Source organism: Rhodococcus sp. 11-3, assembly GCF_023704055.1.
Taxonomy (GTDB): Bacteria; Actinomycetota; Actinomycetes; order Mycobacteriales; family Mycobacteriaceae; genus Rhodococcus; species Rhodococcus aetherivorans.
Genome location: NZ_CP080406.1, coordinates 4,326,243 through 4,438,316 on the forward strand (window position 1 = coordinate 4,326,243; position 112,074 = coordinate 4,438,316).

General features: G+C 70.9%; 114 protein-coding genes and 4 tRNA genes (1 of these 118 cut by a window edge). 24 read left to right on the forward strand and 94 right to left on the reverse strand.

The window, feature by feature from the left end:
- Positions 1 to 52 precede the first annotated feature (52 nt).
- The 15 genes from fusA to KZJ41_RS20015 all read right to left on the reverse strand — a co-directional run bounded on the left by fusA (position 53) and on the right by KZJ41_RS20015 (position 16,410).
- Complete coding sequence (fusA, locus tag KZJ41_RS19945) at positions 53 to 2,155, reverse strand: elongation factor G (RefSeq protein ID WP_006936214.1); 2,103 nt, start codon at positions 2,153 to 2,155, stop codon at positions 53 to 55.
- A 147-nt stretch (positions 2,156 to 2,302) separates the two neighbouring features.
- A complete protein-coding gene (gene rpsG, locus KZJ41_RS19950) occupies positions 2,303 to 2,773 on the reverse strand; it encodes a 30S ribosomal protein S7 (RefSeq protein ID WP_003937663.1) in 471 nt (156 codons plus the stop codon).
- On the reverse strand, positions 2,773 to 3,147 hold the full coding sequence (gene rpsL, locus KZJ41_RS19955) for a 30S ribosomal protein S12 (RefSeq protein ID WP_003937662.1): 375 nt from the start codon (positions 3,145 to 3,147) through the stop codon (positions 2,773 to 2,775). The genes rpsG and rpsL overlap by 1 nt, the downstream gene beginning before the upstream one ends.
- Before the next feature lie 311 nt (positions 3,148 to 3,458).
- Positions 3,459 to 4,010: a DUF3558 domain-containing protein gene (locus tag KZJ41_RS19960; protein ID WP_006936213.1), complete on the reverse strand. Its 552-nt coding sequence runs from the start codon at positions 4,008 to 4,010 to the stop codon at positions 3,459 to 3,461.
- Complete coding sequence (locus KZJ41_RS19965) at positions 4,007 to 4,546, reverse strand: DUF3558 domain-containing protein (protein ID WP_006936212.1); 540 nt, start codon at positions 4,544 to 4,546, stop codon at positions 4,007 to 4,009. Before KZJ41_RS19965 ends, KZJ41_RS19960 begins: the two co-directional genes overlap by 4 nt.
- Before the next feature lie 9 nt (positions 4,547 to 4,555).
- Entirely contained in the window at positions 4,556 to 5,185 is a 630-nt protein-coding gene (locus KZJ41_RS19970) for a TetR/AcrR family transcriptional regulator (RefSeq protein ID WP_006936211.1), read from the reverse strand.
- The gene (locus tag KZJ41_RS19975) at positions 5,182 to 5,838 is read right to left on the reverse strand and encodes a TetR/AcrR family transcriptional regulator (RefSeq protein WP_050035584.1); all 657 of its coding nucleotides are present in this window, start codon (positions 5,836 to 5,838) and stop codon (positions 5,182 to 5,184) included. Before KZJ41_RS19975 ends, KZJ41_RS19970 begins: the two co-directional genes overlap by 4 nt.
- 10 nt (positions 5,839 to 5,848) lie before the next feature.
- The gene (locus tag KZJ41_RS19980) at positions 5,849 to 6,898 is read right to left on the reverse strand and encodes an LLM class F420-dependent oxidoreductase (RefSeq protein ID WP_251549458.1); all 1,050 of its coding nucleotides are present in this window, start codon (positions 6,896 to 6,898) and stop codon (positions 5,849 to 5,851) included.
- A gap of 60 nt (positions 6,899 to 6,958) precedes the next feature.
- Positions 6,959 to 7,738 (reverse strand): enoyl-CoA hydratase family protein, encoded by a 780-nt coding sequence (locus KZJ41_RS19985; RefSeq protein ID WP_203330084.1) that lies wholly within the window; start codon positions 7,736 to 7,738, stop codon positions 6,959 to 6,961.
- 11 nt (positions 7,739 to 7,749) lie between these two features.
- Positions 7,750 to 8,910 carry an acyl-CoA dehydrogenase family protein gene (locus KZJ41_RS19990; protein ID WP_006936207.1) on the reverse strand — a complete coding sequence of 387 codons (1,161 nt, stop codon included), beginning with the start codon at positions 8,908 to 8,910 and terminating at the stop codon, positions 7,750 to 7,752.
- 2 nt (positions 8,911 to 8,912) lie between these two features.
- The gene (locus tag KZJ41_RS19995) at positions 8,913 to 11,105 is read right to left on the reverse strand and encodes a biotin carboxylase N-terminal domain-containing protein (protein WP_251549460.1); all 2,193 of its coding nucleotides are present in this window, start codon (positions 11,103 to 11,105) and stop codon (positions 8,913 to 8,915) included.
- A gap of 7 nt (positions 11,106 to 11,112) precedes the next feature.
- Positions 11,113 to 12,711 (reverse strand): acyl-CoA carboxylase subunit beta, encoded by a 1,599-nt coding sequence (locus tag KZJ41_RS20000; protein ID WP_006931255.1) that lies wholly within the window; start codon positions 12,709 to 12,711, stop codon positions 11,113 to 11,115.
- Entirely contained in the window at positions 12,708 to 13,865 is a 1,158-nt protein-coding gene (locus KZJ41_RS20005) for an acyl-CoA dehydrogenase family protein (protein WP_203330082.1), read from the reverse strand. The genes KZJ41_RS20000 and KZJ41_RS20005 overlap by 4 nt, the downstream gene beginning before the upstream one ends.
- Positions 13,862 to 15,622: an acyclic terpene utilization AtuA family protein gene (locus KZJ41_RS20010; RefSeq protein WP_203330081.1), complete on the reverse strand. Its 1,761-nt coding sequence runs from the start codon at positions 15,620 to 15,622 to the stop codon at positions 13,862 to 13,864. Before KZJ41_RS20010 ends, KZJ41_RS20005 begins: the two co-directional genes overlap by 4 nt.
- Positions 15,619 to 16,410: a TIGR03084 family metal-binding protein gene (locus KZJ41_RS20015; RefSeq protein ID WP_006931262.1), complete on the reverse strand. Its 792-nt coding sequence runs from the start codon at positions 16,408 to 16,410 to the stop codon at positions 15,619 to 15,621. Before KZJ41_RS20015 ends, KZJ41_RS20010 begins: the two co-directional genes overlap by 4 nt.
- 145 nt (positions 16,411 to 16,555) lie before the next feature.
- Between KZJ41_RS20015 and KZJ41_RS20020 the strand changes: the two genes are divergently transcribed.
- Positions 16,556 to 17,437 (forward strand): DMT family transporter, encoded by an 882-nt coding sequence (locus tag KZJ41_RS20020; protein ID WP_050035590.1) that lies wholly within the window; start codon positions 16,556 to 16,558, stop codon positions 17,435 to 17,437.
- Here the strand turns inward: KZJ41_RS20020 and KZJ41_RS20025 are convergent.
- Both KZJ41_RS20025 and KZJ41_RS20030 read right to left on the reverse strand, forming a co-directional pair.
- Positions 17,434 to 19,056, reverse strand: coding sequence for an MFS transporter (locus KZJ41_RS20025; protein WP_161995947.1), 1,623 nt, complete (start codon positions 19,054 to 19,056; stop codon positions 17,434 to 17,436). The two genes, KZJ41_RS20020 and KZJ41_RS20025, sit on opposite strands and share 4 nt — an antisense overlap.
- A gap of 159 nt (positions 19,057 to 19,215) precedes the next feature.
- Positions 19,216 to 20,133, reverse strand: coding sequence for a LysR family transcriptional regulator (locus KZJ41_RS20030; RefSeq protein ID WP_006931266.1), 918 nt, complete (start codon positions 20,131 to 20,133; stop codon positions 19,216 to 19,218).
- A 68-nt stretch (positions 20,134 to 20,201) separates the two neighbouring features.
- Between KZJ41_RS20030 and KZJ41_RS20035 the strand changes: the two genes are divergently transcribed.
- Positions 20,202 to 20,639 (forward strand): PaaI family thioesterase, encoded by a 438-nt coding sequence (locus tag KZJ41_RS20035; protein WP_043800645.1) that lies wholly within the window; start codon positions 20,202 to 20,204, stop codon positions 20,637 to 20,639.
- Positions 20,640 to 20,697: 58 nt separating this feature from the next.
- The gene (locus KZJ41_RS20040; protein WP_102799315.1) at positions 20,698 to 21,504 is read left to right on the forward strand and encodes a class I SAM-dependent methyltransferase; all 807 of its coding nucleotides are present in this window, start codon (positions 20,698 to 20,700) and stop codon (positions 21,502 to 21,504) included.
- Positions 21,505 to 21,552: 48 nt separating this feature from the next.
- Here KZJ41_RS20040 and KZJ41_RS20045 read toward each other — a convergent pair whose 3' ends face one another.
- The 8 genes from KZJ41_RS20045 to KZJ41_RS20080 all read right to left on the reverse strand — a co-directional run bounded on the left by KZJ41_RS20045 (position 21,553) and on the right by KZJ41_RS20080 (position 28,233).
- A complete protein-coding gene (locus KZJ41_RS20045) occupies positions 21,553 to 21,873 on the reverse strand; it encodes a DUF202 domain-containing protein (protein ID WP_006931270.1) in 321 nt (106 codons plus the stop codon).
- A gap of 25 nt (positions 21,874 to 21,898) precedes the next feature.
- Positions 21,899 to 22,267 (reverse strand): YidH family protein, encoded by a 369-nt coding sequence (locus KZJ41_RS20050; RefSeq protein ID WP_006931271.1) that lies wholly within the window; start codon positions 22,265 to 22,267, stop codon positions 21,899 to 21,901.
- Positions 22,268 to 22,327: 60 nt separating this feature from the next.
- Complete coding sequence (locus KZJ41_RS20055) at positions 22,328 to 22,768, reverse strand: ubiquinol-cytochrome c reductase iron-sulfur subunit (RefSeq protein ID WP_050035592.1); 441 nt, start codon at positions 22,766 to 22,768, stop codon at positions 22,328 to 22,330.
- A 59-nt stretch (positions 22,769 to 22,827) separates the two neighbouring features.
- Positions 22,828 to 23,391 carry a DUF6529 family protein gene (locus KZJ41_RS20060; RefSeq protein ID WP_006931273.1) on the reverse strand — a complete coding sequence of 188 codons (564 nt, stop codon included), beginning with the start codon at positions 23,389 to 23,391 and terminating at the stop codon, positions 22,828 to 22,830.
- 36 nt (positions 23,392 to 23,427) lie between these two features.
- On the reverse strand, positions 23,428 to 24,069 hold the full coding sequence (locus KZJ41_RS20065; protein WP_050035593.1) for a hypothetical protein: 642 nt from the start codon (positions 24,067 to 24,069) through the stop codon (positions 23,428 to 23,430).
- Between the two features lie 88 nt (positions 24,070 to 24,157).
- Entirely contained in the window at positions 24,158 to 24,646 is a 489-nt protein-coding gene (locus KZJ41_RS20070) for a ubiquinol-cytochrome c reductase iron-sulfur subunit (protein WP_006931276.1), read from the reverse strand.
- Between the two features lie 102 nt (positions 24,647 to 24,748).
- A complete protein-coding gene (locus KZJ41_RS20075; protein WP_043800593.1) occupies positions 24,749 to 26,278 on the reverse strand; it encodes a DHA2 family efflux MFS transporter permease subunit in 1,530 nt (509 codons plus the stop codon).
- Between the two features lie 260 nt (positions 26,279 to 26,538).
- Complete coding sequence (locus tag KZJ41_RS20080) at positions 26,539 to 28,233, reverse strand: FAD-dependent oxidoreductase (RefSeq protein ID WP_050035595.1); 1,695 nt, start codon at positions 28,231 to 28,233, stop codon at positions 26,539 to 26,541.
- 155 nt (positions 28,234 to 28,388) lie between these two features.
- Between KZJ41_RS20080 and KZJ41_RS20085 the strand changes: the two genes are divergently transcribed.
- Positions 28,389 to 29,189, forward strand: a complete 801-nt coding sequence (locus KZJ41_RS20085; protein ID WP_006931283.1) for an acyl-[acyl-carrier-protein] thioesterase — start codon at positions 28,389 to 28,391, stop codon at positions 29,187 to 29,189.
- Between the two features lie 23 nt (positions 29,190 to 29,212).
- Complete coding sequence (locus KZJ41_RS20090) at positions 29,213 to 29,704, forward strand: histidine phosphatase family protein (RefSeq protein ID WP_006931286.1); 492 nt, start codon at positions 29,213 to 29,215, stop codon at positions 29,702 to 29,704.
- A 24-nt stretch (positions 29,705 to 29,728) separates the two neighbouring features.
- Here the strand turns inward: KZJ41_RS20090 and KZJ41_RS20095 are convergent, their stop codons facing one another.
- From KZJ41_RS20095 to KZJ41_RS20225, 27 genes are all read right to left on the reverse strand, one after another.
- The gene (locus KZJ41_RS20095; protein ID WP_251549461.1) at positions 29,729 to 30,742 is read right to left on the reverse strand and encodes an iron-siderophore ABC transporter substrate-binding protein; all 1,014 of its coding nucleotides are present in this window, start codon (positions 30,740 to 30,742) and stop codon (positions 29,729 to 29,731) included.
- Between the two features lie 175 nt (positions 30,743 to 30,917).
- Entirely contained in the window at positions 30,918 to 34,889 is a 3,972-nt protein-coding gene (locus KZJ41_RS20100) for a DNA-directed RNA polymerase subunit beta' (RefSeq protein ID WP_006931290.1), read from the reverse strand.
- Between the two features lie 111 nt (positions 34,890 to 35,000).
- Positions 35,001 to 38,507, reverse strand: a complete 3,507-nt coding sequence (locus tag KZJ41_RS20105) for a DNA-directed RNA polymerase subunit beta (RefSeq protein WP_029545057.1) — start codon at positions 38,505 to 38,507, stop codon at positions 35,001 to 35,003.
- 341 nt (positions 38,508 to 38,848) lie between these two features.
- Positions 38,849 to 39,736 carry a hypothetical protein gene (locus tag KZJ41_RS20110; RefSeq protein ID WP_006931294.1) on the reverse strand — a complete coding sequence of 296 codons (888 nt, stop codon included), beginning with the start codon at positions 39,734 to 39,736 and terminating at the stop codon, positions 38,849 to 38,851.
- A 20-nt stretch (positions 39,737 to 39,756) separates the two neighbouring features.
- On the reverse strand, positions 39,757 to 40,350 hold the full coding sequence (locus KZJ41_RS20115) for a hypothetical protein (protein WP_006931296.1): 594 nt from the start codon (positions 40,348 to 40,350) through the stop codon (positions 39,757 to 39,759).
- Positions 40,351 to 40,445: 95 nt separating this feature from the next.
- Entirely contained in the window at positions 40,446 to 41,693 is a 1,248-nt protein-coding gene (locus KZJ41_RS20120; protein WP_029545063.1) for an MCE family protein, read from the reverse strand.
- Positions 41,693 to 42,973 carry an MCE family protein gene (locus tag KZJ41_RS20125; protein WP_006931303.1) on the reverse strand — a complete coding sequence of 427 codons (1,281 nt, stop codon included), beginning with the start codon at positions 42,971 to 42,973 and terminating at the stop codon, positions 41,693 to 41,695. Before KZJ41_RS20125 ends, KZJ41_RS20120 begins: the two co-directional genes overlap by 1 nt.
- Positions 42,970 to 44,220 carry an MCE family protein gene (locus tag KZJ41_RS20130; protein ID WP_006931305.1) on the reverse strand — a complete coding sequence of 417 codons (1,251 nt, stop codon included), beginning with the start codon at positions 44,218 to 44,220 and terminating at the stop codon, positions 42,970 to 42,972. Before KZJ41_RS20130 ends, KZJ41_RS20125 begins: the two co-directional genes overlap by 4 nt.
- Positions 44,220 to 45,215, reverse strand: coding sequence for an MCE family protein (locus KZJ41_RS20135; protein ID WP_003937627.1), 996 nt, complete (start codon positions 45,213 to 45,215; stop codon positions 44,220 to 44,222). Before KZJ41_RS20135 ends, KZJ41_RS20130 begins: the two co-directional genes overlap by 1 nt.
- Positions 45,212 to 46,291, reverse strand: coding sequence for an MCE family protein (locus tag KZJ41_RS20140; protein ID WP_006931307.1), 1,080 nt, complete (start codon positions 46,289 to 46,291; stop codon positions 45,212 to 45,214). Before KZJ41_RS20140 ends, KZJ41_RS20135 begins: the two co-directional genes overlap by 4 nt.
- The gene (locus KZJ41_RS20145) at positions 46,288 to 47,655 is read right to left on the reverse strand and encodes an MCE family protein (protein WP_251549463.1); all 1,368 of its coding nucleotides are present in this window, start codon (positions 47,653 to 47,655) and stop codon (positions 46,288 to 46,290) included. The genes KZJ41_RS20140 and KZJ41_RS20145 overlap by 4 nt, the downstream gene beginning before the upstream one ends.
- On the reverse strand, positions 47,652 to 48,512 hold the full coding sequence (locus KZJ41_RS20150) for an ABC transporter permease (protein ID WP_029545068.1): 861 nt from the start codon (positions 48,510 to 48,512) through the stop codon (positions 47,652 to 47,654). Before KZJ41_RS20150 ends, KZJ41_RS20145 begins: the two co-directional genes overlap by 4 nt.
- A gap of 4 nt (positions 48,513 to 48,516) precedes the next feature.
- Positions 48,517 to 49,317, reverse strand: coding sequence for an ABC transporter permease (locus KZJ41_RS20155; protein ID WP_006931311.1), 801 nt, complete (start codon positions 49,315 to 49,317; stop codon positions 48,517 to 48,519).
- Between the two features lie 8 nt (positions 49,318 to 49,325).
- On the reverse strand, positions 49,326 to 50,423 hold the full coding sequence (locus tag KZJ41_RS20160; RefSeq protein ID WP_029545069.1) for an ABC transporter ATP-binding protein: 1,098 nt from the start codon (positions 50,421 to 50,423) through the stop codon (positions 49,326 to 49,328).
- Between the two features lie 318 nt (positions 50,424 to 50,741).
- Positions 50,742 to 51,128 (reverse strand): 50S ribosomal protein L7/L12, encoded by a 387-nt coding sequence (rplL, locus tag KZJ41_RS20165; protein WP_006940888.1) that lies wholly within the window; start codon positions 51,126 to 51,128, stop codon positions 50,742 to 50,744.
- A gap of 105 nt (positions 51,129 to 51,233) precedes the next feature.
- A complete protein-coding gene (gene rplJ / locus KZJ41_RS20170) occupies positions 51,234 to 51,767 on the reverse strand; it encodes a 50S ribosomal protein L10 (protein WP_006940886.1) in 534 nt (177 codons plus the stop codon).
- Positions 51,768 to 52,139: 372 nt separating this feature from the next.
- Positions 52,140 to 52,853: a 50S ribosomal protein L1 gene (gene rplA / locus KZJ41_RS20175; RefSeq protein WP_006940876.1), complete on the reverse strand. Its 714-nt coding sequence runs from the start codon at positions 52,851 to 52,853 to the stop codon at positions 52,140 to 52,142.
- A 127-nt stretch (positions 52,854 to 52,980) separates the two neighbouring features.
- The gene (gene rplK, locus KZJ41_RS20180) at positions 52,981 to 53,415 is read right to left on the reverse strand and encodes a 50S ribosomal protein L11 (protein WP_003937618.1); all 435 of its coding nucleotides are present in this window, start codon (positions 53,413 to 53,415) and stop codon (positions 52,981 to 52,983) included.
- Between the two features lie 70 nt (positions 53,416 to 53,485).
- Positions 53,486 to 54,313, reverse strand: a complete 828-nt coding sequence (nusG, locus tag KZJ41_RS20185) for a transcription termination/antitermination protein NusG (protein WP_251549465.1) — start codon at positions 54,311 to 54,313, stop codon at positions 53,486 to 53,488.
- A gap of 46 nt (positions 54,314 to 54,359) precedes the next feature.
- Positions 54,360 to 54,785 carry a preprotein translocase subunit SecE gene (gene secE, locus KZJ41_RS20190; protein WP_050035600.1) on the reverse strand — a complete coding sequence of 142 codons (426 nt, stop codon included), beginning with the start codon at positions 54,783 to 54,785 and terminating at the stop codon, positions 54,360 to 54,362.
- A gap of 32 nt (positions 54,786 to 54,817) precedes the next feature.
- A tRNA-Trp gene (locus tag KZJ41_RS20195) sits at positions 54,818 to 54,890 on the reverse strand.
- A gap of 174 nt (positions 54,891 to 55,064) precedes the next feature.
- Complete coding sequence (gene hadB, locus KZJ41_RS20200) at positions 55,065 to 55,490, reverse strand: (3R)-hydroxyacyl-ACP dehydratase subunit HadB (RefSeq protein ID WP_006940870.1); 426 nt, start codon at positions 55,488 to 55,490, stop codon at positions 55,065 to 55,067.
- The gene (gene hadA, locus KZJ41_RS20205) at positions 55,477 to 56,052 is read right to left on the reverse strand and encodes a (3R)-hydroxyacyl-ACP dehydratase subunit HadA (RefSeq protein ID WP_006940869.1); all 576 of its coding nucleotides are present in this window, start codon (positions 56,050 to 56,052) and stop codon (positions 55,477 to 55,479) included. The genes hadB and hadA overlap by 14 nt, the downstream gene beginning before the upstream one ends.
- An 87-nt stretch (positions 56,053 to 56,139) precedes the next feature.
- Complete coding sequence (rpmG, locus tag KZJ41_RS20210) at positions 56,140 to 56,307, reverse strand: 50S ribosomal protein L33 (protein WP_003937613.1); 168 nt, start codon at positions 56,305 to 56,307, stop codon at positions 56,140 to 56,142.
- A 58-nt stretch (positions 56,308 to 56,365) separates the two neighbouring features.
- A tRNA-Met gene (locus KZJ41_RS20215) sits at positions 56,366 to 56,441 on the reverse strand.
- A gap of 44 nt (positions 56,442 to 56,485) precedes the next feature.
- Positions 56,486 to 56,558, reverse strand: a tRNA-Thr gene (locus KZJ41_RS20220).
- A gap of 258 nt (positions 56,559 to 56,816) precedes the next feature.
- Positions 56,817 to 56,902 (reverse strand) — tRNA-Tyr (locus KZJ41_RS20225).
- Positions 56,903 to 57,049: 147 nt separating this feature from the next.
- Between KZJ41_RS20225 and KZJ41_RS20230 the strand changes: the two genes are divergently transcribed.
- Positions 57,050 to 57,541, forward strand: coding sequence for a YajQ family cyclic di-GMP-binding protein (locus KZJ41_RS20230; protein WP_006940864.1), 492 nt, complete (start codon positions 57,050 to 57,052; stop codon positions 57,539 to 57,541).
- Positions 57,542 to 57,553: 12 nt separating this feature from the next.
- On the opposite strand, the gene htpX is transcribed toward KZJ41_RS20230, so the two are convergent.
- Both htpX and KZJ41_RS20240 read right to left on the reverse strand, forming a co-directional pair.
- A complete protein-coding gene (gene htpX / locus KZJ41_RS20235; RefSeq protein ID WP_006940863.1) occupies positions 57,554 to 58,414 on the reverse strand; it encodes a zinc metalloprotease HtpX in 861 nt (286 codons plus the stop codon).
- A gap of 108 nt (positions 58,415 to 58,522) precedes the next feature.
- Positions 58,523 to 59,569, reverse strand: a complete 1,047-nt coding sequence (locus KZJ41_RS20240; RefSeq protein WP_006940861.1) for a polyprenyl synthetase family protein — start codon at positions 59,567 to 59,569, stop codon at positions 58,523 to 58,525.
- Between the two features lie 137 nt (positions 59,570 to 59,706).
- Here KZJ41_RS20240 and KZJ41_RS20245 point away from each other — a divergent pair, with 137 nt between their 5' ends.
- Positions 59,707 to 60,978, forward strand: a complete 1,272-nt coding sequence (locus KZJ41_RS20245) for a geranylgeranyl reductase family protein (protein WP_306430602.1) — start codon at positions 59,707 to 59,709, stop codon at positions 60,976 to 60,978.
- A 22-nt stretch (positions 60,979 to 61,000) separates the two neighbouring features.
- Here KZJ41_RS20245 and KZJ41_RS20250 read toward each other — a convergent pair whose 3' ends face one another.
- The 4 genes from KZJ41_RS20250 to menD form a co-directional block, all read right to left on the reverse strand.
- Positions 61,001 to 61,699 (reverse strand): demethylmenaquinone methyltransferase, encoded by a 699-nt coding sequence (locus KZJ41_RS20250; protein WP_029545080.1) that lies wholly within the window; start codon positions 61,697 to 61,699, stop codon positions 61,001 to 61,003.
- Positions 61,700 to 61,715: 16 nt separating this feature from the next.
- Positions 61,716 to 62,858, reverse strand: coding sequence for a glycosyltransferase family 1 protein (locus KZJ41_RS20255; protein WP_065922307.1), 1,143 nt, complete (start codon positions 62,856 to 62,858; stop codon positions 61,716 to 61,718).
- Between the two features lie 75 nt (positions 62,859 to 62,933).
- Complete coding sequence (locus tag KZJ41_RS20260) at positions 62,934 to 63,347, reverse strand: DUF3592 domain-containing protein (protein ID WP_043802286.1); 414 nt, start codon at positions 63,345 to 63,347, stop codon at positions 62,934 to 62,936.
- Positions 63,348 to 63,354: 7 nt separating this feature from the next.
- Positions 63,355 to 64,974 (reverse strand): 2-succinyl-5-enolpyruvyl-6-hydroxy-3-cyclohexene-1-carboxylic-acid synthase, encoded by a 1,620-nt coding sequence (menD, locus tag KZJ41_RS20265; protein WP_006940852.1) that lies wholly within the window; start codon positions 64,972 to 64,974, stop codon positions 63,355 to 63,357.
- 196 nt (positions 64,975 to 65,170) lie between these two features.
- Here menD and KZJ41_RS20270 point away from each other — a divergent pair, with 196 nt between their 5' ends.
- Both KZJ41_RS20270 and KZJ41_RS20275 read left to right on the forward strand, forming a co-directional pair.
- Positions 65,171 to 65,758 carry a flavin reductase family protein gene (locus KZJ41_RS20270; RefSeq protein ID WP_029545089.1) on the forward strand — a complete coding sequence of 196 codons (588 nt, stop codon included), beginning with the start codon at positions 65,171 to 65,173 and terminating at the stop codon, positions 65,756 to 65,758.
- Positions 65,759 to 65,793: 35 nt separating this feature from the next.
- A complete protein-coding gene (locus KZJ41_RS20275; RefSeq protein WP_006940848.1) occupies positions 65,794 to 66,642 on the forward strand; it encodes a siderophore-interacting protein in 849 nt (282 codons plus the stop codon).
- A 49-nt stretch (positions 66,643 to 66,691) separates the two neighbouring features.
- Here the strand turns inward: KZJ41_RS20275 and KZJ41_RS20280 are convergent, their stop codons facing one another.
- The 3 genes from KZJ41_RS20280 to KZJ41_RS20290 form a co-directional block, all read right to left on the reverse strand.
- Positions 66,692 to 67,132: a hypothetical protein gene (locus KZJ41_RS20280; protein WP_006940846.1), complete on the reverse strand. Its 441-nt coding sequence runs from the start codon at positions 67,130 to 67,132 to the stop codon at positions 66,692 to 66,694.
- A gap of 70 nt (positions 67,133 to 67,202) precedes the next feature.
- Positions 67,203 to 68,186, reverse strand: coding sequence for an o-succinylbenzoate synthase (locus tag KZJ41_RS20285; RefSeq protein ID WP_006940844.1), 984 nt, complete (start codon positions 68,184 to 68,186; stop codon positions 67,203 to 67,205).
- Complete coding sequence (locus KZJ41_RS20290; protein ID WP_050035607.1) at positions 68,183 to 68,821, reverse strand: PaaI family thioesterase; 639 nt, start codon at positions 68,819 to 68,821, stop codon at positions 68,183 to 68,185. Before KZJ41_RS20290 ends, KZJ41_RS20285 begins: the two co-directional genes overlap by 4 nt.
- A 71-nt stretch (positions 68,822 to 68,892) precedes the next feature.
- On the opposite strand from KZJ41_RS20290, the gene KZJ41_RS20295 reads away from it, so the two are divergent.
- The 3 genes from KZJ41_RS20295 to KZJ41_RS20305 all read left to right on the forward strand — a co-directional run bounded on the left by KZJ41_RS20295 (position 68,893) and on the right by KZJ41_RS20305 (position 70,735).
- Positions 68,893 to 69,786 carry a 1,4-dihydroxy-2-naphthoyl-CoA synthase gene (locus KZJ41_RS20295; RefSeq protein WP_029545095.1) on the forward strand — a complete coding sequence of 298 codons (894 nt, stop codon included), beginning with the start codon at positions 68,893 to 68,895 and terminating at the stop codon, positions 69,784 to 69,786.
- A 117-nt stretch (positions 69,787 to 69,903) separates the two neighbouring features.
- Entirely contained in the window at positions 69,904 to 70,353 is a 450-nt protein-coding gene (locus tag KZJ41_RS20300; protein WP_157127615.1) for a hypothetical protein, read from the forward strand.
- Between the two features lies 1 nt (position 70,354).
- Positions 70,355 to 70,735, forward strand: a complete 381-nt coding sequence (locus KZJ41_RS20305; RefSeq protein ID WP_006935877.1) for a VOC family protein — start codon at positions 70,355 to 70,357, stop codon at positions 70,733 to 70,735.
- Positions 70,736 to 70,786: 51 nt separating this feature from the next.
- Here KZJ41_RS20305 and KZJ41_RS20310 read toward each other — a convergent pair whose 3' ends face one another.
- The 5 genes from KZJ41_RS20310 to KZJ41_RS20330 all read right to left on the reverse strand — a co-directional run bounded on the left by KZJ41_RS20310 (position 70,787) and on the right by KZJ41_RS20330 (position 76,405).
- On the reverse strand, positions 70,787 to 71,143 hold the full coding sequence (locus KZJ41_RS20310) for a hypothetical protein (RefSeq protein WP_006935878.1): 357 nt from the start codon (positions 71,141 to 71,143) through the stop codon (positions 70,787 to 70,789).
- 2 nt (positions 71,144 to 71,145) lie between these two features.
- The gene (locus tag KZJ41_RS20315) at positions 71,146 to 71,889 is read right to left on the reverse strand and encodes an ABC transporter ATP-binding protein (RefSeq protein ID WP_006935879.1); all 744 of its coding nucleotides are present in this window, start codon (positions 71,887 to 71,889) and stop codon (positions 71,146 to 71,148) included.
- Positions 71,886 to 72,623 carry an ABC transporter ATP-binding protein gene (locus KZJ41_RS20320; protein ID WP_006935881.1) on the reverse strand — a complete coding sequence of 246 codons (738 nt, stop codon included), beginning with the start codon at positions 72,621 to 72,623 and terminating at the stop codon, positions 71,886 to 71,888. Before KZJ41_RS20320 ends, KZJ41_RS20315 begins: the two co-directional genes overlap by 4 nt.
- Positions 72,616 to 74,901 (reverse strand): ABC transporter permease, encoded by a 2,286-nt coding sequence (locus tag KZJ41_RS20325; protein ID WP_006935883.1) that lies wholly within the window; start codon positions 74,899 to 74,901, stop codon positions 72,616 to 72,618. Before KZJ41_RS20325 ends, KZJ41_RS20320 begins: the two co-directional genes overlap by 8 nt.
- Before the next feature lie 85 nt (positions 74,902 to 74,986).
- Positions 74,987 to 76,405 (reverse strand): ABC transporter substrate-binding protein, encoded by a 1,419-nt coding sequence (locus KZJ41_RS20330; RefSeq protein WP_006935884.1) that lies wholly within the window; start codon positions 76,403 to 76,405, stop codon positions 74,987 to 74,989.
- Positions 76,406 to 76,680: 275 nt separating this feature from the next.
- Here KZJ41_RS20330 and KZJ41_RS20335 point away from each other — a divergent pair, with 275 nt between their 5' ends.
- The 6 genes from KZJ41_RS20335 (at position 76,681) to KZJ41_RS20360 (ending at position 80,964) form a co-directional block, all read left to right on the forward strand.
- The gene (locus KZJ41_RS20335; protein WP_168579898.1) at positions 76,681 to 77,919 is read left to right on the forward strand and encodes an inorganic phosphate transporter; all 1,239 of its coding nucleotides are present in this window, start codon (positions 76,681 to 76,683) and stop codon (positions 77,917 to 77,919) included.
- Complete coding sequence (locus KZJ41_RS20340; RefSeq protein WP_251549469.1) at positions 77,916 to 78,179, forward strand: hypothetical protein; 264 nt, start codon at positions 77,916 to 77,918, stop codon at positions 78,177 to 78,179. The genes KZJ41_RS20335 and KZJ41_RS20340 overlap by 4 nt, the downstream gene beginning before the upstream one ends.
- Before the next feature lie 40 nt (positions 78,180 to 78,219).
- Positions 78,220 to 78,558 carry a DUF3349 domain-containing protein gene (locus KZJ41_RS20345; RefSeq protein ID WP_006935887.1) on the forward strand — a complete coding sequence of 113 codons (339 nt, stop codon included), beginning with the start codon at positions 78,220 to 78,222 and terminating at the stop codon, positions 78,556 to 78,558.
- Positions 78,559 to 78,570: 12 nt separating this feature from the next.
- A complete protein-coding gene (locus tag KZJ41_RS20350; RefSeq protein ID WP_006935891.1) occupies positions 78,571 to 78,870 on the forward strand; it encodes a DUF3349 domain-containing protein in 300 nt (99 codons plus the stop codon).
- Positions 78,867 to 80,009 (forward strand): o-succinylbenzoate--CoA ligase, encoded by a 1,143-nt coding sequence (menE, locus tag KZJ41_RS20355; RefSeq protein WP_251549471.1) that lies wholly within the window; start codon positions 78,867 to 78,869, stop codon positions 80,007 to 80,009. The genes KZJ41_RS20350 and menE overlap by 4 nt, the downstream gene beginning before the upstream one ends.
- A gap of 85 nt (positions 80,010 to 80,094) precedes the next feature.
- Positions 80,095 to 80,964, forward strand: a complete 870-nt coding sequence (locus tag KZJ41_RS20360) for a 1,4-dihydroxy-2-naphthoate polyprenyltransferase (protein WP_029545112.1) — start codon at positions 80,095 to 80,097, stop codon at positions 80,962 to 80,964.
- A 20-nt stretch (positions 80,965 to 80,984) separates the two neighbouring features.
- On the opposite strand, the gene KZJ41_RS20365 is transcribed toward KZJ41_RS20360, so the two are convergent.
- From KZJ41_RS20365 to KZJ41_RS20390, 6 genes are all read right to left on the reverse strand, one after another.
- A complete protein-coding gene (locus KZJ41_RS20365) occupies positions 80,985 to 81,368 on the reverse strand; it encodes a phage holin family protein (RefSeq protein ID WP_006935897.1) in 384 nt (127 codons plus the stop codon).
- A 51-nt stretch (positions 81,369 to 81,419) separates the two neighbouring features.
- Complete coding sequence (locus KZJ41_RS20370; protein WP_161994804.1) at positions 81,420 to 81,974, reverse strand: Clp protease N-terminal domain-containing protein; 555 nt, start codon at positions 81,972 to 81,974, stop codon at positions 81,420 to 81,422.
- A 6-nt stretch (positions 81,975 to 81,980) separates the two neighbouring features.
- Positions 81,981 to 82,196, reverse strand: a complete 216-nt coding sequence (locus tag KZJ41_RS20375; RefSeq protein WP_003937583.1) for a hypothetical protein — start codon at positions 82,194 to 82,196, stop codon at positions 81,981 to 81,983.
- 71 nt (positions 82,197 to 82,267) lie between these two features.
- Positions 82,268 to 83,005: a 1-acyl-sn-glycerol-3-phosphate acyltransferase gene (locus KZJ41_RS20380; protein WP_251549473.1), complete on the reverse strand. Its 738-nt coding sequence runs from the start codon at positions 83,003 to 83,005 to the stop codon at positions 82,268 to 82,270.
- 73 nt (positions 83,006 to 83,078) lie between these two features.
- A complete protein-coding gene (locus tag KZJ41_RS20385; RefSeq protein ID WP_006935906.1) occupies positions 83,079 to 84,170 on the reverse strand; it encodes a PLP-dependent cysteine synthase family protein in 1,092 nt (363 codons plus the stop codon).
- Positions 84,167 to 84,502, reverse strand: a complete 336-nt coding sequence (locus tag KZJ41_RS20390; RefSeq protein ID WP_251549475.1) for a DUF4229 domain-containing protein — start codon at positions 84,500 to 84,502, stop codon at positions 84,167 to 84,169. Before KZJ41_RS20390 ends, KZJ41_RS20385 begins: the two co-directional genes overlap by 4 nt.
- A gap of 162 nt (positions 84,503 to 84,664) precedes the next feature.
- On the opposite strand from KZJ41_RS20390, the gene KZJ41_RS20395 reads away from it, so the two are divergent.
- Together KZJ41_RS20395 and KZJ41_RS20400 are read left to right on the forward strand one after the other, a co-directional pair.
- Positions 84,665 to 84,874, forward strand: coding sequence for a BldC family transcriptional regulator (locus KZJ41_RS20395; RefSeq protein WP_006935908.1), 210 nt, complete (start codon positions 84,665 to 84,667; stop codon positions 84,872 to 84,874).
- A gap of 130 nt (positions 84,875 to 85,004) precedes the next feature.
- Entirely contained in the window at positions 85,005 to 85,205 is a 201-nt protein-coding gene (locus tag KZJ41_RS20400; protein WP_251549477.1) for a hypothetical protein, read from the forward strand.
- Here KZJ41_RS20400 and KZJ41_RS20405 read toward each other — a convergent pair.
- Genes KZJ41_RS20405 through hemL form a run of 7 tightly spaced genes read right to left on the reverse strand, consistent with a single transcriptional unit; the run spans position 85,187 to position 92,512 of the window.
- Positions 85,187 to 86,269, reverse strand: coding sequence for a MinD/ParA family protein (locus tag KZJ41_RS20405; RefSeq protein WP_373566442.1), 1,083 nt, complete (start codon positions 86,267 to 86,269; stop codon positions 85,187 to 85,189). The genes KZJ41_RS20400 and KZJ41_RS20405 overlap by 19 nt on opposite strands.
- Positions 86,270 to 86,322: 53 nt before the next feature.
- Positions 86,323 to 87,306 carry a c-type cytochrome biogenesis protein CcsB gene (gene ccsB / locus KZJ41_RS20410; RefSeq protein WP_102800507.1) on the reverse strand — a complete coding sequence of 328 codons (984 nt, stop codon included), beginning with the start codon at positions 87,304 to 87,306 and terminating at the stop codon, positions 86,323 to 86,325.
- Positions 87,303 to 88,985, reverse strand: coding sequence for a cytochrome c biogenesis protein ResB (locus KZJ41_RS20415; RefSeq protein WP_006935921.1), 1,683 nt, complete (start codon positions 88,983 to 88,985; stop codon positions 87,303 to 87,305). The genes ccsB and KZJ41_RS20415 overlap by 4 nt, the downstream gene beginning before the upstream one ends.
- A complete protein-coding gene (locus KZJ41_RS20420) occupies positions 88,982 to 89,842 on the reverse strand; it encodes a cytochrome c biogenesis CcdA family protein (protein ID WP_006935923.1) in 861 nt (286 codons plus the stop codon). The genes KZJ41_RS20415 and KZJ41_RS20420 overlap by 4 nt, the downstream gene beginning before the upstream one ends.
- A 35-nt stretch (positions 89,843 to 89,877) precedes the next feature.
- Positions 89,878 to 90,492, reverse strand: a complete 615-nt coding sequence (locus tag KZJ41_RS20425; protein WP_043803231.1) for a TlpA disulfide reductase family protein — start codon at positions 90,490 to 90,492, stop codon at positions 89,878 to 89,880.
- Positions 90,489 to 91,139: a histidine phosphatase family protein gene (locus tag KZJ41_RS20430; RefSeq protein WP_043803234.1), complete on the reverse strand. Its 651-nt coding sequence runs from the start codon at positions 91,137 to 91,139 to the stop codon at positions 90,489 to 90,491. The genes KZJ41_RS20425 and KZJ41_RS20430 overlap by 4 nt, the downstream gene beginning before the upstream one ends.
- 50 nt (positions 91,140 to 91,189) lie before the next feature.
- Complete coding sequence (gene hemL, locus KZJ41_RS20435; protein ID WP_231772623.1) at positions 91,190 to 92,512, reverse strand: glutamate-1-semialdehyde 2,1-aminomutase; 1,323 nt, start codon at positions 92,510 to 92,512, stop codon at positions 91,190 to 91,192.
- Positions 92,513 to 92,593: 81 nt separating this feature from the next.
- On the opposite strand from hemL, the gene KZJ41_RS20440 reads away from it, so the two are divergent.
- Entirely contained in the window at positions 92,594 to 94,162 is a 1,569-nt protein-coding gene (locus tag KZJ41_RS20440) for an ATP-binding protein (protein ID WP_006935933.1), read from the forward strand.
- A gap of 10 nt (positions 94,163 to 94,172) precedes the next feature.
- On the forward strand, positions 94,173 to 96,110 hold the full coding sequence (locus KZJ41_RS20445) for an acyl-CoA dehydrogenase (RefSeq protein WP_050035617.1): 1,938 nt from the start codon (positions 94,173 to 94,175) through the stop codon (positions 96,108 to 96,110).
- Positions 96,111 to 96,132: 22 nt separating this feature from the next.
- On the opposite strand, the gene KZJ41_RS20450 is transcribed toward KZJ41_RS20445, so the two are convergent.
- From KZJ41_RS20450 to KZJ41_RS20460, 3 genes are all read right to left on the reverse strand, one after another.
- On the reverse strand, positions 96,133 to 96,978 hold the full coding sequence (locus KZJ41_RS20450) for a cyclase family protein (RefSeq protein WP_006935936.1): 846 nt from the start codon (positions 96,976 to 96,978) through the stop codon (positions 96,133 to 96,135).
- A gap of 12 nt (positions 96,979 to 96,990) precedes the next feature.
- Positions 96,991 to 98,136, reverse strand: a complete 1,146-nt coding sequence (locus tag KZJ41_RS20455) for a sorbosone dehydrogenase family protein (RefSeq protein ID WP_029545131.1) — start codon at positions 98,134 to 98,136, stop codon at positions 96,991 to 96,993.
- Positions 98,137 to 98,207: 71 nt separating this feature from the next.
- Entirely contained in the window at positions 98,208 to 99,650 is a 1,443-nt protein-coding gene (locus KZJ41_RS20460) for an MFS transporter (protein WP_065922300.1), read from the reverse strand.
- A 58-nt stretch (positions 99,651 to 99,708) separates the two neighbouring features.
- On the opposite strand from KZJ41_RS20460, the gene soxR reads away from it, so the two are divergent.
- The gene (gene soxR, locus KZJ41_RS20465; RefSeq protein WP_065922299.1) at positions 99,709 to 100,164 is read left to right on the forward strand and encodes a redox-sensitive transcriptional activator SoxR; all 456 of its coding nucleotides are present in this window, start codon (positions 99,709 to 99,711) and stop codon (positions 100,162 to 100,164) included.
- Here soxR and KZJ41_RS20470 read toward each other — a convergent pair.
- From KZJ41_RS20470 to KZJ41_RS20515, 10 genes are all read right to left on the reverse strand, one after another.
- Positions 100,161 to 101,315: a sorbosone dehydrogenase family protein gene (locus tag KZJ41_RS20470; protein ID WP_006935947.1), complete on the reverse strand. Its 1,155-nt coding sequence runs from the start codon at positions 101,313 to 101,315 to the stop codon at positions 100,161 to 100,163. The two genes, soxR and KZJ41_RS20470, sit on opposite strands and share 4 nt — an antisense overlap.
- A 22-nt stretch (positions 101,316 to 101,337) precedes the next feature.
- Entirely contained in the window at positions 101,338 to 101,622 is a 285-nt protein-coding gene (locus KZJ41_RS20475) for a metal-sensitive transcriptional regulator (RefSeq protein ID WP_003937563.1), read from the reverse strand.
- Positions 101,623 to 101,647: 25 nt separating this feature from the next.
- Entirely contained in the window at positions 101,648 to 102,133 is a 486-nt protein-coding gene (locus tag KZJ41_RS20480) for a hypothetical protein (RefSeq protein ID WP_102800502.1), read from the reverse strand.
- A 204-nt stretch (positions 102,134 to 102,337) separates the two neighbouring features.
- Complete coding sequence (locus tag KZJ41_RS20485) at positions 102,338 to 102,817, reverse strand: hypothetical protein (protein WP_006935953.1); 480 nt, start codon at positions 102,815 to 102,817, stop codon at positions 102,338 to 102,340.
- Positions 102,818 to 102,897: 80 nt separating this feature from the next.
- On the reverse strand, positions 102,898 to 103,875 hold the full coding sequence (gene hemB / locus KZJ41_RS20490; protein WP_006935956.1) for a porphobilinogen synthase: 978 nt from the start codon (positions 103,873 to 103,875) through the stop codon (positions 102,898 to 102,900).
- A 72-nt stretch (positions 103,876 to 103,947) separates the two neighbouring features.
- Positions 103,948 to 105,513 carry a bifunctional uroporphyrinogen-III C-methyltransferase/uroporphyrinogen-III synthase gene (locus KZJ41_RS20495; RefSeq protein WP_006935959.1) on the reverse strand — a complete coding sequence of 522 codons (1,566 nt, stop codon included), beginning with the start codon at positions 105,511 to 105,513 and terminating at the stop codon, positions 103,948 to 103,950.
- 63 nt (positions 105,514 to 105,576) lie between these two features.
- Positions 105,577 to 106,590, reverse strand: a complete 1,014-nt coding sequence (hemC, locus tag KZJ41_RS20500; protein ID WP_006935961.1) for a hydroxymethylbilane synthase — start codon at positions 106,588 to 106,590, stop codon at positions 105,577 to 105,579.
- Positions 106,587 to 108,041: a glutamyl-tRNA reductase gene (locus tag KZJ41_RS20505; protein WP_006935962.1), complete on the reverse strand. Its 1,455-nt coding sequence runs from the start codon at positions 108,039 to 108,041 to the stop codon at positions 106,587 to 106,589. Before KZJ41_RS20505 ends, hemC begins: the two co-directional genes overlap by 4 nt.
- Positions 108,038 to 108,904 carry a redox-sensing transcriptional repressor Rex gene (locus tag KZJ41_RS20510; protein ID WP_230304505.1) on the reverse strand — a complete coding sequence of 289 codons (867 nt, stop codon included), beginning with the start codon at positions 108,902 to 108,904 and terminating at the stop codon, positions 108,038 to 108,040. The genes KZJ41_RS20505 and KZJ41_RS20510 overlap by 4 nt, the downstream gene beginning before the upstream one ends.
- 160 nt (positions 108,905 to 109,064) lie before the next feature.
- Entirely contained in the window at positions 109,065 to 109,355 is a 291-nt protein-coding gene (locus tag KZJ41_RS20515) for a glutaredoxin family protein (protein ID WP_006935968.1), read from the reverse strand.
- A 184-nt stretch (positions 109,356 to 109,539) separates the two neighbouring features.
- Between KZJ41_RS20515 and KZJ41_RS20520 the strand changes: the two genes are divergently transcribed.
- Positions 109,540 to 110,556 (forward strand): HAD family phosphatase, encoded by a 1,017-nt coding sequence (locus KZJ41_RS20520; protein ID WP_006935970.1) that lies wholly within the window; start codon positions 109,540 to 109,542, stop codon positions 110,554 to 110,556.
- Between the two features lie 15 nt (positions 110,557 to 110,571).
- Here KZJ41_RS20520 and KZJ41_RS20525 read toward each other — a convergent pair whose 3' ends face one another.
- Together KZJ41_RS20525 and KZJ41_RS20530 are read right to left on the reverse strand one after the other, a co-directional pair.
- Positions 110,572 to 111,594 carry a lysophospholipid acyltransferase family protein gene (locus KZJ41_RS20525; RefSeq protein ID WP_006935972.1) on the reverse strand — a complete coding sequence of 341 codons (1,023 nt, stop codon included), beginning with the start codon at positions 111,592 to 111,594 and terminating at the stop codon, positions 110,572 to 110,574.
- Positions 111,591 to 112,074, reverse strand: the 3' end of a protein-coding gene (locus KZJ41_RS20530) for an NAD-dependent epimerase/dehydratase family protein (RefSeq protein ID WP_044475927.1). It continues 593 nt past the right edge of the window; the window shows 484 of its 1,077 coding nt (coding positions 594-1,077); its start codon lies off the right edge, out of view; its stop codon occupies positions 111,591 to 111,593. Before KZJ41_RS20530 ends, KZJ41_RS20525 begins: the two co-directional genes overlap by 4 nt.

Below are 112,074 nucleotides of genomic sequence, written 5' to 3' on the forward strand. Positions count from 1 at the left end.
CAGTGCGGTTGTTACTTACTTGGTCGTGCAGCCGACCGGGTCGGAACCGAGGTTACTCGCCGGTCGCCTTGGCGATGATTTCCTTCGAGACGTTCGCGGGAACCTCAGCGTAGGAATCGAACACCATGGAGAAGTTCGCGCGACCCTGGGTCTTCGACCGCAGGTCACCGATGTAACCGAACATCTCCGAGAGCGGAACCAGCGCCTTCACGACACGGGCACCACTGCGTTCCTCCATGGCCTGAATCTGGCCACGGCGGGAGTTGAGGTCGCCGATCACTTCACCCATGTAGTCCTCGGGGGTGGTGACCTCGACAGCCATGAGCGGCTCGAGGATGACCGGCGCAGCCTTGCGCGCGGCCTCCTTCAGGGCCTGCGAACCGGCGATCTTGAACGCCATTTCCGACGAGTCGACGTCGTGGTACGCGCCGTCGAGCAGGGTGACCTTGACGTTCACCAGCGGGTACCCGGCGAGCACGCCGTACTGCATCGCGTCCTGCGCACCGGCGTCGACCGAGGGGATGTACTCGCGGGGCACGCGGCCGCCGGTGACCTTGTTCTCGAACTCGTAGGTCGCGCCGTCCTCGCCCACGAAGGGCTCGAGGGCGATGATGACCTTCGCGAACTGGCCGGAACCACCGGTCTGCTTCTTGTGCGTGAACTCGAGCTTCTCGACCTTCTTGGTGATGGTCTCGCGGTACGCCACCTGCGGCTTGCCGACGTTGGCCTCGACCTTGAACTCACGACGCATGCGGTCGACGAGGATGTCGAGGTGGAGCTCGCCCATGCCGCCGATGACGGTCTGGCCGGTCTCCTCGTCCAGCTCGACGGAGAAGGTGGGATCCTCCTCGGCCAGCTTCTGGATCGCGGTGCCCAGCTTCTCCTGGTCGGACTTGGTCTTCGGCTCGATGGAGACCTGGATGACCGGATCCGGGAAGGTCATGGACTCGAGCACGATCGGGGCGTCCTGCGCGCACAGGGTGTCACCGGTCGTGGTGTCCTTCAGGCCGATCATCGCGTAGATGTGGCCGGCCACCGCCTCGTCGACCGGGTTCTCCTTGTTGGCGTGCATCTGGAACAGCTTGCCGATGCGCTCCTTCTTGCCCTTGGTGGCGTTGAGCACCTGGGCACCCGGCTCGATGCGGCCGGAGTAGACGCGCACGAAGGTCAGCTTGCCGAAGAACGGGTGCGCGGCGATCTTGAACGCCAGCGCGGAGAAGGGCTCTTCCTTGCTCGGCTTGCGGGTGAGGGTCTCTTCCTCGTCGCCGAGCTTGTGGCCCTCGACCTCGCCGATGTCGAGCGGGTTCGGCAGGTAGTCGATGACCGCGTCGAGCATGGGCTGGATGCCCTTGTTCTTGAACGCGGAACCGCACAGCACCGGGTACAGCTCGGAGGAGACGGTCAGCTTCCGGATGGCGCCCTTGATCTCGGCGACGGTGAGTTCCTCGCCACCGAAGTACTTCTCCATGAGCTCTTCGTCGCTCTCGGCGACCGTCTCGAGCAGCTTCTCGCGGTACTCGGCGACCTTGTCGGCCAGCTCCGCGGGGATCTCCTCGATGGTCGGCTCGGCGCCGATCTCGACGGTGCCACGCCAGGTGATGGCCTTCATCTCGACCAGGTCGACGACGCCGTCGAACGCGTCCTCCGCGCCGATCGGGAGCTGCAGGACCAGCGGCTTGGCGCCGAGGCGGTCGATGATGGTCTGGACCGTGAAGTAGAAGTCCGCGCCCATCTTGTCCATCTTGTTGACGAAGCAGATGCGCGGAACGTCGTACTTGGCGGCCTGCCGCCAGACCTGCTCGGACTGCGGCTCGACGCCCTCCTTGCCGTCGAACACGGCGACCGCGCCGTCGAGGACGCGCAGCGACCGCTCGACCTCGACCGTGAAGTCGACGTGGCCGGGGGTGTCGATGATGTTGATCTGGTTCTTGTTCCAGAAGCAGGTCACGGCGGCGGAGGTGATGGTGATACCCCGCTCCTTCTCCTGCTCCATCCAGTCGGTGGTCGAGGCACCGTCGTGGGTCTCACCGATCTTGTAGTTCACACCGGTGTAGAAGAGGATGCGCTCGGTCGTCGTGGTCTTGCCGGCATCGATGTGCGCCATGATGCCGATGTTGCGGACCTTGTTCAGGTCGGTCAGCACTTCCTGTGCCACAGGTAACCCCGCTCGTAGCTCGTGTCGGTCCTAGGGTGCGGACCAGTGTTCTCGGATGTTCAGCCGGCCTTCAGGGACCGACACAGTTGTGCGAACGGCCGGCCGGGAGGATTTCGGGAATACCGGTTCCTCCCGACCGGCATCGACTCACCAGCGGTAGTGCGCGAACGCCTTGTTGGCCTCGGCCATCTTGTGGGTGTCCTCGCGACGCTTCACGGACGCACCCAGACCGTTGCTGGCGTCGAGGAGCTCGTTCGCGAGGCGCTCGACCATGGTCTTCTCACGACGCTGACGCGAGAAGGTGACCAGCCACCGCAGGGCGAGGGTGGTCGAACGACCGGGACGAACCTCGACCGGCACCTGGTAGGTGGCGCCACCGACACGGCGGCTGCGCACCTCGAGGGCAGGCTTGACGTTGTCCAGAGCGCGCTTGAGGGTGACGACCGGATCGGTGCCGGTCTTCTCGCGCGCGCGCTCGAGTGCCTCGTAGACGATGCGCTCGGCGGTGGACTTCTTGCCGTCCAGCAGGATCTTGTTGACCAGCTGGGTGACGAGCGGCGACCCGTAGACCGGGTCGGCGATCAGGGGACGCTTCGGAGCGGGACCCTTACGTGGCATCAGCCCTTCTCCTTCTTCGCGCCGTAGCGGCTGCGCGCCTGCTTGCGGTTCTTGACACCCTGGGTGTCGAGCGAACCGCGGATGATCTTGTAGCGGACACCGGGGAGGTCCTTCACACGACCACCGCGCACGAGCACCATCGAGTGCTCCTGCAGGTTGTGACCCTCACCCGGGATGTAGGCGGTGACCTCGACGGAGCTGGTCAGACGCACGCGGGCGACCTTCCGGAGCGCCGAGTTCGGCTTCTTCGGGGTGGTGGTGTACACGCGAGTGCACACACCGCGGCGCTGCGGGCTGCCCTTGAGGGCCGCGGTCTTGACCTTGGCGGCCTTGTCGCGGCGGCCCTTACGGACCAGCTGATTGATGGTTGGCATCTACCGGCTTTCTCGTTGTCTGAAGACTGCTCGCACGAGCAACCTTGGCTGTTCTGAAATTAGGGATCCATCGGTTGGGGCAAGAGAGCCGCTGCCCCGCACCCACCCCTCGTGTGCACACGAGGTCGGGCGTGTCGCGTACCCCCACACAGGCAGCCGGGGGCTCGCTCCTGCGGTGATTCCACAGACCGCGCGCACGGCACTACCTCGCATAGGCACACAGATCGGCCCGGGCATGCCGGACACGACCCACAACGATACCCGGCGGCGCGGCGCAAGGTCAAAGCGAGCTGCGGGGGTCCGCTCGTGGCTCAACTGCTGAGGTCGAGGGTCAGTCGGGCCAGCGTGACGGCCGCCGCACACGGATCGGGAGGCGCCGAACCGGGCGCGTACTGCACCCACCAGCCGAAGATCCCCGTCGTGGACGCTCCGGCGGAGATCCCGCAGGACGCCGGGTCGTCGGGCGGGCGCATCAGCACGGCCCGCCGGCCCTCCACGGTCGTGTTCTCCACCGCGTATCCCAGCCGTTGCGCCGTCCCCCGCTCGGTGTCGAGGGACCCGGTCTCGAACCAGTTGAAGGTGACCTTCGCCGTCGCGCCCGCACCTGCGGTGTCCCACCGGCAGATCGCCCCGAAGAACCCGCGCTCGATCGCCTCGACGCCGACCGCCTCCGCGATCTGCTCGTCGGTGACGGCATCGCACTCGGTGAGCAGGCGCGTGAACTCGGCGGAGGCGCCGCCCGCTCCTGCCCCCTCCGGCACGGCCTGCCCCTCGATCGTGCTGCCGCACCCGGCGAGCACCGCGGCCAGGGCCAGCAGCGACGGCAGCGTCGCCACCCGCGTCGTCCGCGTCGTCCGCTTCACCGCTGTGCCCTTTCCGCGCTGAGCTCGGCCAGGTCGCGGGCCACCACGCACGCGTCCGCGGCCGGCGTGAAGAGCCCGTACGTGACGGACCAGTGCACGAAGTCGCCCCCGAACTGCACGCCGATCTCGCACAGCACGGTCTGCCCGAAGTCGTTCTGCGCCGAGCCCTGGAAGCCCGGGTTGCCGTCGATCTCCACGTCGATCGCGGGCCGGCCGATCAGGTCGGAACCGGCGCGTTCGCGGCCGATCGGGCTGCCGCGGTACCAGGAGAACGTCACGCTCGGGCCGCCCGCCCCGACGAGTTCCCACTCGCATCCCACCGAGTTGCGGGTGACCTGCACGAACGACCCCAGCCCGAAGGCCCGGGCCACCTCGTCGTCGGTGACCGACCCGCACGCGCCGAAGAACGGGCCCGGCTCGGTCACCTGCAGGGTGGGCGACGCGCCGGCCGGGCCCTCGGCCGGGTCCGAGCCGCACCCGGCGACGACGGCACCGACGAGTCCGAGGACCGCGACCGTGGCCAGCTTGGGAGGCATGCCACAAACCTAACCGGCCGGGTGCTGCGCCGCCGAACGCTGCCGGGCCGCGTCGAGCACCGTGTCGAGCTGCGCGGCCCAGTGCCGGACGATCTCGGCCCGGCGCCGCGAATCGTCGGTGAGGACGTCGGCGAGGCCGAGGCCGCGCGCGAGGTCGAGGGTGGCCTGCACCATGCGGTGCACCGTCGCGTCGGACTCGTCCACGCCGAGTTGCTCGACGGCGACGCGGTGGGCGACGCGGCCGAAGTGTTCCTCGAGGGGGACGATGCGGGCCCGCAGTTCCGGATCGGCCGCCGCGGCCGTCCACACCTGCAGCGCCGCCTTGAACAGGGTGCCGGTGTAGTAGTCGACGAGCCGGCGCACCACGGCCTCGGTACGGGCGGCCCCCAGGGGCAGGTCCACAGTGTCGCGGCGGGCGAGATCCATACGGCTGTCGAACATGAACTCGAGCGCCGCGGTGATGAGGTCCTCCCGGGTCGGGAAGTGGTGCTGGGCCGCGCCGCGGGACACGCCCGCCCGCTCGGCGACCACCCCCACCGTGGTCGCGCCCCACCCCAGCTCCGCGAGGCAGTCGATGCTCGCCTCGAGCAGCCGGCGGCGCGTGACCCGGCTCCGATCCTGCTTGGGCTGCCGGGTCATCGCAGCGCGCCCCCGGCGGCGGGATCCCCGGGTTCGTCGTCCACCAGGACCCGTTCCATCTGGCGACGCCACACCGCCAGCTGGGGTTCGGTCAGCGGGTCGCGGGGGTCGATGGCGTAACCGAGGGCCGCCCCGCGCATCGCCTGATAGATCAGGTCGCGCACCTCGGCGAACCGGGGGCGGTTCGCGATCTCCGGACCGAAGTTCGCGGTCGTCTGCTCCTTGATCATCCGGCCCAGGAGGCGTTCGAGCGGCAGCAGCTCGGCCCGAAGTTCCTCGTGGCCGCGCGCGGCGAGCCACAGCTCCATCGACGCCCAGAAGTACGGCTGCCGGAAGTTCCACCACATCCGGTCGACCGCGGCGGCGATACGTTCGACCGGGTCGGCGGGCCAGGGATGGTCGCCGTCGAGGCCCTGGACCCCCTGGGCGGCGAGGTGGTGCACGGCGGCGACGAGCAGGGCGTCCCGCGACGGGTAGTGGTGCAGCAGCCGCCCGCGGGACACGCCGGCCGCCTCCTGGATGCGCACGGTGGTGGCGTTGGAGTAACCGTGCTCGACGAGCACGGCCACCGCCGCGTCGAGGATCCGCTTGCGGGTGGCACGGCTGCGCTCCTGCTCGCCGCGACGGCGGACATCCGGGGACGGGCTGCTCATGGCGATCAGACTAGGCAGGCCGGCGCGTCAGCTCGCGGAGGGTGACCGTCGAGGCGAGGCGCCCGGCCCGGGTGTCCTCGAGGGCCATGATGTTGATCGTGGTGACTCCGGCGGCCTCGAACGCGGCGAGGCGCTCGGCGACGTGACTGCGCGGGCCGACGAGGCACACGCCGTCGATCAACTCGTCGGGGATCGCCGCCTCGGCCTCCTTCTTCCGCCCGGCCAGGTAGAGGTCCTGAACGGTCTCGGCCTCGCGCTCGAAGCCGTAGGTGCGGGCGAGCTGGTTGTAGAAGTTCTTGCCCTTGGCGCCCATTCCGCCCAGGTACAGCGCCAGGTGGGGCCGGGCGCGGTCGCGCAGCTCGGCGACGTTGTCCCCGATCCCGACCTGGACGTTGACCACCACCCCGAGCTCCCCGAGCGCCGGGTCCCGCTTCGCCTTGCCCTCGGCGAGCGCGTCGCCCCATACCCGGTGCGCGTGCTCGGGGAAGAAGAACACCGGCTCCCAGGCCTCGGCGATCTCGGCGGCGAGGGCGACGTTCTTCGGGCCGAGCGCGGCGATCATGATCGGAATGCGTTCGCGAACCGGCTGATTGATGAGCTTGAGGGGCTTGCCGAGCCCGGTGCCGCGGTCGGTCGGCAGCGGGATCGTGTACTTGCGGCCGGCGTATTCGAGCTTCTCGCGCCGCCACACGGCCCGGCAGATGTCGACGACCTCGCGGGTCCGCTGCAGGGGCGCGTCGTACGGCACGCCGTGGAAGCCCTCGATCACCTGCGGGCCGGACGCCCCGAGGCCGAGCACGAAGCGGCCGCCGGAGACGTAGTCCATGCCGGCGGCCGTCATCGCGAGCAGCGACGGCGTGCGGGTGTAGATCGGCACCACGCCCGTGCCGAGCTGCACCGTCGAGGTGCGCGCGGCCAGGTAGCCGAGCTGGCTGAAGGCGTCGAAGCTGTAGGCCTCGGCGACGAATGCGATGTCGAGCCCCACCGATTCGAGTTCGACGATCTCGTCGACGACCTGCCGGAAGTCACCCGCGTAGTCGGGCTGGATGCCGAGTTTCATGACAGCCACTGTCGTACACCCACCACTATCCAGTCAACCCTGACCGTTTTACGGACCGTGTCACGACCGGCTCCACGACGGCGGCCGCTTCTGCAGGAACGCGGTCATCCCCTCGACCGCCTCCGCGGAGCCGAACAGCCGCGCCGACTGCTCCGCCAGCTCGTCACCGTACCGGTCGAAGTCGGCGAGCATCCGCATCGTGGTGAGCCGCTTGGATTCGCCGAGCCCCTGCGGCGAGCATTCCCGCAGCTGGGCGAGGATCTCCCCCACCGACGCCTGCGGATCGTCGGTCTCGACGGTGACCAGGCCGATCGCCGCTGCCACCTCCGGCCCGAACCGCTCACCGGTGAGGAAGTAGCGGCTCGCGGCACGGGAGGTGAGCCGTGGCAGCACCGTCAGCGAGATGATCGACGCCGCCAGCCCCAGCCGGGCCTCGGTCAACGCGAACGTCGACCGGGGCCCGGCGACGGCGAGGTCGCATGCGCCGACCAACCCCATGCCGCCGGCGCGCACGTGCCCGTCGACCCGCCCGATCACCGGCTTGGGCAGCTCCAGGATCGACCGCAGCACCGCCGTCATCTCCCGCGTCCGGGCGGCAGCCGCCGCCGCGGCGCCGCCCTCCGCGGTGCTCGCCTCGCTCAGGTCGGCGCCGGCACAGAAGGTGCCGCCCTCATGGGTGAGCACGACCGCGCGGACCCCGTCGTCGGCGGCCGCGTCGGCGAGGCCCTGCCGGAGCTGCGCCACGAGCCTGGCGGAGATCGCGTTGCGGTTGTGCGGCGAGTCGAGAGTCAGGGTGGCGAATCCCTCGCTCACGTCGTACCGGACGAACGTCTCGGACACCGGCGCTCCCCTCAGTACGACCGGGGCAGGCCCAGCGAGTGCTGGGACACGAAGTTGAGGATCATCTCCCGGCTCACCGGCGCCACCCGCGCGATCCGCGCCGCGCCGAGCATCGCGGCAAGCCCGTACTCGCGGGTGAGCCCACCGCCGCCGTGCGTCTGGATCGCCTGGTCGAGCGACTTGATGCTGGCCTCGGCCGCGGCGTACTTGGCCATGTTCGCGGCCTCGGCGGCGCCGAAGTCGTCGCCGCTGTCGTACAGCACCGCGGCCTTCTGCATCATCAGCTTGGCCAGTTCGAGCTCGATCTTGCACTGCGCGAGCGGATGCGCGATGCCCTGGTGCGCCCCGATCGGCGACTTCCACACGGTCCGTTCGTTGGCGTACCGCACCGCCGCGTCCAGCGCGTAGCGGCCCATGCCCACGGCCATCGCCGCGCCGAGGATCCGCTCGGGGTTCAGGCCGGCGAACAGCTGCATCAGCGCGGCGTCCGGCTCCCCCACCAGCGCGTCCGCCGGCAGGCGCACGTCGTCGAGGAACAGGGTGAACTGGCGGTCCGGTTCGACGATGTCCATCTCCATCGGCGTCTTGACGAAATTGTCCGCGTCGGTGGGGACGATGAACAGCGCCGGCCGCAGCTTGCCGCTCTTCGCGTCCTCGGTGCGGGCCACGATGAGCACCGCGTCGGCCTGATCCACACCGGAGATGTAGATCTTGCTGCCGCGCAGTATCCAGTCCTCCCCGTCGCGCCGCGCGACGGTGGTGATCTCGTGCGAGTTCGAGCCGGCGTCGGGCTCGGTGATGCCGAACGCCATGATCTTCGAGCCGTCGGCGAGCGCGGGCAGCCAGCGTTGCTTCTGCTCGTCGGTGCCGAACTTGGCGATGATGGTGCCGCAGATGGCCGGCGAGACCACCACCAGCAGCAGCCCGCAGCCCTGCGCGGCGAGTTCCTCCTGGACCAGGGCGAGTTCGTAGATGCCGGCCCCGCCGCCGCCGTACTCCTCGGGCAGGTTCACGCCCAGGAAGCCGAGCTGGGCGGCCTCGCGCCACAGCTCGGTCAGCGGTTCGCCCTTGCGGGCCTTCGGCAGCACGTAGTCGACGTAGTTGTAGCGCTTGGCCAGGCCCGCGACCGCGGCGCGCAGCTGCTTCTGCTCGTCGGTTTCGATGACGCTCATGGTTACTCCTCGATGTCGGCCGGGGCGGACGGTTCGCCGGACTCGGCGGGGGTGACGACGGCCAGCACGGCGCCCAGTTCGACCTGGGTGCCGACGGCGACGGGCAGCTCGGTGAGCACGCCCGCGGTGGGGGCCTTGACGATGTGTTCCATCTTCATCGCCTCGAGCCAGAGGACCGGTTGCCCGGCGGTGACCGCATCGCCGACCGCGGCCCCGATCCGGATCACCGAGCCGGGCATCGGGGCGAGCAGCGAACCCGCGGCGACGTGGGCGGAGGGTTCGACGAACCGGGGGATCGCGCGCAGCCGTACCGGGCCGAGCGACGAGTCCACATGCACCGCGTCGCCGTAGCGCGCTACGTCGAACTGGCGGTGCACGCCGTCGATCGCGAGCACCACCCGGCGCTCGGTGTGCGCGACGAGGACGACGCCGGGATGGTCATCGGCGATCAGCCCGGACCGGGTGAGCCGGTACCGCACCTCGTGTGCACCGCGGTCGCCCTCGTACCGTTTGACCTGCGGCTGCGACGGCAGGTTGCGCCAGCCGCTCGGCAGGCCGCGGGCGACCGTCGCGGCCGCGCGGTGGGCGGCGGCGTCCGCCAGGGCCGCGGCGAGCGCGGACAGCGATTCGGCCCCGGCGTCGGCGAGCGGCGCGGCGAGCGTGTCGAGCCCGTGGGTGTCGAAGAAGGCGGTGTCGGTGTTGCCGGCGAGGAATTCGGGATGCCGCAGCACGTTCACCAGCAGGTCCCGGTTGGTGCGCAGGCCGTGCACCTCGGCGCGGGCCAGCGACGTCGCGAGCATCCGCGCCGCGCGGCCCCGGGTCGGGGCGTACGAGATCACCTTGGCGAGCATCGGGTCGTAGTGCACGCCCACCGCCGAGCCGTCCTCGACGCCGGAGTCCAGGCGCAGCCCGGGCTCGCGCAGCACCTCGAACGCGGCGACGCGGCCGGGCAGCGCGAGACGGTGCACCGTGCCGGACTGCGGCCGCCAGTCCTGCGCCGGGTCCTCCGCGTAGAGCCGCACCTCGATCGAATGTCCGCTCGCCGGCGGGGGTTCGGGGTCGAGGCGGGCGCCGGCGGCGACCTGCAACTGCAGATCGACGAGGTCGAGGCCGGTGGTGCACTCGGTGACCGGGTGCTCGACCTGCAGGCGGGTGTTCATCTCGAGGAAGAAGAACTCGCCGTCCGCCGAGCTCCCCGTCGCTTCGCTCGCCCCGGTGACATTCCCCGTCGCTTCGCTCGCCCCGGTGACATTCCCCGTCGCTTCGCTCGCCCCGGTGACATTCCCCGTCGCTTCGCTCGCCCCGGTGACATTCCCCGTCGCTCCGCTCGCCCCGGTGACATTCCCCGTCGCTTCGCTCGCCCCGGTCGCGAGGAACTCGACGGTGCCCGCGCCCTCGTAGTCGATGGCCTGCGCGGCGCGCCGGGCCGCCGCGAACAGCCGCTCCCGCATCCCGGGCGTGGCCTCGACGAGCGGCGACGGCGCCTCCTCGACCACCTTCTGGTGGCGGCGCTGGATCGAGCACTCCCGCTCCCCCACCGCCCACACGGTCCCGTGCCGGTCCGCGAGGACCTGCACCTCGATGTGCCGGCCCGTTTCGAGGAAGCGCTCGCAGAACACCGTCGGATCGCCGAACGCGGACTGCGCCTCGCGCCGGGCCGCGGCGAGCTGGTCGGGCAGCTCGGCCAGGTCGCGGACCACCCGCATGCCGCGGCCGCCGCCCCCGGCGGACGCCTTGATCAGCACGGGCAGGTCGGCCTCGGTCACCGCGGCAGGGTCCAGCTCGGCCAGCACCGGCACACCGGCGTCGGCCATGATCTTCTTGGCCTCGACCTTCGAACCCATCCGGGCGATCGAGTCCGGGCCCGGCCCGATCCAGGTCAACCCCGCGTCGAGGACCGCCCGCGCGAATTCGGCGTTCTCCGAGAGGAACCCGTAACCCGGGTGGATCGCGTCGGCCCCCGCCGCGCGGGCGGCGGCGATGATCGCCTCGCCGCGCAGGTAGGTGTCGGCGGGAGCGGTGCCGGGCAGGCGCACCGCGGCGTCGGCCTCGGCGATGTGGGGGCTGCCGGCGTCCGCGTCGGAGAACACCGCGACGGTGCCGAGGCCGGCGCGCCGGCAGGAGGCGAACACCCGGCGGGCGATCTCGCCGCGGTTGGCGACGAGCACGGTGGTGACGGTATCGGTGTGGTTCACTGCTGCCTCACATCCGGAAGACACCGAAGCTGTCGGTGCCCTCGATCGGCGCGTTGGCGATGGCCGACAGGCACATCCCCACCACGGTGCGGGTGTCGCGCGGGTCGATGACCCCGTCGTCGTAGAGCCGGCCGGACAGGAACATCGGCAGCGACTCCGCCTCGATCTGGTTCTCGATCGCCGCACGCATCGCCTCGTCGGCGGCCTCGTCGAAGGCCTGGCCGCGCGCCTGGGCGGCGGCGCGTCCGACGATGGAGATGACACCGGCGAGCTGGGCGCCGCCCATCACCGCGGATTTGGCGCTGGGCCAGGCGAACAGGAACCGCGGGTCGAAGGCTCGGCCGCACATGCCGTAGTGGCCGGCCCCGTAGGAGGCGCCGAGCAGGATCGAGATGTGGGGCACCGTCGAGTTGGAGACGGCATTGATCATCATCGAGCCGTGCTTGATCATGCCGCGTTCCTCGTACTCGCGGCCGACCATGTAGCCGGTGGTGTTGTGCAGGAACAGCAGTGGCGTGTTCGCGCGGTTGGCGAGCTGGATGAACTGGGTGGCCTTCTGGGATTCCTCGCTGAACAGCACGCCGCGGGCGTTGGCGAGGATGCCCACCGGGTACCCGTGCAGACGGGCCCAGCCGGTGACGAGCGACGACCCGTAGAGCGGCTTGAACTCGTCGAAGTCGGAATCGTCGACGATGCGGGCGATCACCTCGCGGGGGTCGAACGGCACCTTGAGGTCGGCGGGCACGATTCCGAGCAGTTCCTCGGGGTCGTAACGCGGTTCGCGCACGTCGGGGTGGGGTTCGGGGCCCTGCTTGCGCCAGTTCAGGCGACGGACGATGCCCCGGCCGATCCGGATCGCGTCGGGCTCGTCGACCGCGTAGTAGTCGGCCAGCCCGGAGGTGCGGGCGTGCATCTCCGCGCCGCCGAGGGATTCGTCGTCGGATTCCTCGCCCGTGGCCATCTTCACCAGCGGCGGTCCGGCGAGGAACACCTTCGAGCGCTTCTCGATCATCACCACGTGATCCGACATGCCGGGAATGTAGGCGCCGCCCGCGGTGGAGTTGCCGAACACCAGCGCGATGGTGGGGATGCCGGCGGCGGACAGCTGCGTCAGGTCGCGGAACATGCGTCCGCCGGGGATGAACACCTCCTTCTGGGTGGGCAGGTCGGCGCCGCCCGACTCGACGAGGGAGATCACCGGCAGCCGGTTCTGCATCGCGATGTCGTTGGCGCGGAACCCCTTCCGCAGGGTCCACGGGTTGCTGGTGCCGCCGCGGACGGTGGGGTCGTTGGCGACGATCAGGCATTCGACGCCCTCGACGACGCCGATCCCGGTGACGGTGCTGCCGCCGACCGGGAACTCGGTGCCCCACGCCGCGAGCGGGGACAGCTCGAGGAACGGGGAATCCGGGTCGAGCAGCAGTTCGATGCGTTCGCGCGGGAGCAGCTTGCCGCGTTCGTGGTGGCGCCGGACGTACTTCTCCCCGCCGCCGGCGAGGGCCTTGGCGTGCTCGGTCTCGAGTGCGGCCAGTTCGGCGGTCATCGCCGAGGCCGCGGCGGCGTACTCTGCCGAGGCCGGGTCGAGGGTCGTCTGCAGGATGCTCACGCGGTGTACCCCAATCGTTTCGCCGCGAGCTCGGTGAGAATCTCGGTGGTGCCGCCGCCGATGCCGAGGATGCGCATGTCGCGGTACTGCCGTTCGACCTCGGACTCGGCCATGTAGCCGAGTCCGCCGAACAGCTGCACGGCCTGGTTCGCGACCCATTCGCCGGCCTCGACGGCGGTGTTCTTGGCGAAGCACACCTCGGCGACGAGGTCGCCGTCGCCGACGAGGGCTCGCTCGACGACCCGCCGGCCGTACACGCGCGCGACGTCGACGCGCCGGGCCATCTCGGCGAGGGTGCGCTGCACCGACTGCCGGGAGATCAGCGGCCGGCCGAACGTCTCGCGGTCGCGGCACCACGCCACGGTGAGGTCCAGACACCGCTGTGCGCTCGAATAGGCTTGGGCCGCAAGGGCAATCCGCTCCGAGACGAAGGCCTGGGCGATCTGCGCGAAGCCGCTGTTCTCGGTGCCGACGAGATTCTCGACGGGCACGCGCACGTCGACGAAGGACAGTTCGGCGGTGTCGGAGGCACGCCAGCCCATCTTGTCGAGCTTGCGCGAGACGGTGAATCCTTCGGCGCCCTTCTCGATCACCAGCAGCGAGATCCCGGCAGCGCCGGGACGTTCGCTGCCGCCGGTGCGCACGGCGGTCACCACGAAGTCTGCGCGGCAGCCGGAGGTGATGTAGGTCTTGGCGCCGTTGACGACGTAGTGGTCGCCGTCGCGGACGGCGGTGGTGGTCAGGTGCCCCACGTCGGAGCCGCCGCCGGGTTCGGTGATCGCGAGGGAGCCGATGAGCTCGCCCGCGAGGGTCGGCTCGACCCACTTCGCGATCTGCACCTCGTCGCCGGCGGCGACGAGGTGCGGCAGGGCGATGCCGCAGGTGAACAGGGAGGCGAAGGCGCCACCGGAGGCGCCGGCCTCGTGGAATGCCTCGCACACGGTGAGAGTGTCCGCCGCGTCGCCGCCGGACCCCCCGACGGCCTCGGGGAATCCGGCGCCGAGAAGCCCGAGGGCGGCGGCCTTCTTGTGCAGTTCGCGGGGCAGTTCGCCGTCGCGCTCCCACGCGGCGAGGTGCGGCAGGACCTCGCGCTGGACGAAGGAGTGGACGGTCGAGCGCAGGTCGCGGCGTTCGGGGGTGTCCCAGATGCTCACTCGGGGTTCTCCATCTCGGGGTTCTCCATCTCGGGGTCCTCCAGGAGGGTCTCGGGGATGTAGAGGTATCTGCTGCGCAGCCACTCGCCGAGGCCCTTGGCCTGCGGGTCGAAGCGGGCCTGTGAGGCGACGCCGCGGCCGAGGATGCCCTCGATCACAAAGTTCACCGCCCGCAGGTTCGGCAGCACATGGCGGGTCACGATGAGGTTCTTCGACTCGGGCAGAAGGGTTTTCAGCGCGTCGACGGTGAGGGTGTGCACCAGCCAGCGCCACTGGTCGTCGGTGCGCACCCACACCCCCACATTCGCGTCGCCGCCCTTGTCGCCGCTGCGGGCGCCGGCGACGAGCCCGAGCGGCGCGTGCCGGGTGGGCCCCGCGGGTAGCGGCGCGGGCAGCTCGGGCTCGGCGACGGGTTCGAGTGGGCGCGTCGGGGTGACGGGCGGGATCGGGACGCGGCTGCCGTCGGGCAGGACCGCCGTGTGCGGCACCTCGGCGGCGTCGACGTAGCCGGGCGTGAACACGGCGTACGGCTGGCCGTTGCCGGGCGGAGCGGTCAGCGAGAAGCCGGGGTAGCTGGCAAGCGCGTACTCGACGGCGACCGCGGAGAAGGCGCGGCCGACGACCTGCGGGTCGCGGTCGCGGACGGTGCAGCGCAGCAGGGCGCTGGCCGCCTCCTCCGTGTCGGCGTCCGGATGGTCGGTGCGGGCGAGGGTCCACTCGAGCTCGGCCGGACGCGCGGGCAGGCTCGCCTCCATCTGCCGGCGCACCAGCGCCGCCTTGGCCTCGATGTCGAGTCCGGTGAGGACGAACACCGCTTCGTTCCGGAATCCGGCGAGAGCGTTGAGGGAGACCTTCAGCGTCGGCGGGGGCGCCTCACCGCGGACCCCGGTGATGCGGACCCGGTCCGGTCCGTCCTGGGTGAGCCGGACGGAGTCGAGGCGCGTCGTCACGTCGGGTCCGGCGTAGCGGCCACCGGTCACCTCGTACAGCAGCTGGGCGGTCACGGTGCCGACGGTGACCGCGCCGCCGGTGCCGGGGTGCTTGGTGATGGTGGAGCTGCCGTCGGCATCGATCTCGGCGATCGGGAAGCCGGGCCGGTCGAGGTCGGCGATCTCGGTGAAGAACGCGTAGTTGCCGCCGGTGGCCTGGGTGCCGCACTCGATCACGTGTCCCGCCGCGACCGCACCGGCCAGGGCATCGAAATCGTCCCGGGCCCAGCCGAAGTGGGCGGCGGCCGGGCCGGCGATCACGGAGGCGTCGGTGACACGGCCGGTGACGACGATGTCGGCGCCGGCGGTGAGACACTCGGCGATGCCCCACGCCCCGAGGTAGGCGTTCGCGGTCAGCGGCGGCGGATCGGCGGCCAGGCCGAGTTCGGCGGCGCGGGCGATGAGGTCGTCGCCCTCGACGTACGCGACGGTGACGTCGAGTCCGAGCCGGCCGGCAAGCTCGCGCACGGCCGTCGCCAGCCCGGCGGGATTGAGTCCGCCGGCGTTGGCGACGATCCGCACGCCCTTGTCGACAGCGAGCCCGAGGCAGTCCTCGAGCTGGCGCAGGAACGTCTTGGCGTAGCCGAGCGCCGGGTCCTTCATCCGGTCCCGGCCGAGGATCAGCATGGTCAGCTCGGCGAGATAGTCACCGGTCAGGTAGTCGAGTTCCCCGCCCTCGAGCATCTCGCGCATGGCCGCGAGCCGGTCGCCGTAGAAGCCGGAGCAGTTCCCGATGCGCACCGCCCGTCCGGCCGTGGGGGCGCTCACGCGGTGGCTCCTTCCGGGGCGCGGCCGCCGCCGGGCGGTCCGGCGAACGCCTGCGCGAGGCCGAGCCACGCCTCGGCGTCGGGTCCGGTGGCGACGAGGTCGGTGTCGGCCCGGTGGATCCGCTGGGTCACCAGCCGGCAGAAGTCGAGGGCGGATCCGGTGACGGTCTGGGTGGCGGCGTCGGGCCCCCAGGTCCACTCCTGCCCGTCGGGGGCGGTGAGACGGACGCGGAACGGCTCGGCCGGCGGGGTGCGGCCGTGCACGGCGAAGGCGAAGTCGCGGGTGCGGACGCCGAGATGGGCGATGTGGCGCAGCCGGTGCGTGGGCGGGCGGGTGACGCCGAGCGCGTCGGCCACGTCGCCGCCGTGGGCCCAGGTCTCCATCAGCCGTGCCGTCGCCATGGAGGCCGCACTCATCGGCGGGCCGTACCAGACGATCTTGGTTCCGGCGGGGACGGCCGCGAGGGCGTCGGCGAGGGCGCGGCGGGCGGCACGCCAGTCGGCGAGCAACTCGGCCGGGGGGCGGCGGGCCTGTGCCCGCGCCCCGTCGTCGACGAACCCGTCCGGATCGGTGATCTCGCCGAGCCCGGCGACGAACGCCTCCGGGTCTTCGACGGCGGTGAGGGCGGCGCGATCGGTCCACAGCAGGTGTCCGATCTGGTGGGCGATGGTCCAGTCTTCGGCGGGGGTCGGGGTCGCCCAGCGCTCGTCCGGGAGGTCCGCGACGAGGGCGTCGAGGGACTCGCCCTCGGCACGCAGGTCGTCGAGAAGCGGTTGTAGCTCCGTCATGCGACCAGAGTCACACCCGGGGCGCAAAAAATCAAGCACTCGTGATTGTTTTTCTGGTTGAGGTGGCGCGTGCTGCCGATCGTGCTCCCGTGCGGCAACATTCGTCGCACGCGGGACGGCGGATCCCCCAGGCCACGGAGGACGGATGAGCGGTACAGCACCGGCGCCACGGGGCGGTAGCCGGACCGTGCCCGTCGCGGCCGTGCTCGGCTCGGTGCTCTCCCTGCAGTTCGGCGCGGCCTTCGCCAGCACCCTGTTCGACGACGTCGGTGCCCTCGGCACGGTCACGCTGCGGCTGACGCTCGCCGCGGTGATCCTGTGGGCGGTGGTGCGGCCGTCGGTGCGGCACTGGCGCCCGGCGCAGTGGCGCGGCGTGGTCGCGCTCGGGGCGAGCCTGGCCGCGATGAACGGCTTCTTCTATGTGGCGATCGCCCGGCTGCCGCTCGCGGCGGCGGTCACGATCGAGTTCCTCGGACCGCTCGCCCTCGCCGCGGTCCTCTCCCGCCGCCCGCGGGACGCGCTGTGGGTGGCGCTCGCCCTGGCCGGGGTGGTGCTCCTCGGGGCACGCGGCCTCGGCGGGGACGGCGGCGCCCTCGACCCGGCCGGGGTCGGTTTCGCGCTGCTCGCCGCCGCCGGCTGGGCCTGGTACATCGTCGCGGGCTCGCACGTGGCCACCACCGTCTCCGGCGCGGCGGGCCTGACCGTCGCCACCACCGTCGCCGCGGCGCTCGTGCTGCCCCTCGGCCTCGGGACCGCCGGCGCCGGCCTGGCCGATCCCGCGATCCTGGCCGCCGGAGCGGCGGTGGCCCTGCTGTCCTCCGTGGTCCCCTACAGCCTGGAGATGCGGGCGCTGCGGGAGCTGCCGAAGAACGTGTTCGCGATCCTCATCGCTCTCGAACCGGCGGCGGCGGCCCTGGCGGGCGCGCTGGTGCTCGGCCAGTGGGTCCAGCCCGTCGCGGCGGTAGGCATCGCGCTGGTGATCGTCGCCGGCGTCGGCGCCCTGCGCGGCAGCGGCGACCAACGCTAGCCGTCCGCGTCCCCGGGCGCGGCCCCCTGCCGCTCGTCCCCCGCCGGCTCGGCGCGTTCGTCCTGCGCACGGTACGACGCGAGGAGCCGTCTTTCGGCGTCGCGCTTCGGGAAGGCGAAGAACACCAGGACCGCACCGGCGGCGACGACGAGAATGGCGGCGGCATACGCCTTCGTGTCCCCGTCCAGGAACGCCGTGCGCGCGGCGGACATGATGGCGTCGGCGTACTGCGGGTACCGCTCGGCGAGGTCGGCGGCGCTCGCGAACGACTTGGTCAGCGCGGCCTGCGTCTGGTCGCTGATCTCGTCCGCCTCCGGCGACGAGGCGATCGCCGCCGAGATCGACGAAACGTATCCGGCGGTGAGCAACGCCCCGAGGATGGACTGCATCACGGCCCCGCCCAGATCGCGTTGCAGGTCGGCCGTTGCCGACGCCATCCCGGCCCGGGTCACCGGGACCGAGCCGGTCAGCGAGCGGGAGGCGGGCGTGCCGGCGAAACCGACCCCGATCCCCACGAGGCCGTACGCGAGCGCGATCTGCCAGTAACTGGAGGTCTCGTCCCACATCGTCAGCGCGACCGCGAGCCCGAGGAGGATGAACGCGTAGCCGAGCAGCAGGGTGGTGCGCGCACCCCGGCTCTCCACCATCCGGGCCGAGTACGGAGCCACCACGAGCATGCACGCGGCGGCCGGAAGGATCGTCGACCCGGCGGCGAGCGTGGAGTAGCCCAGCACGTTCTGCAGGAACTGCTGACCGACGAACATCGTCCCCATCAGGGTGCCGAACACGATGATGCCCGCCACCGCTGCCACCCAGAACGTCGGCCGCGCGGCCACCTTCAGGTCGAACAGCGGCTCGGGCACCCGCCGCTGCCGCCACACGAATACCGCGCCCGCCACGGCGGTGACGGCGGCGCAGACGAGCGCCGCCGTGCCTCGGCCGCTCTCGGGTGCGAGGTTGACCGTCAGGACGAGCGCCGCCACGAACAGCACCGACACGACACCGCCGACATGATCGACCGGCCCGGAGGTCTCGTTGACGTGCGCGGGAATCAGCACGGCCGCCGCCACGAGGGCGACGGCGGCGAGCGGCACGGTGATCAGAAAGGCCGAGCCCCAGTAGAAGTACTCCAGGAGCAGGCCGGACAGCAGCGGTCCGAGCGCAGCGACCGCACCGCCGGTCGCCGACCACAACGCGATCGCGCGGGTCCGCGAGGCTCCCGACCACAGCGCGGTGATCAGCGCCAGCGTGGTGGGATACGCCAGCCCCGCGGCGAGACCACCGGCCAGCCGGGCCGCGAACAGCACCTCGACGCTCGGTGCGAAGGCCGCCACCAGACACGCGGGTATCGACAGCGCGACGCCGAGCACGAGCAGCTGCTTGCGCCCGTAGCGGTCGCCGATCGCCCCCAGGTACAGCACCGACGCGGCCAGGCCCAGCGAATACCCGACGGCGACCAGGTTCAGTTCCGTCTGGCTCGCGTCGAAGGCCCGGCCGATCGCCGGCAGCGCGATGTTGGCAACCGAGAGATTGAGGTTCGCGACGGCGGCGACCAGGATCAACGTCGCGAGGACGGCCCCGGATCGCCGGGGGCTGCGATCGACCTCGACGGCCGTCACGGCCGCGACCCGTCGTACCGCGATGCGTCCATGTCCCACTCCCGGTGCCGGCTCGGCGCCACGCCGCGTTCGCTCGTACCCCCGGCGAGCAGCGTCCTCGACGATCATGATGACGCACCGGGCGCCGGATTCGGGCCGATTGCGACGATCGGTACGCGATCAGGCGCCGCGGACGATCATCCGCACCAGGTCCCCGGCCGGGCCGGCGAGCTTGCGGGGTGGGCGCCACACCGCGCGCAACGTGCGGGCCAGATCCAGGCCCTCGACCTCGACGGTCCGCAATTCGCCGGACGCGAGGTGATCGGCCACGGCGAGGGTGCTGAGCACGGCCGGGCCGACGCCGCCGAGGGCCGCGGTGCGCACCGCGGCGCCGCTGCCGAGCTCGAGCAGCGGCGACGGCCGCGCGAACTCCCGGAGGGCCAGATCCAGCGTGTGCCGCGTCCCGGAGCCCTCCTCGCGCACGACGAGCGGCGTCGCCGCCAGTTCGGCGACGGTGAGTGGACGCCGGCGCCGCGCCCACGGGTGCGCCGGCGTGACGACCACCACCAGCCGGTCCCGCGCCACCGGGGTGCTGTGCAGTCCCGGTGGGACGGTGGGAGCCTCGACGAACCCGACGTGGCACCGGCCCTCCGCGACCGCGTCGCAGACCTGCCGCGAGTTGTGGACCTGCAGCTGGATCTGCACGTCGTCCCGGAGCCCGCGGAAGCGGCCCAGCCAGCGCGGGATGAGGTGTTCGGCGACCGTCATGCTGGCTGCCACGGTCAGCTCGGCCTGCCGGTCGGCACTCAACGCCGCGGCGGCGTCGAGCAGGCGACGGGCGTCGGCGAGGGTCTGCCGCGCCCAGTGCGCGACCACGGTGCCCTCCGGGGTGAGCGCGGAACCGGCCCGCCCCCGGCGCACGAGCACGGTCCCCAGCTGCTTCTCGAGGCGGCGCACCGCCCGGCTGGCATTGGGCTGCGCGACGCCGGCGGCCCGGGCGGCCGCGCCGAGGCCGCCGTGGTCGTCGATGCCGACGAGCAGCTCCAGAGCGGCGAGGTCCGGCCAGCGAACCGTCGGTGAATGAGGTGACCGCGTCATGCACGAATGATATGTCCGCCCACGACCCGGCGGTGTGGGGCAGACTGCAGGCCGTGGAACTTCGAGGGGTGGACGACGCGGCGGCGGTGCTCGCGGCCCAACCGTTCAGCGTGCTGGTCGGCGCCCGGGTCGCCGCGTACGAGCCGGGCCGCGCGGTGCTCGAGATCCCGCTGCGTCCGGAGTTGCTGCAGCAGTTCGGGTTCGTGCACGGCGGCGTGCTGGCCTACGCCGCGGACAACTCCCTGACCTTCGCGGCGGGAACCGTGCTCGGATCGTCGATCGTGACCACCGGGTTCACGATCGACTACCTGCGCCCGGGCCGCGGCACGCTGCTGCGGGCCGCGGCGACGGTCGTCGACTCGAGCCGGCGACAGGCGCTGTGCCGGTGCGAGATCGTCGCCGTGACCGAGGACGGCACCGAGACACGGGTGGCCGCGGCGCAGGGCGGGGCCCGGGTGATCGACCTCGACCGCCGTTCCGGCCGTGAGCCCGGATCCGGTTCGTAGGCAACGGCGCCGGCCCGGACAGGTCGACTGACCGGGGACCGGAGAGAGGAAGACCGCGATGACGGATCACACCGCCGACGCCTGGGAGATCGCCGCGGCGTACGAGCGCTATGTAGGTCGCTGGAGCCGCCCGGTCGCCTCGAAGTTCCTGCAATGGCTGCCCCCTGCCGGGGCGGGCGCCGCGTGGTGCGATGTGGGGTGCGGGACCGGCGCTCTCGCACACGCCGTCCTTGTCGCCGAGGAACCGTCCCGGGTCGTCGGGGTCGAACCGTCCGAGGGCTTCGCCGCGGCGGCCCGCACCACGGTCGACGATCCCCGCTTCGAGGTCCGGCCGGGTACCGCTGCGGCGATACCGGCCGTGGACGGCGAGTTCGACCGCGTCGTATCCGGATTGGTCCTCAACTTTCTTCCCGATCCGATCGAGGGTCTTGTCGAGATGCGCCGCGTCACCCGAGCGGGCGGGACGATCGGCGGCTACGTGTGGGACTACGCCGAGGGCATGGGAATGATTCGCGCCTTCTGGGATGCGGCCGTCGAACTGGACGAGGCGGCGCGGGACCGGGACGAGGGTGTCCGCTTCCCGCTCTGCCGGCCCGATCCCCTCCACGACCTGCTCGCGTCTGCAGGTCTCACCGGGGTGCGGATCCAGCCGCTCGAGGTTCCCACCGTGTTCGCCGACTTCGACGATTTCTGGGCGCCGTTCCTCGGCGGTCAGGGACCCGCCCCCGGATATTGCATGTCGCTGCCGGCACGGCGCCGAGCCGAACTGCGGACGGTACTCGATGCCCGACTGCGCCGCGACCGAGCCGGTCGGATCGCGCTGACCGCCCGGGCGTGGGCCTTCCACGGCTCCGTGCCCGATTGACACGGGAGTAGATCGTCCAGCCCGGCTGGAACGGCGACGGTGCGGCGGTCACGCCTGCGACGTGACGATGAGCGTGGCGGCGGCGAGGGCCAGAACGACGACCGTGACGGTCAGGACGATGTTGCGCCACCAGTGATGCCTCGCGCGGCCCTCGATGAAGCGCCTCACGCGCGCCCGGTGCTCGCGCCCGCTCGTCACGAGCAGCACGAGCGCCGGCACCAGGCACAGCAGGCCGATCACCACCACCACGGGCGCCGGGCCGGGCGCCAGGCGCAGGAACAGCAGGACCACCGCTCCCAGCCCGGTCGCCGTGCGCAGCCACGCGAGCGTGGTGCGCTCGGGCTGCAGGCCCGGGTCGTCGTGTCTCATCGTGGGCCCGAACGCGACGGCGCGGTCATATCAGGAGGGCCGCGGCGAGGGCCACGGCCCCGACCGCCAGCATCGCCGCGAGCAGGAAGGCGATCCGCGGCGGCGGCAGGGGACGTTCGGTGCGCATCGCGGCCTCGATCTGCAGCCAGCGCCGCAGGGCGGCGATCACCAGGAGCGCGGAGAACACCAGCAGCGTGCACGACAGCGTGGTCCGCACCACCGGCCCCACGACGTCGCCGGCGAAGGTCTCGAGCGCGACGGCCGCCGCGATGACGCCGAGCGCGGTGCGGATCCACGCGAGGAACGTGCGTTCGTTCGCGAGGGTGAAGCGGGCGTCGGGTTCGGCGCCTTCACGCAACGCCCGCGGCCGCCAGTCGCGCAGAGGTCTGGTCACGCCGTCGACCCTATCCCGGTGCCGCCCGATGAGACCGTCGAGGTGGGACGGCGAACCCGGTCAGGCGAGGGTGATCTCGCCGTTCTCGACGGTGACGGCCCTGCTCTCGAGGGGACGCGCGGCGGGCCCGTTCGCGACGGTGCCGTCGAGGTTGAACCGGCTGCCGTGGCAGGGACAGTTGATCGTGCCGTCCTGCACGGCCGCGACGGTGCAGCCCTGATGGGTGCAGATCGCGCTGAACGCGAGCACCTCGCCCGCGGCCGGCTGGGTCACCACGACCTTCTGATCGGGGAAGATCCGTCCCCCGCCCACGGGAATGTCGGCGACGGCCGCGAGGGGCTGTCCCGCGGCCGCGTCGGTGCCGGCGTCCTCCGCCGCGGAGGTCTGCCCGGAGGCCGGCTCGTCGCCGTAGGTGCTGCAGGCCGCCGTGGCGGCGACGGCGGCCATCCCGGCACCCAGGAGCACCGAACGGCGGCTGACGGGAGACTGCTCGAGATCCATTTTCCGGCTCCGATCGTGGGAGGGACAGTAGGGGTGGGAAAGACAGTAGGGGTGGGCCGTCAGAACGTGAGGCCCGTCGTGCGGAAGAAGTACAGCGCCGAGGTCGACCACACGACCACGATCGCCGTGAACAGGGCGCCGCCGGCCACCGGAACCGCCCATCCCGGCAGGCCTCGCCGGCTCAGCAGCAGCATCTTGGCCACGAACGCCCCGTAGAGGAGGCATCCGGCCAGCGAGTGCCACAGCACCCGCGGCTCGCCGGTGCGAAAACCGAGCGCGTACAGGCAGTGCACCGCGACGGGGACGGTGGCCAGCACCGCGAGGCGGCCCGACCACACGTGCAGGGTCCCGATCCAGCTCGGCGCCCGCAGTCCCGGCATCCGTCCGTACATCACGGCCGCCGAGGCGAGCTGAACCAGTGCGAGCACGCCGGCGAGGGTCGCCAGCCAGGCCTTGACGGCGGTCGGACTGGAGAACCCGGCGACGTTGATCGAGAAGAAGGTCGGCTCGTGCACACTGCCGTACACACCGAGCCCGACCGCGACGAGGGCACCCACCAGGAACGCGACCACGACGGGGGCCGTTCGCGGCGGTGCGACGGGATGGACCTGCGGTGTGCTCATCCGTCCTCCTCCCGGTGTCACCGCGCGGTGGCACCGTCAGAATGTGTCACTGCCGGACACCGGGTCGGCGGTCACGACCACCCCGTCGACGACCGCCGTCCCGTCCGGCGCCAGGGCCGGGGCGGGCGCGGTGCCGCCGTCGCCGGCGCGGCGCACACCGGTGACCGTCCCGTCCTGCGTGACGATCCAGCTGGCCCGGACGTCGCCCACGTTCGCGAGGTAGAGGCCGGCCGGGGGTTCGGCCGGCGCGGCGTCGAAGGTCCAGCTCCGGTCACCGAGCCACAGGGTGCCGCGCACCGTCGTGCCGTCGAACTCGCCGTCGAGGCGGGCACCGTCTCGGCCCTCGAGCTCGAGCCTGCCGTCCTCGGCATCGCCGGACAGCCAGGACTCGACTGCACTGCCGTCGCACGCGTACGCGACGGCGTCCTCGCCCTCGACGGCGATCGCGAGCGTGAGGGTTCCGGTGGCGACGGGGATCTGCGCGACGTAGGTGGCCTGCGCGGGGAAGGCCACGGCGGTCGAGGGCGCAGCCGTCGTGGTGGGGGCCGGCGCGGACGTGGCGGCCGGGCCGGGGGCGGGCGTGGGGCCGCCGTCCTCCTTGGAGACGTTGACCGCGAGCAGGACCGCGGCGAGCACCACCACCGCCGCCAACGTGATCAACGGCCCCCTGCGCACCATCGGGTCCCCTCGCCGGTCCGCACTTCAATGATGATGTCGCGGTCGAATCTACTCCGCCGCCGCCCGCCCGCTCAGCGAATCGCCCGCATCAGTCGACGACGACGTCCGCACCGCGGGCCGCGGCCGGACGCGCCTTGAGCGGCTTGCGGGCGGGCCCCTTGCTCACGGTCCCGTCCAGACGGAACCGGCTGCCGTGACAGTCGCAGACGATCTCGTCGGCCTCGACGCCGGTGATGTTGCAGCCCGAGTGGGTGCACAGCGCGACGAACGCCCGGTAGTCCCCGGCGACGGGTTGCGTCACCACGAGACGCTTGTCGGCGAACAGGACGCCGCTGCCCACCGGGATGTCGGCCGCGGCAGCCACGACCGCGGCGTCCGGACCGGGCTCCGGCGGCGTGGTCGGTGCGGCGGAGGTGCCGTCGGCGCCACCCTGATCGGCCTCGGCACCGCACGCGGACAGGACGGCGGCGGCCGCGACCGCACCGGCACCGCCGAAGAGGGCGCGCCGGCACAGACGCGGCTGTCCGGGTGCCTCGTCCGTCGCGGCGGGGCCTCGGTGGGTGGGTTCGATGCTCATTGGGTCGTCCGTTCGGGTCGCCGTCGTGCTGCCGGAACGAGGTTAGCCGCAGACACGGAGAGGGGGCCGCGACGTACGTCACGGCCCCCTCCGGACGGCCGGCTAGTGGACGGCCACCGGCTGCAGTCCCTCCCCGGCCGGATGCTTGACGCGCGTGCGCGGCAGGAACAGCGCCGGGATCACCGCGAGGGCCATGAGGACGGTCGCGACGAGGAACGTGGTCGCGAACGCGTCCGCGAGCGAGGTGAGGATCGACTCCTGCACCGGTGCGGGCAGCTGTTCCAGAGCTGCCGGGTCCATCTGCCCGCCGCCCTCGGGCGCCCCCGCCGGGGTCGCCAGGCGGCTGCTCAGGATCACCGACATGGTCGCGGTGCCCACGGAGCCGGCGGCCTGCTGGACGATGTTCATCAGCGTCGACCCGCGGGCCACGCTCTGATGGGTCAGCGTCTGCAGCGCGGCCGTCATCGTCGGCATCATCGTGGCACCCATGCCCATGCCCATGACGAACAGCGCACCGAGCAGCAGCACGTACGACGTGTCCGTGCCCACCTGCGTGAAGACGGCCATGCCGAGCGTGACGAGGGTCAGGCCGACGAGCACGATCTTCCCGGGTCCGATCCGGTCGACGAGCCGGCCGGCGACCGGCATGGTGAGCATGGCGCCGAGGCCCTGCGGCGCGAGCAGGATGCCCGCCGCCAGGGTCGACTCGCCCCGCACCTGGAGGAAGTAGCTGGGGAACAGCAGTCCTGCGCCGAAGAACGCGATCGCGAACACCGACATGGTGAGCACCGCGAACGTCAGTTGGCGGTTGCGGAACAGGTACAGGTCGATGAGCGGGTTCCGGGCACGCAGGGCGTGGAACACGAACGCGACGATCAGCGCGGCGCCGATCGCGCCCGGCACGAGGACCCGCGTCGCGGCGACGGTGCCGACCTCCGGGATGGACGAGACGCCGAACAGGAACAGCGCCAGGCCCGGCGACAGGAGCGCCATGCCGACGAAGTCGAAGGACTCGGACCGGCTGGGACGGTCCTTCGGCAGGATCAGCACGGAGGCGACGAGGGCCACGACGCCGATGGGCAGGTTGATCAGGAAGATCCAGTGCCAGCTGGCGGTGTCGATCAGCCAGCCGCCGAGGATCGGGCCCCCGATCGGGCCCAGCAGCATCGGGATGCCGAGCACCGCCATCACGCGGCCGACCCGGTGCGGTCCCGCGGCGTGGGTCATGATCGTCATGCCCAGCGGCATGAGCATGCCGCCGCCCAGGCCCTGCACCACGCGGAACCCGATGAGCGACGTGATGTCCCACGCCATGCTGCACAGCACGGACCCGGCGACGAACAGGACGAGGGCGGCGAGGTACAGCCGTTTGGTGCCGAACCGGTCCGCGGCCCAGCCCGTGAGCGGAATCACGCTGGCCAGCGCCAGCGTGTAGGCGGTCATCGTCCACGCGACGGTCGCGTAGCTGGAGTCGAAGTCCTCCATGAACGTCGGCACGGCGACGGAGACGACCGTCACGTCGAGGATCGACATGATGGCGCCGAGCACCACCACCGACGCGATCTTCAGAACTGCCGCGTCGAGCTTGTCGCTCGCCGGCGCGGCGGCCGGGCCCGCATGGGGGGCTGTCATGGGTCGGTCCTCTCGAGGCGCGATGGCAGGCAGACCTGCCAGGATGGGATCGAGGGGGCCGGGCACCACGTCGTACCGTGCGGCGACGACGATCTCGGCGCGAGCCGCGTGTCACCCTCGACGTGCCCGGCGACCAGCGCGCGCCCCGACAGCGCGGCGGATCGACATCCCGGCCTGCGCTCCCCCGGCGGACGTCGCCGCGGGCGGTGCCGGGCACCGCCGAAAGATACTAGTCCCGACGCAGGCGGAGCCCCAACCGATTATCGGCGCACCAGACGCAGCAGGCTTCGCCCCGGCCGCGGGCGCCCGGCCGCGGTGTCCGTGAGGCGGGCGCGGTCGGTCAGCTTGACGCGCGGCCGGCCGGCGGCGCGGCCGGCCGCCCGCTCGGCCCCGTCGATCTCGTGCCATCCGCTCAGGCCCACCCGGGTGGGCCGCCGCTGCCCGAGCAGGCGATCGAGTTCCCGCCGGCCACCGGCCGGACGCGCGAGCCGGCCGGCGTCGAAGTCGGCGAGCAGGGCCGCGACCGTCTCCTTGGCGCACGCCTTGTTGGTTCCGATCACGCCGCTCGGACCGCGCTTGATCCACCCGGTGACGTACACGCCGGGTCCGGCGGCGGTGACCCGCCCGCCCTCGTTGGGGACGATCCCCCGTCGCTCGTCGAACGGCACTCCCGGGAGGGGGACCCCGCGGTAGCCGATCGAGCGCAGCACCAGCTGCGCGTCGAGGTGCAGGGCCTGCCCGGCGGGCCGGGCGACGAGCGCACCGTCGTCGCCGGCGATCAGGTCGTTGCGTACCGCGCGCAGTCCGGTGACCCGTTCGGTGCCCTCGATCTCGGTGGGCGACACGAGATAGCGGAACACGATGCGCTTGTTCCCCGGCCGGGGCTCGCGGCGCGCGTACTCGCGCGCGAGCCGCATGCGCATCGCGACCGCCGGGTCGGCGGCGGCGAGCGCCGCGCTGGCGGGATCGAGCTCGAGCTCGGTCTCGTCGACGACGACGTCGACGCCGTTCAGATCGCCGAGGGCGAGGAACTCGGGGTTGCTGTAGGCCGCCTGGGCCGGACCGCGGCGGCCCAGCAGGACGACCTCGCGGATGTTGCTCCGGCGCAGCGCCTCGAGGGCGTGATCGGCGATGTCGGTGCGGGCCAGCTCGTCGACGTCCATGGTGAGGATGCGGGCGACGTCGAGGGCGACGTTGCCGTTGCCGACCACGACCGCGCGTTCGCCGGAGAGGTCGAAGACCCGGTCGGCGTAGTCGGGGTGGCCGTTGTACCAGGCGACGAACTCGGTGGCGGCGTGGCTGCCGGGAAGGTCCTCGCCGGCGATGCCGAGGTTGCGGTCGGCGGACGCCCCGGTCGCGTAGACGACGGCGTGGTGATGGGCGAGCAGCTCGGCGTGGTCGATGTCGCGGCCGACCTCGACGTCGAGGTGCAGGGCGAACGCGTCGCGGCGGAACGACCATTCGAACGACTCGGTGACGGCCTTGGTACCGGGGTGGTCGGGTGCGACACCGCTGCGGACGAGTCCCCAGGGGGTGGGGAGCCGGTCGAACATGTCCACCTCGACGTTCGAGCGCTCGAGCAGTTCCTGCGCGGCGTAACAGGCCGCCGGACCGGCACCGACGACCGCCACGCGCAGGGTGCCCTGCCCCCGCGGCGGGGCCGGGACGGGTGTCAGCGGGATCCAGTTCTCGGGCATCGGGTGCGCCGTGTAGTAGTCGGCGTTGATGTCCTTGAACCGGGCCTGAGCCTCGGTGAGCCGGTCCTCCGGGAAGATCGCCTCGACCGGGCAGGCGTCCGCGCACGCGCCGCAGTCGATGCAGGCCTGCGGGTCGATGTGCAGCATCTCGGTCTGCGCGAACTCCCGCTCCTCGGGCGTGGGATGGATGCAGTTCACCGGGCACACGGCGACGCAGCTCGCGTCGTTGCAGCACGTCTGGGTGATCACATAGGCCATGTCGTGTCCTCGAAGAGCCGGGACCGGATTTCATGTTACATCCGGTAACAGTTAACTCCACTGTAGCCTCGATGTCTCGCCCCTCGCAAGATTCGCTGCAGCCCTGCCCCGCAGCTGTCAGAATCGGCAGGGGCCGACGACGAGCAGGGGGACGAATGGGTTCGGACACGGCCGCGAAACCGGCACCGGAGAAGTCCGCGGCGGAGGACGCGCTGGCGCAGCCCCTCGGGGCCGCGCCCCCGCCCGACGACGCGTTCCGGTCCACGCGCACGGTGCGCACCGGCGACGTCGACAACCGGGAACGGCTCCGTCTCGACGGCGTGGCCCGCTACCTGCAGGACATCGGCACCGACAACCTCGACGCCGTCGACGCCACCGCCACCGACCCGCTGTGGATCGTGCGCCGCACCGTCGTCGACGTGCACCGGCCGGCCCGCTTCCGCGAACAACTCGAACTGCGCCGGTGGTGCGACGCCTTGTCCACGCGATGGGCCAACGTCCGCGTGCGGCTCGACGGCACCGGCGACGCCCTCATCGACACCTCGGCGTTCTGGATCAACATCGGGCCCACCAACGGGATGCCGGCCCGGATCAGCGACCGGCTCTGGGAGCACATGGCCCGCCATGCGGAGGACACCCGGCTGCGATGGCGGGCATGGCTGCCGCCCACGCCGTCCGACGACGCCGACGCCGGCACGGCCTTCCCGCTACGGGCCACCGACATCGACCCGTTCGACCACGTCAACAACGCCGCCTACTGGCACGGCATCGAGGAGCACCTGGCCGGCCGGCCGGAGCTGCAGACCGCGCCGTACCGTGCGGTGATCGAGCACCTTCGACCGGTCGTCGCCGGCGACGCGCTGGTCCTGCGCGCCCGTCACGAGACCGACGCGCTGACCCTGTGGTTCACGGTCGGCGACGAGGTGCGCGCGGTGGCACGCGTCGGCCGCCGGTGACCCTGACCACCTAGGGTGAACCCATGACCCGCACCCTGATCCTGTTGCGGCACGGGAAGTCCGCGTACCCGGACGGCGTCGCCGATCACGAGCGCCCCCTTGCCCCACGGGGACGACGCGAGGCCGGCCTCGCCGGACGCTGGCTGCGGGCCCACCAGCCCCCGATCGACGCCGTGCTGTGCTCGAGCGCGACGCGCGCCCGCAAGACCCTGGCGGAGGCCGCCGTCGAGGTCCCCACGGAGATCCTCGACGACCTCTACGAGGCCACGCCGGGGAAGATCGTCGACGCGATCCGCCAGGTCCCGGACGACGTGTCGACCCTGCTCGTGGTGGGCCACGAGCCCGTCCTGTCCGCGACGACGCTGCTGCTCTCGGACGACCACGACTCGGATGCCGCCCGTCAGATCATCGAGAAGTTCCCGACCTCCGCGGTGGCGGTGCTGGCGGTGCGGGGGCCGTGGCACGACCTGGGCCCGCGTGGTGCGGCCCTGGTCGACTTCCACATCCCGCGCTGACCGGGACGCCGACCGGGAATCGCCCTACTCGGCCGCGGCGGCGAGCGCCTCGAGATAGGCGTCGATGCCCCACGTCAGCGACAGCACGGTCGGCGGCGACACAGCGGCGATGAGCTCGGTGCCGTTGACCTTCGCGACCCGACCGTCGGTCACCTGCCCCATGGTCCGCGCCCACGGCTGGGCGAGCGTGCGCTCCTGGGCCGCGGCGTCGTCGGCGTAGGAGAGCAGGATGTCGCTGGTGAGCTTGCCGGCCTCCTCGAAGCTGAGGGTGAAGTAGAAGCTGGACTCGTCGGTGCTCAGCTCGGCCACGCTGGGTGCGCTCACCAGACCGAGGTCGGTGAGGAACTCCACGCGCGAGTCGGCCGGCTTGTAGACGTAGAAGGTGTCGCCGGTGCCCCAGACCGCGGCGACGGTCCTGCCCCGCAGCTGCGGATAGGCTGCCGCCTTCTCCGCGATGGTGGCCTCGGTGTCGGCGATCAGCCGGGCCGCCTCGCCGGATCTGCCGAGCGCCTGCCCGACGGTGGCGACGACGTCGCGCCACGGGGTGGCCCACGGCTCGTCCGGGTACGCGACGGTCGGCGCGATCCGGCTCAGCGTCTCGTACTGCTCCCGGGTGAGCCCGGAGTAGTTGGCGAGAATGACGTCCGGCCGCGCCGCCGCGATCTGCTCCACCGGCACGTCCGTGCCGTCGTTCGGCAGGACGGCCGGTGTCTCGGCGCCCAGCTCGGCGAGCCGGTCCCCGATCCACGGCAGCACCCCCTGCGCGTCGCCGCCGTAGGACTGGGCCGGGATGGCAACGGGCACGACGCCGAGCGCGAGCGCGGCGTCGGTGCTGCCGAAGCCCCACGTGACCACCCGCTCGGGTTCGCCGTCGAGCGTCGTGCTGCCGAGGGCGTGTTCGATCGTGACCGGGAACGCGCCTCCGGCCGCGGGCGACGACTCGCCGGCCTCGTCGCTCCCCGACGAGCACGCGGTCAGGACGAACGTGAGAGTGAATCCGGCTGCGGCGAGCAGCCTCGGGATTCGGGTCGACGGCACAGGCGTTCCCTTCGGATTGTTAGGAGTGCCTACCCAAACTAGCCGACGACCGGCGCGGCCGTGACGCCCACCCCGGAAACCAGGAAGGCCCCGCCCCCGAAGAGAAGAGGGCGGGACCTTCGTGGCCACGGCAGAGAGCCGGGCCGCAGCCGGTTTCCCGGCCGCGGCGACGGATCTACCGGTAGTCGCTGGAGTAACCGTAATCGTCGAGCGGAACCGCAGCGCCGGTGTTCTGGCCGAAGCCCTCCGGCGAGTAGTACTGATCCTCGTACGACGGGATTGCGTACGCGGCCGCGCGGGCCTCCTCGGTCGGCTGCACCTGGATGTTCCGGTACCGGTTGATGCCGGTGCCGGCCGGGATCAGCTTGCCGATGATCACGTTCTCCTTCAGACCGATCAGCTTGTCCGAGCGGCAGTTGATCGCCGCGTCGGTCAGCACGCGAGTGGTCTCCTGGAACGACGCCGCCGACAGCCACGAATCGGTGGCCAGCGACGCCTTGGTGATACCCATGAGCACGGGACGACCGGCAGCTGGCTCGCCGCCCTCGGCGACGACCCGCCGGTTGGAGGCCTCGAACTCGCTGCGCTCGACCAGCGAACCGGGCAGGAACTCCGTCGAACCCGAGTCGATGATCGTGACGCGACGCAGCATCTGGCGCACGATGACCTCGATGTGCTTGTCGTGGATCGACACACCCTGGCTGCGGTACACCTCCTGAACCTCGTTCACGAGGTGGACCTGCACCTGACGCGGACCCATGACACGCAGCACCTCGTGCGGATCGGCAGCACCCTCGAGGAGCTGCTGACCGACCTCCACGTGGTCGCCGTCGGCGAGGATGCCCTCGGTGCCGTTCGCCTTCCGGATCACGTGCAGACGCTGACGCTTCGACAGCTTGTCGTACACGACCTCCTCGCCGCCGTCGTCCGGGACGATGGTGATCTTGTAGAAGCGGTCGTCGTCCTCGAGGCGCACGCGGCCGGAGACGTCGGCGATGGGCGCCTTGCCCTTCGGGACGCGGGCCTCGAACAGCTCCTGCACTCGCGGCAGACCGCCGGTGATGTCCTCACCGACGCCACCCTGGTGGAACGTACGCATCGTCAGCTGCGTACCGGGCTCACCGATCGACTGCGCGGCGACGATACCGACGGCCTCGCCGATGTCGACGAGCTTGCCGGTCGCCATCGAGCGGCCGTAGCAGGTGGCGCACACGCCGGTGCCGGTGTCGCAGGTCAGCACGGAGCGGACCTTGACCTTCCGGATGCCGGCGGCCAGCAGGGCCTCGATCGCCGGGTCGCCGAGGTCGCTGCCCCGGGTGACGACGACGTTGCCGTCCGCGTCGACCGCATCGGTGGCCAGCGTACGGGCGTACGTGCTGGTCTCGATGTGGGCGTCGCGCACCAGGCGGCCGGTCTCGTTGCCCGCGCCGTCGCGCTCGGGCTCGGCGATGACCATCTCGATACCGCGCGGGGTGCCGCAGTCGGTCTCGCGGACGATGACGTCCTGCGACACGTCGACCAGACGACGGGTCAGGTAACCCGAGTCGGCGGTACGGAGCGCGGTGTCGGCCAGACCCTTACGGGCACCGTGGGTGTTGATGAAGTACTCGAGCACGGTCAGGCCCTCACGGAACGAGGACTTGATCGGGCGCGGGATGAACTCACCCTTCGGGTTCGTCACCAGACCCTTCATGCCCGCGAGCGAGCGGATCTGGGTCATGTTGCCCGCGGCGCCGGACTTCACGATCGTCGGGATCGGGTTGTCGTCCGGGTAGTGCGCCTCCATGGCCTGACCGACCTCTTCGGTCGCCTCCTGCCACAGCTTGACGAGCGAGTCGCGCCGCTCCTCCTTCGAGAGGGCACCACGAGCGAACTTGCGCTCGAGCTGATCCGCGGACGCCTCGTAGCGCTCGAGGATCTCCTTCTTCTCCGGCGGCACCAGCACGTCGGCCATCGACACGGTGACACCCGAACGGGTGGCCCAGTAGAAGCCGGCGTCCTTGAGCTTGTCGACGGTCTGCGCGACGACGATCATCGGGTAACGCTCGGCCAGATCGTTGATGATCGCGGCCTGACGCTTCTTCGGCATGACATCGTTGACGAAGCCGTAGTTCACCGGCAGCAGCTCGTTGAACAGCACGCGACCGAGCGTGGTCTGCACGGTCCAGCCGTCACCGTAGTTCCAGCCGTCGGGGAACAGCTCGGCCTCGACGTCCTTCGGCGGGCGCTGCCGCGTCAGGCGCACCTTGATCGGGGCCTGCACCGAGAGCACGCCGCGGTCGACGGCCATGATGGCCTCGGCCGGGGACGAGTACACGCCCTGCTCCGGCTCGTCGTCGGTGGCCGGCCGGTACGCGCCCGGCGCGTCCTCGACCAGGCGGGTCAGGTGGAACAGACCGGTCACCATGTCCAGACGCGGCATGGCGAGCGGACGACCCGACGCCGGCGACAGGATGTTGTTCGACGACAGCATCAGGACGCGGGCCTCGGCCTGCGCCTCCGCGGACAGCGGCAGGTGCACGGCCATCTGGTCGCCGTCGAAGTCGGCGTTGAACGCCTCACACACGAGCGGGTGCAGCTGGATGGCCTTGCCCTCGACGAGCTGCGGCTCGAACGCCTGGATACCGAGGCGGTGCAGCGTAGGAGCACGGTTGAGCAGCACGGGGTGCTCGTTGATGACCTCTTCGAGGACGTCCCACACCTGCGGGCGCTGCCGCTCGACCATGCGCTTCGCGGACTTGATGTTCTGCGCGTGGTTCAGGTCGACCAGGCGCTTCATCACGAACGGCTTGAACAGCTCGAGCGCCATCAGCTTCGGCAGACCGCACTGGTGCAGCTTGAGCTGCGGGCCGACGACGATGACCGAACGGCCGGAGTAGTCGACGCGCTTGCCGAGCAGGTTCTGACGGAACCGGCCCTGCTTGCCCTTGAGGAGGTCGGACAGCGACTTCAGCGGACGGTTGCCCGGGCCGGTGACCGGCCGGCCACGACGGCCGTTGTCGAACAGCGCGTCCACGGACTCCTGCAGCATCCGCTTCTCGTTGTTGACGATGATCTCGGGGGCGCCGAGGTCGATCAGTCGCTTGAGGCGGTTGTTGCGGTTGATGACGCGGCGGTACAGGTCGTTCAGGTCGGAGGTCGCGAAGCGGCCACCGTCGAGCTGCACCATCGGACGCAGCTCCGGCGGGATCACCGGCACCGCATCGAGAACCATGCCCATGGGCGAGTTACCGGACTGCTGGAACGCCGCGACGACCTTCAGTCGCTTCAGGGCGCGCAGCTTCTTCTGGCCCTTGCCGCTGCGGATGGTCTCGCGCAGCGACTCGGCCTCGGCGTCGATATCGAAGTTCTCGATGAGCTTCTGGATCGACTCGGCACCCATCGCGCCGGTGAAGTACTCGCCGTAGCGGTCCTGCAGCTCACGGTAGAGCAGCTCGTCGACGATCAGGTCCTTCGGCTTGAGCTTGGTGAAGGTGTTCCAGATCTCCTCGAGCCGGTCCAGCTCACGCTGGGCGCGGTCGCGCAGCTGACGCATCTCGCGCTCGCCGCCGTCCTTGACCTTGCGGCGGACGTCGGACTTGGCACCCTCCGCCTCGAGCTCGGCCAGGTCGGCCTCGAGCTTCTGCGCGCGGGCCTCGAGGTCGGCGTCGCGCTGATCGGCGACGGACTTCTTCTCGACCTCCATCTCGGCCTCGAGGGTCGAGAGCTCGTTGTGGCGCAGCTCGTCGTCCACCGCCGTGATGACGTACGCGGCGAAGTAGATGATCTTCTCGAGATCCTTCGGCGCCAGGTCGAGCAGGTAGCCGAGGCGGCTCGGCACACCCTTGAAGTACCAGATGTGCGTGACCGGCGCGGCGAGCTCGATGTGGCCCATGCGCTCACGACGCACCTTGGCTCGAGTGACCTCGACGCCGCAGCGCTCACAGATGATGCCCTTGAAGCGGACACGCTTGTACTTGCCGCAGTAGCACTCCCAGTCCCGGGTGGGGCCGAAGATCTTCTCGCAGAAGAGGCCGTCCTTCTCGGGCTTGAGCGTGCGGTAGTTGATGGTCTCCGGCTTCTTGACCTCGCCGTACGACCAGTTGCGGATGTCCTCCGCAGTGGCCAGGCCGATGCGGAGTTCATCGAAGAAGTTGACGTCGAGCACGTAACTTCCTTTCCCCTTTACGGGTTTTGTTGCTGCTAGTTGTCGCTATCGCTGCCGGGGCCCGATGAGATACGCGCCGGCTGAGCGGGGCGTATCTCATCGGGTCGGCTCCTAGTTCGCGAGGTCGTCGACCGTGGCCGACTCGTTGCGGGAAAGGTTGATGCCCAGGTTGGCCGCCGCCCGCTCGAGGTCCTCGTCGTCGCCGTCGGCCATCGCGATGGCCGCGCCGTCGCTGGACAGCACCTCCACGTTCAGGCACAGCGACTGGAGCTCCTTGAGGAGCACCTTGAAGGACTCGGGGATGCCCGGCTCCGGGATGTTCTCGCCCTTCACGATGGCCTCGTAGACCTTCACGCGGCCCACCACGTCGTCCGACTTGATGGTGAGCAGCTCCTGCAGCGTGTACGCCGCACCGTAGGCCTGCATGGCCCAGCACTCCATCTCACCGAAGCGCTGGCCACCGAACTGCGCCTTACCACCGAGCGGCTGCTGGGTGATCATCGAGTACGGGCCGGTCGAACGCGCGTGGATCTTGTCGTCGACCAGGTGGTGCAGCTTGATGATGTACATGTAGCCGACCGACACCGGGTACGGGAACGGCTCGCCGGAGCGACCGTCGAACAGCGTCGCCTTGCCGTCGGGGCCGACCATGACCTCGCCGTCGCGGTTCGGCAGCGTGGAGCCCAGCAGGCCCGTCAGCTCGTCCTCGCGGGCACCGTCGAACACCGGGGTGGCGATGTTGGTGTTCGGCTCGGCGGCGAGCATGTCGTCGGACAGGTTCTTCGCCCACTCCGGACGCTCACCGTCCCCGGCCACCTGGACGTTCCAGCCGGCCTTGCCGATCCAGCCGAGATGCGTCTCGAGGATCTGGCCGATGTTCATACGACGCGGAACACCGTGGGTGTTGAGGATGATGTCGACCGGGGTGCCGTCGGGCAGGAACGGCATGTCCTCCTGCGGGAGGATCTTGCCGATGACGCCCTTGTTGCCGTGCCGGCCGGCGAGCTTGTCGCCGTCCTGGATCTTGCGCTTCTGCGCCACGTACACGCGGACCAGCTCGTTGACACCCGGGGGCAGATCGTCGTCGTCCTCGCGCGAGAACACGCGGACGCCGATGACCTTGCCGGTCTCGCCGTGCGGCACCTTCAGCGACGTGTCGCGCACCTCGCGGGCCTTCTCGCCGAAGATCGCGCGCAGCAGCCGCTCCTCGGGGGTCAGCTCGGTCTCGCCCTTCGGGGTGACCTTGCCGACGAGGATGTCGCCGTCGCGCACCTCGGCACCGATGCGCACGATGCCGCGCTCGTCGAGGTCCGCGAGGACCTCGTCGGAGACGTTGGGGATGTCGCGGGTGATCTCCTCGGCACCGAGCTTGGTGTCGCGGGCGTCGATCTCGTGCTCCTCGATGTGGATCGAGGTGAGCACGTCCTCCTCCACGAGGCGCTGCGACAGGATGATCGCGTCCTCGTAGTTGTGGCCTTCCCACGGCATGATCGCCACGAGCAGGTTCTTGCCGAGCGCCATCTCACCGTTCTCGGTGCAGGGGCCGTCGGCGAGGACCTGGCCGGACTCGACGCGCTGGCCCTCGTCCACGATCGGCCGCTGGTTCGAGCAGGTGCCCTGGTTCGAGCGGTCGAACTTGCGCAGCCGGTAGGTGCGACGGGTGCCGTCGTCGGCCATCACGGTGATGAAGTCGGCCGAGACCTCCTCGATCACGCCCGACTTCTCGGTGACGACGACGTCGCCGGCATCGACGGCGGCACGCAGCTCCATGCCGGTACCGACGACCGGGGCCTCGTTGCGCACCAGCGGCACGGCCTGACGCTGCATGTTCGCACCCATGAGGGCACGGTTGGCGTCGTCGTGCTCGAGGAACGGGATCATGGCCGTGGCCACGGACACCATCTGCCGCGGCGAGACGTCCATGTAGTCGACCTCGGTCGCCGCGACGAACTCGACCTCGCCGCCCTTCTTGCGGACGAGGACGCGCTCCTCGGTGAAGCGGCCGTCGGCGTCGACCGGCGAGTTGGCCTGCGCCACGACGTGGCGGTCCTCCTCGTCGGCGGTCAGGTAGTCGACCTGGTCGGTGACGATGCCGCCCTCGACCTTGCGGTACGGCGTCTCGATGAAACCGAACGGGTTGACCCGCGCGTACACCGACAGGGAGCCGATCAGGCCGATGTTCGGGCCTTCCGGCGTCTCGATCGGGCACATGCGGCCGTAGTGCGAGTGGTGGACGTCGCGGACCTCGAGGCCGGCCCGCTCACGGGACAGACCACCGGGGCCGAGCGCCGAGAGGCGGCGCTTGTGGGTCAGGCCCGACAGCGGGTTGTTCTGGTCCATGAACTGCGACAGCTGGGAGGTTCCGAAGAACTCCTTGATCGCGGCCACGACGGGACGGATGTTGATCAGCGTCTGCGGCGTGATGGCCTCGACGTCCTGGGTGGTCATCCGCTCGCGGACGACGCGCTCCATGCGGGACAGGCCGACGCGGATCTGGTTCTGGATGAGCTCGCCGACGGTGCGCAGGCGACGGTTGCCGAAGTGGTCGATGTCGTCGACCTCGACGGGAACCTCGACGCCGCCGGGCGCCGTCATGGTGGTCTCGCTCGCGTGCAGGCGCACCAGGTACTCGATCGTGGCGACGATGTCTTCCTCGGTGAGGGTCGACGCCTCGATCGGCTGGCCGGCGTTCAGGCCCAGCTTCTTGTTGATCTTGTAACGTCCCACGCGCGCCAGGTCGTAGCGCTTGTCCTTGAAGAAGAGGTTCTCCAGCAGGGTCTGCGCGCTCTCCTTGGTGGGCGGCTCGCCCGGGCGCAGCTTGCGGTAGATGTCGAGCAGCGCCTCGTCGGTGCCGGCCGTGTTGTCCTTCTCGAGGGTGGACATCATGATCTCGGAGAAGCCGAAGCGCTCGACGATCTGCTCGTTGGTCCAGCCGAGGGCCTTGAGCAGCACGGTGACCGGCTGGCGGCGCTTGCGGTCGATCCGCACGCCGACGGTGTCGCGCTTGTCGACGTCGAACTCGAGCCACGCGCCGCGGCCCGGGATCACCTTGACGCTGTGCAGGTCCTTCTCGGTGCTCTTGTCGACCGCGCGGTCGAAGTACACGCCCGGGGAGCGCACCAGCTGCGAGACGACGACACGCTCGGTGCCGTTGATGATGAAGGTGCCCTTGTCGGTCATCATCGGGAAGTCACCCATGAAGACCGTCTGGCTCTTGATCTCGCCGGTGTTGTTGTTGATGAACTCGGCAGTGACGAACAGCGGCGCCGCGTACGTCATGTCCTTGTCCTTGCACTCCTCGACCGAGGCCTTGACCTCGTCGAAGCGCGGATCGGAGAAGGACAGGGACATCGACCCGGAGAAGTCCTCGATCGGAGAGAGCTCCGCCAGGATCTCCTCGAGGCCACCGACGACGGGGCCGTCACCGCGCTCGGCAGCGAGCGCGCGCCAGCGCTCCGAGCCGATCAGCCATTCGAAGGAATCTGTCTGTAGATCGAGGAGCCCAGGGACTTCGAGAGGTTCGCGAATCTTCGCGAACGACACCCTCTTCGGGGCTCCGGGGATTCCGGCAACTGCCTTGGTCTGGCTAGAGACTGCCAAGATGCGTCCTTCCAGCACCTCACGCGGGCCGCTCCAACCGGTGCGACCGCCGCTGTACCTGCTTCTTCATGTGGGGCGTTATCGCTGGTCGCAACCCGAACGACAACCCCACCACGAAGTCGGCGGAACGAGCCCCGAAGGGCAACGCTCCCGGCGATGCGGTCGAAGGATGGACAGGAGGCAGCCAGCGCAAAGTCCGAACTTACACCCAAAAGTCGCAGATGTCGAGCGACGGCACGAAAAGAAGCGCCCGACCCCGGGCGCCCAGGACGCGTATTCGTGCGTGCGTACCGATAGAGTGACCGCTCACGCCGCCCGCGTCAAGAGCAACCAGGCCGATTGTCCCGTCGGAACGTCCGTCACCGGTCCCGGATCTCGGAGACCAGCCACTTGCCGTCGATCCTCTCCATCCGCACCAGCAGCGGCGCCGACGCACTGCCCTGGGCGACCGCGTCGCCCGTCGCGCTGACGCTGATGAACGCCGCGACCTCGGCGCGGTCGTCGTCGAGCATCGACGCACCGATGTGGTCGATCCGCACCTCCGTCGCGGTGTGCGTCTGCACCGCGGCCTGCTTGGTGACCTCCGCGGTCAGGTCGAACTCCTCCCGCATCGGCGGGGTGAGGACCTCGCGGATCTCGGCGAAGTCCTGGTCGATCGTCTCGTGGTTGTAGCCGTGCATCGTCTCGATCGCATGGCCGGCGGCAGCGGTGACCTCCGCCGTCGCGGCGCTGTCGACCCACGCCTCGTTGCTCACCGTCGCACCGGGACGGGCGGCAGCGACCGCGGCGAACGCACCGAGTGCGACCGCGGCACCGCCGAGGATCGCCACCGGGCGCCAGCTGCCGCGCGCGACGGTGCCGCCGGGCTGCTCCCCCGGCTCCCGCTCCGCTCCGGCGTCCTCGACCGGTGCCGGCGTGCGCAGGCCGGGAGCGCTCTTGCGGGCCGTCTCGGACCCGGAAGCCGTGGGGGCTTTCCCGGCCGGCTCCACCGGGGCCGGTGTGGGCGCCTGCGGCGCGGTGGTCGCGGACGGCTCGGACCCGGTCGCCGCGGGCCCGGTGGTCGCGGGCCCGGTCGTCGCGGGCCCGGTCACCGAGGACCCGGTGGTCGCGGGCTCGGTCGTCGCGGGCTCGGGGGTCTCGGGGCGGGCGGCACCGCCCGGGGCCGGGGTCCGGCCCGTTCCCGCGATCTTGGGCCGCCGGCCCCTCGGGGGACCCATCGGATTGGGCTTGCGACGCTGCGGGGGCACTACACACTCTCCTTCATGGCTCACTCGCCTCCGGCGGATCCGGGATCGGCCGGTGCAGGCGCAGGAGCGCCCGGGGCGGGCGCGGGATCGGCCGGCGGCGCGGGTTGCTGCGCTCCTTCCACGGGCCCGCCGCCGAGCTGCACCGAGTCCAGCGGCTGGATCGTCTCCGCCTTCCAGATGTCGCCGTCCTTGCGCATCGCCACGTTCACGGTGACCTTGTTCTCGACGAAGTTGTCGGGCCAGGTGGTCTTCACCGCCAGGACGATCAGGGCGTTCGCCGTGTTCGCGTCCGTGTCCAGCGCCGTCAGGGAGCCGAACAGCACGTTCGCCGACATGCCCGTGCCCGTCTGTGCCACCTGCTGACGGATCTGCTGCTCCGTCGCGGCCAGGTCGTTGTTCAGGGCCTCACCGGTGATCGACGAACGCATGTTCTCGATCGACCGGTCGACGTCGGCGGCGTCGACGCTGTTGAGGTTGATCGCGGCCTGCATCGCCCCGGACAGGGCGGCGTCCCGCGCATCGGCCGTCGGGCGGTCGGCGAGCAGGGCCCGCCCCCATCCGAAGCCGAACCAGGCGGCCGCCACGAGGGCGATCACCGCCAGCACGCTCACCACTGCCAGGACGATCCTGCGTATCTTGTCGCCGCCCGCCCCCGCCGTCTGCGGGGGACGGGACGTCGTGTCTGCGGTCACTGCACCAACCTACTTACCTACTTCGGGGTGACTCCGAGCAACGGCGCGAGCTGCGTCGCGATCGGATTCAGATTGAGCTTGTCCGGATCCTGCTTCGGCGTGAAGTCCCACGGCTGGATCGTCGCCGGGTCGGCGAACACGATCCGGTTCGCGCTCCGCACGCCGGTGACGCTGCCCTGCGGGGCCTCACAGGACGCCTCCGTGTTGAACGGAAAGTCCTGTTGGGTGTCGTCGAAGTTGGGATCCCGGCGCTGCATCTCGTCGAGGATCGCCTGAGTGCCCTCGTACCCGAGGGTGCACGACGGCGGGTTGTTCGTCTCGAGCAGGATGCCCTGCCGGACCGTGCCGTCGCCGGGCGCCACCGTCCCGGCGCTGGCCGCCACGGCCGGCAGGAACGCGAGCAGCGGCTGCAACGCGACCGCCTGCGGGCCGAGCTTGTCGCCGAGCAGCGCCAGGTTCGTCAGGTTCGCCGTCAGGCCGGGGCCCGAGTCCGCGACCAGCTGCGTGAGCTCCTCGCTCGCCGCCGTCCCGGTCTCGAGGAGGCGACGGACGTCCGGGTCGCTGTCGCGCAGCTGCGCGGTCACCAGGTCCAGATCCGCGCTGAACTGCCGGATCGCCGACGCCTGCACCGACTGGGTGTCGAGCACCGTTTGGCTGTCGCGGATCAGCGACACCGTCTGCGGCAGGTACTGCACTCCGGCGTCGCTGAGCTGGGCCAGGGAGTCCACGAGGGTCTGCAGCTGGCCACCGCGGCCGTCGAACGCCGCCCCCAGCTCGGTCACCACCGTGCGCAGCGAGTCCACCGGCACCGACCGGACGAGCGCGTTCGTGCTCACCAGCAGGTCCTGCACGGGCACGGGCACGTCGGTGGCGTCCTGGCCGATGACCGATCCCGCTTCGAGGTAGGGGCCCTCGTCGGTATCCGGTTGCAGATCGACGTACTGCTCGCCGATCGCCGACCGGTTCGCCACCACGGCACGGGTGGACGCGGGGATCTGCGGCCCGCCGTTGTCGAGGAGCAGCGTGACGTCGATGCCGTCCTCGGTCAGGCCGAGCTCGCCGACCCGCCCCACCGGCACGCCCCGGTAGGTGACCTCGGCGTTGGTGAAGATGCCGCCCGAATCGGCGAACCGTGCGTGGACGGTGTACTGCCCGAACCCGAGCAGGTTGTCGAGGCGGACGTACCGCGCGCCGACGAACACCACCCCGAGCAGCGCGATCACCACGAACGCGACCAGCTGTATCCGCAGCATTCGCGATCTCATCATCGCCCTCCCCCGACTCCGAGCTGGTTCAACAGGCCCTCCAGCGGATTGGCCGGCGCCGGGTCGTCGCCGGTGTCCGCCGCCGCGGCCGGCTGACCGGGCAGCGTCACCCCCGGAGGCAGTTCGAGTCCCACGGGCAGCTTCGGCGCCGGCAGCACCGGCAGCAGCGAGACCGTCGGCCAGCCCGGCCTCGGCCCGTTGCCGTTGTAGTACGGGTTCGACGGATCCACGACGGGCTTGGGCTCGCCGAACTTCGGCTGCCGGTAGACCGGCTCGCCCTGACCGACGCCGAGCGAGGCCAGCGCGTCCCCGATCTGCAGGTCCACGGCGAGGAACAGGTTGACCGAGCCACCGAGGGCGATCTTCTCGACCCCGTCGGGGAACGGCACCGTCGGGATGAACGGCAGCGCCTTCACCAGATCGTCGCCGGAAGCGGCGAGCTGCTGCAGGGTGGGGCGCAGGGCCAGCAGGTCGGCGATGAGGTCCTCCTTGGACTGGTCGAGCACGTCGGTGCCCACCGTCCCCAGGCGGTCGAGCTGACCGAGCAGTTCGGTCAGCTGGGGCCGCTGCTGTTCGAGCACCGCGGTGGCCACCGGCAGGTCGTCGAGGATCGCCGCGATGCGGTCGTTCTGTTCCGCGACCCGGACGGTGAGCACATCGAGGCCGTCGAGGGCGCGGGTGATGTCGTCGCGCTGCTGGTTGAGACCGTCGATGAGCCGATCCGCCTGTTGCAGAAGGCTCTTCGTGGTGCCTTCCCGGCCCTCGAACGCGGTGGACAGCTCCTCGACCACCGGCTGCAGCTGGCCGACGCCGCCGCCGTTGAGCAGCAGCGAGAGGGCGCCGAGCACGGGCTCGAGTTCCGTGGCGTGCCGGGTCCGGTCCAGCGGAATGACGTCGCCGTCGGCGAGCAGTTCGCGCGACGGGTCGCTCGGCGGCGGACTGAGCTGGACGAACTTCTCGCCCAGCAGACTGGTCTGTTCCACCGCGGCATACGCGTTGGCCGGCAGCTCCACTGCCGAGTCGACCACGATCCCGACGTCGGCGGTCCACCCGTCGGGACCGACGGAGACCGTCTCCACCCGGCCGACGGGCACGCCGTCCACCTTGACTGTGGACTGCGGCACGAGGTCGAGCACGTCGTCGAACTGCACGGTCACGTGGATCGGGTCGGACCCGACGTCCGCACCACCGGGCAGGGGGAGGCTCGCGGCCCCGCCGCACCCCGACACCGCCAGGGCCGTCACGCAGGCCCCGGCACCGAGAATCGCCGAGCGTCTCACTGTCCGCCCCTCTCCAGGTCCAGGCGCGGCGACTCGACACCGGGCACCGTGCCGGGAACCACCCGGCGCTGGATGTTCTCGCCGCTCAGGACGCCGAACGGCAGGATCAGATCCGGCGTCCGGACGTCGTTGGTGATCTGCTCGGCGAGGCCGGAACACTGATCGATCAGCGGCTGCATCTGCCGGCCGAGCTGCTCGAACCTCGGGTCACCCGGCACGAGCCGACCGAGGTCGATGAGCTTGCACATCACGCCCGCCGGATCCTGCAGATCGGTCACCACCAGACGGGAGGCGAGCGACCCGGACTCCGCGTCGTAGGAGTTGACGAGGTTGCTCACCGCCAGGGGCAGCAGGGTCAGCGAGTTCACCAGCGAATCCCGGTTGGCGGCAAGGTTGTTCGTCACCGGGACCAGAGCGTCCACGTTGTCCTTCAACGCCGCCTGATTGTCGTTGACGAACTGCGCGACCACCCCGAGCGACTCCGACAGCTGGTTCAGCGCGAGCCCGAGATTCTCCCGCTCGCCGGCCAGATAGCCCGACAGGTCCGACAGCTGCGCGTTGAACTCGCGCACCTGCTGATCGTTGGCCGCCAGCGCGGACACGAAGATCTGCAGGTTCTCGATGGTGCCGAACAGGTCGCCGCGCGACTCGTTGAGCGTGCGCGACGCGGCGGAGAGCTGCTCGATGGTCTGGCCGAGCGCGGCACCGTTGCCTTCGAGATTCTCGGCGCCGGTCTCCACGAAGCGCGTCAGTGCGCCGTCCTTGTTGGCGCCCTCGGGACCGAGCGCCCGCGACAGCTCGTCGACGCTGGCGTACAGCTGGTCCACCTCCACCGGGGTGGCGGTCCGTTCCCGCGGGATGACGGCGCCGTCGGCCATCGTCTCGCCGCCGGTGTACACCGGGGCGAGCTGCACGTAGCGGTCCGCGACGACCGACGGGGTGATCTGCACGGCCTTGGCGTCGGCGGGGATGTCGACGCCGCGGTCGACCCGCATGTCCACCCGCACCTGGTCCCCTTCGGGGACGACCGCGGTGACCTTGCCGACCTCGACGCCGAGGACCCGGACACCGGACCCCTCGTACACCCCGACGGCCTTGTCGAAGTAGGCCGTGATCTCGGTGGTTCCCATGCGGTTGAAGACCCACCACAGCACACCGGCGATCAGTACCACGGCCGCGGTGATCGCGGCGATCAGCAGCACCATCGGGCCGCGCCGTGAGCCGCCACCGGACTCGGCATGCGACATCAGTTCTCTCCCAACGTGCGAACCGGATCGCGGTATCCGGGGATCTCCGGCAATCCGGGCGGAATGAGGTTCACGACGACCTGGTCGAACCAGCGGCCGTTGCCGACGACATTCGAGTACAGCCGGACGAACGGCTCGTACAGCTTCATCGCGCGGTCGAGATCGTCGTTGCGGTCCTGCAGGATCTGCACCACTCCCCGGAGCTGGTCGAGCGCCGGGCCGATCGTCGCCTCGTTGTCGCGGACCAGACCGGTCAGCTCGGCAGACAGCCGCTGCGTGCCCGTCAGCAGCTGCGAGATGGCCTGCTGCCGGTTGTTGAGTTCTGCGATCAGCAGGGCGCCGTCGCTGATCAGCCGGTTGAACTCCGCGTTGCGGTCGGCGAGGATCTGCGAGGTCCGGCCGGTCGCCTCGAGCAGCCGTTTGAGCTCCTGGTCCCGGCTCGCAACGGTCTGCGAGAGCCGGGTGACTCCGTCGAGCGAGGCCCGGATGTCGTCCGGTGTCTGCGAGAACGCCTCCGAGAGCGTGTCGAAGCTCGTGGCCAGCTGTTCCGAGTCGATCTCGCCCAGAGTGGTGGCCGCGGACGAGAACGCCTCGATCACGTCGTACGGGGCTACGGTGCGCGACAACGGGATCCGATCATCCGGGTCGAGCACCTCGGTGCCCCGCGGCTCGAGGGCGAGGTACTTCTGGCCGAGGATCGTCTTGATCTGGATCGAGGCCGAGGTGTCGTTGCCGAGCCAGGCGTCCTTGACCTTGAACGACACGAGCACCCGGTCCCCGTCGAGCTCGATGTCGGTGACCTGACCGACCTTGACTCCGGCGATGCGCACCTCGTTGGTGGGCTTGAGGCCGGCCGCCTCGGTGAACTCCGCGCGGTAGGTGGCGCCGGCCCCGATGATCGGCAGCGAATCCAGGAAGAACGCCGACAGGGTGGCCAGCAGGACCACGAGAATCCCGAGGGCGCCGGACACGGCCGGACTGCGACGTCTGCTCATCGTCCCTGCAACTCCTGCATCCCGTCCTGCGTGCACCGCTTGGCGGCGTTGGTGTAGATCGGCTGGTTCACCGTGGGCAGGCCGGTCGGCAGGTTCAGGTACGGAACCGAACCCGGGCCGGCGATCACGTCGATGCCGCACAGGTAGAACTGGAACCACGACCCGTAGCTCGCGACCCGGCCCAGCTTCTCGAGCTTGACCGGAAGGGTGGCGAGGACCTCGTCGACCGCGTCGCGGTTGCTGTTCAGGTTCGCCCCGAGCTGCTGCACCGCCGTGACGGAGCCGGCGATGGCCGGCCGGGTCGGCTCGAGCAGATCGGCCGTCGCGTCCGTCAGCCCGGCCAGCGACTGCACGGCCGCACCCACCGTGTCGCGGTCGGCGGCCAGCCCGCTGACCAGCGCCTGCGTGTTGACGAGCAACGAGTCGAGCTGATCGTCCCGCTCGTTGATGTTGGTGAGCACCGAGTTCAGGTTGTCGATGACCGCACCGATGACCCGGTCCTTGTCGGCGATCGTGTTGGTCAGGCTCGCCGTCGTGCGCACCAGGTCGTCGATGGTTCCGGCCTCGCCCTGGAACACCTGGACTATCTGCGACGACAGCGTGTTGACGTCCTCGGCGCTCAGGGTCTGGAACAGGGGCCGGAACCCGTTGAACAGGGTGGTCAGGTTCACGGCCGGCTTGGTGCGCTCCAGCGGGATGGTGTCGCCGCCGGTCAGCTTCATCCCCTGCATGCCCTCGCCCTGGTCGAGGGCGATGTAGCGCTGGCCGACGAGCGTCCGGTAGCGGATCGTCGCGGTCGTCGCGGCGGGCAGCCAGTCCCGGTCGGACATCGAGAACGTCACGCGCGCCTCGCGCCGGTCGACGATCTCGATCTTCTCGACCTGGCCGACGCGGACGCCGGCGATTCGGATGTCGTCGCCCTCGTTGAGCGACGTCACGTCCGTGAAGATCGCGTGGAATTTCGTGCCTCCGCCGCCGCCGAGGCTCGCGATGGTCGCCGCGAGCATTCCGGTGGCGAGGATCGTGACCACGGCGAAGACGATCAGCTTGATCAGCGGTGCTGCCAGGCCTCTCATCGGAAGCTCACCTCCGTTCCACGCAGTGCGGGCGCGCCCAGGCGCGTCGTCCAGGTCGGCACGTCCTCGGGCGCGATGCCCGCCGCCTCCGCGTACACGACGCCGAGGGCGTCCTGCTCGGCCCGCGACCCGGTGTACGAGACCTGCGTCGTCGCCGGGGTCGTCCCGATCAGCTCGCCGACGTCGTCCGGCACCCCGGACCCCTCGGGGGCCGGGAAGTACGACATGGTCTCCGGGCCCGGGTTGCGGGACGGCACCTGGTAGGAGCCGTCGTTGATCGAACCGCCGGGGTACTGCGGGAAGAACCGGCCCGGGGCCGTGACGTTGTCGTAGCAGGTGGGGCCGCGGACGTCGAGCAGGCGCGGCTCGTCCTGGTTCGGCAGGTACCGGCCCTTCGGATTGACGAACTGGACGCTCGCCCGCACGCCGGGGAACGGGTCGTCGGCCGCGAGCACCCCCGCAGCCGCGGGTGCCGCGTCGGCGAAGCCCTTCAGCATGCACGGGTACGACGGCGAGTACCGGGCCAGCAACTGCAGGGCCTGCTTGGAGTCGGCGGCGATGCTGATGATCGAGCCGGCGTTCTGCTCGAGCAGCCCGGCGGTCGCCGACGACGCCCCCGTCGCCGTGACCAGCAGAGTCTCGAGCTGGTTCTCCTGTTCCACCACGGTGTTGCCGGTGGTGCGCAGGTTGTCGAGGGCGCTGATCAGATCGGGCGCGGCGTCGGAGTAGGTCTGGGAGAAGTCCGCGAGCCCGCGCAGGTCCTCCTGCACGGCCGGGAGCTCCACGTTCACCTCGCGGAACACCTGCTCGAGCCGGTCCACGGTCTGCCCGAGGGTCTCGCCGCGGCCGCTCAGGCCCTGGGCCAGGGCGCCGAGGGTGTTCGCGAGATCCTGCGGTGGGATGGCCTCGAGCAGGGGCAGCAGCCCGTCGAGCACCTCGCCGAGTTCGACGGTCTCGGCGCTCGTGTCCTGCATCAGGGTGTCCCCCGCCTGGATCGGGCGCGCCGGCCGGTCCGGGAGAATCAGCGAGACGTAACGCTCCCCGAACAACGTCTTCGGCAGCAGCTGTGCGGTCGCGTTCGCGGGGATCAGGCCGGCCTTGTCCGGTTCGAGCGCGAGATGTGCGGTCACCGTCCCGCTCTCGGCCGACGTGCCGCGGACCTCGCCGACGATCAGTCCGCGCACCTTCACGTCCGCGTTCATCGGCAGCGCGTTGCCGACCTCGTCGGTCACGAGGTCCACCTCGACGACCTTCTTGAACGTCTTGTTGTACATCGCGATGGTGACGAACAGGAACAGACCCAGCACGACGAAGAACAGCAGGCCGAGAACCCTCCGCTTGAGGGTCGAGGGAGTCGGGTTCATCCGGCCACCCTCACGGTCGTGGTGGTGCCCCAGATGGCGAGGCTGAGGAAGAAGTCGAGCACGGCGATCGTGACGATCGCGGTGCGCACCGCACGGCCGACGGCCACGCCGACGCCCGCGGGTCCCCCGCTGGCGTTGAAGCCGTAGTAGCAGTGGATGAGGATCAGGAAGAAGGCGAAGACGAGGACCTTCCCGAAGGAGTACAGCACGTCCTCGGGCGGCAGGAACAGATTGAAGTAGTGGTCGTACGAACCCGACGACTGCCCGTTGAACAGGGTGCTGATCACGCGTGTCGCGAGGTACGCGGCGAGCAGGCCGATGATGTACAGCGGGATGACGGCGACGAAACCGGCGATCATCCGGGAGGTGACGAGGAACGGCACCGACGGCACCGCCATCACCTCGAGCGCGTCGATCTCCTCGCTGATCCGCATCGCACCGAGCTGGGCGGTGAAGCCACAGCCCACCGTCGCCGACAGCGCCAGGGCCGCGACGATCGGGGCGAGTTCACGCGTGTTGACGTACGCCGACAGGAAGCCGGTGAGCACCGAGGAGCCGAGCTGCTCGAGGGCGGCGTAGCCCTGCAGACCCACGACGACGCCGGTGAAACCGGACATCATGGCGATGACACCGATGGTGCCGCCGATGACGGCGAGCGCGCCGCTGCCGAAGGTGACCTCGGCGAGCAGCCGCAGCACCTCCTTGCGGTAGTGGACGAGGGTGCGCGGGGTCCACGCGATGGCCCGCGCGTAGAACGACATCTGGTCGCCTGCCCGATCCAGCATGTCGAGAGGAGCGCGCACGATTCTGCGCCCGCGGAGCCAGATGACGTCTCCGCGGCCCTTTGCGATTGTCATCGAGTCAGGATCCCTTCGCCGGAACGATCTGCAGGTACACCATCGTCAGGATCAGGTTCGCGAAGAACAACAGAAGGAAGGTGATGACGACGGTCTGGTTGACGGCCTCGCCGACCCCCTTCGGTCCGGCACCGGGGTGCAGGCCCTTGTAGGCCGCGACGACGCCGGCGATGACACCGAAGATCGCCGCCTTGATCTCGGCCACGTAGAGGTCGGGCAACTGGGCGAGGGCCGAGAAGGACGCCAGGTAGGCGCCCGGGGTACCGCCCTGCAGGATCACGTTGAAGAAGTAGCCGCCGGCGATGCCGACGACGGAGACGAGTCCGTTGAGCAGCAGCGCGATGAGAACCATCGCGAGCACGCGCGGGACCACCAGGCGTTGCACGGGGTTGATGCCGAGCACCTCCATGGCATCGATCTCCTCGCGGATGGTGCGCGATCCGAGATCGGCGGTGACCGCGGAGCCGGCCGCGCCGGCGATCAGCAGCGCGGTCACGATGGGACTGCCCTGCTGGATCACGGCCAGCACGCTGGCGGCGCCGGTGAACGACTCCGCGCCGAGCTGCTTGATCAGCGACCCGGTCTGCAGCGAGACCACAGCGCCGAACGGGATTGCCACGAGGGCGGTGGGCAGGATCGTGACGCTCGCGATGAACCACGCCTGCTCGATGAACTCGCGGAACTGGAACGGCCGGCGGAAGGTGTTCCGCACGACGTCGACGAACAACTCGACGATGTTTCCGGCCTGGGTGAGTGCACCGTGTATCGGACGCACGAACGAGCTGGTGCCCGATCCGACCCCCATGTGTGCTCCTAGCTTCTGTGGCGGGCGGACTCGTCGTACCCGTGACCGGGGTACGCCGGGATGACCTGCGTGTCGTCGTCGCGGAAGGAATGCTCGGGGTAGGCCGGCGCGGCGTGCGTCCCGCCGGTCTCCTCGAAGGACTCGAGGATGGCCTGCTGGGCGGCCTCGGGCAGGGTGTGCAGGATGTGCCGCACCCGCTCCTGCCGGCGGGCGACGGCCTGCCGCTCGGGCATCCCCGGGGTGGCCTTCATCTGCGGCACGATGCCCTCGACGTCCTCCACCCCACCGGCGTGGTGCCCGGCGTCGACGAGGGCCTGCTCCTGTGCCATCGTCGCCTCGTCCTTCTCCTCCGACATCCCGATCGGCCCGATCATCGTGCCATTGAGGAACTGCTTGACCACCGGCTCGTCGCTGGTGAGCAGCACCTCGCGCGGACCGAACATCACCAGCTCCCGGCGGAACAGCATCCCGATGTTGTCCGGCACCGTCCGCGCCAGGTTGATGTTGTGCGAGACGATCAGGATCGTCGCGTCGATCTCGGCGTTGATGTCGATCAGGGTCTGGCTGATGTAGGTGGTGCGCACCGGATCCAGCCCCGAGTCCGGCTCGTCGACCAGGATGATCTGCGGATCGAGCACCAGCGCCCGCGCCAGCCCGGCCCGCTTGCGCATGCCGCCGGAGATCTCGCCCGGCAGCTTGTCCTCGGCGCCGAGCAGACCGACGAGCTCGAGCTTCTCCATCACGATCTTGCGGATCTCGGACTCGGACTTCTTCGTGTGCTCGCGCAGCGGGAACGCCACGTTGTCGTAGAGGTTCATCGACCCGAACAGCGCACCGTCCTGGAACAGCACCCCGAACAGCTTGCGGATCTCGTAGAGCTCCTTCGAGGAGCACTGCAGGATGTCGGTGCCGTCGATGACGATCGAGCCCCGCTCCGGCCGCAGCAGACCGATCAGCGACTTGAGGAACACCGACTTGCCCGTACCCGACGGGCCCAGCAGCGCCGACACCTCACCCGCCGGCAGCGTCAACGTCACGTCCTGCCAGATCCGCTGAGACCCGAAGGACTTCGTCAACCCCTCGACAGCTACTTCGACTCCCACCATTACCTCCGCACGGCTCGATGCTGTTCCCCACTGTGGATTGCGTCACTGTAGCGCATCGAAGTGTTACCTGTGACACGGGATCCTACTAGCGAGTAAGAACACAGGTCAACTCGGGCATAACCCCCTTCGATCAGGGGTATGACCTGCGCTTATGCCGTCCCCGTGCGGCACCGACGTCAACTTAGCGCGGATGGTTTCCGCGCGCTCGGCAAACCGGTCACGAATGCGCGAAAAGGCCGCTGCCCACGGACTCACGTCCGTGGGCAGCGGCCTTGCCGAAGCGCTCGACCGCGGTGCGGTCGGGCAGCCGGGTTCGTCTTACTTGACGGCGACCTTGGCGCCGGCCTCTTCGAGCTTCGCCTTGGCAGCCTCGGCGGCATCCTTGGCGACCTTCTCCAGGATCGGCTTCGGAGCACCCTCGACGAGGTCCTTGGCCTCCTTCAGGCCGAGGCCCGAGACGATCTCACGGACGACCTTGATGACCTGGATCTTCTTGTCGCCGGCACCCTCGAGGATGACGTCGAACTCGTCCTGCTCGGACTCGGCCTCGGCGGCGGCGGCCGGGGCACCGGCAGCGGCGACGGCGACCGGAGCGGCAGCGGTGACCTCGAAGGTCTCCTCGAAGGCCTTCACGAACTCCGAGAGCTCGAGGAGGGTCAGTTCCTTGAACGCGTCGAGCAGCTCTTCGGTGGTGAGCTTCGCCATGGTGGCGGTCCTTCCTTGTGGATCCCATGTCGCTGATCCGCGACCGGATGGGATGCGCGCCGGGGCGCGCGGGGTGGGTGGGTCAGTGATTCGCGATGGTGCGGATCAGCTTGCGGCAGACTCCTGGTCCGCCATCTTCTCCTGCAGAGCGGCCGCCAGACGGGCCACCTGCGAGGCAGGAGCGTTGAACAGGCCGGCGGCCTTTGCCAAGTTGCCCTTCATCGCGCCGGCGAGCTTGGCCAACAGCACCTCGCGGGACTCGAGGTCCGCGATCTGGTTGACCTGATCCACGGACAGCGCAGCGCCGTCCATGTAGCCGCCCTTGATGACGAGCGCCTTGTTGTCCTTCGCGAAGGTCTTCAGGGCCTTCGCAGCGTCGACCGGCTCGCCCTTGATGAACGCAATGGCGGTCGGTCCGACGAACAGGTCGTCAAGGCCCTCGACGCCCGCCTCTGCGGCGGCGCGCTTGACCAGGGTGTTCTTGGCGACGGAGTAGGTGGCACCCTCTCCGAGAGCGCGTCGCAGCTGCGTCAGACTGGTCACCGACAGACCACGGAACTCCGTGATCACGGCGGCCGTCGAGTCCTTGAACTGCTCGGTGATCTCCGCAACCGCAGAAACCTTCTCAGGCTTTGCCATACTTCGCCTCCTCTCAGTAACAGTCGTTTTCCCGCTCGGGAAGTTCCACTCGAAATCCGCAAAATGCAAAACGCCCCGGTGCAGGGCACACGGGGCGTACAGAGAGAAAGACGGCATCGCAACCGATGTCGTATCTCCCCTACCTCGTCCTCCTGCGTGGGCCGCCGGGCAATCCCGGACCTTCAACCGAGTCCGCGAGCGGATCCGGTGACCAACGGTCTTGGGTAGAACATGATCGGGGTGAAGATCGGCACGCGCCGAACTCCGCAGGCAAGCGTACCCGACCGGATGTGCGGACGCAAAACGGCCGGCACGGAGCAGTTCCGTGCCGGCCGTTTCGTGCGCTGACCGCGAAGACTGGAGACCAGCCTCCTACTCGGCGTCCTCCAGGAGGTTGCGAGTGCGCGACGGGTCCACCGGGATGCCCGGTCCGGTGGTGGTCGCGATCGTCACCTTCTTGACGTAACGCCCCTTCGCGGTGGACGGCTTCGCGCGCAGGACCTCGTCCAGGGCGGCACCGTAGTTCTCCACCAGCTTCGCGTCGTCGAACGACGCCTTGCCGATCACGAAGTGCAGGTTCGAGTTCTTGTCGACGCGGAAGTTGATCTTGCCGCCCTTGATGTCGGCGACAGCCTTGGCGACAGCCGGGGTGACCGTACCCGTCTTCGGGTTCGGCATCAGGCCGCGCGGACCGAGGACACGCGCGATGCGGCCGACCTTGGCCATCTGGTCCGGGGTCGCGATCGCGGCGTCGAAGTCCAGCCAACCGCCCTGGATCCGCTCGATCAGGTCCTCCGCGCCGACGGCGTCCGCACCCGCGGCCTCGGCCTCGGCGGCCTTCTCGCCGACCGCGAACACGATGACGCGGGCGGTCTTACCGGTGCCGTGCGGCAGGTTGACCGTGCCGCGGACCATCTGGTCCGCCTTGCGGGGGTCCACACCGAGGCGCATGGCGACCTCGACGGTGGCGTCGTAGTTCTTCGACGAGGTCTCCTTCGCGAGCCGAGCGGCCGCGAGGGGGCTGTAGAGCGTCGAGGCGTCGATCTTCTCAGCGGCGGCGAGGTATGCCTTGCTGCGCTTTGCCATTGTTCTGTCCTAACTTGTCACCGGAAGGTGAATGGTTCGGTCGTGGTTGTCGAGCCTGGCCGGCCCTCCCACGGGTTCCTGCTCCGGGGCTTCGTCAGCCCTGCGGTGTCACAACGCGTCGCGGCGCTCAGCCCTCGACCGTGATGCCCATCGAACGCGCGGTGCCGGCGATGATCTTCGCGGCAGCCTCGACGTCGTTGGCGTTCAGGTCTTCCTGCTTGGTCTTGGCGATCTCGCGCACCTGGTCCATGGTGACCTTGGCGACCTTGGTCTTGTGCGGCTCGCCGGAGCCCTTCTGCACGCCCGCGGCCTTCAGCAGCAGCTTGGCGGCCGGCGGGGTCTTCAGCTTGAAGTCGAACGAGCGGTCCTCGTAGACCGTGATCTCGACCGGCACGACGTTGCCGCGCTGCGACTCGGTCGCGGCGTTGTACGCCTTGCAGAACTCCATGATGTTGACGCCGTGCTGACCCAGGGCGGGGCCGACCGGCGGAGCCGGGTTGGCCTGACCTGCCTGGATCTGGAGCTTGATGAGCCCGGCAATCTTCTTCTTCTTCGGGGGCATCTCTATTCCTAGTTTCTTGCTCGGTGTGGTTCTTGCGTACTGCTATCGCAAGCTTGAGTGGGTCGGACCCTCAGATCTTCGACACCTGGTTGAAGGACAGCTCCACCGGGGTCTCACGACCGAAGATCGACACCAGGACCTTGAGCTTCTGCTGCTCGGCGTTGACCTCGCTGATCGAAGCCGGCAGCGTCGCGAACGGTCCGTCCATCACGGTGACGGACTCGCCGACCTCGAAGTCCACCTCGATGGCGGGCTTGACGGCGGTCGCGGCGCCCTCGGCGGTCGTGGCGGCGGCTGCGGCAGGCTTCTTCTTCGCCTGCTGCGGCAGCAGGAACTTCACGACCTCTTTGATCGTCAGCGGCGACGGGCGCGAGGTGGCACCCACGAACCCGGTGACGCCGGGGGTGTTGCGCACCGCGCCCCACGACTCGTCGTTCAGCTCCATGCGCACCAGGATGTAGCCCGGCAGGACCTTGCGGTTGACCTGCTTGCGCTGGCCGTTCTTGATCTCGGTGACCTCTTCGGTGGGCACCTCGACCTGGAAGATGTACTCGCTCAGGTCCAGGTTCTGCACGCGGGTCTCGAGGTTGGCCTTGACCTTGTTCTCGTAGCCGGCGTAGGAGTGCACGACGTACCAGTCGCCGGGCTCGAGCCGCAGCTGCTTCTCGAGGGCCTCCGCCGGATCGACCTCCTCGGCCGGTGCCTCTTCGGCCTGTGCCTCTTCGGCCTGTGCCTCCACGGGCGCTTCGGGCTCGTCGCCGGACGTCTCGTCGGTTTCGATGCCCGCCTCTGCCGACTCGTCGGCCGCGTCCGCGGTCACGGAGTCGTCAACAAAGACCTCGTCCGAAACGCGCTCTTCGGCCGAGGGCTCGTAGGAGTCGTTCTCGGGGGTGCTCACCGGGCACTTTCCTCTCGTCGATCACATTCGCCGGCACGCTGACGCGCTAACCGAACAACCAGCTGACGCCCTTCACGAACGCCAGATCCAATCCAAAGATGAGCGCGGTCATGACCGCCACGAAGACCACGACGACGGTCGTGTACGTGACCAGCTGCTTGCGATTCGGCCAGATCACCTTGCGGAGCTCGGCGAGGACCTCACGGAAGAAGCGCCGCAGGCGCTTGAAGATGTTCTCCGTGCCCTGGGCACCGGAGCGGGAGGCGGACTTGGCTGGCGCCTTCGAATCGGGCCGCCGGGTGGCAGCCACCGCGGTCGACGCGGGAGCGGCCGAACGCTGCTGGGACCTCTTGCCGGTGGGAGCAGCGGACGCGGAGGAAGCGTCGGGGGTCGCGTCGGTCGCCGATCCGGCGTCGACAGGGTTGGAAGTCCCTGCAGTACCGCCGTCGCGCTTACCGCGCTCCTCGCTCACATCGTTCCTCTCGGTCGCTGGCCGTCCGGGGGCAGGGGCGACAGGACTTGAACCTGCAACCTGCGGTTTTGGAGACCGCTGCTCTGCCAATTGAGCTACGCCCCTTTGGTCGATGCCTCCGCCGGGAACCGGCGTTTCGATCGACCCATCTGCGACCACATGACATGCGCGCCACCCCGCGGACCGTGGAGGTCCTCGAGAGCAGCGCGCTGCGCTATGCGATCCCAGAAGTCTTAGTGTACTTCATAGCCCCGGGACAAACCCAATCCGCCCGGCCGGTCAGGCCAGACGGACCGTTGCCGTGGCCCGCCCGAAGATCTTACGCCCTTCGGACTTTGCCACGATCGCGACCACTGCTGTCTTGCTGTCCGCGTCCACCGACTTGACCTTGCCGGAGAACTCCACCTCGGCGGCCCGATGGGCCTCGACGTAGACCGGACTGGTGAACCGAACGTTGTACTCGGTCACCGCTCCTGGGTCACCGAGCCAGTCGGTGACGAAGCCGGCCGCGATGCCCATGGAGAGCATGCCGTGGCCGACCACATCGCGCAAGCCGGCGAGCTTGGCGACCTCGTCGCTCCAGTGGATCGGGTTGGGATCACCCGACACACCCGCGTAGTTCACGAGGTTGCCGCGGGTGAGCGTGACGACCCGCGCGGGCAGCTCCTCCCCGACCGAGACGTCCTCGAACCTACGGAGCGACATGCATCATCACATCCTTGACTGCGTGGGCGATGTTCTCGTCCACCTCGCCACCGGTGCGGCCCACCAGGGTGGTCCACGTGGTCATCACGACGTTGTCGTGCTGATCCGTGATGATGTTCTTGGTGGTGATGATGTCGCTGCCGGCGGCCTGACGGAAGTCGTCGAGGTACACGTCGCAGAACAGTCGATCGCCCACCTGGATGGGCCGGTGGAACACCAGCCGCTGGTCCGTCTGCATGATCTGGCTGAGGTCGTATCCGGTGACGACCTCGTCGAACAGCTTGCGCTGGGCGATCATGCCGACGATGGAGACGAAGGTCAGCGGAGCGACGAGGCCGTCGTAGCCGAGGCCCTTGGCCGCTTCCTCGTCGTGGTGCGCCGGATTGTTGTCCAGCACGGCACGCGCGTACTCGCGGACCTTCTCTCGCCCGACCTCGTAGAAGTCCTCGACACGATAGTGATGGCCGACCATCGAGGCCGCATGTGCCGCTGCATCGAACTGGATCCCGGCCTGTTCGGTGCCGTCCACGACCGATTCTTCACTCACGGATATGCCCGTCATACGCAAAACTCCCGCAAATTCGCCCGGACGCCGGCCGGCGTGGGCGAGTTTGCGGAGAGCTCACGCGTCGACGTCGACCCTGTACGACTACTTCGACTCGCGGTGGGCGCGATGAGTGCCGCAGTTGGGGCAGAACTTCTTCAGCTCCAACCGGTCGGGGTCGTTGCGACGGTTCTTCTTCGTGATGTAGTTGCGGTGCTTGCACACCTCGCAGGCCAGGGTGATCTTCGGCCGAACGTCGGTTGAGGAGGCCACGGGATGCCTTCTTTCGCGTCAATCTGATCAACGACGATCAGGGTGGTTCATTCAACTTTGGTAGCGGTGACCGGACTTGAACCGGCGACGCAACGATTATGAGTCGTTTGCTCTACCAACTGAGCTACACCGCCTCGGTGTCGAGTGTCGCGAACAACGGCGGCACCACAATCCAGCGAGCCCCCTGACGGAATCGAACCGTCGACCTTTTCCTTACCATGGAAACGCTCTGCCGACTGAGCTAAGGGGGCGCGACCACCGTGAGCATCTCTGCTCGCTGCGGCCTCCAAAAGATTACACACACTCCTCTGCAGGAACAAAATCAGCAGCTCAGGGGCCATAAATCGGCTTTCCGGCGGCTTCCGCGCGCATCCGGCGAGGTGCTCCCCTGCCCCGCCCCGGCACGGGCCCTGCCCTCGAGCGCCGGCGGGACCCGGCACGGACGACGTCCCGGTACCCGAACGGCTGCAATGCAGAACGGCCCCGATCCGTTCGGATCGGGGCCGTTCTGGTGGCAGGTGTAGGATTCGAACCTACGTAGGCGTAAGCCGACGGATTTACAGTCCGCTCCCATTGGCCGCTCGGGCAACCTGCCGGGCGCGATCGGGACCGTGTCCCTGGCGCGTTTGAAACAATACAACGCACACCCCCCTGTTGTGCAAACCGGGTGGACAGCGGCACTGCGCCACCCGATAGCGTCGGGGCGGCAACCCGTACAGAACCGATCCGAAGTGGAGTGCTCGTGGCTGATTCGTCGTTCGATGTGGTGAGCAAGGTCGACCGGCAGGAGGTGGACAACGCGCTGAACCAGGCCGCCAAGGAACTCGGCACCCGCTTCGACTTCCGCAACACCGGGGCGAGCATCGAGTGGAGCGGCGAGGAGTCCGTCACCCTGACCGCCGACACGGAGGAGCGCGTCAATGCCGCCCTCGAGGTGTTCAAGGAGAAGCTGATCCGCCGCAATCTCTCCCTCAAGTCATTCGACGCCGGCGAGCCCACCCAGTCCGGCAAGGTCTACAAGATCAGCGGATCCCTGGTGCAGGGCATCAGCACCGAGAACGCCAAGAAGATCTCCAAGCTGATCCGCGACGAGGGCCCGAAGGGTGTCAAGGCGCAGATCCAGGGCGAGGAGCTGCGCGTGAGCAGCAAGAAGCGCGACGACCTGCAGGCCGTGATCGCACTGCTCAAGAACGCCGACCTCGACATCGCGCTGCAGTTCGTCAACTACCGGTAGGCCCCCGGGGCGCTACCCGCCGCGGGCCATGCGCTCGAGCCGGTCGATGCGCTCGGCCATGGGCGGGTGGGTCGAGAACAACCGGCTCACCCGCTCCCCCGCCCGGAACGGGTTGGCGATCATCATGTGCGACTGCGCGGCGATCCGGGGTTCGGGCGGCAGCGGCGCCGCCTGGGTGCCCCGCTCGAGCTTGCGCAGCGCCGACGCCAGCGCCAGCGGATCGCCGGTGAGTTCGGCGCCGGACTGATCCGCCTGATACTCGCGCGAGCGCGACACGGCGAGCCGGACGACCGTGGCCGCGATGGGCCCGAGCAGCGACACCAGCAGCAGAGCCAGCGGATTGGTGCCCTGGTCGCGGTTGCCGAACATGTTCGCGAACAGTGCGAGATTCGCCAGCCCCGAGATCACCGCCGCCATCGCCCCGGCCACCGACGAGATCAGGATGTCCCGGTTGTAGACGTGCGACAGCTCGTGCCCGAGCACGGCGCGCAGCTCCCGCTCGTTCAGGATCTGCAGGATTCCGGTGGTGCAGCACACCGCCGCGTGGCGGGGATCGCGGCCCGTCGCGAACGCGTTGGGCGCATTGGTCGGGCTGATGTACAGCCGGGGCATCGGCTGATGGGCCGTGGTCGCGAGCTCGCGCACGATCCGGTACACCACCGGCGCCTCCACCTCGGTGATCGGTTGGGCGTGCATCGCACGCAGCGCCAGCTTGTCGCTGTTGAAGTACGCGTAGGCGTTCATCCCGACGGCGAGAACGATCGAGCCGATCAGGATCGTCGGGTTCCGGAACAGGGCGCCGATGAACACGATGAGGGCGGACATCCCGATGAGGAGCCCCGCCGTCTTCAGCCGGTTCGCATACCCGTGCACGTCACGCCTCTTCCCGATTCGTCGATCTTGCTCGAATGTTCAACGAAACAGGGCGGGGAGCGGGTTCCCCACCGTCACTCCCCGCAACGGCCGTCCCGGCTTCCGGGTCTACCCCACGCGCGCAATCGTGTAGTCGACGAGCCGTCGCAGGGCCTCGTTCGCCGGTCCCGACGGCAGCGACGCCAGCTCCGCGCGGGCCTTGTCCGCGTACTCGCCCAGCGTCCGCTTCGCGGCGGCCATCCCCGGCGACCGTGCCAGCAGCATCAGGGCCTCGTCGACGGCGGCCTCGTCCTCCACCGGCCCGGCCAGCAGTTCCCGCAGCCGGTCGGCCTCGGGTCCGGACTCGCGGAAGGCGTAGAGCACCGGAAGGGTGTGGACCCCCTCACGCAGGTCCGTTCCCGGAGTCTTGCCGGACTCCACCGAGGCCGACGAGATGTCGATGATGTCGTCGGCGATCTGGAACGCGGTGCCGACGGCGTCGCCGAGCCGTTCCAGTTGTGCGATCTGTTTCGCATCCGCGCCGGAGAACGTCCCGCCGAACCGCCCGCTCGTCGCGATCAACGAGCCGGTCTTCTCCCACACCACCTTGAGGTAGTGCTCGACCGGGTCGCGTTCCTTCCCGGTGCCGATGGTCTCTCGCATCTGCCCGGTCACTAGTTCGGCGAACGTCTCGGCGATGGTCCGCACGGCGTCGGGGCCGAGGGTCGACACCAGCCGCGACGCGTGGGCGAACAGGAAGTCCCCGGCGAGGATGGCGACGCTGTTGCTCCACCGCGCGTTGGCGCTGGGCGCCCCCCGGCGCATGGTGGCCTCGTCCATCACGTCGTCGTGGTACAGCGTGGCCAGGTGCACCAGTTCGACCGCGGTCGCCGCTGTGACGACCGCCGCATCGTCGGGCTCCGGCCCGAGCTGGGCGGTGAGGAGCGTGAACAGCGGACGGAACCGCTTGCCGCCGGCCTTGGCGAGATGCAGCGCGACCTCGGTCAGGAAGTCCTCGCCGTCGGACAGCTCCGAGATCAGCAGTTCCTCGACCCGGGCGAGGCCGTCCCGGACGGCGGCCGCCAGGACCGGATCGCCGAGGTCCACCCCGGCCACCACCGTGTCCGACGTCGCGCCGGACGGACCGGCGGACTGCGCCGCCCCTTCAGTGCTCACGATGAGATACCCATCCTGTTCTGTCGACCCGGCTGTTGCTGTCCGCTGTCGAATCGGCTCCACGGTAGTGAACCTAGCCGCTCCGCCGGGCGGCTACCTCCCCGAGGCACCGAAGCCGTGCCTGGAAAGATGGAGCCGTGGTGGCAGAACACGCTGCGTCCGAACCGCGGCACAACCTTTCCGAGATCCCCGACCGTACCGACGTGCTCGTCGTCGGCGCAGGTCCCGCAGGGTCGGCAGCCGCCGCCTGGGCGGCCCGCGCCGGGCGCGACGTGCTGCTCGTCGACGCCGCGACCTTCCCCCGGGACAAGACGTGCGGCGACGGCCTGACGCCGCGGGCGGTGGCCGAGCTCGACCGGCTCGGCCTCGGCGACTGGGTGCGCACGCGCACCGTCAACCGCGGCCTGCGGCTCGAGGGTTTCGGCCGCAGCCTCGAGCTGCCGTGGCCGTCGGGTTCCTTCCCGGCGCAGGGCAGCGCCGTGCCGCGCACCGAACTCGACGACCGGATCCGCCGGGCCGCCGTCGAGTCGGGCGCCGGTATGGCCGAGGGCGCCAAGGCCGTCGCCGTCGAGCGCGACGAGTCGCGGGTGACCGGTGTGACCTTCGCGACCGCGGGCGGTCGGCGCACCGTCGCGTGCGAGCGGCTCGTCGTGGCGGACGGGGTCCGGTCCCCGCTGGGCAAGCTGCTCGGCCGGCAGTGGCACCGCGACACGGCGTACGGGGTCGCGGCCCGCGCCTACGCCACCTCCCCCCGCAGCGACGACCCGTGGATCACGTCGCACCTGGAGTTACGCGACGACGCAGGCGCGCTGCACCCGGGCTACGGCTGGGTGTTCCCACTGGGTACCGGCGAGGTCAACATCGGCGTGGGCACCCTCGCGACCGCGAAGCGACCGGCCGCCGGATCGCTGCGGCCGCTGATCGAGCTGTACGCGTCGCGGCGCCGCGGCGAGTGGGGCCTCGGCGAGACCACCCGCGTGGCGTCGGCGCTGCTGCCGATGGGCGGTGCGGTGTCCGGGGTGGCGGGCCGGAACTGGGCCCTGATCGGTGATGCCGCGGCGTGCGTGAACCCGCTCAACGGCGAGGGCATCGATTACGGCCTCGAGGGTGGGCGGCTCGTCGCCGGCGTCCTCGACGCGGACGACCTCACGCAGCTGTGGCCGGCTCTGCTGCGCGAACGCTACGGCCGGGCGTTCTCCGCGGCCCGGCGGCTGGCCGGCCTGCTGACGCTGCCGCGGTTCCTGCCGGCCACCGGGCCCGTCGGGATGGGCTCGACGGCGCTGATGACGGTGGCCGTCCGGGTCATGGGCAACCTGGTCACCGAGCGCGACGAGGATCTCGTCGCGCGCGCGTGGCGGGCCGGGGGCGGCGCGTCGCTGCGGTGGGACCGCCGGCCGCTCTTCGCCTGACCCCGCCGGCCGAACGGTGCGGTCAGCGCACCGCCCGGTGCAGGGCCACGATCCCGCCGGTGAGGTTGCGCCATTGCACCGACCGCCAGCCGGCGGTCTGGATCCGCTCGGCGAGCTCGGCCTGCGTGGGCCACGCGCGGATCGACTCGGCGAGGTAGACGTAGGCGTCGGGGTTGCTGCTGACGGTCCGCGCGACCCGCGGCAGTGCCCGCATCAGGTACTCGAGATAGAGCACGCGCAGCGGGGCCGAGACGGGCGTGGCGAACTCGCTCACCACGAGGCGGCCTCCGGGCTTGGTCACCCGCGCGATCTCCCGCAGGCCGGCGTCGAAGTCGGAGACGTTGCGCAGGCCGAACGAGATCGTGGCGGCGTCGAACACCGCGTCGGCGAAGGGCAGGCGCATCGCGTCGCCCGCGACCATCGGCACCTGCCGGAACGCGCCCGCCTGCAGCATGCCCTTGGAGAAGTCGGTGGCCACCACCCAGGCGCCGGACCGGCCGAGCTCCACCGTCGACACCCCGGTGCCGGCGGCGAGGTCGAGGACCCGCTCCCCCGGCTGCAGGTCCAGTGCCGCCCGGGTGGCGCGCCGCCAGCTGCGGTCCTGCCCGAAGGACAGCACGGTGTTGGTGATGTCGTATCGCTGGGCGACGCCGTCGAACATCGACGCGACCTCGCGCGGATCCTTCGCGAGCGAGGCCCGCGACCCGTGAGTAGTTGCCACGGTCGAAACGTTACCGCTACGCGCTGCGCCGCAGCGTGCCCGGCCGGACCGAGCAGACCTGTTCGTAGTGCCCGAGCAGTTCGTGGCACACCGCGGGCCAGGTGCGGCCGAGGACGCTGCGCCGCGCGGCCGCGCCGAACCGGTCCCGCAGCATCGGATCGGCGAGCGCGCCCACCGCGCCCGGCAGCAGCTCGGCGAACCCGTCGACCGGCAGCCGGTACCCGTTGCGGCAGTGGGCGACGAGATCGCGCGGGCCGCCCGCGTCGGGTGCGATCACCGGGACGCCGCTGGCGAGCGCCTCCTGCACGGCCTGGCAGAACGTCTCGTGCTCGCCCGGGTGGACGAACACGTCGAGGCTCGCGTAGGCGTCGGCCAGCGCGTCGCCGCCGAGGTGACCGGTGAACACCGCCCCGGGCAGGAGCGGTTCGAGACGGGCGCGCTCCGGGCCGTCGCCGACGACGACGAGCCGGTAGCGGGGGTCGGCTGCGAGGCCTGCGAGTCGTTCGACGTGCTTCTCCGGGGCGAGCCGCCCCACGAAGCCCACCAGGAGCCGGCCGTCGGGCGACCATGTCCGGCGCAGGGCGGCACTGCGCCGGGCCGGGGTGAAACGCGCGGTGTCGACGCCCCGCGCCCAGCGGTGTACCCGCGGGACGCCGTGTGCGGCGAGGTCCGCGGCGGCCGCCGTCGAGGGTGCGAGGGTGCGGTCGCACGCGCGGTGGATTCGGCGCGTCCACTGCCAGGCGGCGCGGGCCGCGAGCCCGAGCCCGTAGCTGGACGCGAATCCGGCGACGTCGGTCTGGTAGACCGCGACGGTGGGCAGGTCGAGCCGGCGAGCGGCGCCGAGGCCGCCGGCGCCGAGCAGGAACGGCGACGCCAGGTGCACGACGTCGGGGGCGAAGCCGCGCAGGATGCCGGTGAGCGCCGGCTGCGGCAGGCCCACGGGCAGGGAGCTGACCTTCGGGACGTGCACCGCCGGCACGCGGTGCACCGGGATCCCGTCGTGCTGGGTGGGGGCCGGGGGCTGTCCGGCGACGGTGTCGGGAGCGACGACCAGGGCCTCGTGGCCGTGGCGGTCGAGGTGCTCGAGCACGCGCAACACCGAGTTGGTGACGCCGTTGACGTTCGGGAGGAAGGATTCCGCGACGATGGCTACTCGCACCGGTCCAGCATCGCGGCGCGGCCGGTCGGTGGGAAGTGGCCGAGGTGTCCGCCGGGCGAAGTTCCGGCGAATCTTCTAGGCCGCGGCGGCGCTGCGCCGGCGGAGATAGGTCAGCACGGGGGTCGCGATCAGCCAGGTCACCACGATCACCGAGGCCGCGGGTACGAGTGCGACGCGCACGTCACGGCCGGTGACCCGCACGAGGTCCGGGTCGGCGCGGGAGTATTCGACGGCGATCCGCTGGCCCGCGGTCAGACCCGTGGGGTACAGCACGCCGAGTTCGGGGTTGTGGGTGACGCCGTCGGGGGTGACGAAGCTGATCGCCGAGCGCAGCGAGCCCGCGGAGAGCACCTCGGCGGTGGCGGTGCCCATGTCGGAGCCGATGAGGTGATCGTTGCGCCACGCGCCGAGCACTAGGATCGCGGTGAGCACCGAGATGCCGACGGCGACGGCGAGTACCGCACGACGTGCCTTGTCGATCCCGCTCATGCGTCCGTCACAGCTGGGCACGCACGGCCGCGTGCAGTTCCCGCAGGCCGGAGCGGTCGGTGATCACCTCGAGCACCCGGATGCCGCCGGTGGGCGCGGTCCGGTCGGCCAGCGCGGCCGTCAGCGCGGACAGGTCCACCCGCTCGTGCGGCACCCGGTAGGCGGCGCACAGCGCGGCGAGATCCATGCCGTGCGGAGTGCCGAACACGCGCTCGAACACGCCGGCGTACTGCGGGTCGCCCTGCTCGAGCAGCTCGAAGATGCCGCCGCCGTCGTCGTTGGCGACGACGACGGTCAGGTTCTGCGGGCGCGGTTCGGCGGTGCCGATCAGCAGGCCGGACGCGTCGTGCAGGAACGTCAGGTCGCCCATCAGGGCGACGGTGCGGCCCTGCTGGTAGGCCAGGGCGGCGCCGACGGCGGTCGACACGGTGCCGTCGATGCCGGCGACGCCGCGGTTGGAGAGCACCTTCACCCCGTCGCGGGGGTAGCTCACCAGCGCCGCGTCGCGCACCGGGTTGGAGGCGCCGAGCAGCAGCTGGTCCCCGTCGCGCAGCGCGTCGGTGACCGCCGCCGCGACGTGCAGTCCGGTCGGCTTCGGGTGGGCGTCGAGCTGGGCGCGCACCGCCTTGTCGGTGTGGGCGGACAGGTTCCGGCAGCGGTCCAGCCAGGCCGGGTCGGGACTGCCGGTGACGACGGCGCGCGTGCCGGTGGCGAGGACGTTGCCGGACACGTCGGGCCAGCGGGGGCCGGTGGTGAGCGCGTACACGGCCACCGCCGGGTCGGCGAGCAGCTTGGACACCGGCCGGTGCAGGGTGGGCCGGCCGGTGATGATCGCCTGCCGCGGCTTCAGCTGCGGCAGCGCCATCGGGTGCAGGGGGACACCGTGGAGCGGCGCGGTGGGTTCGGCCACGGTGGGCAATTCCGACAGCTCGGGCCGGTAGGCGGAGCCGTGGCCGGAGATCACCACGGTGTCGGCGGTGATGTCGAGCTCCATCGGCACGTCGAGGGTGGCGTGCACGGTGGTGGTCCAGGCGCTGCCGTCGGGGCGGCCCTCGGGGACCGGGCCCTGGGGGTGGACGTCCGGGACGAGCGGCTCGCGTAGCGGGATGTCGAAGTGGACGGGCCCGGCGTTGCCGGAGCGGGTGCCGCGGGCGGCGGCGAGGACGCGGCTGACCGCGGAGCGCCACTCGCTGTTCTGCTCGATCCCTTCGGCCAGGCCGAGGCTGATGGTGGCGCGGACCTGGGTGCCGAACATGCCGAGCTGTTCGACGGTCTGGTTGGCGCCGGTGCCGAGGAGCTCGTAGGGGCGGTTGGCGCTGAGCACCACGAGCGGCACCCGAGCGTAGTTGGCCTCGAGCACGGCCGGCGCGAGGTTGGCGACGGCGGTGCCGGAGGTCATCACGACGGGCACCGGCCGGCCGGAGGCGACGGACAGCCCGATCGCGAGGAAGCCGGCGGTGCGTTCGTCGATGCGCATGTGCAGCCGCAGCCGGCCCGCATTGTCGGCGGCCTGCAGCGCGAAGGCCAGCGGCGCGTTGCGCGAGCCGGGGCACAGCACGACGTCGCGGACGCCGCCTCGGGCGAGTTCGTCGACGACGGCGGTCGCCTGGGCGGTGGACGGGTTCACGGCACCCAGAGTAGTGCCCCGGGCGGTACGCCCCCGATGCCCCGGGCGGTACGCCCCCGATGCCCCGGGCGGTACGCCCCCGATGCCCCGGGCGGTACGCCCCCGATGCCCCGGGCGGTACGCCCCCGATGCCCCGGGCGGTACGCCCCCGATGCCCCGGGCGGTGCGGGACGAGGGTCACAGCAAGAATGGGGCGATGCGCACCGTCTTCGATCCCACCGAGCTGGGCACCGGCCGCTTCTACCGACTGATGACCGCCACGATCGTGCCGCGGCCGATCGCATGGGTGTCCACCGTGTCGGCGGATGGAGTGCCCAACGTCGCGCCGTACAGCTTCTTCACCGTCGCCGCGGTCACGCCGCCGGTGGTGCAGTTCACCTCGGTCGGGCGCAAGGACAGCCTCCGCAACATCGAGGAGACCGGCGAGTTCGTGATCAACGTCGCAACCGTGCCGCTGATGGAACGGGTCAACGCGACGTCGGCGGGCTTCGCGCACGACGTGGACGAGTTCGCGGCGGTGGGCTTGCGGCCCGAGCGCAGCGAACGGGTCCATCCGCCCCGGGTCGCGGAAGCGCCGGCGGCGATCGAGTGCACCCTGCACCGGGTGATCGAAGTCGGGGACTGCTTCGTGGTGATGGGCGACGTGGTGGCCGTGTCGGTTCGGACCGACGTGCTGGCCGAGGACGGGATGCCGGACTTCGCTGCTCTGGCGCCGGCGAGCCGGCTGGGTCGCAACGAATGGGGCCTCACCCCCGCGGTGCGCCACCTCGACCGCCCCGAATGATAGGTTAGCCTCCGCTAATTTCAACGGAGGTTCGTATGGCCGTGCGCACCAAGACCACCCGCATTGCCCCGGCGAGCCGCGAGATCGTCACCGGCCGGGTGCTCGCCACCGAACGAATCGGGCCGAGCTTCGTGCGGGTGACCGTGGGCGGCGCGAACGTCGGGCGGATCGCACCCATGGGGTTCGACCAGTGGTTCCGGCTGTTCTTCCCGGCCCCCGGCCAACGGTCGCTGACACTGCCGGCCACGGCGGGCCCGCAGTGGTGGCCCGAGATGCGAGCCATGCCCGAGGCCGTCCAGCCGATCCTGCGCAACTACACGATCCGTCGCTACCGGGAGGCGGGCGCGGGCCGGTACGGCGACACGGCCGAACTGGACATCGACTTCGCCACCCACGGCGACACGGGACCGGCATCGCAGTGGGCGCGCACCGCGCAGCCGGGCGCCGAACTGGCGCTGCTGGACGAGGGCATCATGTACCACCGCCCCACCGAGGCGCGCTGGCAAATCCTCGTCGCCGACGAGAGCGCGCTGCCCGCGATCGCGGGGATCCTCGCGTCGTCCGCCGGGCGGCACCACGCGGTGCCCACCGAGGTGTTCGTGGAGGTGGACGATGCCGGCGACGTCGCCGCCCAGGAGATCGTCCCCGGCCCGGGCGTCCGGCTGCACACGGTGGTGCGGCCCGGGCGGCACGCGCCGCCCGGGCCGCACGTGCTCGAGGCCGTGCGGGCCGGCGCGCTGCCCGACGGGCCGGGATACGCGTTCCTGGCGGGCGAATCGGGACTCGTGACGTCGCTGCGCCGGCACCTGGTGCGGGAGCGGGGCCTCGCGAAGTCCGCCGTGACCTTCACCGGCTACTGGAAGTTCGGCGCCGCCAGTTATTGAGGGTGGTGTCTTTCCGGACCGCGACCGGTCCGGAAAGACACCGGGTGTCTCAGCCGGCGTGCTTCTGCACCAGCGCGCCCACGCGCGGCAGGGCCTCGACGACGTGCTTCTGCGCCGACGGGCGCAGCTTCTCGTAGACCTTCTTGATCGCCGTGCGCGACGAGGCCTCGATGCGCGCGTCCGTCACACCGAGCAGCGCGTCCGCCACCGTCTCACCGCGGGCGGTGAGGTAGTCGGCGAACGCACCGTTGCCCGCGTAGTCCTGCCAGAACGGCTGGATCTTGGCGACGAACTCCGGCAGCAGCCCCTCGACGGCGCTGGGCACGATCGACGGGCCGAGCTTCGTCACCGCCGCGTAGCCGGCCTTGAGCGCGAGACCCGACGCGCCCTTCTTGTCCGACACCTCGGCGTCGATCAGCGCCTCGACATCGGCGACAACCGCCGGGACCTTGTCGGCGCCGAGCAGGGCATCATCCAGAGCTGCAACCACTTCCACTGCCTCCGTAATGTGACTCGTGAGTACGAACGCCCGGAACGATATACGACGACCCGAGCCGCACCTAGTCGAGCGCGGCGCGGCAGCGCCGGACCCGGTCGAACCACCAGCGCACCCGTTCCGGGTCGGCCCGCACGGCCTCGAGGAGCGCCGGATCCGGCGTCACCTCCCCCACCGGGAGCGCCCCGCCGGCCATCGTCCGCGGCGCCCCCACGTCGACGGTGAAGAACCCGCCCGTGCCCAGTCCGCACGCGTACGGCAGCTCGGGCAGCGCGGCCGCCGCGGCCAGTCCGGCACCCATGCCCACGGCCGAGTCGAGCGCGCTCGACACCACCACCGGCACGCCGTGGCCGGCCAACTCGTCGGCCAGCGCCAGCAGCCGTCGCACCCCGCCGAGCGGGGCCACCTTGACCACCGCCACGTCGGCGCCGCCGGCCCGCACCACCCGCAAGGGATCCTCGGCGCGCCGGATGCTCTCGTCCGCCGCCACCGGCACGTCGGGCATCCGGCGGCGCACCTCGACCAGTTCCGGCACCGTCGCGCAGGGCTGCTCGGCGTACTCGAGCGGGCCGTCGGCGACGAGCGCCGTCAGCGCAGCGACGGCCTCGTCCGCGCTCCACCCGCCGTTCGCATCGATCCGCACGTGCGGGACGAGTTCGCGCACCGCCCGCACCCGCGCGACGTCCTGCGCCAGGTCCTGCCCGGGTTCGGCGACCTTGACCTTGGCGGTGCGGGCCCCCGGGAACCGGGCGAGGACGGCCGGCACGTCGCCGGGGCCGACGGCCGGGACGGTGGCGTTGACGGGCACGGTGTCCCGGCGCGGCGCCGGGTGCCCGAGCCACGCGGATTCGAGGGCCGAACGCAGCCAGTGCGCCGCCTCGTCGTCGGCGTACTCGGGGAACGGCCCGAATTCTCCCCACCCGGCGGGACCGCGCACGAGCACGAGTTCACGTTCGGTGATGCCGCGGAACCGCACCCGCATGGGCAGCGACACCACGACGGCCGCGGCGAGGATCTCGTCGACGGCGGGCAGGGCCGCGGCGGTCACGGCTGGCCGGGCAGCAGCTGGATCATCAGGGCCTCGCAGTCGGCGAGCAGCGTGCCGTCGAGGTCGTGCAGCTCGGCCGAGCAGAAGAGCTTGCGCCCCTCGACCCGGTCGACCCGCCCCTCCACGACGAGCTCGGTCTCGAGCGGGGTGATCTTGCGGTAGTTCACATGCAGGTAGCCGGTGCGGGCGATGGGATGGCCGGCCGCGTGGACCACCATGCCGAACAGGTCGTCGAACAGCAGTGGCAGGGTGCCACCGTGCGCCGCGCTGTTGCCGCCGCGGTGGTAGAGCCGGAACGTGCCGCGCGAGCGGACCGACTCCGCGTCGAACTTCTCGATCATCCACGGCGGCATCAGCAGGCTGCCGCGACCGGGCAGGTCGATGTTGAAGCCGGCCGGCGACCTGCCCTCGGGCACGACGTGCGGCTCGAGCAGGTCCCCGAGGGCCTCGGCCTGCTCGATGGCCCGGTCGACGACGTCGTCGGGGATGTGGGTGGAGACGGCGAGATCCTGCAGCCGCCGCAGCGCCTCGACGAAGCGACCGTAGTTCGGTCCCGCCTTCACCGGCGTGTACACCGGAAACCCGCCGTGGTGCTCGTAGTCCGCGTCGACCGTACGGTCTGTCTGCTCGCTCATAGCTGCACGGTATCGCCCGGCGACCGTCGCGTCGGCGCAGAGGGCCGCGACCGGAGTTCTATGGTCGACGGGTGACTTTCAATCCTGAGCTGTGGCGGCCCGTACCCGGGTTCGAGAACCTCACCGACATCACCTACCACCGGCACGTCACGCAGGGCACCGTCCGCGTGGCGTTCGACCGGCCGGAGGTGCGCAACGCGTTCCGGCCGCACACCGTCGACGAGTTGTACCGCGCGCTGGACCACGCCCGCATGACGTCCGACGTCGGCGCGGTGCTCCTCACCGGCAACGGCCCCAGTCCGAAGGACGGCGGCTGGGCCTTCTGCTCGGGCGGCGACCAGCGGATCCGTGGGCGCAGCGGCTACCAGTACGCGAGTGGCGAAACCGCCGACACGGTGGACAGGGCCCGCGCGGGCCGGCTGCACATCCTCGAGGTGCAGCGGCTGATCCGGTTCATGCCGAAGGTCGTGATCGCCCTCGTCAACGGCTGGGCCGCCGGCGGCGGGCACAGCCTGCACGTCACGTGCGATCTGACCCTCGCCTCCCGCGAGCACGCCCGGTTCAAGCAGACCGACGCCGACGTGGGCAGCTTCGACGGCGGCTACGGCAGCGCCTACCTGGCGAAGATGGTGGGCCAGAAGTTCGCCCGCGAGATCTTCTTCCTCGGCGACACCTACACCGCCGAGGAGATGCACCACATGGGTGCGGTCAACCGCGTCGTCGACCACGCCGAGCTCGAGAACGTCGCGCTGGAGTGGGCCGCGAAGATCAACGGCAAGTCGCCGCAGGCCCAGCGGATGCTCAAGTACGCCTTCAACCTCGCCGACGACGGGCTCGTCGGCCAGCAGCTGTTCGCGGGCGAGGCGACGCGGCTCGCGTACATGACCGACGAGGCGGTCGAGGGCCGCGACGCGTTCCTGCAGAAGCGGGACCCGGACTGGTCGCCCTACCCCTGGTACTACTAGGGCCTTCTCGCGCCGAGGGGGAGGTTGTCGCGACATCGCGCGAGTAGCTCCCGCGACAACCTCCCCCTCGGCGCCACAACCTCCCGATTGAAACGGCCCGAATCGGGCACACTCCTGATCATGACGGATCGCGAGCAACCACTTCCCGACCACATCCGGCCCGAAGGCGTGTCCGACGAGACGGTGGCGGCGGCCGGCAAACTCTCCGAAGCGCTCGAAACGGTGGAGCAGGCCCGCGGGAACCTGTACGCCTTCCACCAGCTGATGGGCCGCGCCGACCTGCTGCTCGGCGACGCTGTGGACAAGCTCGCCGAGGCCGGTCACCGCGAACTCGCCGACCGGGTGCAGACGGAGATCGTCGGACGCAACGTCCTCGAGGGACGGTGGACGTTCCAGATCGTGGAGGACTTCGACGACGGGTACTGGACGGAGTTCCGTGAGCTCGAGCGACAGGTGCGCGACGAACTGGTCCGCGGCCGCCGGCATCTGTTCGAGGCCGAGATGAAGGAGCAGCGCCGCACCCACGGGCGACGGGGGCACGAGGCGCGCCCGGCCGAGGAGGGCTGAGATGGAGATCCTCGGCAGCCGGACGATCCTGCGGCCGGGCGACTACGACGCCGCCCTGCGGTTCTACGGTGACGTCCTGGGCCTGGCGATCTACCGCGAATATCCCGGCGGGACGGTGTTCTTCGCCGGGCAGTCACTGATCGAGGTGGCCGCGCACGGCAACACCGGGCGGCCCCAGCACTTCGAGGGTGCGCTGTGGCTGCAGGTGCGCGACGTCTACGACGTCGAGGCCGAGCTGGTGACGAGGGGGGTCCCGATCGTGCGGGGCGCCCGGCAGGAGCCGTGGGGCCTGCACGAGCTGTGGATCGCCGATCCCGACGGCATCCCCATCGTGCTGGTGCAGATCCCGCCGGACCATCCGCTGCGCCGCGACACCCGCTGACCGGTGCGTCCTTCGGGCTGCTGGGACAGCCCAAAGGACGCACCGGCCGCGTCAGCGGCCCGTCAGCGCGGCCGCGATCTGCTCGGTGTGCGCCTGCGACTCGTAGAGCTGGCGCAGCAGCCACAGCCGCAGCACCCGCGCGATCGCGCCCGCCAGAAACAGCGCGGCGCCGAGGATCGCGACGATCAGCAGCGCCGTGGCGAGGATCTGGTACGACGCGATGTTGCGCAGGTCCGCCTGGGTGAGCGAGGCGAAGTAGACGACGAACGCCGCGACGGCACCGCCGATCATCAACACGAGCCCGCCGATGCGCGCGGGACCGTCGCCCTTCGCCGCTCCGGTGTCGAGCTTCAGGTCTGCCGCGTCCTGCCGGAACTTGGCGCGCCGCTCCTCGGTGAGTGCGGTCATGGTCATCCTCCTAGGTAGCTGGTCGAAAGTTCGTGTTCGATGTCTGCGGGATCCCCGACCCGCACGACGCGGCCCTGCAGCATCAGCGCGGCCGACGTCGCGATGGGCAGCACCGCCCGCGCGAACTGCTCGGCGACGAGGATCGACAGCCCGTCGTCGACGAGCCGGCCGACGATGTCGTACATCTCGGTGACGATCCGGGGGGCGAGCCCCATGGACAGTTCGTCGAGCAAAAGCACCGTGGGGTCGGTGCCGAGGGCCCGGGACAGGGCGAGCATCTGCTGCTCGCCGCCCGACATCGAGCCCGCGAGCTGGCCCCGTCGCTTCCCGAGGATCGGGAAGCGCTCGTAGGCGACGGCCTCGAGATCCTTCAGCGACACGCCGGTTCCGGTGGCGACCCACAGGTTCTCCCGGACGGTGAGGTTGGGGAAGATGCCCCGCCCCTCCGGAATGGTGCAGACGCCGAGCCGGGCGAGCGCCGCGGCGTCGACACCGTTGACGACGCGGCCGGCAACGCGCAGCTCGCCGTGCTCGACGGGCAGCACGCCCGAGCACACCCGCAGCGTCGTGGTCTTGCCGCCGCCGTTGGGCCCGAGCAGGGCGACCACCGAGCCCGGCTGCAGCGCCAGGTTCACCCCGTGCAGCACCTCGATGGGTCCGTAGCTCGCCCGCACGTCGACCAGTTCGAGCAGCGGGGCCGGTTCGTCGCCGGGGACGTCGACGAGATCGGTGACCGGTGCGTTCATGCGACCTCCTCGGTTCCGATGTACGCGGCGATCACCGCTGGGTCGTTGCGGATCTGCTCGGGGCTGCCCGAGGCGATGAGGGCGCCGTAGTCGAGGACGTGGATGCGCGAGCACACCCGCATCACGAGCGGCAGGTCGTGCTCGACGAGGCAGATCCCGAGACCGTCGCCCGCGAGCCGGCACAGCAGGTCCGCGAAATCGTCGGTCTCCCGCTCCGTCTGCCCGGACGCGGGTTCGTCGAGCAACAGCACGCGCGGCCGGGTCATCAGCGCCCGCGCGACCTCGACGACGCGGGCGCGGCCGGTGGGGATGTCGGAGACGTCCCGGTCGGCGACGTCCGTGAGCCCGGTCAGCTCGAGCAGCCGGTCGGTCTCGGCGTCGATGTCGTGGCGGGCGCGGGTCGCGGTGCGGTGCATGTCGCCCGCGACCCGCAGGTTGTCGCGCACCGACAGCGACAGGAACAGCTCGAGCCGCTGGAAGGTGCGGGCCAGCCCGCGCCGGGCACGCTTGTAGGGCGCCGCGCGGGTGACGTCGACACCGTCGAGGAACACCTGCCCGGAGGTCGGTTTCTGCAGCCCGGTGACGGTGTTGAACAGGGTGGTCTTGCCGGCGCCGTTGGGCCCGATCAGGCCGGTCACGGCGCCTGCGGTGACGGCGATGCTCACGTCGTCGACGGCGGTGTGACCACCGAACCGGACGGTGACGCCCCGGGTCTCGAGCAGGGTGTCAGACATGCGCGCTCAGCTCCTTCGCGACGGTCGCGGGCGGTTCGGCCGCCGGATGGGTGGGCCGTGCCGCGGGCAGCCCCAGTTCGCGGTCGAGGCGGTAGCGGCCCTCGGCGGTGTACGGCTCGTCGAGGCCGACGAGTTCCGGCGGGGTGGTTCGCCGGCGGGCCAGCTCCTCGGGGTCCAGGACCGCGCCGGGCATCAGCCATTCGCCGATCACCGGGAGCAGGAACACGATCGTGATGGTCAGCGCCGCGAACCACCAGTTGCCCAGGACGCCCGTCAGCGCCAGGACGTAGAGCACCGCGATCACGGCACCGCCGCCGTAGAGGACCGGCCGGGCGGACAGCAGACGGCGGTAGCCCTCCACCATCTGGTGCACGCTGCCCGACGGGTTGTGACCCACCCCGATGCCGATGAGCGCGGGGCTGACCGCGGCGATGTTGCCGAGCAGCAGGTACAGGCCCTCGAGCTCGGGCTGCGTCTTCGCGAGGTTGTTGAACGAGACCATGATGACCGCGAACCCGACGCCGGCCATGAGGCCGCCGAACAAGGCCCCGCTGACGTAGCCGATGCCGGCCACCACGGTGAGCATGAGCAGGGTGAGGCCCACGATGATGCTGAAGTTCTCGCCCGCGACCGCCCCGGTGGCACTGGACATGAGGACGCCGCCGAGACCGGCGATGGCGGCCGAGAGCATGAAGACGCTCAGCTTCAGGGTCACCAGGTTCTGTCCGAGCATGGCCGACGCGGCGGGGCTGTCCTTCATCGCCGCCAGGCGACGTCCGTAGCCGCCGTTGCGCAGGGCGACGACGCCGACACCGAGCAGCGCGAACAGGACCGTCGCGGTCATGAGGAACGTCGTCTCGTCCTGCAGGTCCAGCGGCCCGATCCGCAGCGGCGGGATCACGAGTGAGCCCCCGGTGAAGATCGAGAACTTCACGCCGAACAGTTCGTGCTCGGTGGTGTCGCGCAGCACCATGTTGGAAACGAAGACGCCGAACGCCATGGTGGCGAGCGCGAGGTAGAGACCGCGCAGCCGCAGGGCCGGAAGCGCGACGAGCCCGCCGACGAGCGCGGTGACGGCCACGGCCAGCAGCACCCCCCACACGGTCAGACGCTGGTCGAGACCGGTGCCGGTGATCCCGAAGTGGAACACGACGATCGTGGCGATGGCCCCGAACGACAGGGGTGCGAGGTTCATCTCGCCCGCGTACCCGGTGAGCAGGGTCAGCGACAGCGCGACGATCGCGAAGGTCATGCCCAGCGTGAACGTGGTGATCGCGGATTCCACCATGAGCAGGCGGACGAGATAGACGACGGCGACGAGCGCAACCGCCCACACGACGGCCTTGCGCACGCTCGGCACGTGGTAACGCTCGCGGGTACGCATCGCCGCGCCGCGCAGCCGGTCCTGGGGCAGGACGATCAGCACCACGAACAGCGCCACCATCGGCAGCGAGACCCGCAGGTTCGACGTCCAGGCCCAGGACGAGGGTGCGTAGCCGATCAGGTAGGCGCCGGCGAGGCCGAGCACGAGGGCGCCGACGAACGTGCGCGGGATCGAGCTGAGCCGGCCGAACATCGCGGCCGCGAACGCGTCGATGACGAGCAGGGTGAGCATGTTCGCCTCGAGGCTGCCGCCACTGATCGGGGTGATCAGCACCCCGGCGAGGACGGCGAGGGTGGAGCCGAGCGCCCACGAGAACGCGGCGATCCGTTCGGGGTTGTGGCCGTTGAGCCGCAGCAGGTCGGGGTCGTCGACGACGCCGCGCATGGTGGCGCCCATCCGGGTGCGCTGGAAGAGCATGCGCAGGCCGACCGCGATCCCGATGGCCGCGACCACGCACAGGATCTCGTGGACGCGGACGAACGCGCCGAGCACGCTGATCCCGGCGTCGTCGCCGAAGAACATGCCGAGCGAGCGGGGCTTCTCGGGATGCCAGAACCACTGGGACAGGAACAGCATCCCCAGCATGACCGAGACGGTCACGACGATCTTGGTGACCTCGGCGGTGTCCCGCAGGCCCCGCATGATCACGACGTACAGCGCCAGGCCCATGAGCGGCCCCGCGAGGAACAGCACCACGAGCAGGGCCAACGGGACGGGCAGTCCCCAGCCGGCCGTGAGCTGCCAGTAGAGGAACGCACCGAGCATGGCCTGGGCGCCGTGCGCGAAGTTGAAGATTCCGGAGGTGTTGTAGGTCAGAACGAGCCCGGAGGCCGCGATCGCGTACACGGACCCGAGCACGAGGCCCAGGATCGTGAACGTCACGAATGTGTCCATGGTGAAGCCCTGTCGGTAGAGAACCGGTCGTGGGGAGGCGGGGCAGTGCCGTGCGGGCACCGCCCCGCCGGTCGGTGCAGGCCGGTCAGTCCTGCGGCTTGATCACGTTCGGGTTCATGAACTTGGTGGCGATCCGGTCGGGTCCGAGTTCGGTGCCCCACGTCTCCGGGGCGGTCTTGACGAGGTACGCGTCGTTGCACTCGAACTCGGCGGCGGTCTGCGGGAACGCCTGCGTGTAGGTCTCGCCCGTCAGCGTGACCGTCAGACCGCAGCTGGCCGGCATGTTGGCACCCGGGTCGGTCACGGCGTGCAGTCCGCCGCCGTCCCACTCGTGGATCTGCGACAGCTCGTCGATCATGCACTGCCGGGTCAGGTCGGAGCCGCACTCCTTCGCCGCGGTCGCCCACAGCAGGAACGACGAGGTGGCCTGCATGCCGAGCAGCGCGGTCTTGCCGCCCTTCTCCCCGACGAGGTCGAGGTACTGCTGCACCGCCGGCACCTTGTCCGCGTTCTCGAGCATCTGGAAGGTCATGCCCGCGTGCAGGTTGTCGAGCAGACCGCCGGCGTTCGCCTCCTCGACGGTCTGGCCGTACCAGGTCGCCTCACCCATCAGGACGGGATCGATGCCCACCTGGTCGAGCGCCTTGAAGAAGTTCAGCTCGTTCGGCACGGGCGACCGGGAGGTCCACAGGCCCTCGACGCCGCACTCCTTGAACTTCTCGGCGAACGGGACGTAGCTGGCCTCGCCGTCGTAGTTGATGGTGACGCCGCAGTTCTTCAGCTCGAACCCGGCGGCCTCGGCGATCGAGCGCACCTTGGTCAGCGACGTGATGATGGTCGGCATCGTGCTGCCGACCAGGTCGAACTTGTCCTTCAGGTCCGGCCGCAGCTGCGCCATCTGGAACCATGCCGAGCCGTTGGCGTAGTCCACCGGGAACGGCACCCCCTGATAGGTCATGGGGCCGTTGGCCGCCTCCGGCGACACCGTGAAGCCGGGCACCGCGGCGAGGTTGCAGGCCACGCGGGTCTGCTCGGCGGTCTGGTCCATCGCGAAGCCGTGACCGACCATCATGAACTCGGAGCGGCACGCGTCCTGCATGACGGAGTTGGCCTGGGTCATCGCTGCGTCGTAGTCGGTGCCGACGATCGTGCGCCCATTGATGCCGCCCTGGGCGTTGCACCAGTCGATCATCGCGGAGACGGCGTCCGACATCTCCTTGTTCAGGCCCGGGCTCTTGGCGTAGCCGCGGTCGTCGCCGTAGCCGATGCGGATCTCGGTGTCGGTCACGCCCTGGTCGGTGGCGCCCGCGGCGTCCCCCTCCCCGCACGGTGAGTCCAGGGTGCCGAATTTGTCCACCGCGACGGTATCGGCCGCGGCGGCCCCGGTCCCGGTCGCGCCGGCCCCGCCCGACGGGTCGGCGCCGCGTTCGCCGGCACAGGCCGAGAGCAGCGCCGCGGACGCCGTCAGCGCCAGCACGGTCCTGGCGAGTGTGTGCTTGTTCAAGGTCGGGTGTCTCCTTCGTCGCGGGGCTCCGTCCGGCGGAAGCTCCGGGGCGGTGTACTGCGGCGAAAGCTAGCCAGGGCCGGGAAGGGCGGGACGAGAGATTCCCGTTCAGTGAGACCTGCCGTGAAGCCGGTCACACGCTCCGCGCCGAGTGAAACTCCACACAGCGGGGAACCGGCGCACGCGGGCTGCCACCACCGGAAGGAGCCGGGGTGTCCGCGTTCACCTCGCCGTCGCTGTACTTTTACCCACCGGCTACCTCACAATCGGCAGATGTGACCGCAGAGCTTGTCGTCCTCCTGGTGGTGGTAGTCACTGCCCTCGCATTCGACTTCACCAACGGCTTCCACGACACCGGGAACGCGATGGCGACATCGATCGCCACCGGTGCCCTGAAACCGAAGGTGGCGGTCGCCCTCTCCGCCTCGCTCAACCTCGTCGGCGCGTTCCTGTCCGTCGAGGTCGCCGCGACGGTCGCCAAGGGGGTGGTCAACCTGGGCAGCACCGGCGGCGAGGCACTGCTGCTCATCGTGTTCGCCGGTCTCGTCGGCGGCATCCTGTGGAACCTGGCGACGTGGCTGTTCGGCCTGCCGTCGAGCTCGTCGCACGCACTGTTCGGCGGCCTCATCGGCGCCGCCCTCGCCTCCCTCGGGATCGACGGCGTGGTGTGGGACGGAGTGATCGGCAAGGTGATCATCCCGGCGCTGCTGGCGCCGGTGGTGGCGGCACTCGTCGCCACGGTCGGCACCTGGTCGGTGCACCGCATCACCCGCACGGTGCCCGACGAGACCCGCGGTCACGGCTTCCGCATCGGCCAGATCGGTTCCGCCTCCCTGGTGTCGCTGGCGCACGGCACCAACGACGCGCAGAAGACGATGGGCGTGATCTTCCTGGCGCTCGTCGCGCACGGCAGCCTCACCGCCGACGCGGAGATGCCGTTCTGGGTGAAGCTCTCCTGCGCCGTCGCGATCGCCCTGGGCACCTACCTCGGTGGCTGGCGCATCATCCGCACCCTCGGCAAGGGACTGGTCGAGATCGCACCGCCGCAGGGCATGGCGGCGGAGTCGTCGTCGGCCGCGATCATCCTCACCTCGAGCCACTTCGGTCTGCCCCTGTCGACCACCCACGTGGCGACCGGTTCGATCCTGGGGTCCGGACTCGGCACCCGCTCCGCGAACGTGCGCTGGGGCGTCGCCGGCCGCATGGCCGTCGCCTGGCTGATCACGCTGCCGTCCGCGGCGCTCGTCGGCGCGGTGTGCTGGGGTCTGGCCCACCTGATCGGCGGCCTGCCGGGCGTGATCGTGGTGTTCGCGGTGCTGTGCGCGCTGTCGCTGCTGATGTACCTGCGGTCACGCCGGCAGCCGATCGACGCCTCCAACGTCACCGCGGAATGGGACGGCAAGCTGGCTCCGGCTCCGGCTCCGGCTCCGGCCCCGGCCCCGGCCCCGACCCCGGCGCCGGCCCCCGAGGACGTGCCGGCCGCACCGACCACTCCCACGGAGGGACGCCCGTGAACCTGTTGACGAACACCCTGAGCTCGCTGTGGCAGGTCGTCCTCGTCGGCCTCTTCTTCGGAGCGGGCCTGCCGGCCGTCTTCGCGCTCGGCATGCGGTCGCTCGTCGCGGGGCGCGCCGGAGAGCAGTCCCGGCCGAACCCGCTCGGCATCGCCGGCGCCGTCGTCTGCTTCGCCGTCGTGCTGATCGCAATCGTCGCGGGGATACTGTTGCTGGCTTCGGACTTCCTGTCGAGCACCTTCGGCATCGACGTCTTCTGAGCCACCGCTGTCCCGCCGTCCGACCCACGAAAGAACCGCATTGCCCAAGTACTCGCTCCGTTCGGTCCTCGACTGGCTGCGCGCCGGTTATCCGGAAGGCATCCCGGCCAAGGATCACTTCGCGCTGCTTGCCGTGCTGCGGCGGCGCCTGACGGACGAGGAGATCGCCGAGGTGTGCGAGATGTCGATCGCCACGGCGCACGAGCACCCGGAGCGCTGTGTCGACTACGACACGCTCGAGCAGATCATCGCCGGGGTGCTGAACGAGGAACCGGCGGAGGAGGACCTCGAACGGGTCGCCGGGCGCCTCGCCGCGGGAGGCTGGCCGGTGGTCGCCGAGGACGGGACCGTGGTGACCGGCGACGACGGGACGGACTGAGGAGGTGCCCCCGTGACGCTTCCGCCGTTCCTCACCTCGATCATCGAGTGGCTGCGGGCCGGCTACCCGGAGGGCGTGCCGGAACAGGACTACGTGCCCCTGTTCGCGCTGCTCAGCCGGCGGTTGTCGGAGGACGAGGTCGACCAGGTGGCGCACACCCTCGTCGACGACGGGGACCTGCCCATCTCGAAGACGGACATCGCCGTGCTGATCACGAAGATCACCAACGAGATGCCGCTCGAACAGGACATCGATCGGGTGCGCCGGCACCTCGAGACCGGAGGGTGGCCGCTCACCGGCCCCGCCACATGAATCTCGAGGTGCTGCCCGTCCCCCCCGGCGACGCCGTGCGGGAGGTGCTGCCCGCACTACGGCGCATGCTCGACGGCGACGGACCGGCCCTGCTCCCCGTGCCGGTCGCCGACGACCGGGAAATCCGGAGACTGACCGAAGCGCTGCGCCCGGGCGAACCCGTCGACGACGGCATCGGCCTGGTCGTCGCCACCTCGGGCACCACGGGCACCCCGAAGGGCGCCCAGCTGACCGCCGGGGCGCTGCGGGCCAGCGGTGACGCCACCCACGAGCGCCTCGGCGGACCCGGCTCGTGGCTGCTGGCGCTGCCGGCCCACCACATCGCCGGGATGCAGGTGCTGCTGCGGGGCCTGCTCGCGGGAGCCGGGCCCGTCGTGATCGACGTCGCCGGCGGCTTCGATCCGGATCGGCTGCCGGCGGCGGTCGCCGCCATGCCCGGTGGGCGGCGCTACACGTCGCTGGTGCCCACGCAGCTGATCAAGGCCCTGGACCACCCGGGTGCCGTCGCGGCCCTCGCCGACCTGGACGCGGTCCTGCTGGGCGGGGCCGCCACGCCCGCCCCGATCCTGCGCCGTGCGCAGGACGCCGGGATCACCGTCGTCCGCACCTACGGGATGAGCGAGACGTGCGGCGGGTGCGTGTACGACGGGGTCCCACTGGCCGGGACCACGGTCCGGGTCGACGCGCAGTCGCGGGTGTGGCTCGGCGGGGCCACACTCGCGCGCGGCTATCGCGGTCTGCCCGATCATCCGGCGTTCGCCGAACCCGGCTGGTTCCGCACCGACGACGCGGGCGAGCTCGCCGACGGCGTCCTCCGCATCCTGGGGCGCCTGGACGAGGCCATCTCCACGGGCGGCCTCACCGTCGTGCCGCAGGTCGTCGAGGCCGTCCTGCTCGAGCACCCCGCGGTACGCGAATGCGCCGTGATCGGGCTGCCCGACCCCCGGCTCGGTCAACGGGTGGCGGCCGTCGTCGTCCCGGAGGGCGGCGCTTCCCCCACCCTCGACGACCTGCGAGCCTGGACCAGCGCGACGCTGGACGTCACGGCGGCGCCGCGGGCGCTGCACGTCGTGCCGGCCCTGCCGTTACGCGGCCCCGGCAAGGTGGACCGGCGGGCACTGGTCGCTCGGTTCTCGTAGGCCGACCGGGTTCGGGCGAGCGAATGTATCGCTCATCTCCTCGGGCCGACGGCATGGCACATTCGCTCGATGGCAGGATCGACGCATGGCAACCGCTGGTCAATGGCTCGAAGGCGCCCGTCCGCGCACCCTTCCCAACGCGATCGCGCCCGTCGTCGCCGGCACGGGGGCGGCGGCCGCGCTCGACGGCGTGGTGTGGGGAAAGGCTCTCCTGGCGTTGGTGGTCGCCCTGGCGCTGATCATCGGGGTCAACCTCGCCAACGACTACTCCGACGGCATCCGCGGGACCGACGACGACCGCGTCGGGCCGCTGCGGCTGGTGGGATCCGGGGCGGCGTCGCCGGCGTCGGTCAAGCGGGCCGCGTTCGCGTGTTTCGGAGTGGGCGCGGTGGCCGGGATCGCCCTGGCGATCACGAGCGCGTGGTGGCTGCTCCTGGTGGGCGCGGTGTGCATCGCCGGCGCCTGGTACTACACGGGTGGCCGCAACCCCTACGGCTACAGCGGGTTCGGCGAGATCGCCGTGTTCGTGTTCTTCGGGCTCGTCGCCGTGCTGGGCACGCAGTTCGTGCAGGCCGGCCGGGCCGACTGGGTCGGGCTGGCGTGTGCGGTGGCGGTGGGCTCGTTCTCGAGCGCGGTGCTGGTGGCGAACAACCTGCGCGACATCCCCACCGACACCGTCTCGGGCAAGCGCACGCTCGCGGTGCGGCTGGGCGACCCGCGGACCCGGACGCTGCATCTGATGCTGCTGGCCGTGCCGTTCGCGGCGTCGCTGGCACTGGTGGCGCGCACGCCGTGGGCGCTGGCGGGCCTGCTGGCGCTGCCGTTCGCGGTGCGCGCCCACGCACCCGTGCGGTCCGGCAGCCTGGGGTTGAGCCTGATCCCCGCGCTGCGGGATTCGGGCCTGGCGATGCTGGTGTGGGCCGTTGCGACCGCAGCCGCCCTGTTCCTGGCCTGAGGCGTCCCGCGCCCGGAACTTCAGTCCCGGTCGGGCACCAGCACGCCGAGCACCCAGTTGACGATCGAGATGATCAGCGCGCCCCAGAACGCGGTCCAGAAGCCCTCGACGGTCAGGCCGTAGTCGGTGAACTCGCTCAGCCACGCGGTGAGCAGGAGCATCAGGGCGTTCACGACGAGGGTGAACAGCCCCAGCGTCAGGATCAGCAGCGGCAGCGACAGCAGCTGCACGAGCGGCTTGACGAAGGCGTTGACGACGGTGAAGACGAGGGCGATCACCAGCAGGGAGATGATCTCGTTGGCGGCGCCGGTGCCGGAGCCGGTGAAGTCGATGCCGGAGACCCACTGGGCCGCCAGCCAGATGGCGACGGCGTTGAGGACCAGCCGGACCAGGAAGTTGATCATGCCGCCACTGTCGCACATTCCGGCCCCGGCGCGCGGTCGGGAACCGGTCGGTCAGGCGGCGCGACCCGGGTAGTCGCGCAGGCGGTCGCGGAGCGCCCTGCGGGACACGTGGGACTCGACGAGCGTGCAGGCGCGGTCGTCGTCGGAGCGCAGTATCCCGAGCAGGAGGTGCTCGCAGCCGATGACGCGGTCGCGGCGCGCGAGGGCTTCCCGCAGGGCGAGCTGCAGGGACTTCTTCGCGGCAGGATCGAACGGAAGGTGGCCGGCAAACGGCCCCCGCCGGTTCCGGCCGAGTCCGCGGTCGAGGACGCCCTCCCCGAAGGTCTCCTCGAGCCGGGCCCGGACGGAATCGAGGTCGATGCCGATGGCCCCGAGCGCGGCGGCGTCCTCGTCGCCGAGCACCCCGGTGTCCCGGGCGAGTTCGCTGCGCACGGTCTCGGCCGTGAGGCCGACGTCGGCGAGCAGGTGCCGCAGCGTCACGTCCGCGGTGACGAGGAGGCCGAGCAGCAGGTGGGCCGGCTCGATGCGGGGAGCGTTCAGCTCCCGGGCCTCCGCCTGCGCGGTGACGACGGCGGCTCGTGCGCCGGCGGTGAATCGTTCGAACACGGCGGATCACCCACGCTTCCGGTTGTACTTCTGGTGGACGGCCTGCCTGCTCACCTCGAGCGCATCGGCGATCGCCTGCCACGACCAGCCCTGCCGGCGGGCGTTGTCGACCTGGATCGCCTCGAGTCGTTCGAGCAACCGTCGCAGGGCCCGCACGGCCCGCAATCCCTCTGCGGGGTCGGGGCTTCCGGCGGCGGCGGCGAGTGTGGTGGCCTCGGTCATACCGTCAATTTACGTTGACAAGCGGGCGGGCGTCAAGAAAAGTTGACGCGCCGGGCCGGGGCGCGACCGGTTCAGTACCGCGCGACGGCGCCGTCCACCGCACGCTGCAGCTCGTCCTGCACCAGGCGCGTGACGTCGCGGACCTTACCGTCGAGGTCGGTGACCGGCTCGGTGAGGAACACGCTCGCCGGGCGTGACGGGTCCTTGCCGGGCCCGTAGCCGATGCCGACGCACACCAGCGCGGGCCGCGCCCCCAGATCGCGCGAGCGGCGGACGATGTGCCCGATGCCGGTCCCGAGCGGCTGCAACCGGGTCGGGTCCCCCTCGTTGCAGGTGCCCTCGGGGAAGATCGCGACGCTGTCGCCGTGATGCAGCCGCGCGGCGGAGACGTCCATCATCCGGCGCCCGGCATCGGAGACCGCCCGCAGGCCGTGGTTCTTGGCCCGGAAGACCGGGATCCCGCCCATCATGTCGATCTTGCGACGCTGCGACTCGTCGGCGAACAGCTCGTCCTTCGCCAGCACCCGCGTGCTGCCGATCACCGGGCGCAGCGGGGAACGCCACGCCGTCGCCGCGAGGACGTACTGATCGCTGTGGGTGAGGTGGTTGGCGACGATCAGGAGGGGCGTGCGAGCCCGGATGAGTTCGCGGAGGCGATCGCGGACCCCGTCGTCGCAGCACACCCGGGGGCGGTACCGGGCGGCGAGTAGGGCGTAGGCCGCCCGGGCGACGGGCCGGCTCTGCCGGTGCTCGAGGTAGAAGTCGTAGACGGCTTCGTAGTTGTCCAGGGCCACGACGGGGCGTTCCATGCCCCCACGATACTCAACCTACGACACCGTAGGCTACGGCCTCGTAGGGTCGGGTGCGGCGGGCCGCGACGGCTCAGGCCTCCCACCTGCCGGTGTCCGCGAACTTCTCGAGTGTCGCGGTCGGGCCGGCCAGATCCATGCCCTCACCGGCCACCCAGCCGTCGTCGAAGTAGGTGCCCGCGTAGCGTTCCCCGCCGTCGCACAGGAGGGTGACGACGCTGCCGCGCCGGCCGTCGGCGATCATCTCGGCGATCAGGCCGAACGCACCCCACAGGTTGGTCCCGGTCGAGCCCCCGACGCGGCGGCCCAGGCTCTCGCTCGCGTGCCGCATGGCGGCGATCGACGCGGCATCGGGCACCCGGATCATCCGGTCCACCACCTGGCCGACGAACGACGGCTCCACCCGGGGCCTGCCGATGCCCTCGATCCGCGACGGCATGCCGGTGGTGTAGTCCACCGAGCCCGTCTCGTACCCGCCGTAGAACGCGGAGTTCTCGGGGTCGACGACGGCCAGCCGGGTGCGGTGGCGGCGGTACCGGATGTACCGCCCGACGGTCGCGCTGGTGCCGCCGGTACCCGCGCCGACGACGATCCACTCCGGGATCGGATGCTCCTCGAGCTGCAACTGGGTGAAGATCGATTCGGCGATGTTGTTGTTGCCGCGCCAGTCGGTGGCCCGCTCGGCGTGGGTGAACTGGTCCATGAAGTGACCGCCCAGCTCGACGGCGAGCCGGCGTGCCTCGGCGTAGATCTCCGGCGGCCGGTCGATGTAGTGGCACCGCCCGCCCTGCGCCTCGATGAGCGCAACCTTGGCGGGGCTGGTGTTGCGCGGCATCACCGCGACGAAGTCGAGGCCGAGCAGCTTCGCGAAGTATGCCTCGCTGACGGCGGTCGAACCGGACGACGCCTCGACGATCGGGGTGTCCTCGCGCACCCAGCCGTTGCAAATGGCATAGAGGAACAGCGACCGCGCGAGCCGGTGCTTCAGGCTGCCGGTGATGTGCGTGGACTCGTCCTTCAGGTACAGCTGGACACCCCACCCGGGAGGCAGCGGATAGCGCAGCAGGTGCGTGTCGGCGCTGCGTTGGGCGTCGGCCTCGATCAGCTGGACGGCACGGTCCACCCAGTCCCGCGACGCGCTGCGATCGACGACGCCGTCGCTCACCTACGATCCTCGCCGCGCAGGCGGGCCTGCAGGTCGGCCCGGTCGGCGCGGCGGCGCGCGTCGACGGACGCGATACTCTCGTTCACCCGGCGGCGCAGCGGCGCGAACACGACGAGCGAGAGCGGCAGCGCGATCAGCACCGCGAAGAGCGCGGCGACCAGCAGGGGGATCTCCACTCCGAACAGGCGGGGCACGTAGAGGATCACCACAGCGAGCACGAGGACGAGAGCCAGCCGGGCCAGCGAGTAGAGGGCGACGTCCCGGGCCAGGGTGCCCTTGCCGGTGCCGGTGTTGCCGGGCTGGCCAGGACGGTTCTGCGATGCTTCACTCACCCGTCCAGGGTAACCGCCGCGCGCGGGCACCCTGCTGGTCGACCGTCCGTTTTGTCTATTACTTCCGCTTTACCAACCGTAGACCGTTCGAGCAACCGGGGTATTCGGTGTCAACATGGCCACGTCGATCCGAACGAGACGAAACACCCGGAAGGACCATCGATGAGCGCACCCGCATTCAACGGCGCGAAGGAATCGCTGCTGACCCCCGGCCAGGTCGCGGCCCTGTTCCACGTGGACCCGAAGACGGTCACCCGCTGGGCCCACGCCGGCCGGCTCGGCTCGCTGCGCACCCCCGGCGGTCACCGCCGCTTCCGGGAGTCCGAGGTACTCGCGCTGCTGCGCTCCCTCACCACCGAAGCCACCCGCTGATCCGAGGAGACGGAGGCATCGTCGGGGACCCAGGCCACATCTGCACTCCCGCCACTACGAATAGACTGAAGGAGCAGGCCCGGCCGGCTGCGGAAACGCCGGCGGACTGCTCGCGGCGAGGAGGTGCGTGGTGCTCTACCTGTTGGCCATAGTCGGTGCCCTCACGATTGCGGTGCTGCTGTGGAAGGCGTTCGGTCCCGACCTTCGCTCCCGGCCGAGCCGCGTGATCGGACCCGACGACGACCCGGACTTCCTGTGGAAGGTCGACCGGGAGTTCCGGCGCAGGTCCGCCGACGGCAACCCCGGACCCGATCAGGACCCCGGAGACTGATCTCCGGCCGAGTGACCTGTCCCGTCGCTGCGCTCGCCCCGGTGACCTGTCCCGTCGCTGCGCTCGCCCCGGTGGCCTGTCCCGTCGCTGCGCTCGCCCCGGTGACCGCGACGGGGGAAGTCCGCGGCGACCCCCGCCGCGAGTTCCAGCAGGGCTCGCCGGGTGCGTGGCTGCAGCCGGGCCAGGTCCACCTCCGCACCCTCCTCGAGGTGCGGATCGAACGGAAGCACGTGGACGGCGCGGCAGCGCCGCGCGAAGTGCTCGACCAGCCGCTCCACGTCCACCTTGCCGGACCGGGGCCGCACGGCGTTGACCACCGCCACCGAGCGGGCCACCAGGTCCCGGTAACCGTGGGCGTCGAGCCAGTCCAGCGTCGCCGAGGCGCTCCGCGCGCCGTCCACCGATCCGGAGCTGACGACCACCAGCGTGTCCGCGTTCTCGAGAATCGCGCGCATCGCCGAGTGCATCAGTCCCGTGCCGCAGTCGGTGAGCACGATGTTGTGGAACCGTTCGAGGAGTGCCAGTGCCCGCTCGTAGTCCCGCGCGCTGAACGCCTCCGAGACGGCCGGGTCGCTGTCCGAGGCCAGCACCTCGAGGCGATGCCGGTTCTGTGAGGTGTGGGCCCGGACGTCGCCGTAACGGTGGATGTGCGCCTCGTCGCGCAGCAGCGTGCGCACCGTGCCGGACGCTCGGTCGGCGACCTTCTGGCTCAGTGTCCCCCGGTCGGGGTTGGCGTCCACCGCAACCACCCGGTCGCCCCGCAACGACGCGAACGTCGACCCGAGCGTGACCGTAGTGGTGGTCTTGCCGACCCCACCCTTCAGGCTCAGCAGCGCGATCCGGTAGCAGCCGTGCAGCGGTCCGCGCACCTGCTCGACCAGTTCGCGGCGCTGCCGGCCCCGCCGGCTGTCGCCGGGATCGATGCGCCCGCCGGTGCCGCGGTACACGGCCCGGCGCCACCCCCGCGCGGGCGCCGGCTGCACCCGGCTCACGAGAAGCGATGCGTCCAGATCCCGCGCCGACGGCTGCGCCGTCCCCGTCCGCTCGCCGTCCTCCGGCACCACGTCGTCCCCCGTCCCCGGTCCCCCACGGCCCGGCCGACGCGGACGATAACAGATCAGGTCAGGCCGGCGTACGAGTGCAGACCGGAGACGACCATGTTGATGATGAAGAGGTTGAACAGCATGGCGACGAAGCCGGCGACGTTGATCCCGGCCGCGCGCGTGTTGCGCCAGCCCGACGTCGCGCGGGCGTGCAGGTACGCCGCGTACATCACCCAGGTGATGAACGAGACGGTCTCCTTGGGATCCCAGCCCCAGAACCGGCCCCAGGCGGCCTCGGCCCAGATCGCGCCGAGGATGATGCCGGCACCGAACAGCGGGAACCCGATGATGGTGGTGCGGTACGCGAGACGGTCCAGGGTCTGCGCGTCCGGCAGGCGCTCGGCGATCCGGCCGAACACGCCGCGACCCTCCTCGCCCTTCGGGAACCGGATGCGCAGCAGGAACAGCAGGCTGGCGACGCCGGAGACCAGGAAGATGCCGCTGCCGACGCTGATGATGGTCACATGGATGGGCAGCCAGAACGACTGCAGGGCGGGCACGACGGGCGCGGCGTCGGCGTACAGCACGGTCGCCGCGAGGAACATCAGGATCAGCACCGGCACGAGAAGGTAGACCCACATGATCCGGTAGGCCGGCCGGCGCAGCACCACCAGGCCGAACAGCACCGCCGCGGCGCACGCCATCGACACGAACTCGTACATGTTGCCGAGCGGGAAGCGCTCGGTGGACAGCCCGCGCAGCACGATCGACGTGACCTGCAGGGCGGCCACCACGACGACGAGCGCGCGCCCCATGTTGCCGAGACGCTCGGACAGCGTCCGGCCCCGCGGCTCCTCCACCCGGCCCGGACCGTCCGGCGCCGAGGGCGGCTCGCCGGCCGCGCCGACGGCGACGAGCGTGCGCTCACGCTCGGCGACGAGATCGGCCCGGTGCGAGGCGTACTCGGCGATCAGCAACACCAGCGCGAGCACCAGCACCGCGAACGCCGATTCGAATGCCCAGTCGCTGTACTGCGCGAGGGTCTCGTTGAGGGTCATGCCTTCTTCTCCTGTGCTGCCTTCGCACGTGCGGTCGTGTCGTCGCCGAGCAATCGGCCGGTCAGACGCTCGAACTCGTCACCCCATCCGGCCTGGTCGGTCCGGGCGAGACCACCGAGTTCTACTACGGTACGTCGTTCCCCGTCGGCCACTGTACCGGCCGGGTAGGCCCGCACCCAGATCCGGCGGCGCTTGATCAGCAACGACACCAGTAGCCCCACCATCATCGTGATCGCCGAAACCAGCACCCAGGTCTGCGCCGGGTCGTGCGAGACCTGCAGGTTCACGAAATCGGTCGCGCCGTCGAAGCGGATCTGTGTCCCGTCGGGGAGCGTCACGCTCTCCCCCGCGAACAGGTTCACCCGGTCCTGCTTGACCAGCCGGCCCTGGTTGATCAGCTCACCGTTGAGGGAGAACAGCGACTGCGGGGTGCCGGTGTCGAGACCCGTGTCGCCCTTGTAGATGTCGATCGCGACGGCGGGATCGGTCAGCGCCGGGTAACCGGAGGACAACAGGTTGCCGTGGAACACCGCGGTGGGCGCGAACAGGCCCTCTATCGCGATCTGGTTGCGCCGCCGCTCGTCGGGATCCGGGTACATCCCGCCCGGCGGGTCGAACCGCATCGCGCCGCTGCTGAGGAAGGTGGTCGCGTCGTCGGGCCGCCACTGCAGCGTCTCGGTGCGGGTCTCGCCGTCGGGCCACGTCACCGTGAAGGACGGCGCGAAGCCGTGGCCCTGCAGGTAGACGCGGTCGCTACCGACCCGCAGCGGGTGGTTGACCCGCAGCTGCGCGTCGCGCCAGGTGTTCGTCGCCAGGTCGGCCCCCGCCTGGTAGTCGATGTTCGAGGTGAACATCTCGGCCTGCCCGTTGTCGAGATAGTCCGCGGAGAAGTCCTTCACGCGGATGCACATCGGAGTCAGGCCCGTGCCGTCGAGGGTGTTGCCCGCGCGGAACGAGTCGAACGCCGCCGGCGAGCTCGTGCAGAACTCCTCACCGTTGGCGACCAGGATGCGCTGGCCCTCGTAGCCGAACAGCTTGCCCACCGCGACCGCGGCGAGCAGACCCACCAGCGCGAGGTGGAACAGCAGGTTGCCGGCCTCGCGCAGGTACCCCTTCTCCGCGGAGAGCGTGAGCTCGCCGTCGCGCGCGCCGCGCCCCGCGGTCGTCTCCACGCCGCGCTCGGCGATGCGCCAGCCCCGCAGCTGACCGCGCACCCGGGCGAGCACCTCCTCGGGCGAGGCGTCGACCGTGGTCTCGAGGTGGTGCGGCAGCCGCGACAGGTTGCGCGGCGCCGGCACGGGCCGGGTGCGCAGCGCCCGGTAGTACTCCGTGCAGCGCGGCAGGATGCAGCCGATCAGGGAGACGAACAGCAGCACGTAGATCGCGGTGAACCAGAAGCTGCCGAACACGTCGAACAACTCGAGCCGGTCCAGGAGCGGCCCGAGGGTCGGGCGCGCGGCGATGTACTCGTCGACCTTGCCGGAATTGAGGCTGCGCTGCGGCAGCAGCGCGCCGGGGATCGCGGCCAGCGCGAGCAGGAACAGCAGCACCAGCGCGGTGCGCATCGACGTCAGGCCGCGCCAGGTGTTGCGGACGAACGCCGCGGTGCGACCGGCCGGGCCCTGCCGCGGCGGCGGGGTCGGCGACGGTGGGGCGGTGGGGGTGTCGGTGGCCGTCATATTGGCATCGTGACCTCGGAAATAAAGGCGTCCCGGATCCAGGAGACGAACACGTCCCAGGCGCCGGTGACGAGGGCGATTCCGACGGCCACGAGCATGAAGCCGCCGACGAGTTGGACGGTGCGGGCGTGGGCACGCAGCCAGCCCACCCCGCGCAGGGCCCGCGCCGAGCCCAGCGCGAGAACGACGAAGGGCAGCCCGAGGCCGAGGCAGTACGCCACGATCAACGCGACGCCCCGCGCGGCGGTGGTGCCCTCGGTCCCCGCGGCCAGGGAGATCACCCCGGCGAGCGTGGGACCGAGGCACGGCGTCCACCCGAGGGCGAAGACGCCGCCGAGCAGCGGCGCGCCTGCCAGTCCGGAGATGCGCCGGGGTTCGGGGCGGGTGTCGCGCTGCAACGCCGGGATCAGCCCGACGAACACCAGGCCCATCACGATGGTGACCACCCCGCCGATCCGCATCAGCACCTCGCGGTTGACGGAGAGCACGGAGATCGCGCCGAACACCGACGCGGTGGCGAGGACGAACACGACCGTGAATCCGGCGACGAACAGCGCGGCGGCCCCGGCGACGCGCAGGCGCCCGTCGTCGCGGACGGTGGTGGTGCGCCCGCGCGCCTCGGCGGCGGTCACCGCGGGGGCCTCGGCACCCACGACACCGGCCAGATAGGACAGGTAACCGGGCACGAGCGGCACCACGCAGGGCGATGCGAAGGACACGAGTCCGGCCAGCAGGCACGCCCCGAGGGCCAGCAGCAGCGGGCCGGACGAGGCGACCGACTGGAAGGTGTCCCCGATGCCCGCGGCGAGGACGGCCTCGCTCACCAGCGGATCACTGCTCACCACTGCACCACCCATGCCACTGCACCACCCATGTCACTGCACCACCCATGTCACTGCTCGGACGGACTTTCCGCGGCCACGCGCTCGACGACCGGCTGCAGATCGCTCGCGAGCAGTTCGGTCAGGAACACGGCGGCGACGCGGTGGTCACGGTCGAGGACGACCGTGGTCGGTACGACCGAGGTCGGGTAGTTCGCCCCCAGGGCGAGCAGCGAGCGCATCGACGGGTCGTAGATCGACGGGTAGCCCACCCGGTTGTCGACGACGAAATCCTGGGCCTTGTCGCGCTGGTTGTCGCGGACGTTGATGCCGAGGAACTGCACGCCCTGATCCTTGGTGGCCTCGTAGACCTGCTCGAGGTCGTCGGCCTCGCTGCGGCACGGGGCGCACCACTGGCCCCACACGTTGAGCACCACCACCTGGCCGGCGTAGTCGTCGAGCGAGAGGGTCTGCCCCTCGTTCATCAGGTCCTCACCCGACAGTGCACCGAGGGTGCCGCGGTCCGTGGGCGGGTCGTAGAAGATCCGGGTCTGGCCCCCGGGCGAGACGAAGTCGAAGGTGCCGCCGGTGGCGACGGCGTCGTCACCGGTGGCGCACGACGTGAGAGTGAGGCCGCAGGCCAGCGCCGCCGCCAGCGCCGCCCGTCGCGTGGCCCGGCGCCTCATGCGCCGTGGACGGTCGGGTCCGAAGCCCCGGCCGGTTCGGAGTAGACGATGTCGACGAGGGTGTCGCCCTGGTACACCAGCGAGGTCATCGATGCGAGGCTGCACTGACGGTGCTGCGGGTTGTGCCACAGCCGCTCGCCCTCGAGGAAGCGGCGCAGCGTCCACACCGGCAGCTGGTGGCTGACGCACACCGCCTCCCGGCCGACCGCGGCGATGCGGGCGGCGTTGACGGCGGCGAGCATGCGGTGCGCGATCTGCAGGTAGGGCTCTCCCCACGACGGGGTGAAGGGGTCGCGCAGCTTCCACCAGTGCCGCGGCCGGCTCAACGCCCCGTCGCCGACGGCGACCCGCAGGCCCTCGAACTGGTTGCCCGCCTCGATGAGGTTGTCGTCCGTCGCCACCGGCAGGCCGTGCTTGTCCGCGATCGGCTGGGCGGTCTGCTGGGCCCGCTCGAGCGGAGAGGCGACGATGTGCGCGACGTCGTGGTCGGCGAGCGCCGAGGCCACCGACCGGGCCTGTGCCTCCCCGGTCACGGACAGCCGGAAGCCGGGCAGACGGCCGTAGAGGATGCCGCTGGGGTTGTGCACCTCGCCGTGCCGGAGCACGTGCACGATGGTGCGGGACTCGGACGGGGCAGGTTCGGTCACGTGGGAATTCCTCGGGTGTGCGTCGGGTGTGGTGGCGTGGGAGGGCCCGCTCAGGCCGTGGCGGCCGCCGCGGCCTTCGCTGCGTGCGGCAGCGCGTCGGCGATGCGGGAGAACGCGTCGTCGTCGAGCACGGAGGAGACGAACCACGTCTCGAACGCGCTGGGCGGGGCGTAGACGCCGTGGTCGAGCAGGGCGTGGAAGAACGCCGGGAACCGCCACGTCTGCGCGGCCTTGGCCTGCGCGTAGTCGGTCACCGGATCCTCGGTGAAGAAGACGCTGAGCATCGTGCCGGCGAACTGGACCCGGTGCGCGACGCCCTCGGCCGTGAGTGCCTCGCCGATCATCCGTCCGAGGGTGGTGGCGTTCCGGTCGAGCGCGGCGTAGGCGGCGCTGTCGGCGGCGCGCAGGCTGGCCAGCCCGGCGGCGACGGCGACCGGATTACCCGACAGGGTGCCGGCCTGGTAGACGGGCCCCGCCGGCGCGAGGTGGGCCATGACGTCGGCGCGGCCGCCGAACGCGGCCGCGGGCAGGCCGCCGCTCATCACCTTGCCGAACGTCATGAGGTCGCCGGCGACACCGTCGATGCCGTACCAGCCGGCCGGTCCCGCCCGGAACCCGGTCATCACCTCGTCCATGATCAGCAGCGCGCCGTGCTCGCGGGTCAGCTCGCGCAGGCCGGCGTTGAAGCCCGGCAGCGGCGGGACGGTGCCCATGTTGCCGGCGGCGGCCTCGGTGATCACCGCGGCGATCTTCCCCGGGTTGGCGACGAACGCCGCGCGCACCGCCTCGAGGTCGTTGTACGGCACGACTATGGTGTCCTCGGCCTGCGCACCGGTCACACCCGGCGACGTCGGCAGCCCGAAGGTGGCGACGCCGGAGCCGGCGTCGGCGAGCAGGGCGTCGACGTGACCGTGATAACAGCCCGCAAACTTGACGATCTTGGTTCGGCCGGTGAATCCGCGTGCCAGCCGCACCGCGCTCATCGTCGCCTCGGTGCCCGAGTTGACGAGCCGGACCTGCTCGACGGGCTCGATGCGCCCCACGATCTCCTCGGCGAGTTCCACCTCACCGGCCGTCGGCGCGCCGAACGACAGGCCCGTCGTGGCGGCGCTGCACACCGCGTCGACGACCGCCGGGTGCGCGTGGCCGAGGATCATCGGCCCCCACGAACACACCAGGTCGACATAGGAATTGCCGTCCACGTCGGTCAGCGTGTAGCCCGAGGCGGACGCGACGAAGCGCGGGGTACCGCCGACCGATCCGAATGCGCGGACCGGAGAGTTCACACCCCCGGGAATCACCTTCGACGCCCGGTCGAACAGTGCGGTGGAAACGGAGTCGCGGGCGCGAGATGCATCGGGGGTCGCAGTCACGACCTCCAGTGTCCCAGTTTCGCGGGATTTGCCAAAAGGCGTGGACCCTGCAACGGCGGTCGTTCCGGTAGGAATGTGACCATGGTCTCGTTCGACGACGTCCGGATCGCCCTCGCGGACCGCTTCCGGGTGGTCACCGCCGCGTTGTCCGCCGACGGCCGTGAGGTACTTCTCACCGGACCGGTGGACGTCGGTGTCGACGTCGGCGGGTTCGCGGTCGTCGAACTCGACGACGGGCGCCGCCTCGCCGTGCAGGTCCGCAGCGTGCGCATCGTCGAACGCGAGGGCGCCGACGTCGACGTCACCGTCGACGAACCGGGTCTGCCGGTGCGGTCGGTGCGGGGCCGGGCGATGGTGCGGACGCTGGCGGGTTCCGCGACCGTCCTGGGGGTGTTCGGCGACGGCCGGTTCGTCGCCACGCCGGAGACGGAGCCGTTTCCCGAGCGGCATGTGCGTCCGGCCACCGAGGCCGAGACCGCGACGATCGCCGCCGCGCTCGCCGGCACCCTCGACGTGGGCACCATGCTGCACGCCCCGGCGGTGCCGGCGCGGCTGCACCCGGCGGGCTTCGCCCGGCACACCTTCATGTGCGGCCAGTCCGGCTCCGGCAAGACGTACACGACCGGCGCGGTCCTCGAACGGCTGCTCGTCGCGACGACCCTGCCGATCGTGGTGCTCGACCCCAACTCCGACCACGTGCAGCTCGGCCGGCTGCGGGATCCGGGGGACGACTCCCCCGCCGCGCGCCGGCATCGCGAGGCCGCGACCGGAGTGCGGGTGGTACGGGCCCGCGGCGCCGACTCCGACCACCTGCTGTGCCTGGATCTCAGCGACCTTCCCCTCGTCGCGCAGGCGCTGCTGCTGCGCCTGGACCCGGTGCACGACCTCGACGAGTACTCGGCGTTGCGCCGCGTCACCGCCTCCCTCGCCGTCCCCTACTCGGTCGCGGACGTGCGGTCCGCGGCGGCGGCCGACCCCGCGACCGCGCGTCTCGCGACCCGCATCGACAACCTGGGGATCGCGGCGTGGGAGCTGTGGCGCCGGGGGGACGAACGCTCGGCCGCCGAACTCGACATGACGGCGGGCCGGTGCTTCGTGATCGATCTCGGCAGCCTGAACTCCCCCGGCGAGCGGGCCGCGGTGGCGCTCGGCCTGCTGGGCCGGCTGTGGATGCTGCGGCGGCGCCGCCTGCCGATGCTCCTGGTGGTGGACGAGGCGCACAACATCCTGCCGTCGGCCACGGCGGACCCGTTGTCGTCGAGCACCGCGGATCTGGGGGTGCTCATCGCCGGCGAGGGCCGCAAGTTCGGGCTGCACCTGTTCGTCGCCACGCAGCGCCCCGGGAAGGTGCATCCGAACGTCGTGTCCCAGTGCGACAACCTGTTGCTGATGCGCATGAACGGCAGCACCGACATCGAGGAGCTCGCACACCTGTTCTCGCACGTCCCGCCGGCGATGCTGCACCGCGCCACGACGTTCGGGCTGGGCCAGGCCCTCTTCGCGGGACCGATCGCTCCGACCCCCCTGCTGGCCCGCGTCGGGACACGGGTCAGTCCGGAAGGCGGCGCGGACGTCCCGACGGACTGGGCGCATCCTGCAGCCGATACCGGCGTTCTCACATACCCACACGAGGGGCCCGAATCGTCCTAGTGTCGAGTCCATGACGACCACAGCTGAGCACATCCGCATCACCCTGGACGGCGCGTGGCGGCAGGCGCGCGAGCGGGCCCGCGCGGATCTGGACCGGCCCGAGTTCGCCCCGCACTACACGCCGGACCTGGACGTGGCCCGGGCGATCACGCTGAAGCAGATGCGGATGCTCGCCGAATCCGGCTATGCCCGGGCGGGCTTCTCCAAGGCGGTGGGCGGGGGCGGCGACGCCGGTGGTGCGGTGGCGTCGATCGAGATGCTCGCCATGTCGGACCTGTCGCTGATGGTCAAGGCCGGGGTGCAGTGGGGCCTGTTCGGCGGCGCGATCGAGAATCTCGGCACGACCCGTCACCACGAGCGCTACCTCGGCCCGCTCATCGACCTCGATCTGCTCGGCTGCTTCGCGATGACCGAGACCGGTCACGGCTCCGACGTCCAGTCGCTCGAGACGACGGCGTCGTACGACCCGGGCACCGAGGAGTTCGTGATCCACTCCCCCACCCCGTCCTCACGCAAGGACTACATCGGCGGCGCGGCGCAGCACGCGACGGTCGCCGCGGTGTTCGCGCAACTGATCACCGGGGGCAAGTCCCAGGGCGTGCACTGCTTCGTCGTGCCGATCCGCGACGAGAACGGCGACGACCTGCCCGGCGTCACCACCTCCGACTGCGGCCACAAGGGCGGCCTGCCGGGCGTGGACAACGGGCGGATCATGTTCGACCACGTGCGGATCCCGCGGGAGAACCTGCTCAACCGGTACGCCGACGTCGAGCCCGACGGGACCTACGTCTCGGCGATCGAGAACCCGAACCGCCGCTTCTTCACCATGGTGGGCACGCTCGTGCGGGGCCGGGTCACCGTCGGCGGCTCGGCGGGTGCCGCGGCCCGCGTCGCGCTGTCGATCGCGACGCGGTACGCGTTGCAGCGCCGCCAATTCAGCGCCCCGGGCGACGAGAACGAGGTGCTGCTGATGGACTACCTGGTGCATCAGCGCCGCCTGCTGCCGCTCATCGCGAGGTCGTACGCGCTGACCTTCGCGCAGAACGAGCTGGTCTCGACCATGGACCGGATCCAGACCACGCCCGTCGACGACGTCGACCCCCAGGAGCAGCGTGAGCTCGAGAGCCGCGCCGCCGGACTGAAGGTCGCCAACACCGCCCACGCGACGCGCGCCATCCAGGAGTGCCGCGAGGCCTGCGGCGGCGCCGGATACATGGCCGAGAACCGGCTGACGGCGTTGAAGGCGGACACCGACGTGTTCACCACCTTCGAGGGCGACAACCACGTGCTGACCCAGCTCGTCGCCAAGGAACTGCTCACCGCCTACGCGGACGAGGTCCGCGGGATGAGCCCGGTGGAGTGGATGAAGTTCGCCGCCGTCACGGTGTCGGACATCGTCAAGAAGCGCACCGCCGCGCAGCAGATCCTCCAGACCCTCGTCGACACCCGGAAGGACAACGAGGAGGACGGCAGCCTCTTCGACCGGGGCACGCAGATGGCGATGTTCGAGTCCCGGGAGCAGTACCTGCTCTCGACGGCGGCGCGGCGGCTGCAGGCCGCGTCGAAGCGCGAGGAGAACATGTTCGACGCATTCAACTTCGTGCAGGACCACGTGCTGCACGCCGCGCAGGCCCACATCGACCGGGTCGTGCTCGAGGCGTTCGTCGCGGGCATCGACTCGTGTCCCGACGAGGCGGGCCGCGAGCTGCTGTCGGACCTGTGCGACCTGTACGCGCTGAGTGTCATCGACGAGGACAAGGCCTGGTACATGGAGCACCGGCAGCTGTCGGTGGAGCGGGCGAAGGCCGTGTCACGCGGCATCAACGAACGCTGCCGGACCCTGCGCCCGCACGTGACGACGCTCGTCGAGGGTCTCGGCGTGCCGGAGCACCTGCTGGGGTCGGCGATGCTCGACGGTCCGGGCACGGACGCCGGTCGCCTCGGCTGACCCGCCGGGCCGGGTGCGCGGATCAGACCAGTGCCAGCACCCGGCACGGTCCGCCGGTGCCGCCGACGTGCTTGGGCGCGCCGACGACGACGGTCGCGCCGCGCGGCGGCACGGCCGCGAGGTTCGCCATCGCCTCGATGCCGTAGCGGCCCGCGCCGAGCAGCTCCACGTGGGCGCCGAAGTCGCTGCTGCTCGCCCGGTCGAGGCTGAGGGTGTCGACGCCGAGCCCCACGACGTTCCGTTCGTGCACGAGCATCCGCACGGCGTCGCGGTCGAATCCCGGCGCGTGCGGGATGCGCAGCGCGTCGGCGTTGACGAAGCGGGCGGGGTCGGCGAGGCGGGCCTCCCAGCCCGAGTGCATCGCGACGAACGCGCCCGGCGGGATCGGGCCGTGCTGCTGTTCCCAGGCCGCCACGTCGGCGACGGTGACCACGGAGTCGTCGTCCTGCGCGGCCTTGCCGGCGATGTCGACGACGGCGAGCGGGGCCACGAAGTCGCGCACCGGCAGCGCCTCGACGGTGGCGCCGCCGCGCACGATGTGGGCCGGGGCATCGAGATGGGTGCCGGTGTGCTCCCACAGCGACATCTCGTTGACGGCGAACCGCCCGGTGTCGAGCGTTGCGACGGGACGCATCGTGAACTGCTCGTTGCCGGGCCAGACCGGGAACTGCGGGGTCAGCGTGTGGGTCAGGTCGATCACCGCGTCGGCCCGCACGGGGGTGGTGTTCCCGCCGGCCCGTGCGGCGGGCGTCGCGGCGAGGCCCGCGGCGGTCACGCCCACTGCGGCGAGGAAGGACCGGCGGCCGAATCGGCTTCGGCTGTCCTGGATCTCGCGATACACCCGGTCGAGCACCGTCGGTGAGCACATCGTCTCGCCCTCTCAGTCGGCGGCAGGTTCCACCAGCAGGACGCGGTCGCCGCTTCCGTTGTCCGTCGTGACGAGCAGTGCCCCGTCGGGCCGCGCGGTCACCGACCGCAGCCGGCCGAATCGGCCCTCGAGCGCGGTCGCGGTCTCGTCCACCGCGCGGCCGTCGGCGGTGAGTTCGAGGAACAGCAGCTTCTCCTGCTGTTGGCTCGTGATCACCAGTGCGCCGTCCCACCCGTTCCAGCCGGCACCGGCGACGAACGTGCCGCCGGGAGTCGCGAGGGTGGGGGCGCCGGAACTCCACACGGCCCCGATCGCCCCCGGAACGCGGGCCGGGTCGGTCATGGGCACCGACTCGTCGTAGACGAACGGGAAGCGGTCGGGCCGGTAGCCGTAGTTGCCACCCGGCAGCAGCAGATTCACCTCGTCGTCGCGGCCGGTGCCCTGCTCGACCGCATAGAGTTCGCCGGTGCCGGGACGCTGCGCCAGTCCCTGCACGTTGCGGTGGCCGAGAGTGAACACCGGGCTGTTCGGATCGGGGGTGCCCGCCGCGGGAGTGCCGTCGGGATCGATGTGGAGCACCTTGCCGCCCAGGCTGTTCCGGTCCTGAGGAACCTGGGGGTCGGCGGTGTCGCCCGTGCCGACGTACAGCGATCCGTCGGGGTGGGCGAGCAGCCGGCAGCCGCCGTGACGGCCGCCCTGCCCGGCCGGAATGCCGGCGAGCACGGTGGCACCACGGGTCAATTCCGTCCATCCGGCATCGACCGTCCACGACTGCACGCGGATGTCGGTGCCGTCCGGGCCGCGATGACCCTGGCAGCTGTAGAGGGTCCGGCTCGTCCCGAAATCGGGCGCCAGCGCCAGTCCCATCAGACCGGTCTCGCCCTCGGCGTACAGGTCGGACAGGTCGGCGCGCACGTCGCGGACGTCACCGTCCGGGCCACGGGCCACGAAGCGGCCCCTGCGTTCTCCGGTGAGGATCGTCCCGTCCGGCGCGGCGACGACGTCCCAGGGCTTGCTCAGCCCCTCCATCAGTGGCGTCACGGTCAGCGCCGGCAGCGCGCCCGCCTCGGGTGGCGCCGCGTGGGCGCTCGGCGCCCCTGCCGCGAGCACGCCCGCTGCGATCGCCGCCGCGCACCTCCCCGGGATTCGCACGCGCATCTCCTCCTCGCCGGATCCCGGCGATGTTACGGAAGGCGATGCGCCGGACGGCGACGACACGCGCGGCGGCGTCAGATTCGTTCGGGTTCCGCTGCGGAGGAGTCCGCCGGGACCGACCGGAGCCGGTGCGCGCGGGCCGGAACCGCGCGGCGCGCGGCGAGCACGCCGAGCACCGCCACGGCCGCGAACCCGAACAGCAGGAGCCGCGCCGAGCGCACGTCGGACGGTTGTCCCGCGTTGACGAGGACCCCGGCCAGTGCTGCGCCGAACGCGTTCGCGATCAACTGGACGGTGTTGATCGCGGCGGACGCCCTGCCGCTTTCGCGCGGGTCGGCGACGGCGTTCATCGCGCCGACCGCGAGGTGCGGCCACGCGATGCCGATGCCCGCGCCCGCGACGACCAGTCCCGTGACCCACGCCGCGACCGCAGCCGGTCCGGCCTCGTCACGCACGACGGTCGCCATGAGCGCGAGACCGAGGCCGACGAGCACCGGAGCGCTCACCACGATGCGGTGCACGGTCCGTGGCGCGGACGCCGAGGCGCTCGGGATCTCGCCGAGCGTCCACCCCACCGCGAGCGCGGCGCCGAGGAAGCCGGCGGCCAGCGGCGCGAGGCCGGCGAGGCGCTGCCCGAACAACGGGACGAACGTCTCGGCGGTCGAGGCGACCGCCAGCACTGCGATCGTCAGGTACACCCAGCGCAGCCGGGCGGTGGTGAACGTCGCCGCGGGCAGGATGCCGTGCGGGCTGCGGCGGTCGACGGCGACGAACGCGACCACGGCAGCGGACGCGACCGCGATGAGGGCGATCGTGGGCGCACTGCCGGTCACGACGGCGGCCACGCTGACCGTCAGGGCCGCGGCGGTGAGCAGGGCGAGCGAACCGAGCGGAATCCTGCCGGCATCCCGCGATCCGCGGGCGTGCGCCGGCAGGGTGAAGGGCACCGCGGCGGCGACCGCGAGCGTGCAGACCACTAGCGCGCCGAACGCCCATCGCCAGGCGTGGAACTGGGCGAACACGCCGCCGACGGCGGGTCCCGCAAAGGTCCCCACGCCCCACATCGCCGATACGAGCGCCGCGCCGCGGCTCCAGAGGCGTTCGGGCAGTGCACTGTTCAGAACGGCGTAGCCGAGCCCGGCGAGCAGGCCGCCGCCGAGTCCCTGGACCGCCCGGCCCGCCAGCAGCGTCTCCATGGACGGGGCGAGCGCACACACGAGGGTGCCGGCCGCGAAGGTCCCGAGCGCCACGAGGTAGGCGCCCCGGGGTCCGCGGGCGGCGAGGAGGCGGGCCACGGCCGTCGAGGAGATCACCGACGCGATGAGGAACACCGTCGCCGTCCACGCGTAGTAGGCGTGGCCGCCGATCTCCTCGACCGCGGTCGGCAGCAGGCTCGTGGTGAGGTACACGTTGGTGGCGTAGAGGGCAACTCCGCCGGCGAGAACCGATGCTGTACCGAGGTATTCGCGCCCGAGAAGTTCCGGCCAGGAGCCGGCGCGAGTCGTGGATCCGTGCATGCCGGTGACTGTAGAGTCTCGAGTGCACTTGAGATCAAGCGCGGGGAACGGAGTCGTGATGAGCCGCACGAGCGAAGAACTGCTGGCGATCGGTGAAGTCTCCCGGCGCACGGGCGCCGCCGTGTCTGCGATTCGCTACTACGAGTCGCTGGGACTTGTGACGGCACACCGCACCGCAGGCGGCACGCGCCGCTTCCCCCGGCACACGATCCGGCGCATCTCCATCATCCAGTTGGCGACCCGGTTCGGCATTCCGCTCGCCGAGGTGGCCGAGGTGTTCTCGGCGCTGCCGGCCGACAGGCCCCCGACCCGACGGGACTGGATGCGCATCTCGCGGGCATGGCACGAGCGCCTCGCGGAACGCAAGCAGGCGATCGACCGGATGCAGCGCGAACTGGCGGGGTGCATCGGCTGCGGCTGCCTGTCGCTGCAGGCGTGCACACTGTTCAATCCGGGCGATCGGCTGGGCGAGGACGGCGCGGGCGCGCGGCGCGTCGACCCAGGGGCACGCTAGACGGGGGCGACCTGCAGAATCTTGTCGCCGGAGCCGTTGTCGGTGGTGACGAGGAGCGAGCCGTCGGGCAGCGAGGTGAGCGACCGCAGGCGGCCGTACTCCCCCTCGAGCAGCGTCGCCGACTCGGTGACGCTGCGGCCGTCACCGGACAGGCGCAGCAGCAGGAGCTTCTCGTCCTGCTGGCTGCTGACGACGAGCGCACCGGACCACGGGCCCCACGCCGGCCCGGCCGCGAACGCCAGCCCCGGGGTGGCGATGGTGGGCGAGCCGGAACTCCACACCGCCGGGATCGCGCCGGGCACGCGCTCGGGATCGGTCATCGGCACCGATTCGTCGTACGTGCCGGGTTCGCGGTCGGGACGCCAGCCGTAGTTGCCGCCCGGCACGAGCAGGTTGACCTCGTCGTCGCGGCTGCTGCCCTGCTCCACCGAGTAGAGCCGGCCGGTGCCGGGCTGCAGCGCCAGCCCCTGCACGTTGCGGTGGCCGAGGGTGAACACGACGCTGCCCGGATCCGGGTTGCCGGGCGCCGGCGACCCGTCGGGGTTCAGGTGCAGCACCTTGCCGCCGAGGCCGGCCGGATCCTGCGGCGCCGTCGGGCGGGTGGCGTCGCCCGTGCCGATGTACAGGGTGCCGTCGGGGTGCGCGAGGATCCGGCAGCCGCCGTGGCGCCCGCCGCGGGCGACGGGCAGGCCCTCGACGACGGTGCGCTGCCGCGTCATCGTGGTCCAGCCGGGATCGACGGTCCAGGCGTAGACGCGGACGTCGTCGGGGTCGCGGTGCCCCTGGCACGCGTAGACGGTGCGGCTGGACTCGAAGTCGTGGCCGAGCGCCACGCCCATGAGCCCGGTCTCCCCCACCGCGTACAGGTCCGGCAGGTCGGCGCGCAGTTCCTCGACGCGCCCGTCGGGCCGCCGGACGACGAACCGGCCCGACCGTTCCCCGGTCAGCAGCGTCCCGTCGGGGGCCTGCACCACGTCCCACGGATGGTCGAGACCGTCGACGAGGGTGGTGACGGTGACCCGCGGCGCGGCCGGCGACTCGGGGACCGCGCTCGGCGTACCCGAGAGCACCGTCCGCGCGGGCTCCTCCGGCGCACACGCCGTCAGGACGCACGCCAGTCCCGCAGCGCACAGTCCGTGGGCGATCCGCATGCCGATCGGGCTCCTCGGGCGATCAGGGTTTGAGAACGAGGCGGGCGATCGCGTCCGAGGCCTCCTGGATCTTGGCGTCGGCCTCCGGTCCGCCCTGCCGGGCGGCGTCGACGACGCAGCCGGCCAGGTGCGCGTCCAGCAGCTTGAGCGAGACCGTCTGCAGGGCCTTGGTGACGGCGGAAACCTGGGTCAGGACGTCGATGCAGTAGCGGTCGTCCTCGATCATCCGGGCAATGCCCGCAACCTGTCCCTCGATCCGGCGCAGGCGCTTGAGCAGGTCCTCCTGGTGCGGGGTGTATCCGGCCATACCCGCATCGTACCCCTAGGGGGTATTAAAGCAAGGGTGGATCGGCGCGCTCGGCCAGCACCGTCCCGAGTTCGGACCGCAGCCGCTCGTGGTCCCTGGCCCAGGCCCGCACCAGGGCGCCGCCGCGCAACCGCAGGCCGACGGCCGTGCGACCCCGCGGCACGTTCGACAGCTCCCCCAGCGGCCGGGCCGTCTCCCAGCGCTCGGGTTCGCGGGCCCGGGGATCGGCCGGCGGCAGCACCGCGTCGATCTCCTCGAGCGGCAGCTCCTCGGTGCCGAGGCGCAGCGTCGCCGCGGTCAGCTCCACGCTCACGTGCCGCCGGGCCGCGACGACCGTCACGTACGCGAAACCGCTGAGGACGAGAGCGATCACCGGCAGGGAGACCCAGTGGACCACCGGCCCGGTCAGCAGCTCCACCGCGAGCACGACGACGCAGAGCACCGGGCCGAGCGCCACGGTGCGCCAACGCGCACCGGGCTCGTGGAATCGGGGCTCGGCCGGCTCGCTCACGTCGCGATCAGGCGCTGAGCATGCCCGGAACGACGACCAGCACCAGGGTCACCACACCCAGGACGGCGATGAGGCCGATCAGAACCAGCTCACGACGACGACCGTAGGGCCGGGGCTCCACCTGCATGAAAGTCCTCTTCGCTCGTCGGGAACGACCGCGCGGGCCGTGGGTCGTCAGACACCGTACTCCGCGCGCCCGGGGGGTCAGCTCGGGGGCAACCGAAGGAAGTACAGGTTCGGCTCGCGGCGGTGCATGAGCACGATCGCCCCGACCGAGCACACACCCTGCAGGATGCTCACGAGGCCGATCACGAGTCCGGCCCCACCGCCCAGCGCACCGACGCCGAACACCGTGGGGAGCGCCGTGAAGGTCAGGAAGACGCCGATCATCGTGAGCAGCATGCGCGCCCAGTTCCGGCCGCGGCGCATCGCGAAGACGACCAGCAGGAACAGGCCGGTGAAGGCCAGGCCCAGGACGGCGGTGATCCCGAAACCCAACGGCAGCAACGACTCCACCGATTCCCGGGGCATCTCCACCGGGGGCGTCTGCCGGGCCAGCTCGGCCGTCATCTGGTCGACGAACTCGTCCCTGCGCTCCCACATCAGCGCCACGCTCGCACCGAGGTACACCAGGCCCAGGACCGCGACCGCACACCACAGCTGGAACGCGGTCTCCACGTCCACGGGGGTGGGGCGCCGCTCCCCCGGCGCCGCCCCGGGCGGCGTGGCCGGCGGCCCGGGCCACTGCGACGGTTCGGGCGTGCTCACGTGAGCCGGCCCGCGACCTCGGCCGCCCAGTAGGTGAGCACGATGTCGGCGCCGGCGCGGCGGATACTCGTCAGCGACTCCAGAATTGCCGCGTCCCGGTCGATCCAGCCGTTCTGCGCGGCGGCGGTGATCATCGCGTACTCGCCGGAGATCTGATACGCCGCGACGGGCACGTCCGAGCGGTCCGCGACCTCGCGCAGCACGTCGAGGTACGACATCGCGGGCTTGACCATCACCAGGTCGGCGCCCTCGGCGAGATCGAGATCGACTTCGCGCAGCGCCTCCCGACGGTTCGCCGGATCCTGCTGGTAGGTGCGCCGATCGCCCTCGAGCGAGGAACCCACCGCGTCGCGGAACGGCCCGTAGAACGCCGACGCGTACTTCGCGGAGTACGCGATCTGCCCCACGTCCTGATGCCCCGCGGCGTCGAGCGCCGCCCGGATCGACGCGACCTGGCCGTCCATCATCCCGCTCGGCCCGAGCAGGTGCGCGCCCGCCTCGGCCTGCGCGACGGCCATCTCCGCGTACCGCTCGAGCGTCGCGTCGTTGTCCACCTCACCCGAAGCGCCCAGGACGCCGCAGTGACCGTGGTCGGTGAACTCGTCGAGGCACGTGTCGGCCATCAGGACCGTCGCGTCGCCGAGTTCGGCGCGCAGGTCGCGCAGCGCGCGGTTGAGCACGCCCTCCGGGTCGGTGCCGCCGGATCCGCGGGCGTCCTTGTCCTCGGCCCGCGGCACGCCGAAGAGCATCAGCCCGCCGACACCGGCCTCGACCGCGGCGGTCGCCGCGGCCGGCAGCGAGTCGGGGGTGTGCTGGTACACGCCGGGCATCGAGGGAATCTCGCGCGGCGCGTCGAGCCCGTCGGCGACGAACATCGGCAGCACCAGATGCCGCGGCTCGAGGGAGGTTTCGGCGACCAGCCGGCGCATGGCCGGGGTGGTGCGCAGCCTGCGGGGACGGACATCGGGATACATCGGCGGACTCACCTTCCATGCAAGCCGTGCGCGGTTTCGGTAGCGGCAGCCACCGGAACCGCGCACGGTGGGTCAGCGGCGGGCGCGGGACTTCTTGCGGGGCGGCGGCAGCGCGCCCTCGGCCCGCAGCCGGGCGGCGTGCTCGGCGAGCGCCTCCACCAGAGGACCGATCTGGGCGGTCTCCGGCTGCACATCCACCCGCAGGCCGAACTCGATCGCGGTCTCCGCGGTCTTCGGCCCGATGCACGCGACGATGGTGCGCGCGTGCGGCTTACCGGCGATACCCACGAGGTTGCGGACCGTCGAGGACGAGGTGAAGCACACCGCGTCGAACCCACCGGTCTTGATCATCTCGCGGGTCTCGGCCGGCGGCGGCGCTGCCCGCACCGTGCGGTAGGCCGTCACGTCGTCGATCTCCCAGCCCCGCTCGCGCAGGCCCTCGGCGAGGGTCTCGGTGGCGATGTCGGCGCGCGGCAGCAGCACCCGGTTGACCGGGTCGAAAACGTCGTCGTACGGGGCGAACTCGGCCAGCAGGCCCTCGCTGGACTGCTCACCGGAGGGCACCAGCTCGGGGGTGATCCCGAACGAGCGCACCTTGTCCGCCGTCGCCTGCCCGACACACGCGATCTTCACGCCCGAGAAGGCGCGGGCGTCGAGGCCGAACGCCTCGAACTTCTCCCACACCGCGCGCACCGCGTTGGTGGAGGTGAACACCACCCACTGGTAGCGGCCGTCCACGAGACCCTTGACGGCCCTCTCCATCTGGGCCGGGCTGCGGGGCGGCTCGACGGCGATGGTCGGCACCTCGATCGGGATGGCGCCGTGCGCGACGAGCCGCTCGCTCATCTCCCCGGCCTGCTCCTTGGTGCGCGGCACCAGCACCGTCCAGCCGTACAGCGCGCGGGACTCCCACCACGAGAGCTTGCCGCGCTGCGAGACGATCTTGCCGACGGTGACGATGAGCGGCCCCACCAACTCGGAGCCGGCATCGTTGAGCGTGGCGAGGGTGGCCTCGACGGTGCGCTGTTGACGGGTCGTGCCCCGGACGGTGATCGCCGCGGGGGTCTGCGGCGCCAGCCCGTGCTCGACGAGGGCGCTGGCGGTCTCCGCGAGGTGACCGGACGTGGCGTGCAGCACCAGCGGGCCGGGCGCGGCGGCGAGCGCCGCCCAGTCCACCTCGCCGCGCACGTCGACCTCGGTGTGGCACGAGCCCAGGGCCATGCCCGCGTAGCTCGGCACGGCCGAGCCGGGGGTCAGGCCCGGCAGGACCTCGAACACCACCTGGGTGCGGGCGACGGCGTTGACCTCGGCGATCACCGAGTCGGTGGTCAGCGGGTCACCGGCGACGAGGCGCACGACGTCGTGGCCGTTCTTCGCCTCCGCGACGAGGGTCTTGGCGACCTCGGTGGGCTCGCCCAGCGCGGGACGCACCTCGGCGACGGGCTCCCCGGTCTCCGGGTCCCGGCCGGCGGTGGTACCGACGAGCGCGACCACCCCCTTGTCGACGTCGGGGTCGGTGAAGGCGATCGTCGCGCCCGCGAGCACGTCGCGGGCTCGCACGGTCAGCAGAGCCGGGTCGCCCGGCCCAGCTCCCACGAACAGGATCCGTCCGGGATTGTGCTTACGGACTCGGCTCATCGGTCATTCTCCAGTGCGGTCAAATCTGCGGTAAGGGGAAACCTGGGGTGTGGACGGAGGGCGTCAAACATCTGCGGTGCCCTGTTCCGGCGCGTCGTCCGCACGGCTGGTCATCAGCTCGCGCGCACCGAGATCGAGCAACTCGCGGGCCACCGCCCGGCCCAGCTCCTCCGCGCGGTCGGGATCGCCGACGGCGCTCGCGCGCAGCACGTCCGAGCCGTCCAGGGCGGCGGCGCAGCCGCGCACGGACAGTTCCTCGATCACGCGGCCGTCGTCGTCGAGGGATTCGACGACCTCGGCAACGGCCCCGACCGGGGCGGTGCAGCCGGCCTCGAGCTCGGCGAGCAGGGCCCGTTCGGCGACGACCGCGACGCGGCTGGCGCGGTCGTCGAGGCCGGCGAGGATCTCGATCAGTGCGGTGTCCCCGGCGCGGCATTCGACCGCGAGGGCCCCCTGGGAGGGCGCCGGCAGCATCTGCACCGGCTCGAGCGACTCGGTGATCCGGTCGAGGCGGCCGATGCGCGAGAGCCCCGCCCGGGCGATGACGATGGCGTCCAGTTCGCCGGACGCGACCTTCCCGAGCCGGGTGTCGATGTTCCCGCGCAGCGGCTGGATGTCGAGGCCCAGGCCCATGGCGGCGAGCTGGGCACGCCGCCGCGGCGCGGAGGTGCCCACGCGGGAGCCGGGCGGCAGTTCGCCGAGCACCAGGCCGTCGCGGGCGACGAGCGCGTCACGCGGATCCTCACGCGGCGGCACGGCCGCGATCACCAGACGCGGATCCTGCGCGGTCGGCAGATCCTTGTACGAGTGCACCGCCAGGTCGACGTCGCCGGCGAGCAGCGCCTCGCGCAGCTCGGCGGTGAAGACGCCGACGCCGATCCGCTCGACCGGACCGGCGGTCACGTCGCCCTTGGTGGTGATGACGACCAGCTCGGCGGGATGGCCGGCGGCGATCAGCGCGTCCCGGACGGTGCCCGCCTGCGTGGTCGCCAGCAGGCTGCCGCGCGTTCCGATCCGCAGCGTGCGGCTGCCGGTCCCGGCTTCGATCCGGGTGTCCGATGCGACCTCGGCGCTCATGCCTGCCTTTCCTCTCGGGGAGCCCCCAGCGGCCCGGGAAACTGCTTCCGGGGAGCCTGCAGCTCCGTGGTGACGGCCGGATCCAGCGCGGCCGAGAGATCGGTCGCGCCGGTCACGTCGGGCAGCGCGCCGAGCTCCTTCGCCACCGGGGTGGCGACGGCCTCGGCGGCACCCGGACGCAGTTCGAACAGCTCGCGCAGCGCCTCGGCGTACTGGTCGCCGCCGGGGGTGGACGCCAGTTGCTTGACGCGCACCGTCGGCGCGTGCAGCAGCTTGTCCACGACGCGGCGCACCGTGCGGGCGACCTCCCCGCGCTGGCCGTCGTCGAGCCCCGGCAACCGGGACTCGAGCCGCAGCAGCTCGCCCTCGACGACCTCGGCGGCACGCTGGCGCAGGGCGGTGACGGTGGGGGTGACCTCGGCGAGGCGCTGGGACGCGAGGTAGTCGGCGAGTTCGCCGGCGACGATCGAGCGGGCGGCCTCGGTGTCGGAGGCGGCGGCCCCGGCCGCGGGATCGCGTTGCAGCGACTCCATGTCGAAGACGGTGACGCCGGGCAGACCCGAGACGGCAGGCTCCACGTCGCGCGGCAGGCCGAGATCGCAGATCACCAGCGGGCGGGTGCTGCGCTCGGGCTGGGCGAGGGCCCGGTGCGCGTCGGCGAGGGTGACGACCGTACCGACGGCCCCCGTGCAGGTGACGGCCACATCGGCCTGCGACAACGCGGCGGCGAGCCGCTCGAACGGCATGACGTCGGCCTCGACGCCGTTGCCGCGTGCGGTCTCGGCGAGCCGCTCGGCGCGCTCGCGGGTCCGGTTGACCACCACGATGCGCCCGATTCCGGCGCGGGTGAGGTGCGCGACGGCGAGCCCGCCCATCGCGCCCGCGCCGATCACGGCGGCGGTGCGGCCGGCGAGACCGTCGAGCGATGTCGCGGCCTTGTCCAGCGCCACCGACACGACGGAGGCACCCGCCGCGTCGATGCCGGTCTCGGTGTGCACCCGCTTGCCCACGCGCAGCGCCTGCTGGGCCAGCTCGTGCAGGGCCCGGCCGGCGGCCTGCTGGGCGTCGGCGCTCGCGTAGGCGGTACGGATCTGGCCGAGGATCTGCTGCTCGCCGACCACCATGGAGTCCAGCCCGCTGGCCACGGCGAACAGATGCTCGGCGGCCGCCTCGCTGTAGCGCACGTACGCGTGCTTGTGCAGATCGACGAGGGTCAGGCCCGAGTGCTCGGCCATGAGCTCGCTGACGTCGGCCAGCGCACCGTGGAACGCGTCGACCACCGCGTAGATCTCCACCCGGTTGCAGGTGGAGACGATCATCGCCTCCGAGATGTGGTCGGAGGCCATCATCTTGTCGGTCAGCTTGGGTCGATCGGTGTCGGTGACGGCGACCTTCTCGAGGACCGAGACGGGCGCGGTCCTGTGCGAGACCCCGACGAGGAGAACACTCACGGCGCAATCACCGATCCGTTTCTTGTCGCTGCCGAGGCCACTGGGCTCGGCGTTCCTGATGCGGTGTGCCCGTTCGCGCTCGGCGCGGTGAGCCCCGACGCGGCGCGCCGGGTGTCGGTCAGGCCCGCGTGACTGCCGCCCGCCACCTGGGCGAGTGCGTCGTTGCGGGCGCTGTGGAACGAGAGGACCTGCATTTCCACGGACAGGTCGACCCGCCGGACCTCGACATGGTCGGGCACCGCGAGGGGCGCCGAGGCGAAGCTCAGCACGGACCGGACACCGGAGCGCACCAGCAGGTCGCACACACCCTGGGCGGCGTCGTCCGGGGTGGCGATGACGCCGATCGTGGCACCGAGTTCGCGGGCCGCCGCTTCGAGCCCGTCGACGTGGCGGATGGTCAGGTTCCCCACCCGCGTCCCCACCCGCGCCGGGTCGGCGTCGAACAGTCCGGCCATCGTGAACCCTCGGCGGTCGAAGCCGGCGTACCCGGCCAGGGCACGGCCGAGATTGCCGACGCCGACGAGCACCACGCGGTGCCCCCGGTCGAGGCCGAGTGCGTTCTCGATGCGGGCCTGCAGGCGCAGCACGTCGTAGCCGACGCCGCGCACCCCGTTGGGCCCGAGAAAGGACAGATCCTTGCGAAGCTTCGCGGAACCGACCCCGGACGCGGTGGCGAGTTCCTCGCTCGAGACGATGAGCGTGCCCTCGTCGGCGAGCATTCCGAGGACCCGCAGATACGTCGCGAGACGCGTCACAGTAGCCTGGGGGATGTCCCGCACAGGGACACCGGGAGACGCACCCCCGCCGACTTCGGCGACGCCGCCGCGGGCAGCGTCGCCCTGCGGGGGGTGCAGCTCTGTCACGTTCGTGGCTCCTCGTCCGGCCGACGGGTACACGTCGGTCCTCACGGTGATCCGGGGGATTCGTTCACACCACGGTAACCGCTTGTGAAGCCCTGCACAAAGTTGCTCGAACGGCCCCGAATGTGCTTCTCACCTGCACGACGGTTCCGCCCAGGGGCGCTCAACCGGCGAGATCGGCCCGCAACCGCGGCTCGTCGACCTCCCAGTAGCTGTGCTCACGGCCGTCGAGCAGCACCACCGGCAGACGATCGCCGAATTCGGCGCGCAGGTCGGGATCCGTTGAGGCAGCCCGATCGACGTCGATGCACGTCAGCCCGGCTCCGAACTCGTCGCACAGTTGCTCGAGCAGAGTCAGTGCCGGCGCGCAGGCACCGCAGCCGGCTCGGACGAGGAGGGTGATCTCGTGGCGGGTGCCGGATGTGGCGGCGGGTCCGGGCAGATGTTCGCTCATGGGGTCAACTGTGCGTCATACCCCGCCGAGACGAACGTCACACCCACCGGCCACATGCGGCAACGCGCGGAGGGGGCCGTGTCGCGGGCTAGGCTGGGGCGGTCTGCCACACACGACGGCCGGCCGCCGACGAACCGGCCGGCAGCACTCGACGGCGCGGCCGTCGCGCAACAGGGAGGTGCAGGTGCCGGAACGTCCAGTGCCACACGGCTGGGGATTCGGCGAGAACCTGGCCGGCCGCGTCAGCGAGACCCTGGCGGGTCTGATCCGGCCCGGCCGGCGCCGGCTGCTGAGCAAGTTCGGCCCCAGCGAGGCCGAGGTACGCGCGAACCTCGCCGGCCAGGCGAGCGCCGACGCCGCTCTCGCGCTGCAGGAGGCCCGCACCGAGGCCGAGCCCGCCGACACCTCGACCACCGCCGTTCCGCAGGACCTGACCGCGGCCGCGTTCTTCGACGTCGACAACACGATGGTGCAGGGCGCGTCGATCATCCACTTCGCGCGCGGACTCGCCGCCCGCGACTACTTCACCAAGTCCGACCTGGCCGAATTCGCCTGGCAGCAGGTCAAGTTCCGGGTCACCGGCAAGGAGAACTCGGACGACGTCGCCAGCGGCCGCGAGAAGGCGCTGTCGTTCGTCGCCGGCCGGTCCACGGCGGAGCTGGCCCGCCTCGGCGAGGAGATCTACGACGAGATCATCGCGGACAAGATCTGGCCCGGCACCCGGGCGCTGGCGCAGATGCACCTCGACGCGGGGCAGCAGGTGTGGCTGGTGACGGCCACCCCGGTCGAACTGGCGAACGTCATCGCCGAGCGGCTCGGCCTGACCGGCGCCCTCGGCACCGTCGCCGAATCGGAGGACGGCGTGTTCACCGGCCGCCTCGTCGGGGACATCCTGCACGGCCTGGGCAAGGCCCACGCGGTGCGGGCCCTGGCGATCCGCGAGGGCCTGAACCTCAAGCGCTGCACGGCGTACTCCGACAGCCACAACGACGTGCCCATGCTCTCGCTCGTCGGCACGCCGGTCGCCGTCAACCCGGACGCCGACCTGCGGGAGCTGGCGAAGACCCGGGGCTGGGAGATCCGGGATTTCCGCACGGCCCGCAAGGCGGCGCGCATCGGGGTGCCGACGGCGTTGGCGCTCGGCGCGGCCGGCGGAGCGCTCGCCGCCGCCCTCGGCCGGCGCCGCGACCCCGCCGCGTGACGCGGGGCCGGTGCCCTAGCCGAGAAAGACGTTGCGCCGCTTGGTGAGCAACCGGTACAGCGTCTGCTGGATGGTCTCCCGCACGTGGTCGGTGACCTCGAACAGCACCATCGGATCCTCCACCGCGGCGTCGTCGTAGACGTCGGTGGCGATCGGTGTGCCGAACTCGATGTACCACTTCGAGGGCAGCGGAACGATGCCCAGCGGGCCGAGAGCCGGGAAGAGCGGGGTGATCGGGAAGTACGGAAGGCCGAGAAGCCGGGCGATGGACGTGAGGTCGGCGATCTTCGGGTAGATCTCCTCCGAGCCCACGATCGAACAGGGCACGATCGGTGCCTTGGTCTGGAGCGCGGCCGAGACGAAGCCCCCGCGCCCGAACCGCTGTAGCTTGTAGCGTTCGCTGAACGGCTTGCCGAGCCCCTTGTACCCCTCGGGGAACACCGCGACGACCTGATCCTCGCGGAGGAGCCGCTCGGCGTCGGGATGGCACGCGAGGGTGTGCCCGGCCTTGCGGGTGACGCTGCCGACGACCGGCATCCCGAAGGCGAGGTCGGCCGCGAGCATCCGCAGCGGACGGTGGGCGAGGTCGTGCACCGCGACGGAGGTCATCAGCGCGTCCACCGGCAACGTGCCGGCATGGTTGGCGACGATCAGCGCGCGGCCGTCGGCCGGAATGTTCTCGATGCCCCGCACCTCGACGCGGAACCACTTCTCGAACAGCGGCCGCAGCGCGGGCAGCAGGACGTTGTCGGTGAAATGCGGATCGAACCCGAAGTCGTCCACCTCGTAGTCGCCCGTGATGCGGCGCCGGAGGAACTCGGCGGTACCGGTGATCTGCCCGACCAGCTTGTGCCGCAGATCGTCGAGGAATCCGTCGGCCGCCGTCTCCTGCACGGGCAGCTCGGGGCGCTCGGGTGGGGTCGGCGAGCCGAGGCCGTACGTCGACGGATGACCGGAACCGGCACCCGGACGTGCGGCCGCCCGCCGCGCCGACCCAGTCCCACCGTGGAGCGGGATCACCTTGGCAACTTCTGTCATCGCGCCTCCATCCGCTCTCCGAGCGCCGAGAGCAGGACCGACTCGGTTCGATCGACCCATTCCGTCCGGACGACCCGCCGCAGTCCGACGTTGCGGGCGAAGTCGTCGAGTGCCTGCTTGGTGGTCCACCTCGGCTCGAAGCCGAGTTCGGTGCGCATCCGCGTGGTGTCCAGGCCGCGCCCGAAGTGGAAGTAGTCGAGTTCTTCCTTGTTGAACGATTTCATCACCGGCCCCATCAGTGCCTGCCCGACGGTGCGGAACAACCCGTAGGGCATCGGCACGGTCAGTCCGCCGGCCCGCCGCACGGCCTGCGACATCATCACGATGCCGTCGCCGGCGACGTTGTAGGTCCCGGGCGGCCCCGCGACGGTGGCCCGTTCGAGCGCCGAGAGGGCGTCCTCCTCGTGCAGCAACTGCAACCGGGCGTCGCGACCGAGGATGGTGGGCACGATCGGCGAGGTGAGGTACCGCGAGACCGAG

What these genes read in the sequence shown, in the direction of transcription:
- rpsG (WP_003937663.1), bottom strand. Translation starts at nt 2,773, where the DNA reads ATGCCACGTAAGGGTCCCGCTCCGAAGCGTCCCCTGATCGCCGACCCG.
- rpsL (WP_003937662.1), bottom strand. Translation starts at nt 3,147, where the DNA reads ATGCCAACCATCAATCAGCTGGTCCGTAAGGGCCGCCGCGACAAGGCC.
- KZJ41_RS19965 (WP_006936212.1), bottom strand. Translation starts at nt 4,546, where the DNA reads ATGCCTCCCAAGCTGGCCACGGTCGCGGTCCTCGGACTCGTCGGTGCC.
- KZJ41_RS19970 (WP_006936211.1), bottom strand. Translation starts at nt 5,185, where the DNA reads ATGACCCGGCAGCCCAAGCAGGATCGGAGCCGGGTCACGCGCCGCCGG.
- KZJ41_RS19975 (WP_050035584.1), bottom strand. Translation starts at nt 5,838, where the DNA reads ATGAGCAGCCCGTCCCCGGATGTCCGCCGTCGCGGCGAGCAGGAGCGC.
- KZJ41_RS19980 (WP_251549458.1), bottom strand. Translation starts at nt 6,898, where the DNA reads ATGAAACTCGGCATCCAGCCCGACTACGCGGGTGACTTCCGGCAGGTC.
- KZJ41_RS19990 (WP_006936207.1), bottom strand. Translation starts at nt 8,910, where the DNA reads ATGAGCGTCATCGAAACCGACGAGCAGAAGCAGCTGCGCGCCGCGGTC.
- KZJ41_RS20015 (WP_006931262.1), bottom strand. Translation starts at nt 16,410, where the DNA reads ATGACGGAGCTACAACCGCTTCTCGACGACCTGCGTGCCGAGGGCGAG.
- KZJ41_RS20020 (WP_050035590.1), top strand. Translation starts at nt 16,556, where the DNA reads ATGAGCGGTACAGCACCGGCGCCACGGGGCGGTAGCCGGACCGTGCCC.
- KZJ41_RS20030 (WP_006931266.1), bottom strand. Translation starts at nt 20,133, where the DNA reads ATGACGCGGTCACCTCATTCACCGACGGTTCGCTGGCCGGACCTCGCC.
- KZJ41_RS20040 (WP_102799315.1), top strand. Translation starts at nt 20,698, where the DNA reads ATGACGGATCACACCGCCGACGCCTGGGAGATCGCCGCGGCGTACGAG.
- KZJ41_RS20045 (WP_006931270.1), bottom strand. Translation starts at nt 21,873, where the DNA reads ATGAGACACGACGACCCGGGCCTGCAGCCCGAGCGCACCACGCTCGCG.
- KZJ41_RS20055 (WP_050035592.1), bottom strand. Translation starts at nt 22,768, where the DNA reads ATGGATCTCGAGCAGTCTCCCGTCAGCCGCCGTTCGGTGCTCCTGGGT.
- KZJ41_RS20060 (WP_006931273.1), bottom strand. Translation starts at nt 23,391, where the DNA reads ATGAGCACACCGCAGGTCCATCCCGTCGCACCGCCGCGAACGGCCCCC.
- KZJ41_RS20065 (WP_050035593.1), bottom strand. Translation starts at nt 24,069, where the DNA reads ATGGTGCGCAGGGGGCCGTTGATCACGTTGGCGGCGGTGGTGGTGCTC.
- KZJ41_RS20070 (WP_006931276.1), bottom strand. Translation starts at nt 24,646, where the DNA reads ATGAGCATCGAACCCACCCACCGAGGCCCCGCCGCGACGGACGAGGCA.
- KZJ41_RS20075 (WP_043800593.1), bottom strand. Translation starts at nt 26,278, where the DNA reads ATGACAGCCCCCCATGCGGGCCCGGCCGCCGCGCCGGCGAGCGACAAG.
- KZJ41_RS20080 (WP_050035595.1), bottom strand. Translation starts at nt 28,233, where the DNA reads ATGGCCTATGTGATCACCCAGACGTGCTGCAACGACGCGAGCTGCGTC.
- KZJ41_RS20085 (WP_006931283.1), top strand. Translation starts at nt 28,389, where the DNA reads ATGGGTTCGGACACGGCCGCGAAACCGGCACCGGAGAAGTCCGCGGCG.
- KZJ41_RS20090 (WP_006931286.1), top strand. Translation starts at nt 29,213, where the DNA reads ATGACCCGCACCCTGATCCTGTTGCGGCACGGGAAGTCCGCGTACCCG.
- KZJ41_RS20120 (WP_029545063.1), bottom strand. Translation starts at nt 41,693, where the DNA reads ATGAGATCGCGAATGCTGCGGATACAGCTGGTCGCGTTCGTGGTGATC.
- KZJ41_RS20130 (WP_006931305.1), bottom strand. Translation starts at nt 44,220, where the DNA reads ATGTCGCATGCCGAGTCCGGTGGCGGCTCACGGCGCGGCCCGATGGTG.
- KZJ41_RS20135 (WP_003937627.1), bottom strand. Translation starts at nt 45,215, where the DNA reads ATGAGCAGACGTCGCAGTCCGGCCGTGTCCGGCGCCCTCGGGATTCTC.
- KZJ41_RS20140 (WP_006931307.1), bottom strand. Translation starts at nt 46,291, where the DNA reads ATGAGAGGCCTGGCAGCACCGCTGATCAAGCTGATCGTCTTCGCCGTG.
- KZJ41_RS20145 (WP_251549463.1), bottom strand. Translation starts at nt 47,655, where the DNA reads ATGAACCCGACTCCCTCGACCCTCAAGCGGAGGGTTCTCGGCCTGCTG.
- KZJ41_RS20150 (WP_029545068.1), bottom strand. Translation starts at nt 48,512, where the DNA reads ATGACAATCGCAAAGGGCCGCGGAGACGTCATCTGGCTCCGCGGGCGC.
- KZJ41_RS20155 (WP_006931311.1), bottom strand. Translation starts at nt 49,317, where the DNA reads ATGGGGGTCGGATCGGGCACCAGCTCGTTCGTGCGTCCGATACACGGT.
- KZJ41_RS20160 (WP_029545069.1), bottom strand. Translation starts at nt 50,423, where the DNA reads ATGGTGGGAGTCGAAGTAGCTGTCGAGGGGTTGACGAAGTCCTTCGGG.
- rplL (WP_006940888.1), bottom strand. Translation starts at nt 51,128, where the DNA reads ATGGCGAAGCTCACCACCGAAGAGCTGCTCGACGCGTTCAAGGAACTG.
- rplJ (WP_006940886.1), bottom strand. Translation starts at nt 51,767, where the DNA reads ATGGCAAAGCCTGAGAAGGTTTCTGCGGTTGCGGAGATCACCGAGCAG.
- rplA (WP_006940876.1), bottom strand. Translation starts at nt 52,853, where the DNA reads ATGGCAAAGCGCAGCAAGGCATACCTCGCCGCCGCTGAGAAGATCGAC.
- rplK (WP_003937618.1), bottom strand. Translation starts at nt 53,415, where the DNA reads ATGCCCCCGAAGAAGAAGAAGATTGCCGGGCTCATCAAGCTCCAGATC.
- hadB (WP_006940870.1), bottom strand. Translation starts at nt 55,490, where the DNA reads ATGTCGCTCCGTAGGTTCGAGGACGTCTCGGTCGGGGAGGAGCTGCCC.
- hadA (WP_006940869.1), bottom strand. Translation starts at nt 56,052, where the DNA reads ATGACGGGCATATCCGTGAGTGAAGAATCGGTCGTGGACGGCACCGAA.
- KZJ41_RS20260 (WP_043802286.1), bottom strand. Translation starts at nt 63,347, where the DNA reads ATGAGCGGGATCGACAAGGCACGTCGTGCGGTACTCGCCGTCGCCGTC.
- KZJ41_RS20270 (WP_029545089.1), top strand. Translation starts at nt 65,171, where the DNA reads ATGCGCACCGTCTTCGATCCCACCGAGCTGGGCACCGGCCGCTTCTAC.
- KZJ41_RS20275 (WP_006940848.1), top strand. Translation starts at nt 65,794, where the DNA reads ATGGCCGTGCGCACCAAGACCACCCGCATTGCCCCGGCGAGCCGCGAG.
- KZJ41_RS20290 (WP_050035607.1), bottom strand. Translation starts at nt 68,821, where the DNA reads ATGAGCGAGCAGACAGACCGTACGGTCGACGCGGACTACGAGCACCAC.
- KZJ41_RS20305 (WP_006935877.1), top strand. Translation starts at nt 70,355, where the DNA reads ATGGAGATCCTCGGCAGCCGGACGATCCTGCGGCCGGGCGACTACGAC.
- KZJ41_RS20310 (WP_006935878.1), bottom strand. Translation starts at nt 71,143, where the DNA reads ATGACCGCACTCACCGAGGAGCGGCGCGCCAAGTTCCGGCAGGACGCG.
- KZJ41_RS20315 (WP_006935879.1), bottom strand. Translation starts at nt 71,889, where the DNA reads ATGAACGCACCGGTCACCGATCTCGTCGACGTCCCCGGCGACGAACCG.
- KZJ41_RS20320 (WP_006935881.1), bottom strand. Translation starts at nt 72,623, where the DNA reads ATGTCTGACACCCTGCTCGAGACCCGGGGCGTCACCGTCCGGTTCGGT.
- KZJ41_RS20325 (WP_006935883.1), bottom strand. Translation starts at nt 74,901, where the DNA reads ATGGACACATTCGTGACGTTCACGATCCTGGGCCTCGTGCTCGGGTCC.
- menE (WP_251549471.1), top strand. Translation starts at nt 78,867, where the DNA reads ATGAATCTCGAGGTGCTGCCCGTCCCCCCCGGCGACGCCGTGCGGGAG.
- KZJ41_RS20360 (WP_029545112.1), top strand. Translation starts at nt 80,095, where the DNA reads ATGGCAACCGCTGGTCAATGGCTCGAAGGCGCCCGTCCGCGCACCCTT.
- KZJ41_RS20365 (WP_006935897.1), bottom strand. Translation starts at nt 81,368, where the DNA reads ATGATCAACTTCCTGGTCCGGCTGGTCCTCAACGCCGTCGCCATCTGG.
- KZJ41_RS20375 (WP_003937583.1), bottom strand. Translation starts at nt 82,196, where the DNA reads ATGACCGAGGCCACCACACTCGCCGCCGCCGCCGGAAGCCCCGACCCC.
- KZJ41_RS20380 (WP_251549473.1), bottom strand. Translation starts at nt 83,005, where the DNA reads ATGGAACGCCCCGTCGTGGCCCTGGACAACTACGAAGCCGTCTACGAC.
- KZJ41_RS20395 (WP_006935908.1), top strand. Translation starts at nt 84,665, where the DNA reads ATGAGCGCACCCGCATTCAACGGCGCGAAGGAATCGCTGCTGACCCCC.
- ccsB (WP_102800507.1), bottom strand. Translation starts at nt 87,306, where the DNA reads ATGACCCTCAACGAGACCCTCGCGCAGTACAGCGACTGGGCATTCGAA.
- KZJ41_RS20415 (WP_006935921.1), bottom strand. Translation starts at nt 88,985, where the DNA reads ATGACGGCCACCGACACCCCCACCGCCCCACCGTCGCCGACCCCGCCG.
- KZJ41_RS20420 (WP_006935923.1), bottom strand. Translation starts at nt 89,842, where the DNA reads ATGGGTGGTGCAGTGGTGAGCAGTGATCCGCTGGTGAGCGAGGCCGTC.
- KZJ41_RS20425 (WP_043803231.1), bottom strand. Translation starts at nt 90,492, where the DNA reads ATGAGGCGCCGGGCCACGCGACGGGCGGCGCTGGCGGCGGCGCTGGCC.
- KZJ41_RS20440 (WP_006935933.1), top strand. Translation starts at nt 92,594, where the DNA reads ATGGTCTCGTTCGACGACGTCCGGATCGCCCTCGCGGACCGCTTCCGG.
- KZJ41_RS20445 (WP_050035617.1), top strand. Translation starts at nt 94,173, where the DNA reads ATGACGACCACAGCTGAGCACATCCGCATCACCCTGGACGGCGCGTGG.
- KZJ41_RS20450 (WP_006935936.1), bottom strand. Translation starts at nt 96,978, where the DNA reads ATGTGCTCACCGACGGTGCTCGACCGGGTGTATCGCGAGATCCAGGAC.
- KZJ41_RS20455 (WP_029545131.1), bottom strand. Translation starts at nt 98,136, where the DNA reads ATGCGCGTGCGAATCCCGGGGAGGTGCGCGGCGGCGATCGCAGCGGGC.
- KZJ41_RS20460 (WP_065922300.1), bottom strand. Translation starts at nt 99,650, where the DNA reads ATGCACGGATCCACGACTCGCGCCGGCTCCTGGCCGGAACTTCTCGGG.
- soxR (WP_065922299.1), top strand. Translation starts at nt 99,709, where the DNA reads ATGAGCCGCACGAGCGAAGAACTGCTGGCGATCGGTGAAGTCTCCCGG.
- KZJ41_RS20470 (WP_006935947.1), bottom strand. Translation starts at nt 101,315, where the DNA reads ATGCGGATCGCCCACGGACTGTGCGCTGCGGGACTGGCGTGCGTCCTG.
- KZJ41_RS20475 (WP_003937563.1), bottom strand. Translation starts at nt 101,622, where the DNA reads ATGGCCGGATACACCCCGCACCAGGAGGACCTGCTCAAGCGCCTGCGC.
- hemB (WP_006935956.1), bottom strand. Translation starts at nt 103,875, where the DNA reads ATGTATCCCGATGTCCGTCCCCGCAGGCTGCGCACCACCCCGGCCATG.
- KZJ41_RS20495 (WP_006935959.1), bottom strand. Translation starts at nt 105,513, where the DNA reads ATGAGCCGAGTCCGTAAGCACAATCCCGGACGGATCCTGTTCGTGGGA.
- hemC (WP_006935961.1), bottom strand. Translation starts at nt 106,590, where the DNA reads ATGAGCGCCGAGGTCGCATCGGACACCCGGATCGAAGCCGGGACCGGC.
- KZJ41_RS20515 (WP_006935968.1), bottom strand. Translation starts at nt 109,355, where the DNA reads ATGAGCGAACATCTGCCCGGACCCGCCGCCACATCCGGCACCCGCCAC.
- KZJ41_RS20525 (WP_006935972.1), bottom strand. Translation starts at nt 111,594, where the DNA reads ATGACAGAAGTTGCCAAGGTGATCCCGCTCCACGGTGGGACTGGGTCG.